General features: G+C 53.2%; 72 protein-coding genes and 1 tRNA gene (1 of these 73 cut by a window edge). 39 read left to right on the forward strand and 34 right to left on the reverse strand.

Annotated elements, in window-relative coordinates:
* From gltB to IE090_RS03345, 10 genes are all read left to right on the forward strand, one after another.
* On the forward strand, positions 1 to 2,390 hold the 3' portion of the coding sequence (gltB, locus tag IE090_RS03300) for a glutamate synthase large subunit (protein WP_189386929.1). 2,059 nt of this gene lie to the left of the window's left edge; only the last 2,390 of its 4,449 coding nucleotides appear in the window; its start codon lies off the left edge, out of view; it ends in the stop codon at positions 2,388 to 2,390.
* Between the two features lie 32 nt (positions 2,391 to 2,422).
* Positions 2,423 to 3,850 carry a glutamate synthase small subunit GltD family protein gene (locus IE090_RS03305; protein ID WP_189386930.1) on the forward strand — a complete coding sequence of 476 codons (1,428 nt, stop codon included), beginning with the start codon at positions 2,423 to 2,425 and terminating at the stop codon, positions 3,848 to 3,850.
* Positions 3,851 to 4,017: 167 nt separating this feature from the next.
* The gene (locus IE090_RS03310; RefSeq protein WP_189386931.1) at positions 4,018 to 5,943 is read left to right on the forward strand and encodes an Ig-like domain-containing protein; all 1,926 of its coding nucleotides are present in this window, start codon (positions 4,018 to 4,020) and stop codon (positions 5,941 to 5,943) included.
* 116 nt (positions 5,944 to 6,059) lie between these two features.
* On the forward strand, positions 6,060 to 7,130 hold the full coding sequence (gene hemE, locus IE090_RS03315) for a uroporphyrinogen decarboxylase (RefSeq protein ID WP_189386932.1): 1,071 nt from the start codon (positions 6,060 to 6,062) through the stop codon (positions 7,128 to 7,130).
* Between the two features lie 173 nt (positions 7,131 to 7,303).
* Positions 7,304 to 10,102: a monovalent cation/H+ antiporter subunit A gene (locus IE090_RS03320; protein WP_189386933.1), complete on the forward strand. Its 2,799-nt coding sequence runs from the start codon at positions 7,304 to 7,306 to the stop codon at positions 10,100 to 10,102.
* Positions 10,102 to 10,464 carry a Na+/H+ antiporter subunit C gene (locus IE090_RS03325; RefSeq protein WP_189386934.1) on the forward strand — a complete coding sequence of 121 codons (363 nt, stop codon included), beginning with the start codon at positions 10,102 to 10,104 and terminating at the stop codon, positions 10,462 to 10,464. The genes IE090_RS03320 and IE090_RS03325 overlap by 1 nt, the downstream gene beginning before the upstream one ends.
* A gap of 3 nt (positions 10,465 to 10,467) precedes the next feature.
* On the forward strand, positions 10,468 to 11,976 hold the full coding sequence (locus tag IE090_RS03330) for a monovalent cation/H+ antiporter subunit D (RefSeq protein WP_189386935.1): 1,509 nt from the start codon (positions 10,468 to 10,470) through the stop codon (positions 11,974 to 11,976).
* Positions 11,973 to 12,461 carry a Na+/H+ antiporter subunit E gene (locus tag IE090_RS03335; protein WP_189386936.1) on the forward strand — a complete coding sequence of 163 codons (489 nt, stop codon included), beginning with the start codon at positions 11,973 to 11,975 and terminating at the stop codon, positions 12,459 to 12,461. The genes IE090_RS03330 and IE090_RS03335 overlap by 4 nt, the downstream gene beginning before the upstream one ends.
* Positions 12,455 to 12,724, forward strand: coding sequence for a K+/H+ antiporter subunit F (locus IE090_RS03340; protein WP_189386937.1), 270 nt, complete (start codon positions 12,455 to 12,457; stop codon positions 12,722 to 12,724). The genes IE090_RS03335 and IE090_RS03340 overlap by 7 nt, the downstream gene beginning before the upstream one ends.
* 3 nt (positions 12,725 to 12,727) lie before the next feature.
* Positions 12,728 to 13,111 (forward strand): Na+/H+ antiporter subunit G, encoded by a 384-nt coding sequence (locus IE090_RS03345; protein ID WP_189386938.1) that lies wholly within the window; start codon positions 12,728 to 12,730, stop codon positions 13,109 to 13,111.
* An 89-nt stretch (positions 13,112 to 13,200) separates the two neighbouring features.
* Here the strand turns inward: IE090_RS03345 and radA are convergent, their stop codons facing one another.
* Entirely contained in the window at positions 13,201 to 14,562 is a 1,362-nt protein-coding gene (gene radA, locus IE090_RS03350; protein WP_189386939.1) for a DNA repair protein RadA, read from the reverse strand.
* A 217-nt stretch (positions 14,563 to 14,779) separates the two neighbouring features.
* Here radA and IE090_RS03355 point away from each other — a divergent pair, with 217 nt between their 5' ends.
* The 4 genes from IE090_RS03355 to IE090_RS03370 all read left to right on the forward strand — a co-directional run bounded on the left by IE090_RS03355 (position 14,780) and on the right by IE090_RS03370 (position 18,168).
* A complete protein-coding gene (locus IE090_RS03355) occupies positions 14,780 to 16,051 on the forward strand; it encodes a bifunctional O-acetylhomoserine aminocarboxypropyltransferase/cysteine synthase (RefSeq protein WP_189386940.1) in 1,272 nt (423 codons plus the stop codon).
* Between the two features lie 62 nt (positions 16,052 to 16,113).
* Complete coding sequence (locus tag IE090_RS03360; protein ID WP_189386941.1) at positions 16,114 to 16,773, forward strand: Frag1/DRAM/Sfk1 family protein; 660 nt, start codon at positions 16,114 to 16,116, stop codon at positions 16,771 to 16,773.
* Positions 16,774 to 16,801: 28 nt separating this feature from the next.
* Entirely contained in the window at positions 16,802 to 17,512 is a 711-nt protein-coding gene (locus IE090_RS03365) for a hypothetical protein (RefSeq protein WP_189386942.1), read from the forward strand.
* Entirely contained in the window at positions 17,509 to 18,168 is a 660-nt protein-coding gene (locus tag IE090_RS03370) for a hypothetical protein (RefSeq protein WP_189386943.1), read from the forward strand. Before IE090_RS03365 ends, IE090_RS03370 begins: the two co-directional genes overlap by 4 nt.
* 71 nt (positions 18,169 to 18,239) lie before the next feature.
* On the opposite strand, the gene IE090_RS03375 is transcribed toward IE090_RS03370, so the two are convergent.
* Positions 18,240 to 20,081 (reverse strand): S8 family peptidase, encoded by a 1,842-nt coding sequence (locus IE090_RS03375; protein WP_189386944.1) that lies wholly within the window; start codon positions 20,079 to 20,081, stop codon positions 18,240 to 18,242.
* Positions 20,082 to 20,393: 312 nt separating this feature from the next.
* Positions 20,394 to 22,913: a M14 family zinc carboxypeptidase gene (locus tag IE090_RS03380; protein WP_189386945.1), complete on the reverse strand. Its 2,520-nt coding sequence runs from the start codon at positions 22,911 to 22,913 to the stop codon at positions 20,394 to 20,396.
* A 364-nt stretch (positions 22,914 to 23,277) separates the two neighbouring features.
* Between IE090_RS03380 and yghU the strand changes: the two genes are divergently transcribed.
* Positions 23,278 to 24,114, forward strand: a complete 837-nt coding sequence (gene yghU / locus IE090_RS03385; protein ID WP_189386946.1) for a glutathione-dependent disulfide-bond oxidoreductase — start codon at positions 23,278 to 23,280, stop codon at positions 24,112 to 24,114.
* Between the two features lie 56 nt (positions 24,115 to 24,170).
* On the opposite strand, the gene tkt is transcribed toward yghU, so the two are convergent.
* The gene (gene tkt / locus IE090_RS03390; RefSeq protein ID WP_189386947.1) at positions 24,171 to 26,159 is read right to left on the reverse strand and encodes a transketolase; all 1,989 of its coding nucleotides are present in this window, start codon (positions 26,157 to 26,159) and stop codon (positions 24,171 to 24,173) included.
* A gap of 381 nt (positions 26,160 to 26,540) precedes the next feature.
* Here tkt and IE090_RS03395 point away from each other — a divergent pair, with 381 nt between their 5' ends.
* Entirely contained in the window at positions 26,541 to 27,275 is a 735-nt protein-coding gene (locus IE090_RS03395; protein WP_229815445.1) for a substrate-binding periplasmic protein, read from the forward strand.
* 64 nt (positions 27,276 to 27,339) lie between these two features.
* Here the strand turns inward: IE090_RS03395 and IE090_RS03400 are convergent, their stop codons facing one another.
* Positions 27,340 to 28,071 (reverse strand): TrmH family RNA methyltransferase, encoded by a 732-nt coding sequence (locus IE090_RS03400; RefSeq protein ID WP_189386948.1) that lies wholly within the window; start codon positions 28,069 to 28,071, stop codon positions 27,340 to 27,342.
* 340 nt (positions 28,072 to 28,411) lie between these two features.
* Between IE090_RS03400 and IE090_RS03405 the strand changes: the two genes are divergently transcribed.
* The 5 genes from IE090_RS03405 (at position 28,412) to IE090_RS03425 (ending at position 34,442) form a co-directional block, all read left to right on the forward strand.
* The gene (locus IE090_RS03405; protein WP_189386949.1) at positions 28,412 to 29,875 is read left to right on the forward strand and encodes a flavin-containing monooxygenase; all 1,464 of its coding nucleotides are present in this window, start codon (positions 28,412 to 28,414) and stop codon (positions 29,873 to 29,875) included.
* A gap of 14 nt (positions 29,876 to 29,889) precedes the next feature.
* A complete protein-coding gene (locus IE090_RS03410; RefSeq protein ID WP_189386950.1) occupies positions 29,890 to 30,828 on the forward strand; it encodes an alpha/beta fold hydrolase in 939 nt (312 codons plus the stop codon).
* Between the two features lie 26 nt (positions 30,829 to 30,854).
* Positions 30,855 to 31,718, forward strand: a complete 864-nt coding sequence (locus IE090_RS03415; RefSeq protein ID WP_189386951.1) for an SDR family NAD(P)-dependent oxidoreductase — start codon at positions 30,855 to 30,857, stop codon at positions 31,716 to 31,718.
* Positions 31,719 to 31,907: 189 nt separating this feature from the next.
* Entirely contained in the window at positions 31,908 to 32,420 is a 513-nt protein-coding gene (gene msrC, locus IE090_RS03420) for a free L-methionine (R)-S-oxide reductase MsrC (RefSeq protein WP_189386952.1), read from the forward strand.
* 18 nt (positions 32,421 to 32,438) lie between these two features.
* A complete protein-coding gene (locus IE090_RS03425; RefSeq protein WP_189386953.1) occupies positions 32,439 to 34,442 on the forward strand; it encodes a M3 family metallopeptidase in 2,004 nt (667 codons plus the stop codon).
* A 55-nt stretch (positions 34,443 to 34,497) separates the two neighbouring features.
* On the opposite strand, the gene IE090_RS03430 is transcribed toward IE090_RS03425, so the two are convergent.
* The 9 genes from IE090_RS03430 to rpsU form a co-directional block, all read right to left on the reverse strand.
* Positions 34,498 to 35,214 (reverse strand): MORN repeat-containing protein, encoded by a 717-nt coding sequence (locus IE090_RS03430; RefSeq protein ID WP_189386954.1) that lies wholly within the window; start codon positions 35,212 to 35,214, stop codon positions 34,498 to 34,500.
* Between the two features lie 156 nt (positions 35,215 to 35,370).
* Positions 35,371 to 35,808: a type II toxin-antitoxin system HicB family antitoxin gene (locus IE090_RS03435; RefSeq protein ID WP_189386955.1), complete on the reverse strand. Its 438-nt coding sequence runs from the start codon at positions 35,806 to 35,808 to the stop codon at positions 35,371 to 35,373.
* A 180-nt stretch (positions 35,809 to 35,988) separates the two neighbouring features.
* Entirely contained in the window at positions 35,989 to 38,508 is a 2,520-nt protein-coding gene (locus IE090_RS03440; protein WP_189386956.1) for a S8 family peptidase, read from the reverse strand.
* An 11-nt stretch (positions 38,509 to 38,519) separates the two neighbouring features.
* Positions 38,520 to 39,518: an AAA family ATPase gene (locus tag IE090_RS03445; RefSeq protein ID WP_189386957.1), complete on the reverse strand. Its 999-nt coding sequence runs from the start codon at positions 39,516 to 39,518 to the stop codon at positions 38,520 to 38,522.
* A gap of 236 nt (positions 39,519 to 39,754) precedes the next feature.
* Positions 39,755 to 39,831, reverse strand: a tRNA-Ile gene (locus tag IE090_RS03450).
* A gap of 109 nt (positions 39,832 to 39,940) precedes the next feature.
* Positions 39,941 to 41,806, reverse strand: coding sequence for an RNA polymerase sigma factor RpoD (rpoD, locus tag IE090_RS03455; protein WP_268247113.1), 1,866 nt, complete (start codon positions 41,804 to 41,806; stop codon positions 39,941 to 39,943).
* A gap of 193 nt (positions 41,807 to 41,999) precedes the next feature.
* On the reverse strand, positions 42,000 to 43,820 hold the full coding sequence (gene dnaG, locus IE090_RS03460; RefSeq protein WP_189386959.1) for a DNA primase: 1,821 nt from the start codon (positions 43,818 to 43,820) through the stop codon (positions 42,000 to 42,002).
* A 174-nt stretch (positions 43,821 to 43,994) separates the two neighbouring features.
* Positions 43,995 to 44,441 carry a GatB/YqeY domain-containing protein gene (locus IE090_RS03465; RefSeq protein ID WP_189386960.1) on the reverse strand — a complete coding sequence of 149 codons (447 nt, stop codon included), beginning with the start codon at positions 44,439 to 44,441 and terminating at the stop codon, positions 43,995 to 43,997.
* A 37-nt stretch (positions 44,442 to 44,478) separates the two neighbouring features.
* On the reverse strand, positions 44,479 to 44,694 hold the full coding sequence (rpsU, locus tag IE090_RS03470) for a 30S ribosomal protein S21 (protein WP_094058637.1): 216 nt from the start codon (positions 44,692 to 44,694) through the stop codon (positions 44,479 to 44,481).
* A gap of 162 nt (positions 44,695 to 44,856) precedes the next feature.
* On the opposite strand from rpsU, the gene tsaD reads away from it, so the two are divergent.
* The 3 genes from tsaD to folK are packed head-to-tail and all read left to right on the forward strand — an operon-like array spanning position 44,857 to position 46,756.
* On the forward strand, positions 44,857 to 45,885 hold the full coding sequence (tsaD, locus tag IE090_RS03475) for a tRNA (adenosine(37)-N6)-threonylcarbamoyltransferase complex transferase subunit TsaD (RefSeq protein WP_189386961.1): 1,029 nt from the start codon (positions 44,857 to 44,859) through the stop codon (positions 45,883 to 45,885).
* Positions 45,885 to 46,241 (forward strand): dihydroneopterin aldolase, encoded by a 357-nt coding sequence (gene folB, locus IE090_RS03480; protein ID WP_189386962.1) that lies wholly within the window; start codon positions 45,885 to 45,887, stop codon positions 46,239 to 46,241. The genes tsaD and folB overlap by 1 nt, the downstream gene beginning before the upstream one ends.
* Positions 46,238 to 46,756 carry a 2-amino-4-hydroxy-6-hydroxymethyldihydropteridine diphosphokinase gene (folK, locus tag IE090_RS03485; protein ID WP_189386963.1) on the forward strand — a complete coding sequence of 173 codons (519 nt, stop codon included), beginning with the start codon at positions 46,238 to 46,240 and terminating at the stop codon, positions 46,754 to 46,756. Before folB ends, folK begins: the two co-directional genes overlap by 4 nt.
* Here folK and IE090_RS03490 read toward each other — a convergent pair.
* Positions 46,747 to 47,970, reverse strand: a complete 1,224-nt coding sequence (locus IE090_RS03490) for a multifunctional CCA addition/repair protein (RefSeq protein ID WP_189386964.1) — start codon at positions 47,968 to 47,970, stop codon at positions 46,747 to 46,749. The two genes, folK and IE090_RS03490, sit on opposite strands and share 10 nt — an antisense overlap.
* Before the next feature lie 63 nt (positions 47,971 to 48,033).
* Complete coding sequence (traF, locus tag IE090_RS03495) at positions 48,034 to 49,677, reverse strand: conjugal transfer protein TraF (protein ID WP_189386965.1); 1,644 nt, start codon at positions 49,675 to 49,677, stop codon at positions 48,034 to 48,036.
* A gap of 174 nt (positions 49,678 to 49,851) precedes the next feature.
* Here traF and IE090_RS03500 point away from each other — a divergent pair, with 174 nt between their 5' ends.
* Positions 49,852 to 50,439 carry an LPP20 family lipoprotein gene (locus tag IE090_RS03500; RefSeq protein ID WP_189386966.1) on the forward strand — a complete coding sequence of 196 codons (588 nt, stop codon included), beginning with the start codon at positions 49,852 to 49,854 and terminating at the stop codon, positions 50,437 to 50,439.
* A gap of 11 nt (positions 50,440 to 50,450) precedes the next feature.
* The gene (locus IE090_RS03505) at positions 50,451 to 51,644 is read left to right on the forward strand and encodes a flagellar assembly protein FlgT (RefSeq protein WP_189386967.1); all 1,194 of its coding nucleotides are present in this window, start codon (positions 50,451 to 50,453) and stop codon (positions 51,642 to 51,644) included.
* Between the two features lie 47 nt (positions 51,645 to 51,691).
* On the opposite strand, the gene IE090_RS03510 is transcribed toward IE090_RS03505, so the two are convergent.
* From IE090_RS03510 to IE090_RS03555, 10 genes are all read right to left on the reverse strand, one after another.
* Positions 51,692 to 53,197, reverse strand: a complete 1,506-nt coding sequence (locus IE090_RS03510; RefSeq protein WP_189386968.1) for a SpoVR family protein — start codon at positions 53,195 to 53,197, stop codon at positions 51,692 to 51,694.
* 9 nt (positions 53,198 to 53,206) lie between these two features.
* Positions 53,207 to 54,490 carry a YeaH/YhbH family protein gene (locus tag IE090_RS03515; RefSeq protein WP_189386969.1) on the reverse strand — a complete coding sequence of 428 codons (1,284 nt, stop codon included), beginning with the start codon at positions 54,488 to 54,490 and terminating at the stop codon, positions 53,207 to 53,209.
* A gap of 65 nt (positions 54,491 to 54,555) precedes the next feature.
* Entirely contained in the window at positions 54,556 to 56,478 is a 1,923-nt protein-coding gene (locus IE090_RS03520) for a PrkA family serine protein kinase (protein ID WP_189386970.1), read from the reverse strand.
* Positions 56,479 to 56,783: 305 nt separating this feature from the next.
* Entirely contained in the window at positions 56,784 to 57,107 is a 324-nt protein-coding gene (glpE, locus tag IE090_RS03525; RefSeq protein ID WP_189386971.1) for a thiosulfate sulfurtransferase GlpE, read from the reverse strand.
* Positions 57,104 to 57,928: a symmetrical bis(5'-nucleosyl)-tetraphosphatase gene (locus IE090_RS03530; protein WP_189386972.1), complete on the reverse strand. Its 825-nt coding sequence runs from the start codon at positions 57,926 to 57,928 to the stop codon at positions 57,104 to 57,106. Before IE090_RS03530 ends, glpE begins: the two co-directional genes overlap by 4 nt.
* A 7-nt stretch (positions 57,929 to 57,935) precedes the next feature.
* Positions 57,936 to 58,316, reverse strand: coding sequence for a Co2+/Mg2+ efflux facilitator ApaG/CorD (gene apaG, locus IE090_RS03535; protein ID WP_189386973.1), 381 nt, complete (start codon positions 58,314 to 58,316; stop codon positions 57,936 to 57,938).
* Positions 58,306 to 59,130, reverse strand: a complete 825-nt coding sequence (rsmA, locus tag IE090_RS03540; protein ID WP_229815446.1) for a 16S rRNA (adenine(1518)-N(6)/adenine(1519)-N(6))-dimethyltransferase RsmA — start codon at positions 59,128 to 59,130, stop codon at positions 58,306 to 58,308. Before rsmA ends, apaG begins: the two co-directional genes overlap by 11 nt.
* Positions 59,131 to 59,133: 3 nt before the next feature.
* Positions 59,134 to 60,105: a 4-hydroxythreonine-4-phosphate dehydrogenase PdxA gene (gene pdxA / locus IE090_RS03545; protein WP_189386974.1), complete on the reverse strand. Its 972-nt coding sequence runs from the start codon at positions 60,103 to 60,105 to the stop codon at positions 59,134 to 59,136.
* Positions 60,105 to 61,391 (reverse strand): peptidylprolyl isomerase, encoded by a 1,287-nt coding sequence (locus tag IE090_RS03550; protein ID WP_189386975.1) that lies wholly within the window; start codon positions 61,389 to 61,391, stop codon positions 60,105 to 60,107. Before IE090_RS03550 ends, pdxA begins: the two co-directional genes overlap by 1 nt.
* Positions 61,381 to 63,798, reverse strand: a complete 2,418-nt coding sequence (locus IE090_RS03555; RefSeq protein ID WP_189386976.1) for an LPS-assembly protein LptD — start codon at positions 63,796 to 63,798, stop codon at positions 61,381 to 61,383. The genes IE090_RS03550 and IE090_RS03555 overlap by 11 nt, the downstream gene beginning before the upstream one ends.
* Positions 63,799 to 63,922: 124 nt before the next feature.
* Here IE090_RS03555 and IE090_RS03560 point away from each other — a divergent pair, with 124 nt between their 5' ends.
* From IE090_RS03560 to djlA, 3 genes are read left to right on the forward strand one after another with little or no spacing between them, the layout of a single operon-like run.
* Positions 63,923 to 64,951 carry an aminoglycoside phosphotransferase family protein gene (locus IE090_RS03560; RefSeq protein WP_189386977.1) on the forward strand — a complete coding sequence of 343 codons (1,029 nt, stop codon included), beginning with the start codon at positions 63,923 to 63,925 and terminating at the stop codon, positions 64,949 to 64,951.
* A 5-nt stretch (positions 64,952 to 64,956) separates the two neighbouring features.
* On the forward strand, positions 64,957 to 65,607 hold the full coding sequence (gene murU / locus IE090_RS03565) for an N-acetylmuramate alpha-1-phosphate uridylyltransferase MurU (protein WP_308428489.1): 651 nt from the start codon (positions 64,957 to 64,959) through the stop codon (positions 65,605 to 65,607).
* A gap of 15 nt (positions 65,608 to 65,622) precedes the next feature.
* Positions 65,623 to 66,435, forward strand: coding sequence for a co-chaperone DjlA (gene djlA / locus IE090_RS03570; RefSeq protein WP_229815449.1), 813 nt, complete (start codon positions 65,623 to 65,625; stop codon positions 66,433 to 66,435).
* 18 nt (positions 66,436 to 66,453) lie between these two features.
* On the opposite strand, the gene arfB is transcribed toward djlA, so the two are convergent.
* Both arfB and trhA read right to left on the reverse strand, forming a co-directional pair.
* Positions 66,454 to 66,894, reverse strand: coding sequence for an alternative ribosome rescue aminoacyl-tRNA hydrolase ArfB (gene arfB / locus IE090_RS03575; RefSeq protein WP_189386980.1), 441 nt, complete (start codon positions 66,892 to 66,894; stop codon positions 66,454 to 66,456).
* Entirely contained in the window at positions 66,894 to 67,547 is a 654-nt protein-coding gene (trhA, locus tag IE090_RS03580) for a PAQR family membrane homeostasis protein TrhA (protein WP_189386981.1), read from the reverse strand. Before trhA ends, arfB begins: the two co-directional genes overlap by 1 nt.
* Positions 67,548 to 67,616: 69 nt before the next feature.
* On the opposite strand from trhA, the gene IE090_RS03585 reads away from it, so the two are divergent.
* A complete protein-coding gene (locus tag IE090_RS03585) occupies positions 67,617 to 67,913 on the forward strand; it encodes a GIY-YIG nuclease family protein (protein WP_189386982.1) in 297 nt (98 codons plus the stop codon).
* Positions 67,914 to 67,958: 45 nt separating this feature from the next.
* Here the strand turns inward: IE090_RS03585 and IE090_RS03590 are convergent, their stop codons facing one another.
* Both IE090_RS03590 and IE090_RS03595 read right to left on the reverse strand, forming a co-directional pair.
* Positions 67,959 to 68,696, reverse strand: a complete 738-nt coding sequence (locus tag IE090_RS03590; protein WP_189386983.1) for a substrate-binding periplasmic protein — start codon at positions 68,694 to 68,696, stop codon at positions 67,959 to 67,961.
* 26 nt (positions 68,697 to 68,722) lie between these two features.
* Positions 68,723 to 70,252 (reverse strand): methyl-accepting chemotaxis protein, encoded by a 1,530-nt coding sequence (locus IE090_RS03595; protein ID WP_189386984.1) that lies wholly within the window; start codon positions 70,250 to 70,252, stop codon positions 68,723 to 68,725.
* A gap of 252 nt (positions 70,253 to 70,504) precedes the next feature.
* Here IE090_RS03595 and IE090_RS03600 point away from each other — a divergent pair, with 252 nt between their 5' ends.
* The 4 genes from IE090_RS03600 (at position 70,505) to gspD (ending at position 76,302) form a co-directional block, all read left to right on the forward strand.
* Positions 70,505 to 72,583 (forward strand): neutral/alkaline non-lysosomal ceramidase N-terminal domain-containing protein, encoded by a 2,079-nt coding sequence (locus IE090_RS03600; protein WP_189386985.1) that lies wholly within the window; start codon positions 70,505 to 70,507, stop codon positions 72,581 to 72,583.
* A gap of 119 nt (positions 72,584 to 72,702) precedes the next feature.
* Positions 72,703 to 73,464 carry a type II secretion system protein N gene (gene gspN / locus IE090_RS03605; protein WP_189386986.1) on the forward strand — a complete coding sequence of 254 codons (762 nt, stop codon included), beginning with the start codon at positions 72,703 to 72,705 and terminating at the stop codon, positions 73,462 to 73,464.
* Between the two features lie 58 nt (positions 73,465 to 73,522).
* Positions 73,523 to 74,404, forward strand: a complete 882-nt coding sequence (locus tag IE090_RS03610) for a type II secretion system protein N (protein ID WP_189386987.1) — start codon at positions 73,523 to 73,525, stop codon at positions 74,402 to 74,404.
* Between the two features lie 11 nt (positions 74,405 to 74,415).
* Entirely contained in the window at positions 74,416 to 76,302 is a 1,887-nt protein-coding gene (gspD, locus tag IE090_RS03615; RefSeq protein WP_189386988.1) for a type II secretion system secretin GspD, read from the forward strand.
* Between the two features lie 23 nt (positions 76,303 to 76,325).
* Here gspD and IE090_RS03620 read toward each other — a convergent pair whose 3' ends face one another.
* Together IE090_RS03620 and sodB are read right to left on the reverse strand one after the other, a co-directional pair.
* Complete coding sequence (locus IE090_RS03620) at positions 76,326 to 76,910, reverse strand: Maf family protein (RefSeq protein ID WP_308428482.1); 585 nt, start codon at positions 76,908 to 76,910, stop codon at positions 76,326 to 76,328.
* Between the two features lie 63 nt (positions 76,911 to 76,973).
* Positions 76,974 to 77,558 (reverse strand): superoxide dismutase [Fe], encoded by a 585-nt coding sequence (gene sodB, locus IE090_RS03625; protein WP_189386989.1) that lies wholly within the window; start codon positions 77,556 to 77,558, stop codon positions 76,974 to 76,976.
* A gap of 277 nt (positions 77,559 to 77,835) precedes the next feature.
* Between sodB and IE090_RS03630 the strand changes: the two genes are divergently transcribed.
* A complete protein-coding gene (locus IE090_RS03630) occupies positions 77,836 to 78,585 on the forward strand; it encodes a hypothetical protein (protein ID WP_189386990.1) in 750 nt (249 codons plus the stop codon).
* Positions 78,582 to 79,376 (forward strand): hypothetical protein, encoded by a 795-nt coding sequence (locus tag IE090_RS03635; protein ID WP_189386991.1) that lies wholly within the window; start codon positions 78,582 to 78,584, stop codon positions 79,374 to 79,376. Before IE090_RS03630 ends, IE090_RS03635 begins: the two co-directional genes overlap by 4 nt.
* Before the next feature lie 4 nt (positions 79,377 to 79,380).
* Here the strand turns inward: IE090_RS03635 and IE090_RS03640 are convergent, their stop codons facing one another.
* Both IE090_RS03640 and IE090_RS03645 read right to left on the reverse strand, forming a co-directional pair.
* Positions 79,381 to 79,749, reverse strand: coding sequence for a hypothetical protein (locus IE090_RS03640; protein ID WP_189386992.1), 369 nt, complete (start codon positions 79,747 to 79,749; stop codon positions 79,381 to 79,383).
* Positions 79,750 to 79,763: 14 nt separating this feature from the next.
* Positions 79,764 to 80,276, reverse strand: a complete 513-nt coding sequence (locus IE090_RS03645) for a hypothetical protein (protein WP_189386993.1) — start codon at positions 80,274 to 80,276, stop codon at positions 79,764 to 79,766.
* A gap of 135 nt (positions 80,277 to 80,411) precedes the next feature.
* Here IE090_RS03645 and IE090_RS03650 point away from each other — a divergent pair, with 135 nt between their 5' ends.
* The 3 genes from IE090_RS03650 to IE090_RS03660 all read left to right on the forward strand — a co-directional run.
* Positions 80,412 to 81,041 (forward strand): DUF2846 domain-containing protein, encoded by a 630-nt coding sequence (locus IE090_RS03650; RefSeq protein ID WP_189386994.1) that lies wholly within the window; start codon positions 80,412 to 80,414, stop codon positions 81,039 to 81,041.
* A 117-nt stretch (positions 81,042 to 81,158) separates the two neighbouring features.
* Positions 81,159 to 82,670, forward strand: a complete 1,512-nt coding sequence (locus IE090_RS03655) for a fumarate hydratase (protein ID WP_189386995.1) — start codon at positions 81,159 to 81,161, stop codon at positions 82,668 to 82,670.
* Positions 82,671 to 83,248: 578 nt separating this feature from the next.
* On the forward strand, positions 83,249 to 83,628 hold a 380-nt coding region (locus tag IE090_RS03660), incomplete at its 3' end, for a transposase (RefSeq protein ID WP_308428483.1).

The following is an 83,628-nucleotide window of genomic DNA, read 5'->3' on the forward strand; positions in this document are numbered from 1 at the left end:
ATAAAGGTGAGCTGTTAGGTGACCCGCTGAAGTCGCACCAGAACTTCCGCAAGGCGATTCGCAAGGGTTTGATGAAGGTGATGTCGAAAATGGGCATTTCCACCATCGCCTCTTACCGTGGTGCACAATTGTTTGAAGCCATCGGTTTGGCGGAGGACGTCGTTGACCTGTGCTTCCGCGGGGTCACCAGTCGCCTGCAAGGTGCCGGCTTTGATGACTTTGAGCAGGACCTGAAGCTGATTCACAAGCACGCTTGGAAAACGCGGAAAGCGTTGGATCAAGGCGGCTTGCTTAAATACGTGCATGGCGGTGAATACCATGCTTACAACCCAGATGTTGTGAAAAATATCCAAGAGGCGGTGCAAACCAATAGCCAAGCGGCTTACGACCGCTTTGCTGAGCTGGTGAATGAGCGGCCAGTCGCGACCATTCGTGATTTGCTGTCGTTGCGCCAAGATGTGGCGGCGATTGATCTGGCTGAAGTTGAGCCGGTGGAGGCGATTTACCCACGCTTTGATACCGCGGCCATGTCGCTGGGGGCGTTATCGCCGGAAGCGCACGAGGCGTTGGCCGAAGCCATGAATGAGCTGGGCGGTCGCTCCAACTCGGGTGAGGGCGGTGAGGACCCTGCACGCTACGGCACTGCTAAAAACTCTAAGATCAAGCAAATTGCCTCGGGTCGCTTTGGGGTCACGCCTGAGTACTTGTCCAGCGCGGAAGTGCTGCAAATCAAGGTGGCCCAAGGCGCTAAGCCGGGCGAAGGCGGCCAACTACCCGGTGGCAAGGTTAACGACTTGATTGCAACTTTGCGCTATTCGGTGCCCGGTGTGACCTTGATTTCACCACCGCCGCACCATGACATCTATTCCATCGAAGATTTAGCGCAGCTGATTTACGACCTCAAGCAGGTCAATCCTGAGGCGCTGGTATCGGTCAAGCTGGTTTCCGAGCCAGGTGTTGGCACCATTGCCGCGGGTGTTGCCAAAGCGTATGCCGATTTGATTACCATTTCTGGCTACGACGGTGGTACCGCAGCGTCACCGCTCACGTCCATCAAGTATGCTGGCTCGCCTTGGGAATTGGGCTTGTCAGAAGCCCACCAAGCACTGCGTGCCAATGATTTGCGTGGCAATGTGCGAGTACAAACGGATGGCGGGCTGAAAACCGGCTTGGATGTGATCAAAGCGGCCATTTTAGGCGCAGAAAGCTTTGGCTTCGGCACCATGCCGATGGTCGCTGTTGGTTGTAAGTATTTGCGCATCTGTCACCTGAATAACTGTGCGACCGGGGTGGCGACGCAAAACGACGGCCTGCGTGAGCAGCACTACATTGGCACAGCGGACATGGTGAAAAACTACTTCCGCTTTGTGGCGGAAGAAGTGCGTGGCTGGCTAGCCAAGCTGGGTGTGCGCAGCCTGCAGGATCTGGTTGGGCGAACGGATCTACTGGCGGTATTAGATGGCAACACAGACAAGCAGCGTCATTTAGATCTGACACCGATTATCCACAACGATCAGATTCCGGCCGATAAACCGCATACCGTTCAAGTCGAGCGCAATCGCCCGTACGACGAAGGCTTGCTGGCTGAGCGCATGGTGGCAGACGCTTTGCCACTGATTGAAAGCAAGCAGGGCGGTGAGCTGAGTTACACCGTCACCAACTGCGATCGCTCTATCGGTGCACGTTTGTCGGGTGAAATCGCCAAGCGTCACGGTAACCAGGGCATGGCCAAGTACCCCATTCGTATTCACCTCAATGGTGTCGCTGGGCAGTCATTTGGTGTATGGAATGCCGGCGGCCTTGAAATGGTACTGGATGGCGACGCCAATGATTACGTGGGCAAAGGCATGACCGGCGGCAAGCTGATCATTCGCCCGCCGCAAGGCTCTGAGTTCCGCAGTGAGCAAGCCGCCATCATTGGTAACACCTGTTTGTACGGTGCGACGGGCGGTAAGTTGCTGGCAGCGGGGCGCGCGGGTGAGCGCTTTGCCGTGCGCAACTCAGGTGCACATGCCGTGGTGGAAGGCGCGGGTGATCACTGCTGTGAATACATGACCGGCGGCATGGTGTGTGTCTTGGGTGAAACCGGCTACAACTTCGGCGCAGGCATGACTGGCGGTTTTGCCTACGTGCTCGACCGTGACAACAGCTTTGTTGATAAATACAACCACGAGCTGGTGGAAATCACCCGCATCGTGAATGAAGAAACTGAGGGGCATCGCAGCCACTTGCGCAGCGTCATTCGTGAGCACTATGCCGAAACGGGCAGTGACTGGGCGCGTGAGATTCTCGATGACTACGACAGCTTTATCTACAAGTTCTGGCTGGTGAAGCCGAAAGCTGCCGATTTACAACAATTGCTGAATGCCACCCGTGCTCGTCCTGAGTAACGGTCGTCGTGGGTGAGAGAGAGAGGCTTGATATGAAAAGTACCAATCAGCGACTGAACAACCACTTCCAGTTTGTCGATGTGGGCCGCCGTGATCCGAATAAAAAGTCCATCGCGACGCGCAAGAAGCAATTTGTTGAAATTTACCAGCCGTTCCAGAGCAAACAGGTAGCCGAGCAATCGCATCGCTGTCTGGATTGTGGCAACCCTTACTGTGAATGGAAGTGCCCAGTGCACAACTACATTCCCAACTGGCTTAAGCTGGCCAGTGAGGGCAACATTTTGGAGGCGGTTGAACTCAGCCACCAGACCAATACCCTGCCTGAGGTCTGTGGCCGTGTGTGCCCGCAAGACCGCTTGTGCGAAGGCGCCTGTACCCTTAACGATGGTTTCGGTGCCGTGACCATCGGCAATGTCGAAAAGTACATTACCGATACCGCCTTCGCCATGGGCTGGCGACCGGATATGAGCAACGTGGTGCCTACCGGCAAGCGTGTGGCCATCATTGGCGCAGGCCCAGCCGGCCTAGGGTGTGCTGACATTCTGGCACGCAATGGTGTGACGCCTGTGGTGTTTGATAAGTACCCAGAAATCGGCGGCTTGCTGACCTTTGGCATTCCTGAGTTCAAGCTCGAAAAAAGCGTGATGGCCAACCGCCGAGAAGTATTCGAAGGCATGGGCGTTGAGTTCCGCTTGAATACTGAGGTTGGCAAGGATGTGGACTTCCAGAACATCATGGATGAGTTCGACGCTGTCTTTATGGGCATGGGTACCTACACCTACATGAAAGGCGGTTTTCCGGGTGAAGACCTGCCAGGCGTTCACGATGCCTTGGATTTCTTGGTGGCGAATGTGAATCGCAACCTCGGGTTCGAGCAGGATCCGGCGGACTTCATCGACATGAAAGGCAAAAAAGTCGTGGTGTTGGGTGGTGGCGATACCGCCATGGACTGTAACCGCACCTCGATTCGTCAGCAGGCGGCGAGCGTGACCTGTGCCTACCGTCGAGATGAAGAAAACATGCCAGGTTCCAAGCGAGAAGTACAAAATGCTCGTGAAGAAGGGGTGAAATTTCTCTTCAATCGTCAGCCAGTAGCTATTATTGGTGAGGAAAAGGTCGAAGGTGTGAAGGTCGTCACTACAGAGTTAGGCGAACCCGACGAAAATGGTCGTCGCCGGCCTCAGGTGATTGAAGGCTCAGAAGAAATTCTGCCCGCAGATGCGGTGTTGGTGGCGTTTGGTTTTCGCCCCAGCCCAGCACCTTGGTTCCAGCAGTTTGGTATTGAGCTAAACAGTTGGGATGGCGTCGTGGCACCGGAAGAGCAAACTTTCAAATTCCAGACCTCCAACCCCAAGGTTTTTGCGGGCGGAGACATGGTGCGCGGATCTGACCTAGTGGTCACCGCGATTTGGGAGGGCAGACAAGCGGCAGAAGGCATTCTCGACTATTTGGATGTTTAATGTAACTTCTCAGTAAAGCCCGCTAACTTCCCGACAGAAGGTAGAAAGCGCAGCTCTGTATGGACAGGGTTGCGCTTTTGTTTTATGGCTGATTACCCGATCCGGTGTTATTCTTTCGAGCAAAGCGATACAACCCGATGGGACGAGATAAGATGGAGCGTATACGCATGTACAAGCCCATGACTTTGCTGGCGCTGCTATTAGCCGGCTTTTTAACGGCCTGCGGTGGCAGTGATGGTGGATCGGTTGTCCAGGGGGGCGATGGTACGGCTGGGAGCGAGGACACCGGTGGTACGGATGACGTTACTACTGGGACTGAAATTGCCGCGCCACGCCTCGGTACAGGGGTTGGCTCCAGCTTCAACGAAGGGGCGCTGGAAGCTACAGTCACCAACTTAAGTGCTGGTGGAACTACACAGATCAAAGCGAACATTGTCGATTCAGACAGTGGAAACCGGAAAATTGTCTCTAAGCCTTATGCGGTTGTGTTTAGTTCCCGCTGCTCTGGTGCAGACCCCGCCCAGGCTGTTTTTAGTAAGGACGAAATTATCACGTCTAGCGGTGAAGTTGTTGTAACTTACGAGGCACGAGGTTGTCGCGATCAGGATGTTGTTACATTCCGATTGTATGACACAAGCGAAGAAGGTGGCGGTCGTACGGGAGATGCACTTCATACTGCTACTACAGTGCTAACTGTTGAGCCACCTGAAACAGGTGCTATTGAGTTTGCTACAGCTGAGCCGAGCTCCATCTCTGTCTCTGGTATCGCTAACACGTCTCTGCCTAAGCTTTCCCGTGTCACATTCCGTGTTCTAGATAACAATGCCAATCCGATTTCAGGTAAACAGGTTGACTTTGAACTGACTAATGCATCTGGTGGGATCACTCTTTCCCTAGACAGTGCCGTCACTAATGAAGCTGGCGAAGCCTTCACTATCTTGCGCAGTGGAACATCACACGCCATTACGTCAGTCAAAGCAACGACTACAACGAATGATGGCACTGTAATCAGCACTGAATCTGCACCTATTTCTGTTACAACCGGACTGCCGCGCCAAGATAAGTTTTCTATTAGTGCAGAAGTGCTTAACCCTGGCGCGTACAACAAAGACAATGTTGAGGTGGGTATTACCGCCGCCGCCGCCGATGCATTGGGTAATCCGGTTCCGGATGGTACGCAATTCAACTTCATTACTGAAAATGGCCGCATTGGTGGTGACTCCAACTCTGGTAGCTGTACGGTCAGCAATGGGGCAGGCTCTTGTTCGGTTACTTGGCGTAGTAGTGGTATCAGACCTTTCTTTGAAGGAAGTCATCCAGATGGCTTGCAAACGGTGAATGAACGTATTGCGATGACAACCATTGTTGCTTATACGCTGGGCGAAAGTGGTTTCACTGATCAGAATGCCAACTATTTGTATGATCCGGGCGAGCCATTTGTCTCGTGGCCGGAAGTCTATGTTGACGATAACTTTAATGGAGAAATTGATAAAGGTACCAACGGCAAGCCGGTTGAAGCTTTTATCGATATCGGCAATGTCGGAAGTTATGATGAAGCGCCGACAGTCTATCAGGGGGTTCAATGTACCCAAGCTGCGCGTGATCAGGGCCACTGCCCGCCGGGGTTGGTGCATGTGCGCGATAGCTTGCGTATAGTGCAATCTGTTTATGATAGCGTCGTTATAAGGTTTTTTTTCCAACGCAATGGCACTTGGACCGAGGTATCACCAAGGGAGATCAACTTGGAAGATGAGTTAGATGATGAGTCTAAGCGCGGTGTGTTTTATGTTGTGCTGCAAGATGCTAACGGCAATATTCCTGAGAGTGGCACCAGTTTGGCGGTAAGCGGTGAGGGTTATGAGGTGTTTGGTGCTTCAGGGGATGTTCCAAACACGATTGGTAAGTTGAGTGTTCCTGGCTTGCCGGCCTATGGTGCGGCTTATATTGTTCGGTACAAGCCGGAGCCGGATGCTGAGGGAGAGCGGAAAATTGAATTCACCGCCCCTTCTGGGTCAGGCGGATTGACAGCAAAAGAACGTTTAGATGGTACAGTTCCACCACCAGAAGACGAAGATGGCAACAATACCCCGTGACATAGTTTGATACCGCCAATGGGAAACAAACCCGGCTTCTGCCGGGTTTTTTGTGCCTGATTTTTACTGGGCTTTTGTTATAGTGGCAGCCATTTTGAACGACAAGCAGGATCAACATGGCCGAGCTGAAGAATGACCGTTTTCTGCGTGCGCTGCTAAAGCAGCCGGTAGACCGTACCCCTGTCTGGATGATGCGCCAGGCGGGGCGTTATTTGCCTGAGTACAAGGCAACACGCGCCCAAGCCGGCGATTTCATGTCGCTGTGCAAGAACCCTGAGCTGGCCTGTGAAGTGACGATTCAACCACTGGATCGCTTCCCGTTAGATGCTGCCATCTTGTTCTCTGATATTCTCACCATTCCTGATGCCATGGGCCTGGGCCTGTATTTTGAAACCGGCGAAGGTCCGCGTTTTCGCAAAACCGTGCGCACCGCCGCAGACGCCGAAGCATTGCCTGTGGTCAATACTGCGCAAGACCTCAGCTATGTTACCGATGCAGTGAGCACGATCCGTCGCGAACTCAATGGCCGCGTGCCTTTGATTGGCTTCTCTGGTAGCCCTTGGACGCTGGCGACTTACATGGTGGAAGGCGGTTCGTCGAAGGATTTTCGCCATGTCAAAGCCATGATGTACAGCCAACCTGAGGTCATGCACCTGGTGTTGGATAAACTGGCACGCTCGGTGATTGATTATCTCAACGCACAAATTGAAGCCGGTGCACAGGCGGTGCAGATCTTCGACACCTGGGGCGGCAGTTTATCGGATGTGTGTTACCAAGAGTTCTCACTCAAGTACATGCAGCAGATCGTGGCCGGCCTTAAGCGTGAGCACGAAGGTCGGCAGGTGCCGGTCATATTGTTCACCAAGGGCGGCGGCCAGTGGCTGGAAAGCATGGCAGCCACTGGCTGTGACGCCTTGGGGCTGGATTGGACCACGGATCTAGGTCAAGCTCGTCAGCGCGTTGGTAACCAGGTCGCATTGCAAGGCAACATGGACCCATCGGTTTTATACGCATCACCACAGGCCATTCGCGCAGAAGTGAAGCGCATTTTGGAGAGCTACGGCCAGGGTAGCGGCCATGTGTTTAACTTGGGGCATGGTATTCACCAGTTCGTTGACCCCGAGCACGCCAAAGCCTTTGTTGAGGCAGTCACTGAACTTAGCCCGGCTTATCACAGCCAGAGCTGAGTCCCTTTCTGATCATTTGTTCAGCGGTGTCTGTGTGGCATCGCTGATCACACTGTTTGTAGCCTTGCCCTTGCTGTGAGATAAAGCGACGCTATTATTCTGTGTATTATGATTGTCAGTTATAAACAGGGGCCGCTAGTGCCCGTTCACTTTTTGTTTCTGGGTGCTTGTTCATGAATCTGTTGTGGATTCCCCTTTTGCCTTTGCTAGGTACGCTGGTTCCGTTGCTGACAACGCGCTGGGAGCGCAGTCAATCAGCGGCTTTGACCGCGGTCGCGCCGGCTATTTCTTTGGTATTGGTGCTGCTGTGCATTCCTGATGTGTTTAATCAGCAAACGCTGCAAGTGAGTTACCCGTGGGTGCCGCAACTCGGGCTGAACTTGTCCTTCCATTTGGATGGTTTGGGGCTGCTGTTCAGCTTGCTGATTCTCGGCATTGGCTTGCTGGTGATCTTGTACGCTCGCTATTACTTATCTGAGAAAGATCATATGGGGCGTTTTTACGCCTACTTGATCCTATTTATGACCGCCATGCTGGGCATTGTGCTGTCCAATAATTTGATCCAGCTGTGGTTTTTTTGGGAGCTGACCAGCATCAGCTCCTTCTTGCTGATCAGCTTCTGGAGCGATAAAACCGAAGCCCGTAAAGGCGCTCGCATGGCGTTGACCATCACTGGCGCAGGCGGGCTGGCATTGTTGGCCGGTTTGATTTTGCTGGGCGAAGTGGCTGGCAGCTACAACCTCAGCGAAGTGCTGCAACGCGGTGACTTGATTCGTGCCAGCGATGCTTATCCGGCCATTATGGTGTTGGTATTGATTGGCGCCTTCACCAAGTCGGCCCAGTTTCCATTTCATTTCTGGCTGCCTCATGCCATGGCGGCGCCGACTCCGGTCAGCGCGTATTTGCATTCGGCCACCATGGTCAAAGCCGGCGTGTTTTTGATGGCGCGTTTTTATCCGGTACTGGCACAGTCGGATTTGTGGTTTATCACGGTCTCGCTGGTAGGCTTATCGACGTTGTTGGTCGGTGCTTACACGGCACTGTTTAAGCACGATTTAAAGGGCTTGTTGGCTTACTCCACCATCAGTCACCTGGGTTTGATTACGCTGCTGTTTGGTTTAAATACCCAGCTGGCAGCCATTGCCGCCGTCTTTCATATCATTAACCACGCCGTGTTTAAGGCATCATTGTTTATGGCGGCGGGTATCATCGATCACGAATCCGGCTCGCGCGATATGCGCCAACTCAACGGCTTGTGGAAGTACATGCCTTACACCGCCACGCTGGCGATGGTGGCTGCGGCGTCGATGGCCGGTGTGCCCTTGTTGAACGGCTTTTTATCGAAAGAAATGCTGTTTGCCGAGACTTTGCATCAGTCGACCTTTGGCTCACTTTCTTGGGTGATTCCGATCATGGCCACCATCGGTGGTGCGTTGGCCGTGGCCTATTCGCTGCGCTTTATTCACGACGTGTTTTTTAACGGTGAGCCCATTAACTTACCCAAAACACCGCATGAGCCACCTCGTTACATGAGAGTCCCAGTTGAGGTGTTGGTGGTGCTGTGTTTGTTGGTTGGCATTGTGCCTGAATGGAGTGTCGGTGAGTTGCTACGCGCAGCGGCCGGTGCTGTGTTAGGGCAAACGTTACCAGCCTTTAGTTTGTCGATCTGGCATGGCTTTAATTTGCCGCTGCTGATGAGTGCGCTGGCGGTGCTTGGCGGTGGTTGGTTGTATTACAACCGTGGCCATTTGTTTGCGTTTCAGGATCAGTTTGTCGAATGGGACGCCAAACTTGAGTTTGAGCGTAACATTCAGCGCATCACCACCGCCGCAGCGCGCTTTACTGAATGGTTTGATAACGGCTCGCTGCAACGCTACGCCTTTGCTTTGGTCGTTATGGCGTTGGTGTTCGCCGGTTCACCAATGTTAGAGCTGGAGGTGGCGTTAGGTTCTAGGCCGGAGCAACCGCTCAACTGGGCGGTAATTGCCGCTGCCGCCATGCTGATTATTGGCACCATCACGACGGTGGTATTCAGTCACCGGCGTTTATTGGCGCTGGTGTTGATTTCCATCGTCGGTTTGATTGTTTCTATTACCTTTGCTTATTTCTCCGCTCCGGACTTGGCGCTCACTCAGCTGTCGGTTGAAGTGGTGACCATCATTTTGTTCTTATTGGCGCTGTTCTTTTTGCCGCAACACGCCAGCTTGCGCGACTCACCACCGCAACGCATCGTGCGGGATCTAACCATAGCGTCATTGGTGGGAGCGGTAGTGGGCACGCTGTGCTACGCCATTATCACCCGGCCATTTGAAAGCATTTCGAGCTTCTTTATTGCCAACAGCAAGACCGGTGGCGGCGGCACCAATGTGGTCAACGTCATTTTGGTGGATTTCCGTGGCTACGACACCTTGGGTGAAATTGCCGTGCTGGGTATTGCCGCGCTGGGCATCTTTAAGCTGCTGGCTGGGATGCGCTTGTTTGTGCCTGCCAGTGATTATCGTGGCCGCCCTTGGTCAGAAGATAAGCATCCCATCATGCTGAAAAAAGTGTCGCAGGCACTGTTACCGCTGGCTTTGCTGATTTCTGCGTATATCTTCCTGCGCGGTCATAACTTGCCGGGCGGTGGCTTCATCGCCGGCTTGGTCACCGCGATCGCTTTGATTCAGCAATACATTGCTCATGGTGTGGATTGGGTAAAAGAACGCGGCGTCTCTGGTTACCACGGCATCATTGCCGTCGGTTTGTTGATTGCGGTGCTTACCGGCATGGGCAGCTGGTTGTTTGAGCGGCCATTCATGACCACCTGGTTTGAATACTTTAAATGGCCGGTGGTGGGGAAATTTGAACTGGCCAGCGCCATGCTGTTCGATCTGGGCGTTTATTTAACCGTGATCGGCGCCACCCTGTTAATTTTGGCAAACCTCGGCAAGCTGACGACCAGTGAGCGGCCGAAAGCAGGAGTTTCTGACTGATGGAAACCGTGTATGCAATTTGCGTCGGGGTACTGACCACCGGCGGTGTTTATTTAGTGATGCGCAGTCATACCTTTTCTGTGGTGCTGGGGCTGACGCTGCTGTCCTACGCGGTGAACTTATTTTTGTTTGCCTCTGGGCGCTTGGTGGTCAATCAGCCTGCAATTTTGGGCCAGAGTGCCAACCCTGCTGACCCACTTCCGCAAGCGCTGGTGTTAACCGCCATTGTGATCGGGTTTGCCATGACCGCGTTTGCCTTGATTTTGGCACTGCGAGCGCGTTCTGACTTGGGCAATGACCAAGTGGATGGGCGAGTACGTGACGACGTACTGAATAAGCGTAAAAAGTCGCAAGGAGAATAGTCGGTGGCACTGGCAGATCATTTGATTTTTTTACCCGTGCTGTTGCCGCTGTTGGCAGGCATTGTGCTGCTGCTGCCGCCGTTCCACGATAATCTGGAACGTCAACGCCCCTTTGTGATGGCGGTTAACTTAGCATTACTGCTGGTTGCTGCCCTGCTGTTGGGCAAAGCGTTGCAGGCGCCATCGGTGTACCTGTTAGGCAATTGGCAGCCACCGTTTGGTATTTTATTGGTAGCCGATCAGCTCGCCAGCTTGATGCTGGTATTAACCGCCATTTTGGCCATGACCACGCACTGGTACGCGAGCGCAGGCGATGACGGCCGCGGGCCGTTTTTCCAGCCGTTGTTTATGTTTCAGGTGATGGGCATCAATGGCGCGTTTTTAACCGCCGATGCTTTTAACTTGTTCGTTTTCTTTGAAGTATTGCTGATCGCTTCGTATGCCTTGCTGATTCATGGCGGCGGTAAGCACCGGACTCAGGCCGCGGTGCATTATGTGCTGCTGAATTTAATTGGCTCGGCATTTTTCCTGATTGGCTTGGGCATTTTGTACGCCAGCTTTGGTACTTTGAACCTGCCGGATATGGCAGAAAAAGCCAGCCAGCTAAGCCCAGACAATGTCATTTTAGCGAAGGCCGGTGGCTTATTATTGCTGTTGGTGTTTGGCCTCAAATCGGCCATGTTGCCGCTGCATTTTTGGCTGGTGCGGACTTACTCCATGACCTCTGCGCCGGTGGCAGCCTTGTTTGCCATCATGACCAAAGTGGGGATTTACAGCATATGGCGCGTGCACACCGCTGTTTTTGGCGATCAGGCCGGAGCTCTGAGTGGGCTGGCGTCGGATTGGCTGTGGGTATTAGGCATTTTAACCATTGCCGTGGGGGCGATCGCAGCACTGGCTAGCCAGACATTAAAAACATTAACCGCCAATTTGGTGGTGGTCTCGGCAGGCACGTTGCTGATCAGCATCGCCATTGGCACACCCGAGGCAATGGGGGCGGCTATTTATTATTTGCTGCACAGCACCTTGATGACGGCCGCGCTGTTTTTACTGGCCGGTATGATTCAGGAGCAGCGCGGTCAGGCTCAAGATCGCTTTGTCCGTGCTAAGCCATTGCCTCAAGCTGTGCCTCTGGGCATTGCGTTTTTCGTCGTGGCCATGGCCGTGGTGGGAATGCCTCCCTTATCTGGCTTTTTGGGCAAAGTGTGGCTGTTGCAAGCGTCGGCGGATAGCGTTCATGTGGCGTGGGTATGGTCGGCGATTTTGTTATCCGGTTTGGTGGCCTTGGTGGTGTTCTCTCGTGCCGGCACCAGCATTTTCTGGCGTGTTCAAGGGCAAGCTGGGGCTGAGATTAAAGCCCACAACTTGCAGTGGCTGGCGTTGTCGAGCTTATTAATGTTGGCGGTATTGATGGTGGTGTTTGCTGGCCCTATTACGGAGTTGAGCAACAGCGCCGCTGAAGAACTGTTTAACGGCCTGACGCTGTCGCAGGTAGTGGAGGTACAACCATGATTCGGCGCATATTTCCGATGCCGGTGCACAGTTTGTTGTTGTGGTTGGTGTGGTTGTTATTAAACGACTTCAGTGCCGGCCATATCGTGCTTGGCGGGCTGTTGGCTTGGGGCATTGCTTTGGTGGCGTCGCCTTTTACTTCGGCGCAAACCAAGGTGGTTCGACCGCTGCTGATTCCGGTGTATTTTGCCGTGCTGTTGTGGGATATCTTGATCTCAAACTTGGACGTGGCTCGCCGGGTCATGGGTCCTAATCGCTCACTGCGGCCGGGCTTTGTGGCATTGCCGTTGGATATTACCGGCGATTTTCCCCAAACGGCATTGGCCAGTACCATTTCATTAACGCCGGGCACGGTCAGTGTGGATTTATCCAGCGATCGGCGTTGGTTGTATATTCATGTGCTGCACTTGGATGATGAAGCCGAGTTGATTGCTTCCATTAAACAGGGGTACGAGCGTCGCTTGCGGGAGATTTTTGCATGCTAGAACTGGCCATGAAAATCACGGCGGGCATGGTGTTGGTGGCGATGGCCCTGAATGTGTGGCGGCTGTTGCTAGGGCCGAGCATCCCGGATCGCATCCTGGCCCTCGATACCCTGTACATCAACAGCATCGCCCTGATTATTTTATTGGGTATTTATAACTTGTCGGCGCTGTATTACGAGGGGGCGCTGCTGATTGCCATGCTCGGTTTTGTCAGCACGGCCGCGCTGTGCAAATACCTGCTACGTGGCGATATCATCGAGTAATGTATGACTGAGTGGATTGAAATATTGGTGTCTGTACTGCTGATTATTGGCGGTACTTTTATCGTTATCGGCTCCTTTGGCTTGGCCAAGCTGCCGGATTTTTACACCCGCTTGCACGCTCCGACCAAGGCCACTACGCTGGGCATTGGCTCGGTGCTTATGGCCTCTATGGTGGTGCACACCATTAATGATGGCAGTGTGAGCATTCATGAGGTGGTGATCAGCCTGTTTTTATTTATCACCGCTCCTATTTCTGCGCATATGTTGTCGAAGGCGGCGTTGCACCGTCGGGTTGAGCATTTGCAAAGCAGCCTTTCTAGCCACAACCGCGATAAAGCTGCACGCCAGTTGCCTGGCGATGCTGAGTTGGACGCTGACGCCGATTAAGGCACCTCTGGCGCTCCAGAGCGGGCTCTGAATTATTCAGATGTGCCTTAAAGAGGTGCCTTTTGATCGGTGCCTTAATAATAAGCGCCTTAAATCAGTTCAATGGCCTGCTGCAGGGTGTCTACGCCCTGCACTTGCATGCCTTCAATCGGTTGTTTCGGCATGTTGGCTTTGGGCACAATGGCGCGGCGAAAACCGTGCTTCGCGGCTTCTTTAATGCGCTCCTGGCCAGACGGCACGGGGCGAATTTCACCTGATAACCCGACCTCGCCAAAGACGATCAACTCCTGCGGCAGTGGCTGATTGCGAAAGCTCGACAAGGCCGCCAACAGCAGCGCTAAATCGGCGCTGGTTTCACTGACCTTAACGCCGCCCACCACGTTGACGTACACATCTTGGTCGCCAAAATGAATGCCGCCGTGGCGATGCATCGCCGCCAGCAACAGGTTTAAGCGGTTTTGATCGAGGCCCACGGCCACGCGTTTGGGATGACCGAAATGACTGTCGTCGACCAGGGCCTGAATTTCTACCAATAATGGCCGTGTGCCTTCCCACACCACCATCACCACGCTGCCCGGGGCTGGGTCTTCACCACGGCTAAGAAAAATAGAACTGGGGTTTTTGACTTCTTTTAGGCCACTGTCGAGCATGGCGAATACGCCCAACTCGTTAATGGCACCAAAGCGGTTTTTAATGCCGCGCAAGGTGCGAAAGCGGCTGTCGTTGCCGCCTTCCAGCATGATGGAGCAGTCAATCATATGCTCGAGTACCTTCGGGCCGGCAAGGGTGCCATCTTTGGTGACATGACCCACCAGCAGCAACACGGTGTCGGTTTGCTTGGCGTAGCGGGTTAAGTGGGCGGCACTTTCTCGTACTTGCGACACGCTGCCCGGCGCCGATTCAATGCCGTCTAAGTGCATGACTTGAATCGAGTCAATGACCACGACTTTGGGCCGTTGTTGCTGCAACGTGCTGGTCAGCTGCTCGACGTTGGTTTCGCTGAGCAAGTGCAAGCGATCCATGGGCAAGCCTAAGCGCTTGGCGCGCCGTGCAACTTGTTGCAAGCTTTCTTCGCCCGTGACGTATAAGGCTGGCATTTGTCCAGCCAGATAACACATCACCTGCAACAGTAAGGTCGATTTACCGGCCCCTGGGTGGCCGCCAATTAAAATGGCTGAGCCGGGTACCAAGCCGCCGCCTAATACGCGATCCAGCTCTTGCATACCGCTGCCAAAGCGCGGCACTTCATTTAAATCAACTTGATCCAGCCGGGTCAGCTGTTGCGGTGCACCGGCATAGCCGCCTCGGGCCGTGCTGGTAGCGCTGCGCGCTGCCGACACCACAAATTCTTGTAGCGTGTTCCAGGCGCCGCAACCTGCACATTGCCCCTGCCACTTGCTGTGGTCGGCGCCACAATCGCTGCATACGTAGGCGGTTTTCTTTTTGGCCATGCTTAGCTTTCCTGAGAAGTTGGCAGATTCACAGAGGAGACGCTCGCGGGCGATACTTCTTCCTACCGAGCGCAACCGAATGGTTTCAGCAGCCATTAGTTTACGTGAGCCATACCTTCCTTGACACGCCTGCTTGTTTAGCGCTTCTTAATTCTAAGAGCTTTGATACACTGGTCGGCGCTTTGCCAATCGTTTCTCACTACAAGGGCTGTGCATTATGAAACTGGAAACCCAGGCGATTCACGCTGGCTTTACCGAAGATCCGACCACGCGCGCGGTAGCTGTGCCGATTTATCAAACCACGTCTTATAGTTTTCGCGACACGCAACATGGTGCCGATCTGTTTGATTTAAAAGAACCCGGCAACATTTATACCCGCATCATGAACCCGACTAACGATGTGCTGGAACAGCGCATTGCGGCCATGGAAGGCGGCATAGCAGCCCTAGCGATGGCGTCGGGTATGGCGGCCATTACCGCTGCCATCCAGACAGTGGCAGCCGCCGGTGACAACATTGTGAGTGTGAGTCAGCTGTATGGCGGCACCTACAACTTATTTGCTCACACTTTCCCGCAGCAAGGCATTGACGTTCGCATGGCTTCGGGCGATGACATTGCAGCACTGGCGGCATTAATTGACGACAACACCAAAGCGGTGTTTTGTGAATCCATCGGTAACCCAGCTGGTAACATTGTGGATATGAAAGCGCTGGCGGATATGGCGCACGAGCACAATGTGCCGTTGATTGTCGATAATACCGTGGGAACGCCTTATCTATGTCGTCCGATTGAGCACGGTGCAGATATTGTTGTGCATTCCTTGACCAAGTACATCGGCGGTCATGGCACGACGGTGGGCGGCATTATTGTCGATTCAGGCCGCTTTGCATGGAAAGACAACCCGCGCTTTCCGCGCTTTAACGAACCGGATCCGTCCTACCATGGTGTGGTCTATGCCGAGGCATTGGGCGAAGCGGCCTTTATTGGCCGTGCGCGCGTGGTGCCGCTGCGTAACATGGGCGCAGCATTATCACCGATGAATGCCTTTTTAATTCTGCAGGGGCTGGAAACACTGGCGCTGCGTATGGATCGCCATGTAGAAAATGCCCAGCGTGTGGCTGAATATTTGCAGCAGCATGAACAAGTGGAATGGGTGAATTATGCCGGTTTAAAAGAAAACCGCTATCACGAGTTGGCGCAGCGTATGACGGGCGGCAAACCCTCGGCGATTTTAAGCTTTGGCATTCGCGGTGGTGCTGAAGCCGGTGCGAAGTTTATCGATGCTTTGCAGCTGATTAAACGTCTGGTGAACATTGGTGATGCTAAATCACTGGCTTGCCATCCGGCCTCAACCACACACAGGCAGCTTAACGAAGAAGAGCTGCAAAGTGCTGGTGTGAGTCAGGACTTAGTGCGTTTGTCGATTGGCATTGAACATGCCGACGATATTATCGCGGATATTGAACAAGCACTGGCGGCTGCCCGTTAACTTGCACGCTAACTCAGGCGTCTGCTGAACTCAGGCGCCCTCTATTTTGCAGGAAGATATCGATGTCATTCGGTCAAAGCATTGCTCTGATCAGTTTTATTCTTTCCATGGGCACAATTGCTGTGACCTACGGTGTTGCCACCGCGCAGCAAACGGCAGCCATTTGTAACCCATTTATTGATGGCTGTACTGATATTACTCACACTGGCATGAAAGGCGATGCGGGGTTTATTTTTCGCGGCGGCATGATTGCAGCTTGCGCTTTTTTTGTGGTCTGGTGGGTCAATATGCGTGTTTGGCTGACACGCTACGCAGGAAAAATAGCACTCAATAGCATGCAATTTTTCGGCACATTATCAGCGCTGGGGCTATTAGTCGGCACCGCGGTGTTAATTCCGGAAAAAGATGCCACGCGCTGGGCGGTGCATGTGAAGGGTGCCAACTTGTTTTTTCAGGGCATGCTGGTGGCTTTAACCATCAATTATGTGTTGATTTTAAAGGCTCGTAACAAAGGGCTAAGTGTACCGTCATTTCGTATGAAAACTGCCTTGATGGCGATTCTTTGGTTTATGTTTGTCGCCTTTGCTGGCGTAACCGTTGGCATTGAAATGAGTCAGGGCAAGCGCATCATCGAGTGGTGGGCTACCTTGTTTATTGGTTTGTATTTCCTGTCATCCTATTGGGACTGGCAGGATATTAAGCTGGTGCATACATCTAGCTAAGGCCTCTTCCAGATCACAGGAGACAGGGATGTCGAACCTCTCGATGACACTACCGCAGCGCATTGCGCTGGCTGCTTTTTTTATTCCTGTTGTTACCATCGGTCTTAGCTACGCCTTAACGGTCGCAGGCGGGCATGAACCGTTATGTATTCCCTACATTGAAGGTTGTGCCACCATTACCGCCACGGGCATTTATTACCCGGCTGCTTATATATTGCGTGCCGGCATTGCCATGAGTGCCGTGGTGTTTATTTTGTGGTGGTACTGCGTGCGCTTATGGTTGGAGTCGGTGCGCCAAGCTGAGCTGGTGGCTTGGTTTCATACAGTAGTGTGGGTGGCGACGATCGGCAGTGTGCTGATTATTGCTTCTATGGTTGTTTTGGGCGAAAACTTATTGCCCAGCCGTGACCATCGCTTTTTATGGCGCTTTCATGCGACCACCGCCGGGCTGTTTTTTCTGGCCAACTCTATTTGCCAAATCATGATGACGGTGCGGATGCGACAACTGCGCCGGCAAATGAACATTGCGTTTAGCCACATTGTGGTGAAGGAAGTATTGGCACTATTGCAGCTGTTGTTCTTAACCGTATTGATAGGCATGACTATTGTTGGCTACGAGTTCGAAGGTATGGTGGCCTTTTTTGAATGGTGGCTGGCTACTTTAAGCAGTTTGTTTTATTTATCCGCTTGGTGGGACTGGCGTGACTTTCGGTTGACTCGGTTGGAGCAAAGCGCATGACGTTGGCACAAAAACTCTGTGTAGCTGTCTTTTTGTTGCCGCAGCTGACGGTCTGGCTGTGTCTGGCGTGGCTTTATTATTTAAACCCAGTAGACGCCTGTATGCCTTATGTTTCTTTGTGCTTAGGCTACTGGCGCATTGGCGTGCCTGACCCGCTTTCGTTTTTATTTCGCGCCGGCTTATTCTCTGCCGTAGTGGTGTGGCTATTTTGGTGGTACAGCCTAAAAGCTTGGTTGTTACTCTCCATTAAGCAGCCGACCGCTTGGACGATACGCCATATTTTGCTGTTAGGAGCTGTGGCCTGCAGCGCTCTTTTAGTGAGCGTGGCATTGTTGCGGCCTGAGCAAACCCACATACTGTGGGGTTGGCAAAGTGCGGCGGTGGCACTGTTTTTTATTGGCATGGTGGGGGCACACAGCCGAGTCATTTATTGGCTGTACCGTAAACGCCGGCAATGGCCAGGAGAGCTTAATTTAACTGCGAAACTACGCATGCTATCGCTGCAATGGCTGTTGTTGGCGTGGTGGTTGGTGGCGGTGATGTTACATTCGCCTTGGCAGCAGCCATTGGAGTGGTGGCTGATGCTGGCGGTCAGCAGTTTTCCTATGATGTTCTGGCGGGACTGGCGCCACTTTCGGTTAATTCTCACCCATTAATCACGCGGTTTAATGATGAGCATAAAAAAAGGGGGTGACGACGTCACCCCCTTTTTTAGTTTCTTCTTACCTTAGTAGCTGACTTGCAAAGACAAGCCAGAGAAGGCGCTGTAACCGCGCACCATGATGTGCACCATGGTATCGCTGGTGGGTGTGACCTGGCAGCGCTCATTGCTACCGCTTTGATACGGACGGCACTCATAATCTTGCAGAGTCGGAGCCGTTGCTTGGCGGACATACAAATCAGCATCGCCGCTGTTGCCAGTAATATCGACGGTGAGCGTTTGATTCGCTGGCACCAGAATGCGATAGCGCAGCTCATCACCGCGAGCGCCACTTAAGCCAGAAACGGTTTCACCGTTGGTTAAGCAGTCATCGCCAGTGCACTGGCTGACGCTGTAAGTAGCGGTCAGGCTGACATTGCTGAAGCTGTTGTAGCCGCGCAGCATGATGTACCAATCATCCGCCGCTGGGTTGGCAAAATCGCAGTTTTCCACATTACCGTTCACATATGGACGGCAGTCGAACGAGCCTGTGCTGGGCTTATCGCCGCGACGTACATATAGGTCTGCGTCACCGCTGCCACCTGTGGTGCTGACCTGCAGTTGGTCGGCACCGGCTGGTACGGTGATTTTGTAGAACACTTCATCACCTTGTTGGCCGCTGGCTTGTACGGTTTCGCCGTTGTTCAACTCAGTAACCGGATCGATCGGTGGGGTATCGTCACCGTCCAGAGAGAACAGCAAGCGGTTCGGGCTACCACTGCGTGGATTGGAAACGCTGTTTTTGGTCGACTTGCTCACCAAAGCAGCCGTAATGTCCGCGGGCGTTTGGCTGCTGTCTTCACTCAGCAACAGAGCCGCCACACCGGCTACGTGAGGGGCTGCCATGGAAGTACCGCTAATGGTACGGGTACTGCTGTCACTGTCATACCAAGCAGAGGTAATGCTTGAACCTGGAGCAAAAATATCCAAGCAGGTGCCATAGTTCGAGAAACTAGAGCGACCATCTGAGCTGGTGGTTGAGCCCACGGTCACAGCACTCGGTGCACGCGCTGGCGAAGCATTGCAAGCATCGGCATTGGAGTTACCCGCGGCCACCACAAAGCTCACCCCAGATTGCACTGCGGATTCCACAGCAGAATCCAAGGCCTGTGAAATACCGCCGCCCAAGCTCATATTGGCAACAGAGGGGCCAGAGGCATTATTGGCCACCCAGTTCACACCGTTAATAACGCCCGCTGTGGTGCCTGAGCCGCTACAGCTGAGTACGCGGACACCAACAATTTGCACATTTTTGGCAACACCATAGGTGCTGCCGCCAATGGTGCCGGCGACGTGGGTACCGTGACCGTTGCAGTCCTCAGAAATAGCGTCGTTATCAACAAAGTCGTAGCCATTCACGGAACGGCCACCAAACTCGGCGTGGCTGTTGCGCACACCGGTGTCGATCACATAAGCCGTGACGCCGGTACCATCAAAGTTGTACTCATAGTTGCCATCCAATGGAAGACTGCGCTGGTCGATACGATCCAGCCCCCAAGTGGCGTTGTTCTGAATGGTTTCTGCGATGGGATCGATTTGAACACGCTGGTTTTGCTCGACCAATGCAACACCCGCTTGTGCAGCAATGGCCTCAGCTTGTTGCTCCGTCGCCTGTATCAGCACACCGTTAACAGCCCCATGCCATTGGGTTTCGACCATGACGCCAAACTGTGTTTGCAAACGCAGGGTTTGCTGGCTAACAAAGTCTGCCGCATTGGTGGACATGGAATCATCGTCATAAATAACGATGTAGCTGTTTTCGATGCCAGTGCTGGTACTGGCCATGTGGAAGTTTTCAAGCTTTGCGTGAGCAGAGACAGACAAGGCCGTAATGGCTGCTGTCGTAATCGCCTTAGTGAGTTTTTTCATATTGTATTCCTTTTGGGATTTTTATGTATTTCTGCTGCTTTTGGCAGCGGAAATGGCGCTGATTGACATCAGCTTTTTCAGGCTAGAAGAGCCCCCAAAATGCGTAATAAGAAATAATCACTATCTTTCTTTGATATGTGTTTATCGAATGTTTTGTTTCTGTATCCAAATTAAATATTTTAAAAAAAAGTATTTAATTCGGTGTTTTTCGGTTATTCAGAATTAGATTTTTCTGCGCGACATTGGTGCAAAAAAAGCCCGGCAATGGTGCCGGGCAATTCATGATTCACTATTATTTTGTGCTTTTCTTGATCAATCGATAAAACGCAAGCTCCAGCCGGTTAAATCGCCATCGTCTTGACGATAACGATCCTGTACCGACAACTGCCAACTGCCGTTTAAGCTGCTGACATCCGCTGCTGATAAATTCAGGCTGTAGCTTTTTTCGCCTGAGGTGCCATCGTTGCGGTCGCTTTCTTTGATGGTAAAGCTCTGACCACCTTTGCTCAGTCGAATGCGCAGGTCACCCAAATACGAGTGGTTTACCTGGGCGGTCACCTTGATCGTATTGGCTGACGACACATTGCTCACATCAAGGGTGCTGGTGGCTGTGCCCTGATCTGGAATGGCGGTGCGCTCGGTGTTTTCAAACACAGTGTCTGAGCCACCATCATCGCCGCCAGCAATGACCAGGATATAGTCTTCGACTTCACCGTAGTTAAAGGAACCACATGGGCCGGTGCCTTGGTTATAGCTCATCGCAATTCTTAAGCGAGTTGTAGTGCCGGCCACACCAGCGGGCAGGGTGATTTGACCATTAACAGCCGAGGATGACGGCGATGAGTTAAACAGGTTTTCACCGCTGTCATCAAAATCGCCGTCGTTATTGAGGTCGGCCCAAATGTTCCACACCTCGTTGTAGCTGCTGCTGGCAAAGCCCGGTGTTAGCGTGACATCGGTGGTACCGGTGGGCAGTTCGATTTTATCGCCAGTGAAGTCGCTGTAGCCTGCCGCGCCCGACGTTTTGCGAAAGCTGCCAAGGCGTACATCCGAGATCCACTCATAGCTGAAGTCATTACCGCTGGCTTCGCAGTAAGTCGGTTGTGGGTCGACTTGATCAACAATGTTGAGGAACTCGGCAGTGACCGCACCCCAAGTGCCGCTGGCGTCTTGCGAGCGGGTATAAATCATGTGCTTGCCAATGGAAAGCCCAGTGGTATCGATGGTGGCGATGGCGGCTTCGTTGATGCTATTGAAACGCCCGTCTTCAGCGCTGAGTGCTACCGGTGTTGCACCTGATTCCCATGGCGCCTGATCGATGTAGTATTCCACCGCTTGAATGGCTTGTTTCGGCTCATTGCCATTGCGGCTGCTGAAGCGGTCATCGCGGGCATTTACGCGCAGCGTGACTGGAGTGCCGGCCATCACACCCGTGGTGGCGGCATTATCGCTCAGGGTAATGTCATCAATATCCGGACCGGCTGGGGTGATGTAAGGTGTGCGCACCACTTTGGCGGCATAAATCAGTGCTGGTAAGTTGTCGGGCTTGACGGTGTTTTCATAGCTGCTGCAACTTTGACGAAAGGCGGTGCCCAGCTCAAAGGTGTAGGCTGCTACCCCCAACTCGCCATAGCTGACGCTGTCGCTGGTGCCATCGGTGGGATACAAACCAACCGATTGCTGTGGCATATAGCCATTAAAGAAGGCGAACTTGCGCCCCAGCGTCTGTAGGGCAGTTCCGTTGGGGGCTGGCTGCTCTGTGGTGCCCCAGGGCCACAGCACCAGTTCACTAAACGAGTGAATATCAATATGAATACCGCTGGTGGTGATCGGTGCGGCGTCGTTGTTGCCTGGGCCGCGCTGATCTGGCCACAGATTGCGAATGTAGGATTCAATCGCCTGTATTTCTGGCTCCGAGCCAGGTGATGGGCCGCGATAGGTAAAGTCACACTGGTTGCCACTGGAGCCACCGTCAACACTGCCCCAGCTAAACGTGAAGTTGCGGTTTAAGTCGGCACCACGGCTGCGACTGGACGAGCTGCAGTAGTTGTCGTTGTCGTTTTTACGCCACATATAGCCGTCGGGAATGGACGAGTTGGCTTGAGCCTCGGCACGTTTACGCCCATCTGGGTTGGCGTGCAGCATCAGGTGAACTTCGTGGTGATCGAGAATCCAGGTGGCGTCGGCATCACTGCCATAGCCTTCTAGCAAGTAGCGCGCAAAGTCGAGATTGAGGGGCGCGGTAGCCAGTTCGCGGGCATGAATCGCCGAGTTAGCAAACAGTACGGGTTTATCGCCACTGGTGTTTTTATTGGTGAGCTTAAGCACCTTCATGTCATAGCCGGCGCCGTTGTTTTGCTTTTGCCAAGAGTCGCCCACGTCAATCCATTCGGCCAAATCAGGATATTGCTGGGCAAAGCTGGCCGCAGCGGTAAAGGTTTCTTCAACCGTTGCATAGCAGCCAAAGCCGGGCACGGTGCTGGTGCTAAACAAAGGCTCAGATAATGGCGCCATACGCGCCGGGTCCGGTTCTGGCGCCAGGGTTACGTCAAAATCAAATGCTTTAAGTTTTTCTACCTCGTCCGCGTTTAACAACATGCGCAGCGTGCCTTGTTGCTTATCCTCGGATAACAGCTGAGCATGAAACGAGATTTTGGCTTTTATGGCCAGCTCCTCGCTGGGGGCGGTGACCTGATACTCAGCTCGACCTTGGGCTTGGAGTTCCTGAGCTTCAATACTGTGCGAGTGTTCTGGCCCGGCCAAGGCTGCGGGTGCAAGTAATAAGGCAGGGAGTACCGCCGCTAGGGGAGTCAGACGATTCCTTTTAATCATAATTATTCCTGTCTTTTATTGAGCGTTGGGGCTGACCCAGCGCTCGCTGGTTACTTGTGCCGCACGGGTTGAACGACACGACTGAGGGCCTCGGGGTAATGAGACCGTCAATGAGGCTTGGACAGGGTGCTATTGATGTAAATCAGTGTGGCCGCTTTTGCCGTCAGAACTCGGAACTTGGTATGAAGTAAAAAAGGAATTGTGAGCATTGGCTGACATTTTGGCGGTATCCAAAGAGCATGGCGAAGGGCAAGGTGAGACACAAGGTTTCGTCGCCGACATGGGTCGTCAAGGATGTTAATTTAGGAGTCTTTCTTTGCTGGGTGCCCAACGCACACGCAGAAGAATATCAACAGGAGCCGTTATGACTGATACTTACATCCCGCCCAAAGTCTGGACCTGGGAACAGCCCAGCGGTGGCCAGTTTGCTAGCATTAACCGCCCGGTGGCGGGGGCCACACACGACAAAGACATGCCAGTGGGCGAGCACCCACTGCAACTTTATTCATTGGCGACGCCCAATGGCGTCAAAGCCACCATCATGTTAGAGGAGCTGCTGGCGCTGGGGCACACTGGTGCGGAGTACGACGCTTGGCTGATCAATATTACCGAAGGTGATCAATTTGCCAGCGGCTTTGTCGATATCAATCCCAACTCGAAAATTCCAGCCTTGCTCGATCGCTCCGGCGCTGAGCCGGTGCGGGTGTTTGAATCTGGCTCTATCTTGCTTTATTTGGCAGAAAAATTTGATGAATTGCTGTCCGCCGATTTAGCGGTGCGCACAGAAACATTGAACTGGCTCTTTTGGCAAATGGGTGCCGCCCCTTATTTGGGCGGTGGCTTTGGGCATTTTTATCATTACGCGCCAGAAAAATACCAATACCCCATTGATCGCTTCACCATGGAAGTGAAGCGCCAGTTAGACGTGCTGGATCGCAACTTGGCCCAGCGTCAATACATGGCCGGTGATGACTACAGCATTGCCGACATTGCCATTTACCCTTGGTATGGCGCGCTGGTAAAAGGTGAAGCCTACGATGCGGCCGAGTTTTTGTCGGCTCATGAGTATAAACATGTGCAGCGTTGGGCGGATGAAATCTCGGCTCGCCCGGCGGTGCAACGTGGTCGCCAAGTTAACCGCACTTGGGGTGAGCCGCACGAGCAGGTGGCAGAGCGGCATAAAGCCAGTGATATTTCTTAGCCAAAAAAAGCCGCAGTAAACTGCGGCTTTTTTATGGGGTGTGGCAAAAGAAGCGCTTAGATGACGCTCTTAACGGCCTTAACCACAGCGTCTGCTGTGATACCAAACTCTTCGAACAGCTCACCGGCAGGTGCGGATTCACCGAAGGTTTCCATGCCAACGATCTTGCCGTTTAAGCCGACAAACTTGTACCAGTAGTCTTTGTGCAGCGCTTCAACCGCCACGCGAGCCGTCACCGCCGCTGGCAGCACTTGCTCCATGTATTCTGCGCCTTGCTTGCAGAACACTTCGGCGCTGGGCATAGAGACAACGCGGATGTTTTTATCGCTTAACTGCTCTGCCGCTGCCATGGCCAGCTGCACTTCTGAGCCGGTGGCGATGATGATGGCGTCGGGTGTGCCGTTGCAATCACGCAAGATGTAACCGCCGCGCGCGATGGCCGCGACTTGCTCGCTATCGCGCTGCTGGTGCGGCAGCCCTTGGCGCGAGAATACCAACGCGGAAGGACCGTCTTTGCGCTCAATGGCCGCTTTCCAAGCAGTGGCAGACTCGACCGTGTCACACGGGCGCCAGGTTTCCAGGTTCGGGGTGTTGCGCAGGTTGGCAACTTGCTCCACTGGCTGGTGAGTAGGACCGTCTTCGCCCAAACCGATGGAGTCGTGGGTATAAACGAAGATCGCGCGCTGCTTCATCAACGCCGCCATACGCACAGCATTGCGCGCGTATTCCATAAACATCAGGAAGGTGGCGCCGTAAGGAATAAAGCCTTTGTGCAGTGCGATGCCATTCATCATGGCGCTCATGGCAAATTCACGCACGCCGTAGAACAGGTAGTTACCGGAAGCATCGACTGGGCTGATGCCTTGGGCATCTTTCCACAAAGTCAGGTTAGAACCTGCCAAGTCAGCGGAGCCGCCGAGGAACTCAGGCAGCAGCGGGCCGAAGGCATTCAGTGTGTTTTGTGATGCCTTGCGTGAGGCTACGACTTCACCTTTTTGCTGGCACTCTTCGATGAATTGCTGAGCTTTGGCAGCGAAATCGGCCGGCAAATCACCGCTGATGCGGCGCTGATATTCTGCTGCCAGCTCTGGATGTGCTTGCTGATAGGCGGCAAACTTGTCTTGCCAGGCCGCTTGCGCTGCTTGGCCTTTTTGCTTGGCATCCCAACCGGCGTAAACCGTTTCTGGGATTTCAAAAGCACCGTGCTGCCAGCCCAGGCGCTCACGCGTCAGGGCAATTTCATCGTCACCCAGGGGCGCGCCGTGGCACTCTTCTTTGCCTTCTTTATTGGGGGAACCAAAGCCAATGATGGTTTTGCAGCAGATCAGGGTCGGCTGATCTGTGTTGGCGCGTGCGGTTTCGATGGCTTGTTTGATTTCTTCTGGGTCATGGCCGTTCACGCGTGGAATCACTTGCCAGCCATAAGATTCAAAACGTTTAACCGTGTCGTCGGTGAACCAGCCTTCGACTTCGCCGTCGATGGAAATGCCGTTGTCATCATAGAAGGCGATTAGTTTGCCCAAGCCCAGTGTGCCGGCCAGCGAGCAAGCTTCATGGGAGATGCCTTCCATCATGCAGCCATCACCCATAAACACATAGGTGTAGTGATCGACGATGTCGTGGCCTTCGCGGTTAAACTGCGCTGCCAGTGCTTTTTCTGCCACGGCCATGCCCACGCCATTGGCAATGCCCTGGCCCAGTGGCCCGGTGGTGGTCTCGATGCCCGGTGCATAACCGTATTCCGGGTGGCCTGGCGTTTTTGAATGCAGCTGGCGGAAGTTCTTCAGATCATCAATGGTCAGGTCATAGCCGCTCAGGTGCAGCAATGAATAGATCAGCATGGAGCCGTGGCCATTCGACAACACAAAACGGTCGCGGTCGCTCCACTCCGGATCCGTCGGATTGTGCTTGAGGTAGTCGTTCCACAGAACTTCGGCAATATCAGCCATGCCCATGGGGGCGCCGGGGTGGCCGGATTTGGCTTTCTGAACGGCGTCCATACTCAGAGCGCGGATGGCGTTAGCCAGTTCGGAACGGGTGGTCATGTAACGACTCCTACAATCACGGTAATCTGTTAAAAAAGCAGAGGCTGTTACGGCACCTACCGAAAACCCCTGTTAAAGGCGCGCTATTGTCTCTCAGAACACCGCTGGCGGCAACGCGAGCATGGCGGGCTTATCCTGACTTAGAAGGCAGGCGCTGAGAGGATAGTCACTGCTGATTTGCGTCAATTTGTAACAGAGTGGCGTCTCCGGTCTTTGGCTATGTACGACAAATACGACAAGGTTTTTCGTAGCTCTGGCTAAATACTGTACAGCTAGTACAATCCGCAACGATAACAATCCATAACATTGTGTGACTGCTTAGCGCTACAAATCGGCTAGGCTGTTACTACCAGCACCCAGCACAGCGGAGACGACACCGGCATGAAAAAATTGTTTGCCATCACAGCCATGTTCCTAGCCTTTCATGTTCAGGCAGAAGAGAAGCTTTACTTCTTCACTGAGCAATTTCCACCCTACAACATGACCCTAGACGGTCGGCCATTTGCCCATGACGCTGATGAAATTACTGGTTTATGCGCGCAAATGGTGAAGCGCTTGGTCGAGGAAGTGCCGTATGACGTTAAAATCAAACTGCGTAATTGGAGCTTTGGCTTGGACCGCGTAAAGCGCAAAGCCAACCACGGTATTTTCTGCACGGCCCGTACCGAAGAGCGTGAAGATTGGTTTGAATGGGTAGGCCCACTGACCAACATTGGCTGGACGTTATTCGCCAAAGCGGGCTCTGGCATTAAGCTCAATTCATTGGAAGATGCCAAGCAGTACGAAATTGGTGGCTATAAAGGTGATGTGATGACCAATTATTTGGTCGACAATGGTTACAACATGTCGATTATTACCGAGGATGCACAAAACCCGCGCCGCTTGCAGGTAGGTCAGATCGATTTGTGGGTGTCAGATGAACTGGCTGGCCCATACACAGCATCCGATGCCGGTGATATTGAAATCGAAAAAGTGCTGACCTTTAAAACCACGCCGCTGTACTTGGCGATCAATAAAGATACGGATCCGAAAATTATTGGCGTTTTGCAGCAAGCCGCGCGCAAACTGATTGAAGAAGGCTCCTTCCGCAGCATCGAAAACATTTACGGTCGTTAATTATTCTTCGAACACAAAAAAGCCGAGCCGAGTGCTCGGCTTTTTTGTGCCTCAAACATGGTTGTTAACGCTGCTGCTCATACACACATATATTCACCACCGAAGCCAAGTTCAGTGATTCGATGACGCCTTGACCAGCAATGCTGTATGCCTGGGCGGAGAGTTCACTCAGTGCTTGTTTCGGCACGCCGCGTGCCTCATTGCCAAAGATCAGGCAGTCACACTGCTGGAAATCGCCACTGGCAACGGGCTGGCCCTGCATATCCAAATAGGCAATATGATGAAAGCGCTGTGCAACTTGCTCCAACGTGACGCCTTGCTCTATCGGTGTATGGAAAATGGCGCCCATGCTGGAGCGCACCACCTTGCCATTAAAAGGATCAACACTGCCCGGACTGAGCAGGCAGCGATAGCCGCCAAACCAGGCCAGCGTGCGCAAAATTGTCCCTAAATTGCCTGGGTCTTGAATCTCGTGCAAATACACAGCCCGCTGCGCTTGCTGCTGGGGTTGCAAAGCGGACATAGGCACGACAGCAACAATGCCTTGGGGCGATCGAGTCTCAGACAGTTGCTTCATTTGCCGTTCGTTGATGAGATGGCGGCGCCAAGGCTGTGGCTGGGCGGGCTGCCAGTGCTCATAGTCGCCGCTGACCCATAGCTCAGCTGCTGTGAGGGCGGGATTATGCCGGCAGGCAAGCGCCAACTCTTGCACCAAGTGCTCGCCTTCCAGCAGAAAATGCTGCAGTTGTTGGCGATATTTTTTTTGCTGCAGCTTTTTTACATCATCAAACTTCATGCGAACCCCCTGCGTTTGCCGGCCAGTATAACAGCCTGCATTGGCGCGCAGTTCAATAAAACGGCACACAATAACCTCCGCAAGAGGTCATGTTCGCGTTACAAGTACCAGCAACGTGGTTGTTGGGTAAGACGATGCCAGCACATCGCTGGCCATGAAGTGTTTGACTCCCCTTTATAGTAGTCAGATAGTGGTCAGATATAGAGTGAGTTTTTTGTCACCAAGTACTCAACATAATAACAAACGGGCCGGCTGACATCTTTGCAAAGCAGTGGTGACACTGTGCATTGGCACAGACCTCAGACGGCACTAATCCTAGGTGGCACTTATAGGAGTCTGCATGCATACCGTTGTCATCATCGGCAGTGGCTTTGGCGGCCAATGTGCCGCCATCAACTTGCGTCAGCGTGGTATCGAGGATTTTGTCATCCTGGAGCGGCGCGATTTTATGGGCGGCACCTGGGCGCAAAACAGTTACCCAGGCGCGGCGGTGGACGTGCAATCGCCGTTGTATTCCATCGAGTCTGAACCCTACGACTGGTCGCAAATGTTCGCTGAGCAAGAGGAGCTGCGCGAATACACCGAGCATGTGATCAGCAAGCACCGGTTGCGTGAAAAAACCCGTACTCGCACCGAGGTAAAGTGCATTGCTTGGCAACAAGCGTCGCAGTGCTGGCAGATTGACACCCTCCACCCTGAGCACGGGGAGCAGCAACTCGAAGCGCGCTTTGTGATCAATGCCTCTGGGCCACTCAGCACGCCTGTGATTCCTGACTTTAAAGGGCGCGAGCGGTTTAAAGGAGAGTCGTTTCATACCAATCATTGGAACCATGACTTCGACTACCGTGGCAAGCGTGTTGCTATTATTGGCAGCGGTGCCAGTGCGGCGCAGGTGATTCCGGCGATAGCAGCAGATGTTGAGCACTTGCATGTTTTTCAGCGCACACCGCATTGGGTTATTCCCCGGCCTGACTATCGATTTAAGCCCTGGCAGCGGGCACTGTTAAAACGCAAACCCATTTATCGGTTATTGCGCGAAGCCATTTATTGGGGGCTAGAAAGCCGTGTGATTGGCTTTAAATACTCGAAATTCATGCTGGAGCTATTGGCCGGAAAACGCGCGCGCAAGCACATTGAAAAACAAATTGCCGACCCAAAGCTCAGGCAACAAGTCACCCCTGACTTTACCATCGGCTGTAAGCGGGTGATTTTATCTGACACGCTTTATCCCGCTCTTTGCCGTGACAACGTTTTTTTGCACGATAAAACCGACGGTATCGAAGAAATCACCGCAGCTGGCATCCATACTCAGCAGGGTTCTGAGTTAGAGCTGGATTTAATTATTTACTCGACGGGCTATGACGCCACCGATGGGGTTATTTCTTATCCCGTTATGGGGCGTGATGGTCAAAAGCTTGCAGATGTTTGGCACGACTACCCCAGAGCTTACTTAGGCACTTGTGTGCCTGGCTTTCCCAATTTATTTATTGTGACGGGACCAAATACAGGCATTGGCCATACGTCGGCCATTTTTATTATTGAAGCGCAAATGAACTACATCATGACCGCCATAGAGCAGGTAGGGCGGCGCTTTAAGTCTGTTATTGAAGTGCGTCCAGAGGCTGAAGAACGCTACACCCAACACATTCATAATGAAATGGAAAAAACCGTTTGGCACCAGGGCGGCTGCAACAGCTGGTACAAAAGCAAAAGCGGAAAAGTGATCGCCATGTTTCCTGGCTTTAGCTTTACTTTTCGACGTTGGACGAAAAACTTTCGCCCTGCTGATCACATTCTCTCTTAACAGTGAGTATTACAATGAAAAAAGTCGTGGCTTTATTCTCGCTATTAACCTTGGCCGCTTTGTTGGGTGTTGTACAAGGCGCTTATTTGCCCACAGGCCAATGGCTCTATGAAAATGCCACCGATTGGGAAGCCAGCCTGTATGGTTTTCAGCAGCAGCAGGTGGATATCGGTGATATGCAGCTGGCGTTGTATCGCAACCATAATCCTGGCAAGCCCGTTATTGTAATGCTGCATGGCTACAGTGCTGATAAAGACGTTTGGCCAAGGTTTGCTCGTCATTTAACGGATGAGTATCAGGTGCTTATTCCGGATATGGCCGGCCACGGCGATACGGGTTTTCGCATGGAATGGGATTATGGCATGGTCGCTCAGGCACAGCGTTTATCACAGCTGTTAACTGAGCTTGAAATCGACCAGGCCCACATCATTGGTAACTCGATGGGCGGCTACCTGACGGCTGTTTTTAGCGTGTATTACCCACAGCAAACCTTATCGGCCACCATGGTGGACCCGGCTGGCTTGGCTTCACCACAGGCCAGTGATCTAGAAAAAATGTTGGCGCAAGGGCGCAATCCATTTTTAATGAATAGCCGCACTGAGTTTGATGAGTTTTATGCCATGACCATGGCTCAACCTCCGTTTTTGCCTGACATGGTGTTGGAGGCGGTGGCTCATGACTACATCAACCGCCGCGAAGAGTTGGCGAAAATATTCGCCGACTTTAACCGCGATATTGGCTTGCAACAAAAATTACCTCGGTTACAAGCACCCGCCATGTTGTGGTGGGGAGCAGAAGACCGGTTATTGCACGTCAGTGCCGTCGAAAGTTGGCAGCAAGCACTGCCCGATATGCAAGTGCATATTTGGCAGGACATCGGCCATATGCCGATGGTGGAAGTGCCGCGCCAGGCAGCAAAGCGCTATCAGGCGTTTTTAAGCAGCATCGACTAACAATAATAATCACCGCGGAGAGACAGATGAAATCACTGAGAAACAAAGTCGCCGCCGTTACCGGCGCAGGTTCTGGTATCGGCCGAGCATTGGCCATTCAGCTGGCCAACGAAGGCTGCCACTTGGCGCTGGCCGATATCGATGCAGAAGGGTTACAGCAAACGCAGCAGCTGCTGGCCAACCAGCCAGTGAAAGTGACGTTGCAAACCCTCAACGTGGCGGATGAAACAGCCGTTTACGCTTGGGCCGAGCAAGTGGTGGCCGATCATGGCCAGGTCAACTTGATCATTAACAATGCCGGTGTGGCATTGTCGGGCACAGTGGCCGGCCTAGGCCTGGAAGATTATCGCTGGATTATGGATGTTAATTTTTGGGGCGTTGTGTATGGCAGCAAGGCTTTTTTACCCAAGCTCGAAGCCGCAGGCGAGGGCCATATTGTCAATATCTCCAGTATTTTTGGTTTGGCCTCGCAACCGCTGATGAGTGGTTATAACGCCAGCAAATTCGCGGTACGCGGCTTTACCGAATCTCTGCGTCAGGATTTAGAGCTTACCCGCAGTGGCGTTAGCGCGACCAGTGTTCATCCAGGTGGCATTAAAACCAACATCGCCAAAGCGGCGCGCATGACCGATAGCTGCGAGCAAGCCACCGGTGTGAGCAATGCCGATGCCACCGCGGATTTCGAGCGTTTGTTTATCAACACGCCAGAAAAGGCTGCGCGCACCATCATTGCTGGGATCGTTAAAAACAAGCGTCGGGTTTTAATTGGGCCAGATGCGAAACTGTTTGATCTATTAGTGCGTTTATTACCCGCCAGTTATCAGCGTATTTTCACTGCCGCTGTGCGCCAGCAAGGCCGTCAGGCAAAGAGTGCCAAATCGGCGTCATAGCGGACCGTGATGATCAAATAGCGTTCAATATTCGCCACGCTGGCATCTGGCGTGGCTTCCCTGCTCAGCCAAATCACGTACAATCCCATGCCTTATTGACGGCAACCACTGCCGTCCAAACCACTCTTTGCCTGGGTGATCTGCCTAGTAGCTGGCAGCAAAGCCCGTGACAGCGCGTGAGGATTTTAAATGAGCGATGCACACCACTGGCAACGTGCCATAACCCCGGCGCCAGACTCGCCTGAGCGGGCCGAGCACTATCGCCTGTTATTACGCCAAGCCGAGGCTCTGGTGGCCGACGAAGACGATTTGATCGCCAATCTGGCCAATGTAGCGGCGTTGCTGTACCAGACCTTAGGGTTTTGGTGGGTAGGCTTCTACCTGGTGCGCCAGGACGAGTTGGTGCTGGGTCCATTTCAAGGGCCAACCGCCTGCACGCGCATTGGCTTTGGCCGCGGCGTTTGCGGCAGCGCCTGGCAGCAGGGCGCCACTGTGCGAGTCGATAATGTTCATGATTTCCCTGGCCATATCGCCTGCAGCGCCGACAGCTTGTCGGAAATTGTGGTGCCGCTGCTGCACGAAGGTAAAGTGGTCGCAGTATTGGATATCGACTCTGCTCGTGCGCAGGATTTTAGCCAACAAGATGAACAAGCGCTGCAGCAGCTATGTGCGTTGCTGGCTCAGTGCTGGACACAACAATAAATGAACAAGGAAATAGCCATGCGTTTTTCTCGTACCGCCATGCTGGCGGCAGGTTTACTCAGCGCCAGCTGGGCAAGTGCCGGTGAATTATTAACCGATGGCATCAATGCCAAAGCCGATGCCAAACAGTGGCAGCAGCTGTGTGATCAGCAATTGCAAAAAGCGAAACAACAGTTCAGCGCGTTGGAGCAACAAACGGGAGCCACCACTGCCCTGGCTGTGTTAGAAAACTATGAACAAATTCAATACAGCCTGCAGCCATTAACACCGGCCTGGTACATTAAATCGGTACACCCTGAAAAAAGCGTGCGCGATGCGGCTGAAGATTGCTCGCAAAAAGTGTCTGATTTTGCTTCTAGCATTTATTTATCCAAGCCGTTTTATCAGCGCTTAACCAGTGTGGATGCTGAGAAGTTGCCAGCGGATGCCGCCTTTGTTTATAGCCGTTTGGTGCGTGATTTGCGCCGTTCTGGTGTGGATAAAGACCAAGAAACACGTGATCGCATCTTTGCTTTGCAGCAGCAAATCAGCGAGCTGGGCAATACCTTTAGCCGTAATATTCAAGAAGATGTGCGCACGCTTGAAGTCAGCGTTGAAGAGTTGGATGGCTTGCCGCAAGACTTTATTGACGAGCGAGTTGAAGAAGGTCAAAAAACAGTGACCTTGACCACCAACTACCCAGACCTGTATCCGGTGCTTACCTACGCTCACAGTGATGACCTGCGCTATCGCCTGCGCAAAGCGGCGCTGCAGCGTGGTTATCCACAAAACCAGGAAGTGTTAGAAAACATACTGCAGCGTCGTCATGAGCTGGCACAAACACTGGGTTACAGCAGCTTTGCTGAATACAACATGGAAACGCAAATGATCGGCTCACCCGAGCATGCTGATGCGTTTTTACAGCGCATTAACGAGGCGCTGAAAGAGCCGGTAAAGCGTGAAATCGAGCGTGACTTGGCACGCCTGCAGCAAATTGACCCGGATGCCAAACAGGTCAACCTGTGGCAAGCCTCTTATATTGGCAACCTGATTCGCCAGGAAGAATACGCGGTTGATGCCAAAGAAGTGCGCCAATACTTCCAATACGAACGTGTACGCGACGGTATTTTTGCACTGTCCGAAAACTTATTTGGGGTGAAAATTCAGCCCTGGAAAACGGAAGTTTGGCATGAAGATGTTGAAGCCTACGAGATTTTGGAAAATGGCAAACTGATTGGCCGCTTTTACATGGACAACCATCCGCGCGATGGCAAGTTCCAACACGCCGCTCACTGGGGCTTGCGCGATGGCATTAAAGACAAGCAAGTTCCCCTGTCTGCACTGGCACAAAACTTCCCTAAAGGGCTGATGGAGCATGGCCAGGTAGAAACCTTCTTGCACGAATTTGGCCATTTACTGCACAGTGTGTTTGCCGGCCAAAATCAACGCTGGCTCGACAATGCCGGCATGGACATGGAGTGGGATTTTGTTGAAGCGCCGTCACAAATGCTGGAAGAATGGATTTGGGATTACGACACGCTAAAAACCTTTGCCTTCAATGAAGACGGTGAAGTCATTCCTAAAAGCCTGGTGAAAAAGATGAACAGTGCGCGTGACTATGGCAAAGCCACCGGTACCGCTGTGCAAATCTTTTATTCACAAATGTCGCTGCAGTACTACATGCAAGACCCTGCTAAGTTTGAACTGCAACCGACGATGGTCGAGCTGCAAGAGAAATATTCGCCTTACCCCTACACGGAAGATACGTATTTCTACACCAGCTTTGGTCATCTGTACGGCTATAGCTCAAACTACTATACCTATCAGTGGTCACTGGCCATTGCCACGGATTTATTCTCGCGCTTTAAAGAAAAGGGCATGAATAATCGTGACATTGCCAATGCTTATCGCCACAAAGTATTGGCCGTGGGTGGCAGCATGCCAGCGGCCGAGATGGTGGAAAACTTCCTTGGACGTCCCTTTAGCGAAAACGCCTATATGGATCACCTGAAGTCGCTGGCGGCACCTGCGACTCAGCTGTAAGCCGATAAGGCCCCTGAAAAATCAGGGGCTTTTTTATGGATGATTCAATGGGATTTTAATTGCTGCTATCGCAGGGCTCGTCACCATGATAGGCGCCATCGCACCAAATACCCTGCAGCATGACCTCGCCAGACGCATCGTATAATGTGCCGTGACCGTGAATCATGCCGTTAGCAAACGCGCCGATGTGGCTGGAGCCATCGGGATATTCCAGCATGCCCTGGCCGTTTAAATAGCCATTGGCATATTCACCGGTATAGACCTCGCCCGTCGGGAAGATGGTTTGACCATGCCCGTGCAATACGTCGTCCTGGTATTCCGCTTTTACTAAGGTGCCATCGCTATAACTGCAGGTGACTTGGCCATTTTTGGCAGCGTTTTTAAACTCGCCCTCACACACAGTGCCTGTTACGTAGGTAAATACGCCATGGCCATTAAAGCGACTGTTTTTAAACTCACCCTCATACGTGCCCCACTTGGGGTCGGTAAAGGTGCCTTTACCTCGCACCATGCCGCGGTGAAAGGTACCGGTAAGCGTTCCGCCAGTAGCGTAGGTGAGAGTGCCAGGCCCGTGGAACAAACCCTTTTCAAAGCTGCCTTCATAATGGCCAGTCGGTTGGTAATCAATCCGCCCTTGGCCCTCAAATAAGCCATTTTCGCAGTTGCCGGTATAGCGTGAGGCATCCGGTAATAACACCTCACAGGGCTCAGCCAGAGCCATTGAACTTGCCAAAGTAAAAGAGCCGATCAAAATCGTGCTTCGAATATCCATTGTCGAAAGCCTTGTTGTTTTTTGGGCGGCGGATTTTAGCAAAGCTCTGGCAAGCACCAGTATTCGTGAAACTACGTCCGCTCACGCTCAGGGTTGTGCAGTATGGTGTGGGAAAATGTAGAGAAAGGAAGCCGCCAAGGAAGGCGGCAGGGTGCTTTAATCAGCTTCAGCCAATGCCATTTCATGGTTGGCCGCTTGGCTTAAAAAGTGGGAGCGGTCTTTGTAGTTAGGGTGGCGTTGCACAAAAGCATCGATACGAGCCAGTAGGCCGCCTGACAGGCTGATGTTAACGCGCTGCTGCTTACTCACACCGGATACATCGACCTCTAGTGCCAGCCATTGCTGATAGTCGGCGTAGTCAGCCAGGGCTGAGTAGTCTTCAAAGCCCTGATCGAGCTGGGTTAAATCCTGACCATCTTCGGCCATTTGCTCAGCCATGGTTAAGATGGCGTTTCTGGCTTGATGCAGGATGTCGCTTTCGTGATCGGCTGCCGACACGCAGCCATAGCCTGCCACTTGCTCGAATACAGGTACGATGATGCCGTAGGCTTCATCCGCTTGCGCGGGTCTCTCTATTCCCACCATAAATAACATGATGGCCTCCTCGGTTTTGCCGTTACAGAACCTGCTCGGTTCTAACACTTTAACAGTGTGCGTGCCTGTTTTTCCGGAACGCTTCTCTCAAGCCCAATGCACTCAAAGTAGCGGGCATCAAATTCGGCTTGTGTGACCAAGAACCTTGGGCGAAATTTCATTGCATGTTTATTGGTCATTTTAAGTTTCAATAGAAATGTTTACCAAATTCTCTACTTCGGAATAGATGTCGATTTCTTGCTCTGGCGCTTCGATGCTTACAAGCAGGCTGAACTTAACTTCATTTCTCCATCGATCTTCAGCTGTTCTATATTTCCACCATCCCCCTACAGGGAAGATGGCTATCGTGTGCATATCGAGCAAGTCTCTAACAGTGCCTATCCAGGTATCAGAATGGATAGAACCTCGGGTACGTAACTGGCTTCCTAAGAACCAGCCATCATTATCGCCCTCAGGACCATCATATTCTTCAAGCTCTACTAATCCATTAATGTATGCCCGGAAGTTATCTAATTCTTGTCCTGGGCGAATTGTTTCAAATCTTAAACCATGAGATTGGTAGCTATATCGAGATCGATAACCTCGTCTTCCCGGGTTTGGTTCAATGAAGTAGGATAATGTGACTTTGAGCTTTACCTCTGTTTCCAGTGGCAGTTGGCGAAGTGATTCTTTAGGCCAAGGTAACTGGTAGAGCTTCATCTGATTTAGTTTAGGGTCAGTAGAAGCTGTGGCCCCATCTTTCATGGTAAAGGGCTGTAACTCTCCTTCAGCTACCAAAGTAAGAGCATTATCTGTGCTATATCGAGCCTTCTGGAGAGAAGGAACGCCGTATCCAACAGTACGTAGAAGATTTTCTTTTGCAATCTTTGGGCTATGCATACCACTAAGAAGTCCAAATCGCTCCATCATTCTAGGAGTCCATTCTGAAGAATGAACAATGAGTCCTCGAATGGTCTCAGGCCATAGGTTCGGATACTCAGATCGGAGTATTGCTGCCTGCCGAGAAATCAACGCGCACGCAGCACTGGTATCTCCATTTCGCTCAAAAAGCTGCCCTTCGGTTCTTCCTGATGTAGTAAGCAATGAAACTACGTCTTCAGTACTTACTTCTGTTTTGTCCGAGGACAGTAACTTATTACCCCCTTCGGCAACCACCTCTGGTTTAAGTGGGGCGTGCTTTTTCCAGCGCCAATTAACGGAGGAGCGGCTCGATGGTGCAACATCTCCTGGGCTTGCGAAGGGTGACCAGCCAACAAGACGAGGGTCGTCATTGGTGGTCATTTCTGTGTAAGCACCAACTGTTAGTGCATTCCAGGCTTGAGCTGGGTCTTCGATTTCGGCGAGACAAACCTGATCCCAATAATCTGGTGATGGCTGGACGTTTCGGTTGTTACCTGCCGAAACTACAAATAAGCGGCGGTGTCCATCCTCCATGCCTGAGCAAAATTTATCGATTTCGGCAGACCAAGATGATGGTTGGCCGCTTTCCCTTTCATGATCTGATGTTACAGCCAAACTATAAACTCGATTGAGGTTTGGCCTGTCAGTTTCAAGCTTATATGCTGCGCCCACGGTGATAGCCCCATAGAGTCGAGGCTCGTTTTCTCCTATAGGGGGCAAAATTCTCGCTGATTCTAGAATGTGGGAAATATGAATTGGTTCTTCATGTGACGCTATTTCCATCAAATTACCAAATGCAGCCAAGCCCGCCTGCAAGGAGCCGTGATCATTGTAGGGAGCAAAGTGGTTGTAATTATCATAATTTGGCCAGTCAGGCTCCCAGGAAACCGAGTATTCCTCGCTACATACGTGTTGCAAAAGTGCATGGGTGTAATTCACTCCTGTATCTAAAATAGATACGGCACTTGTCACCTCTTTAGAAATTTGAATTCTCTGAGCGATGTTTTCTGCCCACTGGGCTTGTTCAACTGGGGATGATTCCACAATTGGGTTTGGGGTTTCTTTAGCCTTGCGTAGTTCCTCTAAGTTACCAATCAGATCAGGGGCTTTCTTTAAGTCATTTGCAGAACAGTGGATTAGAAAAACTACGGTATTAAAGAAGGTAAGTGAGGAGTTGCTTAGAGTGGCGTTTAAACGCTCTGAAAGCTGAACTGCGATTTCATTAGCATTTCGGTTACTAGTTTCTTTCAACCAGATCTCCCACCAAAATTTCGCGTCAAGATCTTCAGGATAGAATTCATCAGGATCCGTCCAAAACGACTTTAAATTGGCGAGTTTTATCTCTGAAATACTGTCAAGCAAGGTATGGTTTTTAGGGAACACCTCACCATCTTTGGTTGGCTTGCCATCTTTGCTTGGGTCTAAGTACTGGCGAATTTTTTTAAGGAAAGCAGCCCTTCGTGATTCAGGAATAAAGACAGTCGCAACCTCTCTGTCTCCCTGTAATTTATGGGCTCGTAACTTGAAGTCTCTATTGTCTAAACTATCGAGTGGGAGCTTGCATCCAGCTTCGCTCAGAATTTCGACGTAAATACCAATGTCTTCTGTGATGGGAGCGGGCCTGTTTTTTTCAATATGCTCATATTGATTTAAAACAGCTTGATACTGCCCTTGAAGGCCTGCCCCGTGAGAGTTTCTATTGTGTACTGGGACACTAGAGCCGCGGCCTGTTCGTTTGGATTTAAATGGTTCTTCTTGAAAAAACCGGCCAACATTTACATGCTTCCTGTTGCTAGCCATATCTGTCCTTATTATTCTTTGCTTGTAGAGGAGCTTCCTGAGCGGCGCCTATTAAGGGCCTTTAATAAAATCTCAGTGGATATTTTTTCCTTGAAGTTTAGAACAGCTTCTTTGGCAGCATCTTCACATGATCTGGTGATTTCTGCCGAACTCAGCCCTAAGGCAGATTTTGAAATTTCTTCCCAGTCAAGTTTGGTGGTATCAAAAATTGACAATCGGTTCTTTATGAGAAGAGAAATTTGCTCCAGTTGAGGTTTTTCGAATGGAATAATATCGTCAAATCGTCTGTAAAGAGCTTGGTCTAGAAGCTCAGGATGATTTGTTGCTGCAATAATAATGCTCTCTGAGTAATCCTGCTCGACAAACAATAGAAAGGAGTTCAGAACGCGCCTGATTTCTCCTACGTCATTGGGCGCGCCTCGCTGGGTCCCAATCGCATCAAACTCGTCAAAGAGATAAACCGCACGAGTCTGCTTGATGTGATCAAAAATCAATCGAAGCTTGGCTGCAGTTTCTCCCATGTATCTGGTAATGAGGTTGTCTAATACTATGGTGTATAGCGGCAGTTTTAGCTCTGTAGCCAACATTGCGGCTGACATGGTTTTCCCTGTTCCTGGAGATCCAGTAAAAAGCAGTTTTCTCCTAGGGTGTAGCCCAAAGCGGTTGAGTTTATCCTTTTGTCGCTGTTCAACTAAGACTTGTTCTAGGCGCTCCTTAATGTCCACTGAGTAGACGAGCTCACTAATTCTGGCGTTTGCCGGGGTAAGCTCTAGAAGCCCTTTTAGCTCACTTTTTGGTTGGTGAGCGAACGGGAGAGGCTTCGAAGATGCGACACCTAACTTTGAATTCTTTTGAGACTTTTCAACAAGGGTCTTTATATCACTTGCAAGCTTACTGTGACCCTGTCGCGCTTCTTTGGCTGCAACTTGCAGAGCAATAGAATAAAAGCGCTCATCATCACGATCTGCATGACTTTTCAAGAGTGCTTTTAATTGATCCGCTGTGGCCACGGGCTTAACTCCAATATATGGGTGGCAGGGAGATTGCTAAGCCACCCAACTTTCAAATTCTATCAATCTCTACATTCTAACTTTCAATTCAGCAAGCTACCACGTTTATTCAGCAAGTAAGAAAAACGGAGATTTTCTTTACGCTATCTATCGTCACGCCGCTTTCAATGTAACCCCAGTGTAACCCCGGGGAAAACTGGAAGGCATTGCTAACTCGCTGATTTTAAAGGTTTAAATGGTGGGCCCGCCCAGACTTGAACTGGGGACCTGCCGATTATGAGTCGGATGCTCTAACCAACTGAGCTACGGGCCCTTAAAGAAAGGTGGCTGTGATAGCCAGTGGGCATTATAGGGGCCTTGCGCGAACGACGCTACCCCTTTGATTTCAAATAAAAAAGCCCGGCTGAGCCGGGCTTTTTTATTTACTCATCAATAAAGCTTCGCAAGTGGTCAGAGCGGCTAGGGTGGCGCAATTTGCGCAGGGCCTTAGCTTCGATCTGACGAATACGCTCACGCGTTACGTCGAATTGTTTGCCGACTTCTTCTAGCGTGTGGTCGGTATTCATGTCGATACCGAAACGCATGCGCAGAACCTTGGCTTCACGTGCCGTTAAGCCAGACAATACCGAGCGAGTGGCATCGGTCAGGCCTTCAACGGTGGCGGTATCGAGTGGTGACTCAGATTGAGTGTCCTCGATAAAGTCGCCCAGGTGCGAATCTTCGTCGTCGCCGATGGGGGTTTCCATCGAGATCGGTTCTTTGGCAATTTTCAGCACTTTGCGGATTTTGTCTTCCGGCATGTCCATGCGCTCGGCCAGTTCTTCTGGCGTTGGCTCACGACCCATTTCCTGCAGCATTTGCCGTGAAATACGGTTCAGCTTGTTAATGGTTTCGATCATGTGCACTGGAATACGGATGGTGCGCGCTTGGTCCGCAATGGAGCGGGTGATGGCCTGACGAATCCACCAAGTGGCGTAAGTTGAGAACTTATAACCACGACGGTATTCGAATTTGTCCACCGCTTTCATCAAGCCGATGTTGCCTTCTTGAATCAGATCCAGGAACTGCAAACCACGGTTGGTGTATTTTTTCGCAATCGAAATTACCAGACGCAGGTTGGCTTCCACCATTTCTTTTTTGGCGCGACGAGCACGGGCTTCGCCAATGGAGACGCGACGGTTTACTTCTTTAATGTCTGGGATGGTCAGGCCCACGCGCTCTTCAACAGCTTTGATTTTCTTCTGCGCACGGAAAATTTCCAGCTTGTAGGTGTCGAGCTTGTCAGAATACTTATGGCCACCAGCGATCAGTTCTTCAATCCACTGATTGTTAACTTCATTGCCAGGGAAGTTGCCGATAAAGTCTTTGCGATCCATGCCACATTTGCGCGTCATCATGACCATGATCTGGCGCTCTTGCGCGCGGATTTGGTCGAGTGCTTCGCGGGCATCGTTCACCAACTGATCGAAATACTTAGGCGTTAGCTTAATGGGTGCAAAGCGTTCTGCTAGCAATGCCAATGCTTCTTCTGCTTGCTTGCTGGCGCGACCATGTTTTTCGATAGCGGCGTCTACAGCGGTGTGCGCGTCTTTGATTTCATCAAAGCGACGAATGACTTCGGTCAGGTCGATACCGCTGTCTTCTTCTTCATTGTCGCTTTCTTCGTCATCGTCGGACAGTTTTTCAGCGGCTTCCGCTTCTGGGCCAGACTGCGGGCCAGGTGCTGGAGTTTCATCTGATGGGTCGATAAAACCACTGAAGATGTCGCTGACTCGGTTCGGGTCTTCTTCTGCTTCTTGGAAAGCGTTCAATACAATGCGTACGGCGCCTGGGTAGTAAGCCAAGGCCGACATGACTTCACGAATGCCTTCTTCAATACGTTTGGCGATAACAATTTCGCCTTCACGGGTCAGCAGCTCAACGGTACCCATTTCACGCATGTACATGCGCACTGGGTCGGTGGTGCGGCCAACGTCAGATTCTACCGATGCCAGCGCGGCAGCGGCTTCTTCGGCGGCGGCGTCGTCGGCGGCTTCATTAAACAGTGATTCGCCATCGGGTGCGTTTTCGGACACCGGAATACCGATGTCGTTAATCATACGGATGATGTCTTCCACCTGATCCGGATTGGCAATATCATCCGGCAAATGGTCGTTAACCTGTGCAAAAGTGAGGTAGCCTTGCTCCTTACCTTTGGCAATCAGTTCTTTCAAACGGGATTGTTGGGTGTTCGCTGACATAGAAGCCCTGTGTTCCGTATTGTGAGGCGCAGAAAAGCGCGGAAGTATAACTTTTAACCGCTCTTTAGGCCAGCCGTGCCTGAGGAATGTTCCCGACTATTGCCCTGTCATAAAGGGCGCGAGGCTCGATCGTATCGGTTCGGGTGCGGTTGGTGGCTGTCAGGTCGTCGGTGTTGTCCGGCTTTTGCTGCCGGCCAGTGAAATATAGGGGCGCTGAAAGAGATTTCAAGGTGGCGAAGCGCTAGCGCTGATAAATCGACGTACGTTTGCGGTGGCGCTGGTGGCGCTCTTTGCTGAGCTGGCGTAAGCGCTGTTTTTCGTCATCGCTGAGTGGCGTGTGGTTGGTCAGCTTGGCCTGCAGTTGCTGCCATTCATCATCTAGGCGGCGGGTATCCATTCTTTCTAACACGTGTTTGACAGCGCTGGCGCTGGCCAGTTGTTGCTGTTGCTCCGCTTGCTCGGCCAGCTGTTTGAGCTCTTGTTGGTAGGGCGAGCCGGTCCATTGAATAATCACACCGATGCTGTCTTTTTGCGGCGACTGCTGCAGCTTGCGAATCACTTCAATCAGCAGGCGTTCATATTCGCTTTGTGCCTCGGTGTCGGGCAGGGTCAAGCCGTTAGCCAGTGCTGGCTGCACCAGTAGGCTGCACAAGGCTTGGCGGGCACCAACATCTTGTGGCCGACTCATGGCGGGCGGCTCTGGCGGCATGGCGTGCGCTTCGTGCTCCATGGGTAGCGGCTCTTCCGTCGGCTGCTGAGCGGCTTGCTGCTCCAGCTTTTGCAAGGCATGGCTGGCGACGCCGGTTTCATTTTGCAGCTGCTGTTTCATTAAATCGCGCAGTGCGCCTTGTGGCAGGCGGGCAATCAGAGGTGCAGCGAGTTGGTCAAAGCGGGCTTTGCCATCCAGAGTGTCAAAGTCGACCTGTTGCTTAAGGTGTTTAAACAAAAACTCCGGTAAGTGATCGGACTCATTTAAGCGTTGTTCAAAGGCGTTTTTGCCTTCTCGTCTGACCAGTGAATCTGGGTCTTCGCCATCTGGCAAAAACAAAAAGCGCGCCTGGCGACCGTCTTCTAATACCGGCAATACAGTTTCCATGGCGCGGGCAGCGGCGTTGCGTCCGGCTTCGTCGCCGTCAAAGCAAAAAATCACTTCCGGCACGATGCGAAACAAACGCAATAAATGGTGCTCGCTGGTGGCGGTACCCAAGGTGGCCACGGCGTAATGAATGCCGTATTCGGCCAGTGCCACAACGTCCATGTAACCTTCCACAATCACGAAGCGAGTCAGCTTTTGACGTATTTTTCGGGCTTCAAATAGCCCATACAGCTCGCGATTTTTCTGGAATACCGGCGTCTCTGGTGAGTTCAGGTATTTGGGTTTTTCATCGCCCAACACCCGTCCGCCAAAGGCGATGGTGCGGCCGCGCTGATCGCGAATAGGAAACATAATGCGATCGCGAAAGCGGTCGTAGCAGCGTCCGTCTTCTTTTTCGATCAACATGCCGTTGCTAATCAGTTGGCGCTGGCGTTCTTTGTCGCCATTGACCAGGGCTTGCATCAGGTTGTCCCAACCGGGTGGGGCGTAGCCAATGGCAAAAAACTTGGCGGCTTTGCCAGATAAGCCACGTTGTTGCAGATAGTCGATGGCGCGCTGGCGCTCTGGGTGCTGACGCAGCATTTGCTGAAAAAACTGACTGGCGTCTTGCAGGCGCTCGTACAGCGGTTGGTTTTGCTGCTGTTGGCGTACCAGCTGATCATTTTGCTCGCGCGGTACTTGCAGGCCGGTTTGCTCGGCCAGTTTTTCCACCGCATCGGGAAAGCTTAGGCCGTCAAATTCCATCACAAATTTGAGGGCGCTGCCGGAGGCGCCGCAGCCAAAGCAATAATAAAACTGTTTGTCTGGGCTGACGGTAAAGGAAGGCGTGTTTTCGTTGTGAAATGGGCAGCAGGCTGAGTAGTTTTTGCCGGTCTTTTTTAATTTAACGCGGCTATCGACCACATCGATCACGTCGACGCGGGCAAGCAGCTCATCAATAAAAGATTGCGGTATGCGACCGGCCATAAAGAATGCTTACTGAGACACAAGGTTAAACAGAATACGGTGCTTGGCGAGTGTCGGCAAAGCTTGGGCGCCGAATGATGCTGGGGTGCCCTTGATTTTATGACGGCAAGACAAACGACAAAAGCGCTAGCGGTAAACCGCTAACGCTTTTGATAGCCTGCACAGGGACAGGATTTATCCCAGTTGCGACTTAACCAGTTGGCTGACCTGCGCCATATCGGCACGACCTTGCACTTGTGGTTTGAGGATGCCCATGACTTTGCCCATGTCCTGCATTCCTGCAGCACCGGACTGTGCAACGGCATCAGCCACCAGTTTGGCCAACTCTTGTTCGCTCAGAGACTCTGGCAAATACTCGGCGATGACATCAATTTCTTGTTGCTCAGCAGCGGCCAGTTCTTCACGACCTGCCTCTTGATATTGAGCAATCGAATCACGACGTTGTTTGACCATTTTATCAAGAATGGCCAGCGCGCGTTCATCGGTGATCTCAACTCGTTCATCCACTTCGACGCGTTTGAACTCAGCTGTGATCAGACGCAAAGCACTCAAGCGGGGCTTGTCTTTCGCCCGCATGGCGTCTTTGACTGCGTCTTTAATGGTTTGAACCAAAGTACTCATGAGCGTCTCCCTGTTCTCAGTTCAGGCAAAAAACTGATTAGTACAGGCGAGTCATCTTGCGCTGTTCGCGCTGCAACTTCTTCAGGTGACGCTTAACAGCAGCGGCTGCTTTGCGCTTACGTACCCAAGTTGGCTTCTCATAGTGCTCACGACGACGTACTTCAGACAGTACACCGGCTTTTTCACAAGAACGCTTGAAACGACGCAGTGCTACGTCGAATGGCTCGTTTTCTTTCACTTTTACAGCTGGCATCCAATCACCTTATCTATAAGTGTTCGTTCATTGGGGGAACCACGACCCCCAGTTAGAGGGCGGGCATTCTAAAGAGTTTGGCTAAGGATTGCAAAACCTCTGCGTGGATTTTAACCGCTTGGCCGCGTATCATTGCCGCCCTTGCAGATATCGGGGGCCTGTATGCGGGTATTGGGGCTGGAAACCTCCTGTGATGAAACAGGAATTGCGCTGTACGACAGCGAACATGGCCTGCTGGGCCATCGCGTGTATTCGCAGATTCACGTGCACGCCGAATACGGTGGCGTGGTGCCAGAGTTGGCCTCGCGTGACCACATTCGCAAAGCACGGCCGCTGATTAATGAAGTGTTGGCCGAAGTTGGCTTAACGCTGCAGCAGGTAGATGGCATCGCCTTTACCTCTGGCCCTGGCTTGGTCGGCGCCCTGTTGGTGGGCGCTTGCATTGGCAACAGCTTGGCTTGGGCACTGAATATTCCTGCCATTGGTGTGCACCACATGGAAGGCCATTTATTGGCGCCCATGCTGGAAGAAGAACAACCTGACTTTCCTTTCATTGCGCTGCTAGTCTCGGGTGGCCACACCCAATTGGTCAAAGTAGCAGGCATTGGCCGCTACGAGTTGCTGGGTGAATCGCTGGATGATGCCGCCGGCGAAGCCTTCGATAAAGCCGCCAAAATGATGAATTTGCCTTACCCTGGGGGGCCTGCACTGAGTGCCTTGGCCGATCAGGGCGATGCGCAGCGCTTTGCCTTCCCGCGACCCATGACCGACCGCCCGGGGCTGGATTTCAGCTTCAGTGGTCTGAAAACCTTTGCCCGCACCACCATTCTCAATTGCGCCGTCGACGGTGTATTGGCCGAGCAGGATAAAATCGACATTGCCGCTGGTTTTCAGGCCGCCGTGGTCGATACCCTGGCGATTAAATGCAAGCGTGCGATGCAGCAAACCGGTGTAAATCGCTTAATCATCGCCGGTGGTGTCGGCGCTAACCGTCAGCTGCGCGCTAAGTTGCAAACGACGGCGCAGCAGATGGGCGGGCGGGTCTATTATCCGCGGCCGGAGCTGTGTACGGACAACGGCGCCATGATTGCCTACGCCGGCACGCAACGACTGCTGGCGGGCCAGTACAGCGATTTGGCGGTACAAGTGGTACCGCGTTGGCCGCTGACCGATTTGCCGGCGGTGAACTGATGGACAGCGTGTTTATTCACGGCTTAAGCGTGGATGCGGTGATTGGCGTATTTGAGTGGGAAAAACAGCTGCAGCAGCCGCTGATTTTTGATTTGGAAATGGCCTGGGATATTCGCCAGGCGGCCGCCACCGATGATTTGCAATACGCGCTCAATTATCAGGCGGTCACTGAGTTCATCGAACACTTTGTTGGCAGCCAGCAGTTTGAGTTGTTGGAAACCTTACTGGAGCAGTTGGCGGCGGGGTTGCGCCAGCAATTTGCCATTCCCTGGCTGAGCATTCAGGTGCAAAAACCGGCGGTAGTCCCGCAGGCGCGAGCCGTGGGGCTAAAAATAGAGCGTGGAGACAAGCCATGAGTCAGCGCATTTTTCTCGGCCTGGGCTCCAACATTGATGCCGAGCGCCACTTGCGCCAAGGCATTGATACATTGGCGCAACGCTACCGCTTAATACAGGAATCACCTTGGTACGCCTCACCTGCGGTGGGGTTTGATGGCCCTGAGTTTATCAACTTGGTGGTGGTCATAGAGGCGAGCGATTCACCGGCGGCTTTGGCTAAGGCGCTAAAGCAGATAGAGTTCGATTTTGGTCGCCCCAAAAACGCCAGCAAATACTCCTCGCGCGCCCTGGATATCGACATCTTGTTGATCGACGATCTGTGTGGCAGCTGGCCCACCGACTACGGCACCCTGACGCTGCCACGCGATGACATTTGGCGTTATGCCTTTGTGTTGCGTCCGCTGTTAGACATTGCCCCACACGCGCACTGTCCATTGCGTCAACAGCCTTTGAGCTTGGATTGGCCCGCCCTGAGCGAGCAGCCGTTGCGGCAGCTGACGCCGGCCTGGCAGCCCTGCAGCGCTCAGGCTTGAGCGCGCCACGCCTTTAACGCCTGTAGGCGCGCTTGCTGCACCGCTTGGCCAATCTCTGGGCCTTTCATTTCTGGCGTAATGACATCTTGGGTCTTAATCGCACTGGCGCAATCCAATGCCTGCTGGCAGTAATCGCGCTGTGGATAATCGCATTGCTCCAGCCCAGTACGGCCGCGGGCGTCACACTGGCAAGCCAGTAAAAACTCGGCAAAGCGCTCTGGCCGACGCCAAGCGTCGGTTTGTTGAAACAGCTTCAATAAAGTCTCAGGCCTCAGTTCAAAAGCGCGATGCACATGGGTGTGAAACTCGGTGGTGAGTTCCGCCAGTTTTTTCAGCTCGTTCGGTACCTTTAACCGTTGCTGCAATGCTTTCAGCGGTTTTAAACCGCGCTTCTCGTGACCGTGGTGCTTGGGCCATTCGCTCGCTGGTGTGAGCGCCTTGCCAACATCATGGGTCAAGGCCGCCCAGCGCACTGCCAGGCTGGCGTCTGCATCGACGGCGGCTTGCAAGCACAGCAAGGCGTGAATGCCGCAGTCGATTTCCGGATGGTGTTGCTCCGGCTGGGGTACGCCAAATAAACGCGCCAGCTCAGTAAACCAAACGCTTAGGGCACCACAGTCGTGCAGCACCTGAAAATAGGTCGGTGGGTGCTGGTCGAGCAGGGCGCGCTGGGTTTCTTGCCACACGCGCTCGGCGACGAGGTGCTCCAGCTCGCCATTGGCACACATGTGTTGCATCAGCGCTTGGGTTTCTGCGGCGATGGTAAAGCCCAGGGGCTGTAAGCGGGCGGCAAAGCGCGCAACGCGCAACACACGCAATGGGTCTTCGGCAAACGCATCGGATACATGGCGCAGCACTTTATTGTGTAGGTCGCGCTCGCCGCCGTAAGGGTCGATGAGTTGCTGCTGGTCATCGAGGGCCATGGCGTTGATGGTGAGGTCGCGGCGCAGCAGGTCTTGCTCAAGGGTGATGTCAGGACTAAAGCGACAATCAAAGCCTTGATAGCCCTGGCCGGTTTTGCGCTCGGTGCGCGCTAGGGCGTATTCCTCGTGCGTTTCGGGGTGCAGGAACACCGGAAAGTCGGCCCCTACTTGCTGATAGCCAGCGCTGAGCATGTCGTCGACGGTGGCACCCACCACGACCCAATCACGGTCTTTTACCGCACGTTGCAACAGGCGGTCACGCACGGCACCGCCGACCAGATAAATCTGCATAGCACTCTCTTTGTACTCATAAAAACGGCCGCAGATGCGGCCGTGGCAGTGTAGCGGCGAGCGCTAGAAGTAGAAACCGGTTTCCAACGCGACGCCGGCTTCTTTTTCCAGTTTGGAGGGGTTGGCCATGGCGGCGACATCCAGGTGAATGCCAAAGGGTGAAATACCAAAACCGAATGAGACCACATCGGAATCCGTGGCCGCTATGTTGGCGCGGTAGCCGCCACGCAGTTGTACGGTATCCCACAGGTCAAACTCGGCACCAAAGGCGATGTACTGGGTGGGGTCTTCGTAGGCGACGGGGTCGTTTTCGAGTAAGTCCAGATCCAGCGCTAAGGTGGTGGTGTCGTCGCTGTAGGCTAGGCCCGCTCGGTACTGCGGATCGAGGCTGACACTGCCTCCCTCTACCACGGCCAACTCATCGCCAATAATGCCGGTGCGTACCGGCGCACTTTGATAGTCATAGTCGCCGCCTAATAGGTTTTTGATGACTAAGCCGGCGGTCAGGCTGTCGTCTGGGCCAAAGCGCATGGAGGCACCGACGTCCAGATTGAAGGAGGAGTAGTCTTCACGTGTGTCTTCAAAGTCATCGATCTCGATTTCTTCTTCGTTGTCGACTTCAGACACATAATGGTAGGTCGAGATTTTTTGTAACTTAGGCGTGATGCCAATGGCGACAGGGCGCTCTGCCAAGGTGAACTCGCGTGCAAAGGACACGCCGACTTCGGCGATGGTGGCGGCAATGATTTCTACGCGTGAGTCCAGGTCTGGGTCGGCGGCGTTATCGGTGAGCTGGCCATTGCGGAAGATTTCAACGCCTTGATCCGAGGTGTAATCAAACCCCAATACTGCTTCTAAGTCTTGCTCCAGATCGGGCACACCATTGTTATCGTCATCGCGATTCAGCTCGGCGAGCAAAATCACTTCTGGCGTTGCACTGCCCTGAGCGCGCTCGACGGTGCGCCCGACATCGGCGTTGATATCACGCGCAAGCTGAGAGTATTTCAGTCCCGCTGGTGCGTAGGCATCGATTAAACCGAGGTCATTGTCAGAGAACAGCGCTCGGCCGGAAAACAGCGCATGACCGCGAACGCTAACGGCAGCAGCAAATTCCTTACCGGGAAAGGCCATTGCTGCCGAGGCGCCTAGGCGTCCACTCACTGGGTGGCCGGAGATAGAACGCAGCGCACTGCTGAGCTGGCCGGCGACGTCATCGACATCGTTGAGGCTGGCTTGCACATCATTCAGGGCGTTATCCAAGTTGGTGCTGGCCGTTGCCAAGTCATCCAGTCGTTCATCGACATCCAGGTTGCCATTGAGGGCCTGTTGAACGGCGACGTCAAAGGCGCGCACGGCTTGATCCAAAGCATCGATATGTTCTTCAAAACCGACCATTTGGCTCTCGCCATCCAATAAGCGCTCCAGCTCCGGTTGCAGCTCATCACTGATGTCTTCGGCGGTTGAGGCCAGTTCTTCTTCATCTCTAACCTGTACTCCCAGCTGCGGGAAAATCAGGGCGAAATCGTCTTCGGCGTTTGCTTGGGACAGCAACGACGGGTTGTAGGCCGGCGCGTGAGCACGCTGGGCACTGGCCACGCCCGTTTGTCCCATGGCCATACCACGGGCATCCAGCGGCATGAATGGCGCTGCTTGGGCAATGGGAGTGGCGAGCACAATAGCGGTGGTCAGGAGCGAGGGTCGAAGCATGGTGATGATCCTTGGTGTTTTATCCTGCTGTCAGCTTAGTCGCTGAACGCGGTGGCTGTCAGTTGGCTAGCTCACAGCGTGGCAGTCTGGCTCGGAAGAAATCGAAAGATCGCTCAATATTTATGGTTTGCCGCCGATAGCTAGTGCAGATGAGATGACGTTAGGAGAAACCCGATGAAATGGCCCCTTGCACTGTTATCGGCGACCACGGTCGCGCTGACGGGTTGCTCTGGGTTGTTGATGAGCGATCAACAACAGCAGGGTCCGAATGCTTTTTTTCAGCCGGTGGAACAGCAAGCCGATCCGATTGCGCCCATGACGCTGCGTGTGGTGGGCTACGGCGCAATTGAGCACAACAAAAAACAAAGCGCGGTACAGCGTCGGCTGATGGGTATTCGCGCTTCCAAAATAGATGCCTTTCGATCGATGGCAGAGCGGGTTTATGGCATGCAGTTATCAGGCTCGACCACGGTGCGCGATATGGTGGTGCAGAATGATCGCTTTCGTACCTATGTCGATGCCTACATGCATGGCGCGCGGGTGATCTCCAGCGATATCTTGCCAGACGGCAGTGTTGAAACCGTGTTGGAGATGACCATCGATCAGGGCTTTCGTAACTGCTTGCAGACCACCGACCGGCAGCGCTTTCACGTCGATTGCCGAGTACCGCTGGCCAACAATAATCAGTACGCCGGCATGCAGAAGCGGCGCATTGAACAAGAAAACAGCAGCCCGGATAGCGGCTTTTACTTTATTGAATAGGAGGCTGAGCCATGTCTTCACAGCTGATAATCATCCTACTGTGGGCGGCAGCCAGCACCGTTCAGGCCTTATCGGTTGAAGTGGTTGGCCGGGCGGAGATTGGTAATTCCGTTTCTTACAGTCGCACCATGGCGCTGGAAGATGCCATGCAACGTGCCAGCTTGCGCGCTGGTGCGCAGGTCAGCAGCACCCAGCTGATGAGCAAGGGCGTGGTGGAACAAGACGATGTGCGCATTGCCAGTAGCTCGCGGTTAAGCAATGTCGAAGTGTTGTGGGAAGATCAACGCGATGGCCTTTATGAAGTCGCCATCAAGGCGGATGTTTCACCCCAGGCTATGTGTCCGGCCAGTACCCAGCGTTACCGCAAGGCGATCGCCGTGGCGGGCTTTGGCTTGGCGAATCCCACCGAGGCCTCAATGGGGGATTTGCACAACGTCGAACAGGCATTGCCCAGGGTACTGGTCAATAGCTTGAATGACCGTGGCGCGATTCATGCCTTTGATGCGACTCGCGTCAGCTTGTATCAAAACCCGCGTCGAGCACCGTCGACGGAAACCGCCCAGCAGCGCCTAACCACTTCCGTTGCATTGGCAACCCAGCTCGGTGCTCAGTATGTGGTGTCAGGTGTGGTGCGCAGCCTGGCGATGGTTGGAGAAGCCGGTGACTATGCTCGCCAAGGAGACAGTTGGCTGACCCTGATGGGCTTCGATGATGACGATCGCCGGCGCCAGTTTGTTGTCGATGTGTTTGTCCACGATGGTTTAAGCGGGGCGATGTTGTTTCAGCGCTCTTATTCTACGGAAGGGGAATGGACGGCTGCCAGAACTGCCCGCCCAGGCTTTGCATCGCCGAAGTTCTGGCAAACACCTTATGGCGGCGAAGTACGTAATTTGCTGAGCGGCGTTATCGATGACATTGATGAAGTGCTGCGTTGCCAGCCCTTTATGGCGCGCATCGTCAAAGCACGCGGCCACCGTCTGCACATCGAAGCCAGCGCCGGCGCTGGAATTCGCCCAGGAGATACTTTTAAAGTGTATCGCACTGGTACGTTTTACAATCTCGACCTTGAACCGCGTACTGAGTTAACCGACATGGCGACGGAAGTGGTAGTTAAACAGGTTCAACCGCAGTTTGTGGTGGCAGAAATGCAATTAACTGCTGAGCACTTGGCCATCCAGCGCGATGATATGGTGATAGCTTGGTAATAAAAAACGGCCTCTGAATGAGGCCGTTTTTGGTGTTGATGAAGAGATCAAATATCATCCACGCTCATCGCTGGGCAGCTAAAGCGCTTGATCATGCGATCATCTTGGTAGCTTTCTAAATGGATATCAAAGCCCCAAAGAAAATGCAGGTGCTTGAGCACTTCATGCACATCTGACGATAGCGGCCGATTATCCAACATGGTGTGACGTAAGGTCATCGAACGATCACCCTGAATATCCACTGACACTACCTGAATGTTCGGCTCACGCACAGATAAGTCGTATTGACGCGCCAGCATATCACGCACGGTACGATAGCCGCCGTCATTATGGATTGCTTCGACTTTATAGTGAGGTTTTTCATCATCGTCATACAGGCTAAACAAGTGAAACTCACGAATTAAACGGGGTGATAAAAACTGCTGAATAAAGCTCTCGTCCTTAAAATTGCGCATGGCAAAATCTAGGGTTTGTAGCCAATCGCTGCCGGCAATATCAGGGAACCACTCTTTATCTTCATCGGTGGGGTTCTGGCAAATGCGTTGTAAGTCCCGGAACATGTTGAACCCGAGGGCGTAGGGGTTGATGCCACTAAAGTAAGGCGAGTCAAAATCTGGCTGAAAGACCACATTGGTATGTGACGTTAAAAACTCCATGATAAAACCATCGGTGACTTTACCTTGGTCGTACAAGTAATTCAGCAGTGTGTAGTGCCAGAAGGTGGCCCAACCCTCGTTCATCACCTGAGTTTGCCTTTGTGGATAAAAATATTGCGAAATTTTACGCACAATGCGTATCAGCTCGCGTTGCCACGGCTCTAGTAACGGAGCGTTTTTTTCCAAAAAGTACAACAGGTTTTCTTGGGGTTCCTCTGGGAATCGACGTCGCTTTTCGGGAGCATCGTCGGTTTGTTTTTGCGGCAAGGTGCGCCACAAATCATTCACTTGTTGCTGCAGAATGCTCTCTCGCTCTTGCTGGCGTGCTTTTTCTTCTGCTGCAGAAATGGGTTTAGGTCTGCGGTAGCGATCCACGCCGTAGTTTTGTAGAGCATGGCAAGCATCGAGAATGCGCTCGACCTCCTCTTGGCCATGGCGCTCCTCGCATTGACGAACATAATGTTTAGCAAACAATAGATAGTCGATGATGGAGCCGGCATCCGTCCAGGTACGAAACAGATAATTGCCTTTAAAAAAGGAGTTGTGGCCATAGCACGCATGGGCAATAACGAGTGCCTGCATGGGCAGGGTGTTCTCTTCCATCAGATAGGCAATACAGGGGTCTGAGTTGATCACGATTTCGTATGCTAGACCCATTTGCCCACGCTGGTAGCCTTTTTGGGTGGACAAAAACTGCTTGCCGTAAGACCAGTGGTTGTAGCCAATAGGCATGCCCACGGATGAATAGGCATCCATCATTTGCTCGGCACTGATGACCTCAATTTGGTTAGGGTAGGTATCCAGTCCAAAATGCTCGGCAGCTTTGGCAATTTCCGCGTCGTAACGCTCCAGCAGCTCGAAGGTCCAGTCAGATTCGGTAGAGATATAGTCGCTCATGTCTCACTCCTAACTCGCCTGCTGATATTCTTTGCGTGCGAATAGCTCACGAAACACCGGATAAATATCTCCAGCGTCACGAATCTGAGCCATAGCAAACTGATCACCATGTTGCGCTTGCACGCCTTTGTAAGCTTCCCACAGCGCTTGATGGTGATTGGGAGTGATCTCGATGTAAGCGAAGTATTGGACTTCGGGCAATAATTGCTGTTCGAGAATCTGTGAGCACAGTGGCGAATCGTCATCCCAGTTGTCGCCATCGGAGGCTTGAGCGGCATAAATATTCCATTCGCTGCTGTTATAGCGTTCTGCGACGACTTTCTGCATCAGCTTGAGTGCGCTGGAAACGATGGTGCCACCGGTCTCGCGTGAATAGAAAAACTCTTGCTCATCGACCTCTTTGGCACTGGTGTGGTGGCGAATAAATACCAGTTCTATGTGGTCGTAATTTTTCTCTAGGAATAGATACAATAAAATGTAAAAGCGCTTGGCAATGTCTTTGACATCCTGAGTCATGGAGCCAGAAACATCCATCAAGCAAAACATCACTGCTTTGCTGCTAGGGACTGGTACTTTGACCTGGTTGCGATAGCGTAGGTCCAGTTCGTCGATAAATGGCAAAGCTTTTAAGCGTTTTTGCAGCTCAGTGATTTGCTCATCGAGTGCGCTTATCAAAGCGGGGTCGTCGTTGCCTTGCTCCAGCAATGTTTGCTTCTCTTCCTCCAGTTGGCGTATTTTTCGACGTTTTCCTGCGCCCATGCCAATGCGGCGTGCATGGGCGTTGCGTAACGAGCGCACAATCGCCAAATTGTTAGGCGTGCCTTCAGAAACAAAGCCAGCCCGCATGGGCTTAAACTCTTTGGATTGGCTCAGAGTTTTTTTCACCATATTAGGCAGTTCGAGATCATCGAATAGATAATTCAGAAATTCTTCTTTGGTGATAAAAAAAGTAAAGTCATCTTCACCGTCACCTTGGTTGCTGGCTTGGCCGCTACCGCTACCAGAACCCCCCCCTTGATTGGGCTTTTCTAGTTCATCACCGGTATTAAACTCTTTGTTACCGGGAAAAACGCGGTGTTGTTTGCCGCCTTGGCCATGGGTAATCATGGGCTCGTTAATGCTGCGGGTTGGAATGCTGATATCTTCGCCGCGCTCCATGTCTGTAATCGAGCGCTTATTGACGGCGTCCGATACGGCGCCTTTGATATGCTCACGGTAGCGCTTTAAAAAACGCTGGCGGTTGACCATGCTTTTGTTCTTGCCGTTCAACCGGCGATCAATGATGTACGACATCGACTCCCCCTTAAGGCCTGCCTCCAGTAGGAAGCAGGCCTGCGTCAGGACTGTTGTCCTAGCGTTTATTGCGATTTGCGCACGCGTAAATACCATTCTGACAGTAAGCGTACTTGTTTTTCGGTGTAGCCACGCTCTGTCATACGAGCGACAAAATCATCATGTTTTTTCTGATCCTCAGATGAGGATTTAGCCGAGAATGAGATGACGGGCAGCAGGTCTTCTGTGTTGGAGAACATTTTCTTCTCAATCACAGAGCGCATTTTCTCATACGACTGCCATGATGGATTTTGACCATTGTTATTGGCGCGCGCACGCAGTACGAAGTTCACAATCTCATTGCGGAAGTCTTTAGGGTTACTGATGCCGGCAGACTTCTCAATTTTTTCCAGTTCTTCATTGATAGCGCTGCGATCGAGCATTTCGCCAGTTTCTGGGTCACGGTATTCTTGGTCTTGTATCCAGAAGTCGGCATAGGTGACGTAGCGGTCAAAAATGTTTTGGCCGTACTCAGCATAAGACTCCAGGTATGCTGTCTGAATTTCTTTGCCGATGAAGTTCACATACTCGGTGGCTAGGTATTCTTTGATAAAGTTTAAGTAGCGGTTGTGTACTTCTTCTGGGAACTGCTCTTGTTCAATGGCTTGTTCTAGTACATACAGCAAGTGCACTGGGTTGGCTGCCACTTCAGTAGAATCAAAATTAAAGACCCGTGACAGAATTTTGAAAGCAAAACGGGTAGAAATACCATTCATACCTTCATCGACGCCAGCCCCATCGCGATACTCCTGAATGGATTTTGCTTTGGGGTCGGTATCTTTAAGATTTTCACCATTGTAAATGCGCATCTTAGAATAGATGCTGGAATTCTCCGGCACTTTTAGTCGTGATAAAACTGTAAACTTAGCCAGCATTTTCAATGTGTCTGGAGCACAGTGAGCTTCTGCTAGAGAGCTGTTGGCTAGCAACTTCTCGTAAATTTTGACTTCTTCGTCAACGCGCAAACAATACGGTACTTTAACGATGTAGACACGATCTAAGAAGGCCTCATTGTTTTTGTTGTTTTTAAACGACTGCCACTCAGATTCATTCGAGTGCGCCAGAATAATGCCTTCATAAGGCATGGCGCCCATGCCCTCGGTGCCGTTGTAGTTGCCTTCTTGGGTCGCCGTCAGCAATGGGTGCAGCACCTTGATGGGTGCTTTAAACATTTCCACAAATTCCATCAGCCCCTGGTTAGCGCGGCACAGGGCACCGGAATAGGCATAGGCATCAGGATCATCCTGGGCATACTCCTCTAACTTACGGATATCAACCTTACCGACCAATGATGAAATGTCTTGGTTGTTTTCATCACCAGGCTCAGTTTTGGCGACCCCCACCTGATCCAGAATTGAAGGATAAAGTTTGACCACTTCAAACTTGCTGATATCGCCACCATACTCGTGCAAGCGCTTGACTGCCCAAGGGGACATAACGCGCCCTAGATAGCGTTTAGGAATGCCGTAGTCTTCTTCTAGAATCTGGCCGTCTTCATCAGGATCAAACAGCCCGAGTGGTGACTCAAATACAGGCGAGCCTTTAATGGCATAAAAAGGAATCTTTTCCATTAGCTGCTTGAGACGTTCAGCTAATGATGATTTACCACCGCCTACAGGTCCCAACAAATAAAGAATTTGCTTACGCTCTTCCAGCCCCTGAGCGGCATGGCGAAAGTAAGAGACGATATTTTCTACCGCTTCTTCCATACCGTAAAACTCAGAAAATGCTGGGTAGCGCTTGATCACCTTATTCATAAAAATGCGACTGAGGCGCAAGTCTCGGGAGGTATCGATCACCTCTGGCTCGCCAATGGCAGCTAACATGCGTTCAGCTGCGGTGGCGTACACCGAAGGGTCTTGCTTGCATAGTTCAAGGTACTGTTGGAGAGACATTACCTCTTCCTGTGTGGATTGGTACCTCTCCTGATAGCGATTGAATACGCTCATGGTCCACCTCTCTCGATGACGATGTAGTCACGTTTTTATACAAAGGCTCTGTTCAAAAATTCGATTGCCTACCATCAGTATGGTTCAGTTTTTCCCTGAACGACCAGTAATTTATAAATAAATTGAATATCGCTCAGGTAACATGTGTTCAGTTATGGTCTATGGCCTAACGACACAATACATCGCAATGCATCGAACGTGCCGCAACGGCAAAAATTACGAAAAGAATAGAGTCAGAGTTGTGGGGCACAAAAAAAACGGCACAAAGTGTGCCGGTTTATGAGGATAATTCTTGGCGGTTTACGTCAGCCTTTTTCGCATAGATCTGAGTGGCTAAGTTTCCACATTTCATAGCCACCATCGAGGCTGTAGGCTTCATTGAAGCCTTGTCCGGCCAGGTACTGAGCGGCGCCTTGGCTGGAGTTACCGTGGTAACAGCAGACAATCACGGGCTTAGTTTTGTCGGCTTGCGCCAAAAAGTCGTTGAGATTGTCGTTGTGCAAGGGTTGCGCACCTGTGATGTGACCGGCGGCGTAACTCATGGCATCGCGGATATCCACCACAACTGCTTGCTTACCTTCAATCATAGGGCGGGCATCGCTAATGCTTAGATGGCGAAATTGATTCATTCAGGTCTCCGTTGGTGAAGCGGGTGCGCACTGACCCGGAACCATTGCTGGTCGTCCAGGCGCAAAGCGGATAGCTGGCCGCCCCAGACGCAGCCAGTGTCCAGTGCAAAAACATCTTGGCAGTCGGTACGGCCTTCTAAGGCGGCCCAATGGCCGAATAACAAGCGAGTACCTGCACTCTGGCGCGGGTAACTAAACCAAGGGGCAAAGCCAGCGGGCGCTTTACCAACGCCTTCTTTAGCGTCCAAATTAAGGCGCCCTTGGGCATCAATAAAGCGCATGCGGGTGAGATAGTTGACGATCGAGCGCTGGCGATCAATGCCTTCTAGGTCGTTTTGCCAGCAGTCAGGCTGATTGCCGTACATGGCGGCTAAAAAGCTCGCTGCGTCATCGCCGCGCAATACGTGCTCAACCTCACGAGCCAGTTGCTGTGCTTGTTCAATGCTCCATTGTGGGGGCAAACCTGCATGGGTCATGCACCAGTTTTGCTCACAATGCAGCAGCGGCTGCTGACGAAGCCACAGCAGCAGTTGCTCGCCGTCGTCAGCATCGAAAATGGCTTGCAGCGTGTCCTTGCTCTTCAGAGTATGGCCGCCCAAGTGTACGGCGAGTAGGTGCAAATCATGGTTGCCCAACACCGTAATCGCGCTATCTCCTAACTGGCGGATATAACGCAGCACAGACAACGAATCTGGGCCGCGATTAACCAAGTCGCCCGCCAGCCATAGACGGTCGTGAGCTGGGTCGAATTGAGTTAGCTCCAGTAACCGCTGTAACGAGTTGTAGCAGCCTTGAATATCACCAATTGCATAGGTGGCCATAGTGCCCTCAGTTCAGTGCGTGTGGCATGGCAAGGGTGAAGACCGGAATGGTGGCATGAAACAGCTCACCGTCGTCGGCTTCCATGACATAATAGCCGCGCATACTGCCAACTTCGGTGCTGAGTACGGCACCGGAGGAGTAGTGGTAGGTTTCGCCAGGCTCGATGGTCGGTTGCTCGCCAACCACGCCTTCGCCGCTGACTTCCTGTACATCGGCATTGCCGTCGGCGATAAACCAGTGGCGGCTACGCAAGGTGGCGGCTTGATCGCCGTGGTTGCTGATGGCGATATGGTAGGCAAACACGTAGCGTTGCTCATCTTCTTCAGACTGGTCGGCTAGAAATTCGACTTCTACCTCAATTTCAATGTTATTGCCGTCATTGCTCATGAACTTCTCCGTTGGCGCTGATGGCATCGGCGATGCGTACATATTCTTCCAGTGTAATGCGCTCCGGGCGCAAACTGGGGTCGATGCCCAGAGCGCTGATGCGTTCAGCGTCGATCAATGTCTTCAGTGTATTACGTAGGGTTTTGCGGCGCATGCCAAATGCGTTGCGCACCACTTGCTCCAGCACTTTTACGTCTTGCGCTGGGTGCGGCAGTTGCTGGTGCGGCACCAGCCGAACAATGGCTGAGTCGACCTTGGGCGGTGGGTTAAACGAGCCAGGTCCGACGATAAATAATGGCTCTACCCGGCAATAGTACTGCGCCATGATGCCCAAGCGGCCGTAATCTGAACTGCCGGGGGCGGCGGCTAGGCGATCCACCACCTCTTTTTGCAGCATAAAGTGCATATCTTGCACTTGCTGGTGATGGCTGAGCAGATGAAAAATCAGCGGCGTTGAAATGTTGTAAGGCAGGTTGCCGACGATGCGCAATGGCTGCTCTTTGCCTGCGATCGTTCCGAAATCAAACTTCAGCGCGTCGCCTTCGTGAATGGTGAAATCCGGGTAGTTGAAGAACTTGGTGCGCAGGATCGGGATCAAGTCGCGGTCTAGCTCAACCACGTCTAAGCGTCCGGTTTCTTCCAGTAACGGCTCGGTAATGGCGCCAATACCTGGCCCGATTTCCACCAGCCGGTCCTGTGGCTGTGGATGAATGGCACGAATGATCTTGTCGATAACATGCTGATCGTGCAGAAAGTTTTGCCCGAAGCGTTTACGGGCTTTGTGGCCATGGGCCTTGGGAATGTGTTTTGCCATGCGTTATTGCGCCATGTGTGCGGCTACGTCGATGGCAGTGGCCAGGCTACCTGTATCGGCCTGACCGCTGCCGGCTAAATCCAGTGCGGTACCATGGTCTACCGAGGTGCGAACCAATGGCAGCCCCAAAGTAATGTTGGCTGCGCGGCCAAAGCCGTGAAACTTCAACACCGGCAGACCTTGGTCGTGGTACATCGCTAGGGTCGCATCTGCCTGTTGCAGGTGCTTGGGAGTATAGAGAGTGTCGGCCGGTAGTGGGCCGATCAGTTGCATACCGTCGGCGCGCAATTGTGCCAAGGTGGGTTCGATGATATCGAGTTCTTCGCGCCCCAAGTGCCCGTCTTCACCGGCATGTGGGTTTAACCCTGCGACCAGAATGCGTGGCTGCGGCAGGCCAAAGAAGCGTTGTAAGTCATGATGCAGAATACGGATCACACGGGTTAAACGCTCACTGGTGATGGCATCGGCGACCTGGCGCAGCGGCAAGTGGGTGGTCACTAAGGCAACGCGCAAATCTTGCGTGGCCAGCATCATCACCACTTCTTCCACGCCGCAAAAGTCGCGAAAGAACTCTGTGTGGCCACTAAATACATTACCGGCATCATTGATCACGCCCTTATGCACCGGGGCGGTGACAATGCCCTGCCAACGTCCATCCAGACACCCCTCGCCAGCCACCTGCAGCAGGCGCAACACATGACCTGCATTGACTGGGTCGAGCTTGCCCGGCTGCACTGGGTTGGCGGTCGGCACATCGACCAAGGTCAACTCGCCGGGTTTATTCGGGGCATGATGATGGTGATCATAGGGCCGCAACGTTAACGGCAGGCCCAGCTGTTGCGCGCGCTGCTGTAAGGTGCGCTGGCAACCCAGCACCACCCACTGCTGAGCCTGGGGATGCTGGGCTAGCTGAATGATCAGGTCTGGGCCGATGCCCGCTGGCTCGCCACAGGTTAGGGCCAGACGTATTGTCATTACAGTGCCTTGATGTCGACGTAGGCTTCGGCGCGGATTTTTCGCAACCAGATCGGCAACTCTTCTTCAAAGCGGCGGCTGTACAGCATTTGCCGCACTTGCTGGCGTTGCAGTTGCTCACCCACGTCGGTGTCGCGGCGCTCTTCAACCAGCAAAATATGCCAGCCAAATTGGCTGCGGAAGGGTGCGCTTACCGTTCCTGGCGTGATTTCTTGCATGGTTTGGTCGAAGGCTGGAACCATGTCGCCAGGACTAACCCAGCCGAGATCGCCGCCATTGGCACCGCTGCCGGGGTCATCACTGTACTCTTTCGCCAGAGCGATAAAGTCAGCGCCAGCTTTGGCGCGTTGGTACAGATCATTGATCAGAGCTTTGGTCTCTTCGGCGTCACGCAGCTCGTTGGCTTTCACCAGAATATGGCGGGTTTTGCTTTGGGTAATAATGCGCGTGCTGCCACCGCGTTTGTCGGTCAGCTTCACCAGATGAAAACCGCTGCTGGAGCGCACCGGCTGAGAGACTTCACCGATGCTTAACTTGGGCACGACTTGGGCAAAAATCCCAGGCAGTTGGGCTTCTTTACGCCAGCCCAACTCACCACCGTTGAGGGCGTTACGACCGGCGGACTCTGCAATGGCCAGCTGGCGGAAGTCAGCGCCCTGATTGAGTTGGCTAATCAGGTTTTGCGCTTTTTCTTCGGCGGCTTGAATGTCGGCCGGGCTGGCGGCTTCTGGTACAGACACCAGAATATGACTGAGCTCATACTCAGCCGCCGAGGTCATTTTGCCCAGTTCGGAGGCAAGAAAGTAGTCGATGTCTTGCTCTGAAATTTGCACCCGCTCACCCACTTGGAAGCGCTGCACGCGGCTGACGCGCATTTCATCGCGGATTTGCTCACGTGCCAGAGAGAAGGGCGTGCCTTCCGCCGCCATGGCTTGGCGAAACTGCGCCAGGCTCATGCCATTTTGCGCGGCAATGCGTTGCAGCGCATCGTTCAACTGCGCATCGCTGATGCGAATACCGGCGCGGTCGGCCATTTGCAATTGAATGCTTTCTACCACCATACGTTCCAGCACTTGCTTTCTCAGCACCTCGTCCGGTGGCAGTTGAGCGCCGGCGTTTTGTTGTTTGAGCATGGCCAGACGCTGCTGCAGTTCACTGGCCATAATGATGCCTTCATCGACCACCGCGACAACGCGGTCAATCGGTTGGGGTTTGGCCCAGCTCGGGGTGCCGACCAGGGTGGTCAGCAGCAGGCTTAGGCAAAGAAATAAGCGCTTAGTAGTCATGATATTGTCGTCTTGAGTATCCGAGTATGCTGTCTGTTAACAAGTCGTCGGTGCCGCTGCCAAAGGCGCCCAGGCCTTTTAACTGCAGGCGCAGCATAAAGCTGTAGTCTTTGTCCGTGCTGAAGCCGTCACTGAAGTCATCGCGAGTGGGTGAGGTTTCACGGTACAGCAGTTGCACCCGCCAGCAGCAGTTCTGGTATTCAACGCCAGCAATGGCTTCCAGTACTGGGTTAACGGGGCGCAGTTCACCGTCGTCATAGTCTCTCAGATCACGTAGCAAACGGCCAACTAGCGCCCAACGATCGTTGACTGACCAAAATAGGCCGGCGTCTAACTGACGGCTGTTAGTGATCACTTCATCGCTGTCTGACCGGTAGGATTTATCCGTGTTCCAACCGAGGTTAAATAAGCGGTTGGGGCTGGGTCGTAGGCGCAGGCCAAAGCGCTGTTGGCGGGCAAAGTCCTGGTAAGGGTCCCATTCTAGGGTGCTGTAGAGGCGCAACTCAGACAGAGGAGACCACTCCACTTCGGCCAGTGTGCTGGAGGTCGCGCGCTCGGCGGCCTCGCTGGCCGTCAGTTGCACGCGGCGGTCTTGCTGGTAGTAAATTCGCCCAAGGCTGGCGCGTAACCGCTCTTCACCCTGGTGATTGAGCCAGCGGCTGGTCAGCCCTAGGCTTAACTGATCGAGGTCGGCCAAACGGTCGTCGCCGGTAAAGCGATCACCGCTGAATAAACTGGCGTAAGAGACGGTGGTGGCGGCGGTGTCGAAGTTAGGTACCTGCAGCTGATCGTTCTGGTAGGGGCTTTTAACCCACAGCAAGCGTGGCTCCAGCGTTTGCAGGTGGCGCTTGCTGAACCAGTCGAACGGCCGTTCGAAGAACATTTCAGCATCCAGCGAGTAGCGCGCGACGCCATAGTTCAGTACCTCATCGGGTGCCTCTGCAGTGGCCAACCATTCTTCTTCTGGGCCGCTGAAGCGGTAGTAGCGGTAACGAAATTCAGCCTTAGGCTCAATCACGGCATAGGGCCAAAACAGTGGATAGCTCAGGGCAGTGTCGGCCACCCAGCGGTGAGCGTTCAGCGCATCAGCACCGCTCAGTGACTGCGTTTGCTCATTAATGACGGCCTCTTGATCACGGTGGAAGTGGCTGTACTGCACACGTCCTTGCCACTGCCATTGGTTAAAACGCAGCGGTTCGTAATTGAGCTCTAATTGCGGCAGGCGACGATAGGGGCGATTGCGCAGGGCGATGTTGTCATCCAGCGTTTGAAAGCTCTCGCCCAGCGCTCGAAAGCTGACATCGCCGCGCTGATAATTGATTTCACCACGGCGTGGCAGGTGGGTGGTGCGGTCAATGGCGCCGCCCGGGTTCATGTCTTTGAGGTAGTCGCCATCGCTGACGTTGTTATAGACCCAGCTATGGCGCCAATGCTCGCCCAGTGTGCCGCTTTGGCGATAGTTGATGCCCCAGCGCTCCTGTTTCTCGGTGGCGTCTTTATTGAGGTAAGCGTAATTCAGTTCGCCATCGCCCAGCGATTCGGTTTTGTGGCGCAGCTGACTTTCCCACAGCAGGCCACGGTCGAGAATGTGGTGCGGTGTAATGGTGGCATCCAGGTTGGGCGCCAAGTTGAGGTAAAACGGCAGGCGAATTTCTTCTGCTTGCAGGTTCTCGTTGAGGCTGAACTCTGGGTTAAGAAAGCCGGTCATGCGGCGATCGTCGATGGGAAAGCGATAATAAGGCAAATAAAACACCGGCACGCCGGCCAGGCGCAAGCGTGTATGCCAGGCGCTGCCCATGCCTGATTGCTGATCCAGGGTGAGTTCGCTGGCACGAATATCCCAATCGTTTTGGCCCGGTTCGCAGTAGGTAAAACTGGCCTGGTCGAGCTTCAGCGTACCGTCGGTCTGCAGCCGAATTTGCTCTGCCTGACCTCGCAGGTGCTGGCTGGGCAGTGCATATTCTGCGGCGATAATGTCGGTACGGCGCTGGCCGTCAGCTTGACTTAGGGTGGCGCGCTCGCCTTGCAACACTAGGTCTTTGCTGTCGTAGCGCACCTGACCGCGGAATTCACCTTCATTGAGGGAGCGAAACCAGTCGGCCTCATCGGCGGTCAAGCGCTGGCCTTGGCGGCTGAAAACCACGTCGCCGCGAAAGTACACGGCACCCGCGGCATCGGAGCTGGAACTGTCGGCTTCGAGCTCGATTTGATCACCGTCAATGCTGGGCAAGTTCGGTGTGACATACATACCGCTGCAGAACGCAGGTAACTGAGCTTGCTGCTCGCTGCTGAGCAACGCGCGCGGGTACCAGGATAACGGCTGTTCGGCGGGTGCAGGCGCTGCCATGGCGCTGCCAGCCAGTAGCAACCACACCAATGATGAACCTTTGGCAATATTACTGATCATGAGTGAGGATGGGCCGGTCCTGTGTCTGATGAATGTCGGCGATGTGTGCTACATTAGCGCGCAAAAGTCGTCGCCTAAGACAGCGCGGCGCCAATTCTAGAACGACTGAACCTGAGAGGCCAGCATGGATCCGCGACTACAAGCCGTCGCCGAGTGGGCTGCCGATGCTTTAAGGCAGCATTCTTCTGTCAATGTTGTGGCAGATCTGGAAGCCGTGGCAGGGGATGCCAGCTTTCGGCGTTATTATCGTTTACGTTATCGAAATCACAGTTGGATCGTGGTCGATGCCCCGCCCGAGCATGAAGACAGCCAACTGTTTATGCAGCTAGCCAAGCAATGGTACAGCCAGGGCGTGCGCGTACCGCAGCCTCTGGCCGCAGATACCGAGCGCGGCTTTATGTTGCTCGAAGACATGGGGGATACCTGGCTGTGGCATGCACTGCGCGAAGAGCCGCATGCCCAAGAAGGCATCAGTGGCTGGTATCGCCAAGCCATTGAGCAATTGTTGGCGCTGCAGCAGCTACCCACCCGTGAGCTAGCAGCGTATGACAACACACTGTTGCAGCGCGAAATGGCGCTGTTCCGTGATTGGTTGTGCCAGCAACACTTGCAGTTAGCGCTGAGCGAGGCGGAACTGGCCATGTTGCAGCGCACCTTTGATGCCTTGGCCGAGCGGGCGCTGGCACAGCCGCAAGTGGTCGTGCACCGTGATTATCACTCCCGCAATTTGATGGTGTTAGACGACGGAACCCTTGGTATTTTGGACTTTCAAGATGCCGTCGCCGGGCCGCCGACGTACGATTTGGTGTCGCTGCTGCGTGACTGCTATGTGCATTGGCCTGAGGCTTGGGTGGAGGAGCTGGCCGGTGAATACTGGGAGGCAGCGCGGCCTTTGGGCATTTATTTGGGCGATTGGAGCCGTTTTCGACAGGATTTCGACTGGATGGGGCTGCAGCGTCATTTGAAAGCGGCGGGGATTTTTGCACGCCTGTCGCTGCGCGATGGCAAGCACGACTACCTTAACGATATTCCCAATACTTGCCGTTATTTGCTGGCGGTTAGTCAGCGTTACGACGAGCTGGCCGACTTCCACCAGTGGTTGCACAGCCGGGTGATGCCAGTATTACCCAAGGAGGTTGGGGAAAGCGCTTGAAAGCGATGATTCTAGCCGCTGGGCGCGGTACTCGCATGGGCAGTTTGACCGATCACTGCCCCAAGCCGTTGCTCTCCGTCGGTCAGCAAACGCTGATCGAGCATCACATCGCAGCTTTGGCGGCGATGGGCATCAATGATGTCGTCATTAACATTTCTTACCTCGCCGACCGTATTCGCCAGCACCTGGGCGCTGGCGAGCGCTGGAGCCTGCGGCTGCATTATTCCTACGAGCCCGAAGCCTTAGAAACCGCCGGCGGCATTGTAAAAGCATTGCCTCTGTTGGGCAGTGAGCCGTTTCTGTTGGTCAACGGCGATGTCTTTCTGGCTCAGGGGCACCCTCAGGTTGAGCCGCTGGCGGCGGGAGACTTGGCACACTTATGGCTGGTTGATAACCCTGAGCATCACCCCGAAGGGGATTTTGGCTTGCGCCAAGGCCGAGTGGTGAGCACTGAGATCGATCGACTGACGTTTTCCGGTGTCAGTCTGTTGCATCCGGATTTGTTTGCAGGCATGGCGCCTGGGCCGCAACGCTTAGCTCCTGTGTTGCAGGAGGCCATCAACTCAGGCCGTGTCAGCGGTGAGTATTGGCAAAATGCTTGGTTAGATGTTGGTACGCCTGAGCGTTTACAGCAGGCACGCGCACTGTGTGGTTAACCAGGGAGAATGGGCATGTTTTGGCTAGGTAAGCTGTCGGGCGCCATGGTGGGGTTGGTCACGGGCGGACCGGTAGGGGCTTTGATTGGCAGCCTGGCGGGCCACCTGTTCGATAAAGCCTTGGGCCAAGCCTTATTAGGGCGTACTAATGCTCCCTTTACCAATGGCAGCGCTGCCTCGCGTGCCACCATTCAGCAGATATTCTTTCAGGCCACTTTCCGCACCATGGGGCGTTTGGCGAAGGTCGATGGCCGCGTTAGCGAAGCCGAAATTGCCGCCGCCACCCATGTGATGGAGCAAATGCAGCTCAGTGGTGCTCAGCGTCAGGCAGCGATCGATTGCTTTAATCAGGGCAAGCAAGCTGACTTTGATTTGAGTGACGATTTGAGCCGGCTTAAATCGGCTTTGTCGGCACACACCAGCTTGGCGCAGATGTTTCTCGAAATTCAGCTCAGCGTCGCCTACGCCGATGGCCAGTTGTCGACGGCAGAGCGACGCTTGTTTGAGCGCTTATGCCGGGCGTTGGGCATCAGTGCATTTCAGTTTGAATGGATTCACAGCCGGGTAAAGGCGGCCATGTCGGGTCGTGGTCGCCAGCAGCAAAGCCGCACCAGCCGCCAAAACTTGCGTGCGGCCTACGACATTCTCGGGGTTAAACCGGATGTCACCGATGCAGAGCTAAAACAAGCTTACCGCCGCCTGATGAGCCAACATCATCCGGACAAGCTGGTAGCGAAAGGGTTGCCGGAAGAAATGCTACGGTTGGCGAAAGAGAAAACCCAGCAAATACAAGAAGCGTACGATCAGGTCCGCAAAGCAAGGCGCTAGGTTGCGGCGTTACCCGGTTTACTCCATCCCAACCTTGCCACGCATTTTTTTGATCTGCCCTTGCTTGACCTTTTTATCCACCCGTCGCCGTTGAGCGGCTTTGCTGGGCTTGGTGGCAATGCGTTTTTTGCGCACCACATTGGCACTGCGCAACAGGCTTTGCAGGCGCCTTAGGGCGTCTTCACGGTTTTGTTCCTGGGTGCGGAACTGTTGCGCTTTAATGACCACCACACCGTCGGCGGTGATGCGTTGATCGCTGCGCGCTAGCAGTTGCTCTTTGTAGCTATCCGGCAAAGACGAGGCGCGAATATCAAAGCGCAAATGAATGGCACTGGCGACTTTGTTGACGTTTTGCCCACCTGCACCTTGAGCACGAATGGCGTGCATGTCGATTTCGCGCCAAGGAATTTGCACAGCGCGGGAAATAATTAACGGATCAGATAACTCAGCTTGAGCCATTACACCACCACAGTTGTTAACGAAAACGCCATTGCCCAAAAATGGCAAAAGGCGCCGCCAATGACAAATAAATGCCAGATCTCATGAAAACCAAACCAACGTGGCCAAGGGTCTGGCCAGCGTAAGGCATACACCACCGCGCCCACGCTGTAACTGATGCCGCCGTATAACAACCAATTCAAGGTGTCGTCTGGGATGCGCTCCAGTGCAGGGTAGATAAACACCACAGACCAGCCCATCAATACATACAACACGGTCGATAACCAACGCGGCGCATCCAGCCACACCAGTTTAAGCATGACACCGGCCAGTGCCAGCAGCCAAATGAAAGCCAGCAGCCCCCAACCCAAAGGGCCATTCAGTGGAATCAAACACACCGGAGTGTAGGAGCCGGCGATCATTAAAAATATCGCCATATGGTCCAAGCGTTTCAGCCAGGCAATCATTTGCTGGCTGCCATGCACCAGGTGATACACGGTACTGCTGACAAACATGATCAGCATACAGGCGCCAAATACGGCAAACGAAACACTGTGCCAAATGCTGCCATGCAAGGCTGCCTGAACCGATAAAATGCACAACGCCACTACGGCAAAAATAGCGCCGGCTAAGTGGGTCAGGCCACTGATAGGGTCGCGAAACACTTGATGCATATTACTCTTCTTCAGGGCCACCAAGGTCAGATACCATACGGTTTTTAAGAGGTGTTACAAGGGTAGGGCGTGCAGAGCTGGAGTGTGTATCTGGTGCAAACCGCAGACGGCAAGCTTTATTGTGGCGTCAGCACCGATGTTAAGCGGCGCTTTGCAGAGCACTGCAGCGGTAATGCGCGAGCAGCGAAAGCATTGCGTGGCCGCGGGCCATTGCAACTGGTGTATCACTTCCAAGCACAGAGTAAGCGCTCAGCCATGCAGCTGGAGTATCGGTTAAAGCGTTTACCAAAGTCGCGCAAGCAAGCGCTGGTGGAGGGACATTGGCAATTGTCTGAGTTGGAGCAGCAGTTGTTGGAGTTGACATAAAAAAGGCCCAGACAGGGTCTGAGCCTTATTGTTGCCGGAAATGAGTTACATGTTCTCCGCCAGAATGGCATCGACATCAATTTTGGTTAGGCCTTCGTTGAAAATCTTGGCCAACTCTTCACCCTCGGCGGTTTTCTTAAAGCAAATATGAATGTCTTTATCGTCTAATAGCTTGCTGTTAAAGCTGGCTTTGCTGGCCTTGCCTTGCAGTGATTTGTCGTTAGCAAATAAGTAGTTCATGACGTTTTTATCAATCACAGCCATATCCAAGCGACCGTTAATCACTTTAAGTAGGTTGTTCTTATCACTGATTACCGGCTCCACTTTTAAGGTGCCATCGGCCACCATGGCATCAAACTTGGCCTCGTTCACGTAATCCTGTACCACGCCAATGGAGAACTGTTTGAGGTCCTCGTGGCTGGTCCAAGTCACAGGATTGGCTGATTGCTCCACAAAACCCACCGGGCTTTTACCTAGGGAGTCAGAGTAAGTGAACTCTTGGGCGACGGCATCTGAGTAGTATTCTGGGAAGTAGCCAGCGTACTTGCTGCTGCCATCTTGCGCCAAGGCGACGGCGCGGCTCCAAGGGAAAAAATCGACTTTTAAAGTGTAGCCCATGGCTTCAAAAGCGGCTTTGGCTACGGCAACGGACGCCCCTTGGTTGGGCAACTCTTTACCCGAATAGGGTGGCCACCCGAGCGAGGTCAAATGCACGGTTTTTTCGGCCCAGCTGAAGCTGGTTAGCAACGTCAATGTCAGTAATAAAGCAAAGCGCTTAATCATAGCGACTCCTTAACGGATTAATGGTCTTACGAGGTTTTAAAACGCTGCATTTTTTCCTGCAGCTCAAGGGCAATTTCCATCGTGCCTGAGCTGACACCAGCGGTTTGGTTGGCTAGTTGCTCGGTGCTGTCGGCGTTATGGGAAATATTAACGATGTTTTGATTTAGCTCAGCGATGACCGAGCTTTGCTCGGAGGCAGCCTGAGAAATTTGTGAGTTCATGGTGTTGATTTGGTCCATATTGGTGGCCACCTCGCTGATGGCTTCACCAGCACGAGTGATTTTTTGCACACTGGTCTGGGCGTTTTCTGTGCCTTTTTGAATGGCGGCGCCGGCGTCTTCGGTGGATTTTTGCAGGCGTTCAATCATCTGGTTAATTTCTTCGGTGGATTGCTGAGTACGCTGTGCCAGAGTGCGCACTTCGTCGGCGACCACAGCAAAGCCACGACCTTGTTCACCAGCGCGGGCTGCTTCAATGGCGGCGTTTAATGCTAATAAGTTGGTTTGCTCAGCAATCCCCTGAATCACATCACTAACGGCGCCGATGTTTTCGCCTTCTTTCACGAGATTTTGAATAACGTCGGCGATCTGGCCGATTTCACTGGATAAAGCATTGATGCTATCAACAGCGGTATTAACGATGGAGTGGCTATCTTGGGCATTTTTATTGGCGTTGATTGCGGCATCCGCGGCTTGACGTGCATTTTGCGCCACCATGTCGGTGCTGCTGGAGAGCTCTGTGCTGGCGGACACCACTAGGTCAATTTCTGAGCGCTGGCTTTGCAGCTCGCCACGAATGTCCTCAACGTAGCCTTGACTTTCCTGTGATTTCGATGCCATCGCCGAGCCGGTTTGGCCTATATCTTCAATTAGGTCTGCTAGTTTGGCGACAAAGCCGTTAAATTCCCGCGCTACATTAGCCAGTTCTACCGCACCTGAGTCGCTCAGACGCTTGGTGAGATCGCCATCTCCTTCGGCAATGTCGTGAATGGCTTTGCGCACTTTATTTAGTGGAGCAATCACCGAGCCGCGGATGATAATGGTGATCAGTACCGAAGCGATGACCGCCAACAATACAACGCGGAATATCTCTAGCTGCAATGCTGAATCCAGTGCGGCGGTAACGCGATCTTTGTTGATGCCAATCACCAACTTACCGACTTCGCTTTCATCGCCATCGGCGCTGTAAATGAGTGGTTCAGAAAACTCGAGAGCATCGGTGTTGGCGCTGGTCTGACTGTCGACAATCTCACCGGCGGCGTTTTTGGCGCGCGTAGCAAAAATATCTTCATTTACCACCACTGTGATGCGATTGACGAAATCGGCTGCTAACTCTGCTTCGATGTTTTTAACCACCGTGTCCTGATCGAAGTTCCAGATAGGTAACGGCAAACTGCCTTGCAAGCGCTTAATGACGTTTTGGGCGTCCGCTTGCACTTCGTTTAATAGCCGTTGTTCTGTCTGCGAGTAATTGAAGGCGCCTAATAGCACCAGTATCAAAGTAATGCCGGCAACGATTTGCAGAATCGTCTTCAGCAACAGGCTATTCAAAGACATGGTGGCTTCACTTTTGCTCTCGGGTTTAACAGCAAGGTTAGTCGAGCAATGTGACGCACGAGGCATATGACTAAGGCGATTTTGTTCTAATGCAGTCTGGTTTGACTCTTGGTGATATATAAATTAGTAGCCTGCCAGTGCACTCGGTATTGCTGGCACCGGCTAATGCCGAGGTATGAATTTCACAGTGGTCTTTTTTTATCATTATGGTACTAATGTGCAAAACAATAACGACAACATTGGTATCTCACTATGTCTTTCCAACGTCATTGCGCTGCCATGGTTTGGCGCATCTTGGTTCCCTTATGCTTGCCTTGGCTGACGGGCTGTGTCGCTAGCCAAGAGATTCGAATTAACCAACCTGAACCAGCGGTACCGGTCGCAGCAGATCAGGCGACGGCGGCTGCAGTCAGTATCGACATTACCCCGCCCCCAGGTATGCCAATGGGCGGTTATTCGGTGATGGCCAACCGTGGCGAAGGCTTTCGTACACGTTTAAAAGCGCGAGTGGTGTATTTAAATGATGGCAAGGGACAAGCGCTGGCGCTGGTGCAGACGGATTTAGCGGCTGGCTCGCTGCTGGTGCATCACCAAGTGGCCTCCCGTGTGGCCAAGGTTACTGGGCTGAACCCTGGGGATATCGTCATTACTGGTTCTCACAGTCACTCGGCGCCGGTGAACTTTTTCCACAACGATTTTTACAACAAACACATGTCCAGCGGCCAGTGGCTGGAACCTGACTTCTTGGCATTTATTACTGAGCGCATCAGTACCGGCATTGAAGAGGCTTATCAGCGGCAGCGCCCCGCTCAGGTGGCCACGGGTGTGAAACAGGTGTACGGCATTAACCGTAACCGCTCGCTCAGTGCTTATGTGCTGAATGACAACATTGACGGCATCGATCTCAATGACCCCCAGGCCAAATTCCGTGCCGTAAACCCGAACTTGTACATGGTCCGTGTCGATGCCGAGGGCGATGACGGTCGGTATTATCCGTTGGCGGCATTTTCCAGCTTCTCCGTGCATGCCACGACCTTGGCTGTGCCCGTTGAGGTCTATAACGCGGATTTGTTCGCTTACGCACAAAAAGATCTGGAGTGGCAGATGCGCAGTCGTCACGAAACGCCTTGGCCTGTCGTGCATGCCATGACCACGGGCACTCAAGGCGATATGGCGCCAGCGCTGCCAGACCGTGGCGACAATACCTTTGGCCATCATGACGTGAATTGGCGTGAGGCGGAGCAGTTAGGGCGTCGCCTGGGGCGCTACGCCATCGATTTGTTTGAACAGCTGGGCTCAGAGCTGAGTCCGCAGTTGAGCTTGGCCAGTGCCGCGCGTGAAGTCGATATTCGCCGCAATAACCGCGTAGGCGATGTCGTCTTATGCCAGGATGCTGCAGTAGGTAATCCAGTCGCCGCCGGGGCTTATGAGCGCCGCACGCCGTGGTTGGCGGCGGTGCCGTTGTTAAAAGGTGGCAATGTTATGTCACGGCGTTGGTGGTTTAACACCGATGGCTGCCAAGGCAATAAGCGCCACTTGGGGTTCTCTTTTTTACAGCCACTGCTGGAGCCGAAAGACAGCTTTCCTCACATCGTGCTGTTCCAGTTGTTGCGCATTAACGACACCGCGATATTGCCGCTGCCCTTTGAAGTCACCACGGAAGCTGGACGGCGCATCAGTCAGGCGGTGCTGAAGGAGTTGGAGGTTGATGAACAGCCTGTGCGCCATGCCTGGGTGACCAGCACCAGCAATGGCTACTTCGGTTACAGCACCACGGTGGAAGAATACGCCCGCCAAAACTATGAGGGCGGGCATACCCTGTATGGCCGCCATACCACGCCTTATATTCGTGCTCAGCTGCAGCAGTTGGCAGCCGACCTGCGCCAGCAGGGGTCATTGCAACAGTTGCTGCCGAACTGGCGCTATGCGTTGAAGACCAATCGCTTTCTCCCACCAAGTACGCCTGTTGAAGGGCAGCGCCAATGGTTGCAACAGCAGCAATGGACGCTGGCGGATGCCTCGCACGAGCAAGACTACCTAAGCTGGCAATGGCAGGACGTCGGGCCGTCTCACATCGATTTTCATCGCCCTTTGGCGCATGTCGAAGTTTGGCGCGATGGCCAATGGCAACGGCTGTATCGACAATATGTGCCTGTGTCCGATGACGGCTACGACTTGGAAGTTCGTTGGCTAGAAAACGCAGAGCAAGGCATGGCCCATTACCAACTGCGCTGGTATGAGCCGCTGGCCGGTGGTCAATATCGGCTGGTGATCGCGGCGCGAGGTAATCAAGCGGCGTTGATCTCCGAGCCATTTAGCGTCCGGCGTTAAGCAGCAAAGAATGCAAACAAGGCAGCATTTTTTACAAAGCTGTCATAACACGTCGTTACACTCGCCCGCCCGGTTGAGTAGAATGGCCGTCGTTTTCATTTACGGACAGACAAAACATCATGCTGCAAGCACTTTGGGCCGCCCGTTGGTATTGGATTCTCGGGCTGTTCGTTTTTTTGATCGCCGGCGCACTGCAAACGCCGTTGCACTTCATCTGGCCTTACCTGAAGCCTCAACTTGGCCCTTTGCCAGTGCAGGTGGATAGCGTCACGGGTACGTTATGGCAGGGCCAAGTGCAACTGCGCGACGCCACCTTAGGGCGAGTAGACGCCCGCTGGCAGATCGCGCCGTCGGCGTTATTGTTGGGGCAGCTGTCATCAACCCTGCAAGTCAAAGCCAATGCCGCACGTCTTGATGGTGAAGTGGCCGTTGGCCTTGATCAGCAGGTGCAGTTGCAACAGGTCAGTGGTTTTCTCGATTCGTCATTGCTGCAACCTTTGCTGCGTCGAGGTAGAGCCAGCTTGGCCGGTGAATTTGAGCTGAGCCAGCTGCATGCCCACATCGACTTGGCGACGCCACAGCTGCTGGATGCCCGTGGCCGGCTGGTGTTTAGCGGTGGTGATGTGTCCTTTCCGGTCGATGGCAAACCCATCTCTGCCACCTTACCTATGGTAATTGGCGACATTGCCCAGCAAGAGCAGCGGACAGTTGTTGACCTCAACACCACCGAAGGTGACGCCTTGGGCCAGCTGTATTTGCAAGCAGATGGTTGGGGAGGGACGCGCATTCGCCGTCGCTTCTTAGATGTGTTAGGTCAGCCATGGCCCGCGCAAGCAGAAGCCGATACGGTAATTTTTGAAGTGTCTGAAAAGATTCTATAACCTTGAGCGCCTTTAGTGGCGGGTGTGTGCCCGTTTAAAGCAGTAACGGAATGTCTACATGATGCAACCCTCAACAGCAGCTTCCACGGAAGGTGTCGCCCAGCCCGCTTGGCAGCGCTGGTGTTTGCGACTCGGTAAGCTGGTGTTCACCATTGTCATTGCCCTGCAGCTGGCGCATTTGTTTTGGCTGCTGGTGGCCCCAGCCCCTGTGGTATTGCCGACACCGACCCAGAGCTCCGGTGCAGGGCAAAACATCGTGCAAGTCGCCGGCACCTCCGACTATCACCTGTTCGGTGAAGCCGGTGCCGAGCCGGTGGAGCCGGTTAAGCAGACCGTCGATGCGCCAGATACCAAATTGCGACTGGAGCTGCTCGGCGTCACCGTCGCCAGCCAGGAGCAAGGCTCCGGCGCCATCATCGCGCCCAAAAATGGCGATGGTGAGTTTTACCGCCTCGGTGATCGCATCCAAGGCCGCACCAAGTTGGCGGGTGTTTACGCCGATAAGGTCATTCTTGATACCAACGGCAAGTTGGAAACCCTGAAGTTTGAAGAGCAAAACCGCCGCGGTGTGAGTGCCCGCACGGTCAGTCGGCCCAGCGCACCGTCGGTTTCTCTGCGTGAGCGCTTCCGCGAAGTGCGCTCACCATCAGATTTCTTACAGATGACAACCGATGCTGCATCTCAAGATCCTGAGGATGCCATTCGCCAGCTCGGGCTGCAAAGCAATGGCCCAGGGCAGGGCTATCGGGTGCAACCTGGCTCGATGTTAACGGCGCTGAATTTACGTCCAGGTGATATCGTGCTGTCGGTCAATGGTCAGCGCCTGGGTGATGCCAGTGCCGATCAAATGATTTTGCAGCAAGTGCAGGATTCCGGGCAGGCGCGCATTGAAGTGCAGCGCGGCAATCAAAGATTCGTGGTCAATCACAGTTTGAACTAAAGGAACACAGTGTGTTGAAGCAATGGTTAATGGCGGGAGCGCTGGCACTGATGATGGCCACCGCCCACGCCCAAGACAGCTGGCAAATCAACCTGAAAGAGGCCGATATCAGTGCCTTTATCAGTCAGGTAGCAGACATTACCGGCAAGAGCTTTGTGGTCGATCCACGGGTCAAGGGCAAGGTCAATGTGCTCAGCAGTGAGCCCATGGATGAGCAGGCCGTTTACGAGTTGTTCTTGTCGGTGCTGCAGGTGCACGGTTTTGCGGCCGTGCCTGCGGGCGACGTGACGTTGGTGGTGCAGCAGAACGAGATCAAACAGCAAGGCCGCGACATGGCCGTGTCGATCCCGGACGAAAGCCAGGAAATGCTGACCAAAGTCATCAGCATTAAAAATACCCCGGCGTTGGATCTGGTGCCTATTTTGCGCCCGCTCGTTGCCAAGTATGGCCATTTGGCTGGGGTGAAATCGGCTAACTCGCTGATTATCTCTGACCACGCCACCAACATTCGCCGTATAGAGCAAATCATTCAGCGCCTGGATAAATCCGGCAGTGAAGAGCTGGAAGTCATTCAGCTAAAAGAAGCCTGGGTCGGCAACGTCGTGACCATGCTGCAAAGCCTGGACCCGTCTAAAGTCAGCCAGGGCAACAACAGCCAAGACAACACCTCCGGCAGCATTCGCGTGGTCGCCGATGAGCGCAGTAACCGGCTGATCATCAAGGGTGAAAAAAGTGCTCGTGAGCGCATTCGCAAACTGATCGAAGAGCTGGATCAACCGTCCTACTTCTCGGGCAGTGCTCGGGTTTTACGCTTGAAGTACGCCGATGCCAAGAAGTTGTCCGAGCTATTAAAGGGCCTGTTGGCTGATGCGCCAGCGGCCGAAGGTGAAAACCAAGCCAAAGGCAAAGCCGGTATTCACGCCGATGAAGAACTGAACGCCTTGGTGGTGCGTGCTGAGCCTTCGTTGATGAAAGAAATCGAAGAGCTGGTCAACTCTCTCGACGTGCGCCGCGCGCAGGTATTGATTGAGTCCGCCATCGTGGAAGTGACCGGTGATGTCAACGACGCCTTGGGCGTGCAGTGGGCAACGGGCAACCTGGATGCGCCGGTTGCGGGCACCAACTTTAACAATGCTGGCCCATCCATCAGCAGCATCGCCAGCTCGGTGATAAAGGGCGATGCCGCCAGCGCCGTTGCCAATGGTTTGAACCTGGGTGGCTTTAGCGAGATCAATGGCGAGTTTGATTTTGGTGTGATTATTCAGGCGTTGGAAAGTGAAACCAACACCAACCTGCTGTCGACCCCCAGTGTAATGACGCTGGATAACCAGGAAGCGGAAATCATCGTCGGTCAGACCGTGCCGTTCCGCACCGGCTCCACCACCGGCAGTGATAACTCCAACCCTTTCACCACCATTACGCGTGAAGATGTGGGCATTACCTTAAAGGTGAAGCCACACATTCATGAAGGCAATGATGTGCGCTTAGAGGTGGAGGTGGCGCAGGAATCTGTGTCGCCGACCACCATCGACGGTAGCGCTGACCTAATTACCAACAAACGCTCGATCAAAACCATGATCTTATCCGAAGATGAAGAAACCATCGTTCTAGGCGGTCTGATTCGCGATGAAGTGCGTGAAACCGAAAGCAAGGTGCCGCTGCTGGGCGATATTCCACTGCTGGGTTGGTTGTTCCGCTCGACCAAAGAAGAGCATGTGAAGAGCAATTTGATGGTGTTCCTGCGCCCTACCATTGTGACCTCCCAAGGCAAGAGCGCCGAGCTGGCGCGTGAAAAGTTTGAAGGCATTTGGGAGTTCACCCTGTCGGATAAGTTAGGGCAAGACGACGTTGATGCCCGCATGCAAAACTTGTTTGAGGGCTATCCGCTGCAGCGCTAAGCGCGTTAGATTGCAGTTGGCGCTCAGTGCGCCAGCTGCAAGAGTTCCACGTCGGCTTGTGCCAACAGTTCGCGCAGGCCAATCAGCGGCAAGCCAATCAGGCTGTTAAAGTCCCGCCCCTCCAGTGCCTCAAACAAGCTAATACCCAAGCCTTCTACCTTGAAGCTGCCGGCGCAATTGAGCGGCTGCTCCAGCGCCACGTAGCGCTTTACTAATGCCGGCGTCAGCGGCCTGAATTGCACCGCAAAAGGCTCCACCAGCGACCACTGGCGGCCGTCTGGTGCGCGCAGGCAAAGGCCGGTTAAAAACTCAACACGTTGCCCGCTGGCGGCCATCAGTTGTGCTTCGGCTTGGTCGACGCTGCCGGGTTTACCACAGATGCTGCCGTTTAATACGCAGGTTTGATCGCTGCCGATGATCCAATGCTGTGGGTAATCGCTCGCCAGTGCTGCGGCTTTGTTTGCTGCTAAGCGTTGTACATAGCTGGTAGGGTTTTCACCTGGTAAAGGGGTTTCGTCGATATCTGGACTGGCGCTGTCAAAATCGATGCGCAGTTGTTTGAGCAGTTGCTGGCGGTAGGGCGAACTGGAGGCGAGCAGTAATTTCATCAGATTTTCCAACAAGCAGACACAAAAAAGCCGGGCAGCGCCCGGCTCATGAACACGGCTGAATTAAGCCGCCAGGTTCTGGTTAGCAAAGTCCCAGTTAACCAGTGCCCAGAAACCTTTCAGGTAGTCAGGGCGAACGTTGCGGTAGTCGATGTAGTAGGCGTGCTCCCACAGGTCAACGGTCAGCAGTGGCGTCAGGCCTTCTTCTGTCAGCGGGGTGGCTGCGTTAGAAGTGTTAACGATGTCCAGAGTGCCGTCGGCTTTCTTCACCAACCAGGTCCAGCTAGAACCGAAGTTGTTTACCGCCATATCGTTGAACTTGGCTTGGAAGTCAGCGAATGAACCGAAAGACGCGTTGATCGCTTCTGCAATCGCACCGGTAGGCTCGCCGCCACCGTTGGGGCTCAGGCTGTGCCAGTAGAAGGTGTGGTTCCAGATTTGCGCTGCGTTGTTAAATACGCCGCCAGAAGAAGCTTTGATGATCTCTTCCAGAGACTTATCAGCGAATTCAGTACCTTCGATCAGGCCATTCAGCTTCTGAACATAGGTGTTGTGGTGCTTGCCGTGATGGTACTCCAGAGTCTCTTGTGAGATGTGTGGCTCCAGAGCATTTTTTTCATAAGGCAGTGCCGGTAATTCGAACGCCATGATAGGTCTCCATTCTTAGCTGAGTCAGGTTGCTTAGCGCGAGGCTCTTTACTGAGCCTGTTATCTTCAATGTGTGGTCGGGCGCTGAGGTTTTCAAGGCCCGATGTCATTGTCGCCGGCATGATAGCACCGCCCCCAAGGGCGTGCTATTCACGCAAAATGTACGGTTATTTGCCTTTACAGGGGAATTGCCGGTATCGAGGCGCTCGCTACCGCTTGGCAAGCCGGTATACTGGCGCGCAAGACTGAGCAGCAAATGGTAAGCAGGAAGTAGTGTATGTCAGATCGCCAAGAGCCCATTGTTACTGATATTCAACTCAGCGCTGACGAGCCCCCGAGGCGGCCAGCGCCGGCTGCGAGCAGCCAATCTTCGTCAGCCGCCAGTATGATTGCCGGTTTGGCTTTGTTAGCAGCTGCAGGGTTGGGGGCATTCAGTTATTGGCAGTTCCAGCAACTGCAGCAAGCCCAACAACAGTTGCAGCAACAACAGCAAAGTTTGCAAACCCTGCAGCAACAGCTCAGTGCGACGGACGAAGACGCCAATGTGTCGTTGCAGGCGGTGCGCGCCACGCAAAAAATGCACATGAGTGAGATCCGCAAGCTGTGGGATGTTTCCAATAAGCGCAACAAAGCCAACATCGAGAGCAACAGCGATGGCTTCAAGCAGCTGAAGCAACAACAGCAGCAAGTGCAGGGTCAGCAACAGCAGCTGAAAAAATCCCTGCAAGCGCTAGAAAAAAGCCTGGCCAGTGCCGAGCAACAGGTAAAACAGTTGCAAGGTAATCAGGGCAAACTGCCGCCGGCATTGCAGCAGCAATGGACGCAGATGCAGCAGCAACTGGCACAGCACAAGGCCAGCTTGGCGGGGGTTAATGCCGCCGAGCTGCGCGCCAACCAAAACAGCGAAGCGCTGCAAATGCTGGAGCAGCAGGTTAAGCAACAAGCGCAACAACTGCGCGATCAACAAGTGGTGATTACCTCACTGCGCCAGCAAATGGCCGCACTCAGACCGCAATTGCAACCATGATCCGCGCTATTCGTGATCAGCTACCGGCTGCCAGTGACATCGCCAACTCTGCTTTGTTGGCTTGGCAGTTGGGGGCGCAGCAGCCATCTTTGTCAGCGGCTTTTTTGCTCGGTTATCAACTGGCGTGCCGCTATGTGGACCCAAAGCTGGCGGCCGGTGAGCTGGGTGCGTTTTGCGTGTCAGAAAAGGGCATGACCTCGCTGCGAGCGATGTCGTGTCAGTTGGAGGGCAATGTGCTAACTGGCAGCAAAAGCCACGTTATGTTGATGCAGCCGCGCCAGCTGGATTGGCTGTATGTGCTGGCGCGTCAGCAACAGCAGTTGCTATTGCTCAAAGTCGCAGCTGATGCGCCTGGCATTAACGCCAGTGCTCCTAAATCGCAGCCCATGGTGCCCGAGGTGCAGCACAGTGCGGTTGAATTTCAGCAGGTTCAGGTCGAGGCCGACTTTATCCAGGCCGATGCCCATGAGCGCTTTAATAAACCGTTTCGCTACTGGGAAGACGTACACGTCAGCTTGGCTTTTGCCGGCTGGCTAGGTACTCACTTAGAGCAAGCGGATGACACTCTGGCGCCAGCGGCCAATGGCTTAATACAGCATTTTGCCGGCCATGCAGACGGCTATGGTGCCACCGGCTTGCAAGCTACAGAGGCGTTGCTGGCGGCGATGACAGAGGCAGCCAAAGGCTTGAAAGATCAGGCAGCACAGCAGTGGCAGCGGGATGCAACTTTGCTGCAGTTGGCCGCCAAAGTGCGCCAGCGGCTCAGGCAAAAGCTGTTGCAGTATGGCTAGCCTGCTAGCGAGTGCTCACTCGCACCGACACAGGCTGGCTGACACTGGTGGCCACGCTGCTACTTTGTGCCGGCGTGGTGTTGGTATTGGCTTTGTCGGCCGGTAAGGCGTGGGTGTTTTTCGGGTTGCCCTGTAAATCGACTTGGTCTGGCGTCATCACGTACTTTTGCGCCATTTCCTGATTCAGCAGACGCGGTAATTCAATGCTGAGTGAGGTGGTGCGGTTATAGCGATAGGGCTGGCTGTAGTCGTAATGATGGGTGTACTGGCGCGCCGCCTCAATGGCTTCAAATAAATCGTCGGAATAGTAGTTGTCCTGATTGGCCCAGCTGGTGGTGGCCAACAATGTCAGGCACAGCATCGATAATCGCATGGCCATTTCCCCGCTTAAGGCCTTGAAGTGGCTTGAATGCTGACACTGGAGCGCACACCGCGCACGCGGCCAGTAAAGGCCTCGCTTTCATACGATATTTCATCGATGACCACTTCGTTGGTGTCTTGCTCTACTTCGGTGTTGGCGCTGCTATCGCTTTGCTCGTCGGTGTTGTCGTCGACATTGCGATCTTTGCGCCCTAGGGCCGCTTGTCGCACTGGACGAGCGGCTTCGGCTGCAGCAGCTTCACCAGCGGCGGTAGGCCCCATTGCCCCTTCAATGACTTGGCTGTCCATCACCTCATTGGGCAGCGAGGGCAAGGCAAAGCTGTTGTAAGTGGAGCGGTCGTACCAAGTATCGCCGACCATATCTGTGCGCACCGGATGGCGTTGCGCGTGCTCAACGGCCTGGTCGATTTCCGTGGTGTAGTAGCCAGCATCACTGGAATATACCGAGCCAGCACTTAATAGCAGGCCAAATGCCAAAGTTGCTAGAGCGCTAGGTGAAAAGGTCGAGGGTCTGTCCATTGAGCTGACCTCGCTGTTTTTGTTATTTTGTGTAAGTGTGGCATGATAGCAATGCGTTTTTTTCTTGTACACTGACTGGCCCAATTCGTGGTCGCTGCTGCAGGCACAACAATAATGATAAAAGCAGGCATCTCATTGGCCGCACTGCTCCTGGTGAGCGGTTGCACGGTCCATCAATCGATTGGTCATAACTTTGGCGCCTATTTAAGTGAGCCCGACGGGGCGGAGTTTGTTGGCACCGGCCATATGTGCAAGCGGGGCCAGTCGGCCTTTATGTACATCTACCGCCCGCCCAGCCAGTGGGCCATGGATGAAATCGAAGCGCCCAGCTTTAACGTCAATGGCGAGCGCTTGTTCAACATCAAAGGCGGTGGTTATACCTGGTATGAGCTGGAGCCGGGCGAGTACGACCTGGTGATTCGTCGTGGCTTATTTGGTTTTGAAGGCATCGAAAGTTTTGAAATCCACCGCCTCAGCGAAATCAGCTTTAGCGCTCAAGCCGGGCAAATCTATTACTGGCGCTATTCCGAAATCGACCCCGCCCCCATTACCCCGGATTTAGAGCGCACACCGCTGGGCGATGGCCCGTTGCAGCTGGTGGCACCCAATCTGGCGTTTAAAGAAATGAGCCAAACCCGCATGCTCGATGACGGCATGCAAAAGCTCAGCGCTTTGCAGCTGGAAAGCGACCCAGAGCTAGAGCAGGTGTTTGAAGGGCAGGTAGACGAGTCTGAGGAAGAAGGCAGTTGGTGGTGGCCGTTTTAGCCTTACTCGGCTTGCGGTACAATCCGAGCCAACCGACCGGGGTCCAGTCAGCGGGCTGGCCCTGAACACCTCCGGCCATGCCGGGTGTGTTGTTACCTAGCCAGAGAGAGACCTCCCATGACGGTGATCAAGCAAGAAGACCTGATCCAAAGCGTGGCAGACGCGCTGCAGTACATTTCTTATTACCATCCGAAAGACTTTATCGACGCCGTGCACGAGGCGTATCAAAAAGAAGAGTCTAAGGCCGCCAAAGACGCCATGGCGCAGATTCTGATCAACTCGCGCATGTGTGCCATGGGCAAGCGCCCGATCTGCCAAGACACCGGCATTGTCACCGTGTTCCTCACCATCGGCATGGACGTTAAGTTCGAAGGCGATATGAGTGTGGAAGACATGGCCAACGAAGGCGTGCGCCGTGCTTACACCCACCCAGATAACGTATTGCGCGCCTCGGTGCTGGCCGACCCAGATGGCAAGCGCGCCAACACCAAAGACAACACGCCTGCCGTGATTCATATGAAGCTGGTGCCGGGCAATACCGTTGACGTGCACGTAGCGGCCAAAGGCGGTGGTTCTGAGGCAAAAAGCAAATTCGCCATGCTGAATCCATCGGATTCTGTGGTGGATTGGGTACTGGAACAAATTCCCAAAATGGGTGCTGGCTGGTGCCCGCCTGGCATGCTCGGCATTGGCATTGGTGGCACGGCAGAAAAAGCCATGCAAATCGCCAAAGAAGCTCTGCTCGACCCGATTGATATTCACGAGCTGCAAGCACGCGGTGCTTCTAATCGCTCAGAAGAGCTGCGCTTAGAGCTGTTCGAAAAAGTGAATAAATTGGGCATTGGCGCCCAGGGTCTCGGTGGTTTAACCACAGTGTTGGACGTTAAAGTTGCCGACTACCCAACCCATGCCGCCAACAAGCCCGTGGCGATTATTCCTAACTGTGCGGCCACGCGTCATACCCACTTTGTATTGGATGGCTCGGGACCTGCACAATTAGAAGTGCCAAAATTAGAAGATTGGCCAGAAATTAGCTGGGAAGTGGGCGATAACGTACGCCGCGTGAACTTGGATACCGTCACGCCAGAAGATGTAAAAGACTGGCAGCCAGGCGAAACCATTTTGCTGTCGGGCAAAATGCTCACCGGTCGCGACGCTGCTCATAAGCGCATGGTGGATATGATCGCCAAAGGCGAAGAGCTGCCGGTGGATTTAAAAGGCCGCTTTATTTATTACGTTGGCCCAGTCGACCCAGTACGCGAAGAAGTGGTTGGCCCTGCCGGCCCAACCACTGCCACGCGGATGGATAAATTCACCCGCACCGTGCTGGAAAAAACCGGCCTGCTGGGCATGATCGGTAAAGCCGAGCGCGGCCCAATGGCGATTGAAGCCATTAAAGACAACGAAGCCGTGTATTTAATGGCGGTAGGCGGTGCCGCTTATTTGGTGTCGCAAGCGATTAAAGGCGCCAAAGTGGTGGGCTTTGAAGACCTGGGCATGGAAGCGATTTATGAATTTGAACTGGAAGATATGCCAGTGACCGTTGCCGTCGACAGCAAAGGCGAATCGGTTCACCAAACCGGACCACAGGAGTGGTATCAGCGCATTAATGCTGAGAGTGTAGGGTAATTATTGTTCGACTTTAAAGGGCCGCAAGGCCCTTTTTTATTGGCCGGATTATATGAGGAGTGTGACTCTTGGTTGTTTTTAACTGCCAAGTTCTGTGCAAAATTAGGTGGCATGCTAAGTCGCGCAAAACCTGTATGCGAGAGCGCATTTTGAGCTAAGAGCGGCTTTGTATTGTGTGCTAGCTGGGGTCAGAGCTTAAGCTCTGACCCCTTATGTGGATTTACACCGGCCTTCATTTTTACGCTTGCTGGAAGTCCTTTGGTCTGAGCTGGGAGTTGCCAAACGCTATTTTGCGTTGGATGGGTGTGCAAGATCACCAAGACCTCGGTGAGCGCGAAGGTAAGGAAACGCTGATGGCGGTGGGTACGTCCGGTGGTCGGGCACTGGCTGGGGGTGCGAGGCTGCCGAAGTCAGATAAGGACAAGCCTCAGGGCTCTACAGGTTCGGGTGAAACTGGCGATGGGGGGCATATAAACAGGACATATAAACAGGACAGTCATCATAAGAAAGCTGCCTGATGGCAGCGCCTAAATCTGCTGGCTAGGCTCTGAGCAGATCCTATTCACGGGGAGTCGGCCATGCCTAAACCGCGCAAAGAACTCGTTTCTCTGGAAGCCACGCCGTATTATCACTGCGTTTCACGCTGTGTGCGGCGGGCGTTTTTATGCGGCTTTGATCAGGAAGGGCGCAGCTTTGAGCATCGCCGAGGCTGGATTGAGTCATTACTGCTAGAGCAAGCCCAAGTCTTTGCCATCGACATCGCTGCCTATGCAGTGATGTCGAATCACTTTCATGTGGTGCTGCATGTTGCACAGGATCAGGCTGCGAGCTGGTCTGTACGTGAAGTAATTGAGCGCTGGCACCAGCTATACAAAGGCAATGCTTTTACGCAACGCTATTTGTTAGGTGAAGCGCTGAGCTCGGTGGAAGAGCAATTAGTTGAAAAGTACGCCAACGA

Source organism: Bacterioplanes sanyensis, assembly GCF_014652515.1.
GTDB classification, from domain to species: Bacteria; Pseudomonadota; Gammaproteobacteria; order Pseudomonadales; family Oceanobacteraceae; genus Bacterioplanes; species Bacterioplanes sanyensis.

Bases quoted from the DNA above. Each gene is read 5' to 3' on its own strand.
- yghU (WP_189386946.1), top strand. From the start codon at position 23,278: ATGACTGATACTTACATCCCGCCCAAAGTCTGGACCTGGGAACAGCCC.
- IE090_RS03430 (WP_189386954.1), bottom strand. From the start codon at position 35,214: ATGGATATTCGAAGCACGATTTTGATCGGCTCTTTTACTTTGGCAAGT.
- IE090_RS03440 (WP_189386956.1), bottom strand. From the start codon at position 38,508: ATGGCTAGCAACAGGAAGCATGTAAATGTTGGCCGGTTTTTTCAAGAA.
- IE090_RS03360 (WP_189386941.1), top strand. From the start codon at position 16,114: ATGTCATTCGGTCAAAGCATTGCTCTGATCAGTTTTATTCTTTCCATG.
- IE090_RS03305 (WP_189386930.1), top strand. From the start codon at position 2,423: ATGAAAAGTACCAATCAGCGACTGAACAACCACTTCCAGTTTGTCGAT.
- IE090_RS03415 (WP_189386951.1), top strand. From the start codon at position 30,855: ATGAAATCACTGAGAAACAAAGTCGCCGCCGTTACCGGCGCAGGTTCT.
- IE090_RS03375 (WP_189386944.1), bottom strand. From the start codon at position 20,081: ATGAAAAAACTCACTAAGGCGATTACGACAGCAGCCATTACGGCCTTG.
- djlA (WP_229815449.1), top strand. From the start codon at position 65,623: ATGTTTTGGCTAGGTAAGCTGTCGGGCGCCATGGTGGGGTTGGTCACG.
- traF (WP_189386965.1), bottom strand. From the start codon at position 49,677: ATGCTTCGACCCTCGCTCCTGACCACCGCTATTGTGCTCGCCACTCCC.
- tsaD (WP_189386961.1), top strand. From the start codon at position 44,857: ATGCGGGTATTGGGGCTGGAAACCTCCTGTGATGAAACAGGAATTGCG.
- msrC (WP_189386952.1), top strand. From the start codon at position 31,908: ATGAGCGATGCACACCACTGGCAACGTGCCATAACCCCGGCGCCAGAC.
- IE090_RS03325 (WP_189386934.1), top strand. From the start codon at position 10,102: ATGGAAACCGTGTATGCAATTTGCGTCGGGGTACTGACCACCGGCGGT.
- rpsU (WP_094058637.1), bottom strand. From the start codon at position 44,694: ATGCCAGCTGTAAAAGTGAAAGAAAACGAGCCATTCGACGTAGCACTG.
- IE090_RS03490 (WP_189386964.1), bottom strand. From the start codon at position 47,970: ATGCAGATTTATCTGGTCGGCGGTGCCGTGCGTGACCGCCTGTTGCAA.
- IE090_RS03355 (WP_189386940.1), top strand. From the start codon at position 14,780: ATGAAACTGGAAACCCAGGCGATTCACGCTGGCTTTACCGAAGATCCG.
- IE090_RS03635 (WP_189386991.1), top strand. From the start codon at position 78,582: ATGATCCGCGCTATTCGTGATCAGCTACCGGCTGCCAGTGACATCGCC.
- IE090_RS03520 (WP_189386970.1), bottom strand. From the start codon at position 56,478: ATGAGCGTATTCAATCGCTATCAGGAGAGGTACCAATCCACACAGGAA.
- murU (WP_308428489.1), top strand. From the start codon at position 64,957: ATGATTCTAGCCGCTGGGCGCGGTACTCGCATGGGCAGTTTGACCGAT.
- IE090_RS03590 (WP_189386983.1), bottom strand. From the start codon at position 68,696: ATGATTAAGCGCTTTGCTTTATTACTGACATTGACGTTGCTAACCAGC.
- IE090_RS03345 (WP_189386938.1), top strand. From the start codon at position 12,728: ATGACTGAGTGGATTGAAATATTGGTGTCTGTACTGCTGATTATTGGC.
- IE090_RS03620 (WP_308428482.1), bottom strand. From the start codon at position 76,910: ATGAAATTACTGCTCGCCTCCAGTTCGCCCTACCGCCAGCAACTGCTC.
- folK (WP_189386963.1), top strand. From the start codon at position 46,238: ATGAGTCAGCGCATTTTTCTCGGCCTGGGCTCCAACATTGATGCCGAG.
- IE090_RS03510 (WP_189386968.1), bottom strand. From the start codon at position 53,197: ATGAGCGACTATATCTCTACCGAATCTGACTGGACCTTCGAGCTGCTG.
- radA (WP_189386939.1), bottom strand. From the start codon at position 14,562: ATGGCCAAAAAGAAAACCGCCTACGTATGCAGCGATTGTGGCGCCGAC.
- IE090_RS03515 (WP_189386969.1), bottom strand. From the start codon at position 54,490: ATGTCGTACATCATTGATCGCCGGTTGAACGGCAAGAACAAAAGCATG.
- IE090_RS03630 (WP_189386990.1), top strand. From the start codon at position 77,836: ATGTCAGATCGCCAAGAGCCCATTGTTACTGATATTCAACTCAGCGCT.
- IE090_RS03400 (WP_189386948.1), bottom strand. From the start codon at position 28,071: ATGAAGTTTGATGATGTAAAAAAGCTGCAGCAAAAAAAATATCGCCAA.
- IE090_RS03465 (WP_189386960.1), bottom strand. From the start codon at position 44,441: ATGAGTACTTTGGTTCAAACCATTAAAGACGCAGTCAAAGACGCCATG.
- IE090_RS03610 (WP_189386987.1), top strand. From the start codon at position 73,523: ATGATGCAACCCTCAACAGCAGCTTCCACGGAAGGTGTCGCCCAGCCC.
- IE090_RS03435 (WP_189386955.1), bottom strand. From the start codon at position 35,808: ATGTTATTTATGGTGGGAATAGAGAGACCCGCGCAAGCGGATGAAGCC.
- IE090_RS03310 (WP_189386931.1), top strand. From the start codon at position 4,018: ATGTACAAGCCCATGACTTTGCTGGCGCTGCTATTAGCCGGCTTTTTA.
- hemE (WP_189386932.1), top strand. From the start codon at position 6,060: ATGGCCGAGCTGAAGAATGACCGTTTTCTGCGTGCGCTGCTAAAGCAG.
- IE090_RS03560 (WP_189386977.1), top strand. From the start codon at position 63,923: ATGGATCCGCGACTACAAGCCGTCGCCGAGTGGGCTGCCGATGCTTTA.
- IE090_RS03505 (WP_189386967.1), top strand. From the start codon at position 50,451: ATGTCTTCACAGCTGATAATCATCCTACTGTGGGCGGCAGCCAGCACC.
- IE090_RS03555 (WP_189386976.1), bottom strand. From the start codon at position 63,798: ATGATCAGTAATATTGCCAAAGGTTCATCATTGGTGTGGTTGCTACTG.
- sodB (WP_189386989.1), bottom strand. From the start codon at position 77,558: ATGGCGTTCGAATTACCGGCACTGCCTTATGAAAAAAATGCTCTGGAG.
- IE090_RS03405 (WP_189386949.1), top strand. From the start codon at position 28,412: ATGCATACCGTTGTCATCATCGGCAGTGGCTTTGGCGGCCAATGTGCC.
- IE090_RS03320 (WP_189386933.1), top strand. From the start codon at position 7,304: ATGAATCTGTTGTGGATTCCCCTTTTGCCTTTGCTAGGTACGCTGGTT.
- IE090_RS03425 (WP_189386953.1), top strand. From the start codon at position 32,439: ATGCGTTTTTCTCGTACCGCCATGCTGGCGGCAGGTTTACTCAGCGCC.
- IE090_RS03645 (WP_189386993.1), bottom strand. From the start codon at position 80,276: ATGGACAGACCCTCGACCTTTTCACCTAGCGCTCTAGCAACTTTGGCA.
- gspN (WP_189386986.1), top strand. From the start codon at position 72,703: ATGCTGCAAGCACTTTGGGCCGCCCGTTGGTATTGGATTCTCGGGCTG.
- apaG (WP_189386973.1), bottom strand. From the start codon at position 58,316: ATGAGCAATGACGGCAATAACATTGAAATTGAGGTAGAAGTCGAATTT.
- tkt (WP_189386947.1), bottom strand. From the start codon at position 26,159: ATGACCACCCGTTCCGAACTGGCTAACGCCATCCGCGCTCTGAGTATG.
- IE090_RS03530 (WP_189386972.1), bottom strand. From the start codon at position 57,928: ATGGCCACCTATGCAATTGGTGATATTCAAGGCTGCTACAACTCGTTA.
- IE090_RS03410 (WP_189386950.1), top strand. From the start codon at position 29,890: ATGAAAAAAGTCGTGGCTTTATTCTCGCTATTAACCTTGGCCGCTTTG.
- IE090_RS03340 (WP_189386937.1), top strand. From the start codon at position 12,455: ATGCTAGAACTGGCCATGAAAATCACGGCGGGCATGGTGTTGGTGGCG.
- IE090_RS03550 (WP_189386975.1), bottom strand. From the start codon at position 61,391: ATGACTACTAAGCGCTTATTTCTTTGCCTAAGCCTGCTGCTGACCACC.
- IE090_RS03365 (WP_189386942.1), top strand. From the start codon at position 16,802: ATGTCGAACCTCTCGATGACACTACCGCAGCGCATTGCGCTGGCTGCT.
- glpE (WP_189386971.1), bottom strand. From the start codon at position 57,107: ATGAATCAATTTCGCCATCTAAGCATTAGCGATGCCCGCCCTATGATT.
- IE090_RS03380 (WP_189386945.1), bottom strand. From the start codon at position 22,913: ATGATTAAAAGGAATCGTCTGACTCCCCTAGCGGCGGTACTCCCTGCC.
- IE090_RS03640 (WP_189386992.1), bottom strand. From the start codon at position 79,749: ATGCGATTATCGATGCTGTGCCTGACATTGTTGGCCACCACCAGCTGG.
- IE090_RS03335 (WP_189386936.1), top strand. From the start codon at position 11,973: ATGATTCGGCGCATATTTCCGATGCCGGTGCACAGTTTGTTGTTGTGG.
- rsmA (WP_229815446.1), bottom strand. From the start codon at position 59,130: ATGGCAAAACACATTCCCAAGGCCCATGGCCACAAAGCCCGTAAACGC.
- pdxA (WP_189386974.1), bottom strand. From the start codon at position 60,105: ATGACAATACGTCTGGCCCTAACCTGTGGCGAGCCAGCGGGCATCGGC.
- IE090_RS03595 (WP_189386984.1), bottom strand. From the start codon at position 70,252: ATGTCTTTGAATAGCCTGTTGCTGAAGACGATTCTGCAAATCGTTGCC.
- dnaG (WP_189386959.1), bottom strand. From the start codon at position 43,820: ATGGCCGGTCGCATACCGCAATCTTTTATTGATGAGCTGCTTGCCCGC.
- IE090_RS03370 (WP_189386943.1), top strand. From the start codon at position 17,509: ATGACGTTGGCACAAAAACTCTGTGTAGCTGTCTTTTTGTTGCCGCAG.
- arfB (WP_189386980.1), bottom strand. From the start codon at position 66,894: ATGGCTCAAGCTGAGTTATCTGATCCGTTAATTATTTCCCGCGCTGTG.
- IE090_RS03655 (WP_189386995.1), top strand. From the start codon at position 81,159: ATGACGGTGATCAAGCAAGAAGACCTGATCCAAAGCGTGGCAGACGCG.
- IE090_RS03600 (WP_189386985.1), top strand. From the start codon at position 70,505: ATGTCTTTCCAACGTCATTGCGCTGCCATGGTTTGGCGCATCTTGGTT.
- IE090_RS03500 (WP_189386966.1), top strand. From the start codon at position 49,852: ATGAAATGGCCCCTTGCACTGTTATCGGCGACCACGGTCGCGCTGACG.
- IE090_RS03395 (WP_229815445.1), top strand. From the start codon at position 26,541: ATGAAAAAATTGTTTGCCATCACAGCCATGTTCCTAGCCTTTCATGTT.
- folB (WP_189386962.1), top strand. From the start codon at position 45,885: ATGGACAGCGTGTTTATTCACGGCTTAAGCGTGGATGCGGTGATTGGC.
- trhA (WP_189386981.1), bottom strand. From the start codon at position 67,547: ATGCATCAAGTGTTTCGCGACCCTATCAGTGGCCTGACCCACTTAGCC.